At 55.2% G+C, this 115,343-nt stretch carries 108 protein-coding genes and 2 pseudogenes (2 of these 110 running past the window's edge); 46 read left to right on the top strand and 64 right to left on the bottom strand.

Annotated features, from left to right (window positions below):
- Positions 1-363: the end of a MurR/RpiR family transcriptional regulator gene (locus IB237_RS15085; RefSeq protein WP_192489514.1), read on the top strand. Its footprint begins 525 nt before the window's first position; only the last 363 of its 888 coding nucleotides appear in the window; its start codon lies off the left edge, out of view; its stop codon occupies positions 361-363.
- 5 nt (positions 364-368) lie between these two features.
- On the opposite strand, the gene IB237_RS15090 is transcribed toward IB237_RS15085, so the two are convergent.
- From IB237_RS15090 to IB237_RS15110, 5 genes are all read right to left on the bottom strand, one after another.
- The gene (locus tag IB237_RS15090) at positions 369-1,082 is read right to left on the bottom strand and encodes an aspartate/glutamate racemase family protein (protein ID WP_192489515.1); all 714 of its coding nucleotides are present in this window, start codon (positions 1,080-1,082) and stop codon (positions 369-371) included.
- A gap of 144 nt (positions 1,083-1,226) precedes the next feature.
- A complete protein-coding gene (locus tag IB237_RS15095; protein ID WP_192489516.1) occupies positions 1,227-2,120 on the bottom strand; it encodes an ABC transporter substrate-binding protein in 894 nt (297 codons plus the stop codon).
- Between the two features lie 9 nt (positions 2,121-2,129).
- Positions 2,130-2,891 (bottom strand): amino acid ABC transporter ATP-binding protein, encoded by a 762-nt coding sequence (locus IB237_RS15100; protein ID WP_305852555.1) that lies wholly within the window; start codon positions 2,889-2,891, stop codon positions 2,130-2,132.
- Positions 2,888-3,754, bottom strand: a complete 867-nt coding sequence (locus IB237_RS15105) for an amino acid ABC transporter permease (RefSeq protein ID WP_192489905.1) — start codon at positions 3,752-3,754, stop codon at positions 2,888-2,890. The genes IB237_RS15100 and IB237_RS15105 overlap by 4 nt, the downstream gene beginning before the upstream one ends.
- 57 nt (positions 3,755-3,811) lie before the next feature.
- Complete coding sequence (locus IB237_RS15110) at positions 3,812-4,702, bottom strand: ABC transporter substrate-binding protein (RefSeq protein ID WP_192489517.1); 891 nt, start codon at positions 4,700-4,702, stop codon at positions 3,812-3,814.
- A gap of 316 nt (positions 4,703-5,018) precedes the next feature.
- On the opposite strand from IB237_RS15110, the gene IB237_RS15115 reads away from it, so the two are divergent.
- From IB237_RS15115 to IB237_RS15140, 7 genes are all read left to right on the top strand, one after another.
- On the top strand, positions 5,019-6,431 hold the full coding sequence (locus tag IB237_RS15115; protein ID WP_192489518.1) for a Xaa-Pro peptidase family protein: 1,413 nt from the start codon (positions 5,019-5,021) through the stop codon (positions 6,429-6,431).
- Between the two features lie 84 nt (positions 6,432-6,515).
- On the top strand, positions 6,516-7,337 hold the full coding sequence (locus IB237_RS15120) for a bifunctional allantoicase/(S)-ureidoglycine aminohydrolase (protein ID WP_192489519.1): 822 nt from the start codon (positions 6,516-6,518) through the stop codon (positions 7,335-7,337).
- 244 nt (positions 7,338-7,581) lie between these two features.
- Positions 7,582-7,755, top strand: coding sequence for a hypothetical protein (locus tag IB237_RS15125; protein WP_192489520.1), 174 nt, complete (start codon positions 7,582-7,584; stop codon positions 7,753-7,755).
- An 8-nt stretch (positions 7,756-7,763) separates the two neighbouring features.
- Positions 7,764-8,387: a zeta toxin family protein gene (locus IB237_RS15130; RefSeq protein WP_192489521.1), complete on the top strand. Its 624-nt coding sequence runs from the start codon at positions 7,764-7,766 to the stop codon at positions 8,385-8,387.
- Between the two features lie 366 nt (positions 8,388-8,753).
- Positions 8,754-9,662 carry a nucleotidyltransferase and HEPN domain-containing protein gene (locus IB237_RS15135; protein ID WP_192489522.1) on the top strand — a complete coding sequence of 303 codons (909 nt, stop codon included), beginning with the start codon at positions 8,754-8,756 and terminating at the stop codon, positions 9,660-9,662.
- Between the two features lie 205 nt (positions 9,663-9,867).
- Entirely contained in the window at positions 9,868-10,167 is a 300-nt protein-coding gene (locus IB237_RS26290; RefSeq protein WP_246787973.1) for a hypothetical protein, read from the top strand.
- The gene (locus IB237_RS15140; protein ID WP_192489523.1) at positions 10,167-10,592 is read left to right on the top strand and encodes a PIN domain-containing protein; all 426 of its coding nucleotides are present in this window, start codon (positions 10,167-10,169) and stop codon (positions 10,590-10,592) included. The genes IB237_RS26290 and IB237_RS15140 overlap by 1 nt, the downstream gene beginning before the upstream one ends.
- A 175-nt stretch (positions 10,593-10,767) precedes the next feature.
- Here the strand turns inward: IB237_RS15140 and IB237_RS15145 are convergent, their stop codons facing one another.
- The 5 genes from IB237_RS15145 to IB237_RS15165 form a co-directional block, all read right to left on the bottom strand.
- Positions 10,768-11,238, bottom strand: a complete 471-nt coding sequence (locus tag IB237_RS15145) for a nuclear transport factor 2 family protein (RefSeq protein ID WP_192489524.1) — start codon at positions 11,236-11,238, stop codon at positions 10,768-10,770.
- A gap of 105 nt (positions 11,239-11,343) precedes the next feature.
- Positions 11,344-11,670, bottom strand: a complete 327-nt coding sequence (locus IB237_RS15150; RefSeq protein WP_192489525.1) for a nuclear transport factor 2 family protein — start codon at positions 11,668-11,670, stop codon at positions 11,344-11,346.
- A 13-nt stretch (positions 11,671-11,683) separates the two neighbouring features.
- Positions 11,684-12,667 carry a trans-acting enoyl reductase family protein gene (locus tag IB237_RS15155; protein WP_192489526.1) on the bottom strand — a complete coding sequence of 328 codons (984 nt, stop codon included), beginning with the start codon at positions 12,665-12,667 and terminating at the stop codon, positions 11,684-11,686.
- Position 12,668: 1 nt separating this feature from the next.
- Positions 12,669-13,064 carry a VOC family protein gene (locus tag IB237_RS15160; RefSeq protein WP_192489527.1) on the bottom strand — a complete coding sequence of 132 codons (396 nt, stop codon included), beginning with the start codon at positions 13,062-13,064 and terminating at the stop codon, positions 12,669-12,671.
- A gap of 15 nt (positions 13,065-13,079) precedes the next feature.
- Positions 13,080-13,823, bottom strand: coding sequence for an SDR family NAD(P)-dependent oxidoreductase (locus tag IB237_RS15165; protein ID WP_192489528.1), 744 nt, complete (start codon positions 13,821-13,823; stop codon positions 13,080-13,082).
- Between the two features lie 136 nt (positions 13,824-13,959).
- Here IB237_RS15165 and IB237_RS15170 point away from each other — a divergent pair, with 136 nt between their 5' ends.
- The 4 genes from IB237_RS15170 (at position 13,960) to IB237_RS15185 (ending at position 17,899) form a co-directional block, all read left to right on the top strand.
- Positions 13,960-14,841: an AraC family transcriptional regulator gene (locus tag IB237_RS15170; RefSeq protein WP_192489529.1), complete on the top strand. Its 882-nt coding sequence runs from the start codon at positions 13,960-13,962 to the stop codon at positions 14,839-14,841.
- A 280-nt stretch (positions 14,842-15,121) separates the two neighbouring features.
- A complete protein-coding gene (locus IB237_RS15175; RefSeq protein ID WP_192489530.1) occupies positions 15,122-15,388 on the top strand; it encodes a type II toxin-antitoxin system ParD family antitoxin in 267 nt (88 codons plus the stop codon).
- Positions 15,385-15,681 carry a type II toxin-antitoxin system RelE/ParE family toxin gene (locus IB237_RS15180; RefSeq protein ID WP_192489531.1) on the top strand — a complete coding sequence of 99 codons (297 nt, stop codon included), beginning with the start codon at positions 15,385-15,387 and terminating at the stop codon, positions 15,679-15,681. Before IB237_RS15175 ends, IB237_RS15180 begins: the two co-directional genes overlap by 4 nt.
- Positions 15,682-16,432: 751 nt before the next feature.
- On the top strand, positions 16,433-17,899 hold the full coding sequence (locus tag IB237_RS15185; protein WP_192489532.1) for an MDR family MFS transporter: 1,467 nt from the start codon (positions 16,433-16,435) through the stop codon (positions 17,897-17,899).
- 209 nt (positions 17,900-18,108) lie between these two features.
- Here IB237_RS15185 and IB237_RS15190 read toward each other — a convergent pair whose 3' ends face one another.
- The 10 genes from IB237_RS15190 to IB237_RS15235 all read right to left on the bottom strand — a co-directional run bounded on the left by IB237_RS15190 (position 18,109) and on the right by IB237_RS15235 (position 29,451).
- Positions 18,109-18,600: an Rrf2 family transcriptional regulator gene (locus IB237_RS15190; RefSeq protein WP_192489533.1), complete on the bottom strand. Its 492-nt coding sequence runs from the start codon at positions 18,598-18,600 to the stop codon at positions 18,109-18,111.
- A 17-nt stretch (positions 18,601-18,617) separates the two neighbouring features.
- Positions 18,618-20,414 carry an ABC transporter ATP-binding protein gene (locus IB237_RS15195; protein WP_192489534.1) on the bottom strand — a complete coding sequence of 599 codons (1,797 nt, stop codon included), beginning with the start codon at positions 20,412-20,414 and terminating at the stop codon, positions 18,618-18,620.
- Positions 20,415-20,508: 94 nt separating this feature from the next.
- A complete protein-coding gene (locus IB237_RS15200; protein WP_192489906.1) occupies positions 20,509-21,294 on the bottom strand; it encodes an ABC transporter ATP-binding protein in 786 nt (261 codons plus the stop codon).
- Positions 21,295-21,395: 101 nt separating this feature from the next.
- The gene (locus IB237_RS15205; protein WP_192489535.1) at positions 21,396-22,457 is read right to left on the bottom strand and encodes an iron chelate uptake ABC transporter family permease subunit; all 1,062 of its coding nucleotides are present in this window, start codon (positions 22,455-22,457) and stop codon (positions 21,396-21,398) included.
- Positions 22,454-23,446, bottom strand: a complete 993-nt coding sequence (locus IB237_RS15210) for an iron chelate uptake ABC transporter family permease subunit (RefSeq protein ID WP_192489536.1) — start codon at positions 23,444-23,446, stop codon at positions 22,454-22,456. The genes IB237_RS15205 and IB237_RS15210 overlap by 4 nt, the downstream gene beginning before the upstream one ends.
- Before the next feature lie 47 nt (positions 23,447-23,493).
- Positions 23,494-24,330, bottom strand: a complete 837-nt coding sequence (locus tag IB237_RS15215; RefSeq protein WP_192489537.1) for a siderophore-interacting protein — start codon at positions 24,328-24,330, stop codon at positions 23,494-23,496.
- Between the two features lies 1 nt (position 24,331).
- On the bottom strand, positions 24,332-25,363 hold the full coding sequence (locus IB237_RS15220; protein WP_192489538.1) for an ABC transporter substrate-binding protein: 1,032 nt from the start codon (positions 25,361-25,363) through the stop codon (positions 24,332-24,334).
- A gap of 10 nt (positions 25,364-25,373) precedes the next feature.
- Positions 25,374-27,815, bottom strand: coding sequence for a TonB-dependent siderophore receptor (locus IB237_RS15225; RefSeq protein WP_192489539.1), 2,442 nt, complete (start codon positions 27,813-27,815; stop codon positions 25,374-25,376).
- A 109-nt stretch (positions 27,816-27,924) separates the two neighbouring features.
- Positions 27,925-28,869: a FecR domain-containing protein gene (locus IB237_RS15230; protein ID WP_192489540.1), complete on the bottom strand. Its 945-nt coding sequence runs from the start codon at positions 28,867-28,869 to the stop codon at positions 27,925-27,927.
- Positions 28,870-28,953: 84 nt separating this feature from the next.
- Positions 28,954-29,451, bottom strand: coding sequence for a sigma-70 family RNA polymerase sigma factor (locus IB237_RS15235; RefSeq protein WP_192489541.1), 498 nt, complete (start codon positions 29,449-29,451; stop codon positions 28,954-28,956).
- A 256-nt stretch (positions 29,452-29,707) separates the two neighbouring features.
- Here IB237_RS15235 and IB237_RS15240 point away from each other — a divergent pair, with 256 nt between their 5' ends.
- The 8 genes from IB237_RS15240 (at position 29,708) to IB237_RS15275 (ending at position 37,685) form a co-directional block, all read left to right on the top strand.
- Positions 29,708-29,989, top strand: a complete 282-nt coding sequence (locus IB237_RS15240) for a type II toxin-antitoxin system ParD family antitoxin (RefSeq protein ID WP_192489542.1) — start codon at positions 29,708-29,710, stop codon at positions 29,987-29,989.
- Positions 29,979-30,290 (top strand): type II toxin-antitoxin system RelE/ParE family toxin, encoded by a 312-nt coding sequence (locus IB237_RS15245; RefSeq protein ID WP_192489543.1) that lies wholly within the window; start codon positions 29,979-29,981, stop codon positions 30,288-30,290. The genes IB237_RS15240 and IB237_RS15245 overlap by 11 nt, the downstream gene beginning before the upstream one ends.
- A gap of 404 nt (positions 30,291-30,694) precedes the next feature.
- On the top strand, positions 30,695-32,287 hold the full coding sequence (locus tag IB237_RS15250) for an ABC transporter substrate-binding protein (protein ID WP_192489544.1): 1,593 nt from the start codon (positions 30,695-30,697) through the stop codon (positions 32,285-32,287).
- Positions 32,284-33,267 carry an ABC transporter permease gene (locus IB237_RS15255; protein ID WP_210323973.1) on the top strand — a complete coding sequence of 328 codons (984 nt, stop codon included), beginning with the start codon at positions 32,284-32,286 and terminating at the stop codon, positions 33,265-33,267. Before IB237_RS15250 ends, IB237_RS15255 begins: the two co-directional genes overlap by 4 nt.
- A complete protein-coding gene (locus IB237_RS15260; protein ID WP_192489545.1) occupies positions 33,264-34,130 on the top strand; it encodes an ABC transporter permease in 867 nt (288 codons plus the stop codon). The genes IB237_RS15255 and IB237_RS15260 overlap by 4 nt, the downstream gene beginning before the upstream one ends.
- Positions 34,114-35,880, top strand: a complete 1,767-nt coding sequence (locus tag IB237_RS15265; RefSeq protein ID WP_210323974.1) for an ABC transporter ATP-binding protein — start codon at positions 34,114-34,116, stop codon at positions 35,878-35,880. The genes IB237_RS15260 and IB237_RS15265 overlap by 17 nt, the downstream gene beginning before the upstream one ends.
- The gene (locus tag IB237_RS15270) at positions 35,877-37,073 is read left to right on the top strand and encodes a dipeptidase (protein ID WP_192489546.1); all 1,197 of its coding nucleotides are present in this window, start codon (positions 35,877-35,879) and stop codon (positions 37,071-37,073) included. Before IB237_RS15265 ends, IB237_RS15270 begins: the two co-directional genes overlap by 4 nt.
- 30 nt (positions 37,074-37,103) lie before the next feature.
- Positions 37,104-37,685, top strand: a complete 582-nt coding sequence (locus tag IB237_RS15275) for a peroxidase-related enzyme (RefSeq protein WP_192489547.1) — start codon at positions 37,104-37,106, stop codon at positions 37,683-37,685.
- A 6-nt stretch (positions 37,686-37,691) separates the two neighbouring features.
- Here IB237_RS15275 and IB237_RS15280 read toward each other — a convergent pair whose 3' ends face one another.
- Positions 37,692-38,378 carry a GntR family transcriptional regulator gene (locus tag IB237_RS15280; RefSeq protein WP_192489548.1) on the bottom strand — a complete coding sequence of 229 codons (687 nt, stop codon included), beginning with the start codon at positions 38,376-38,378 and terminating at the stop codon, positions 37,692-37,694.
- Between the two features lie 159 nt (positions 38,379-38,537).
- On the opposite strand from IB237_RS15280, the gene IB237_RS15285 reads away from it, so the two are divergent.
- Genes IB237_RS15285 through IB237_RS15300 form a run of 4 tightly spaced genes read left to right on the top strand, consistent with a single transcriptional unit; the run spans position 38,538 to position 42,826 of the window.
- On the top strand, positions 38,538-39,407 hold the full coding sequence (locus IB237_RS15285; protein ID WP_192489549.1) for an LLM class flavin-dependent oxidoreductase: 870 nt from the start codon (positions 38,538-38,540) through the stop codon (positions 39,405-39,407).
- Entirely contained in the window at positions 39,400-40,689 is a 1,290-nt protein-coding gene (locus tag IB237_RS15290) for an LLM class flavin-dependent oxidoreductase (RefSeq protein ID WP_192489550.1), read from the top strand. Before IB237_RS15285 ends, IB237_RS15290 begins: the two co-directional genes overlap by 8 nt.
- On the top strand, positions 40,686-41,633 hold the full coding sequence (locus IB237_RS15295; protein WP_192489551.1) for an aldo/keto reductase: 948 nt from the start codon (positions 40,686-40,688) through the stop codon (positions 41,631-41,633). The genes IB237_RS15290 and IB237_RS15295 overlap by 4 nt, the downstream gene beginning before the upstream one ends.
- A gap of 14 nt (positions 41,634-41,647) precedes the next feature.
- A complete protein-coding gene (locus IB237_RS15300) occupies positions 41,648-42,826 on the top strand; it encodes an FAD-binding oxidoreductase (protein ID WP_192489552.1) in 1,179 nt (392 codons plus the stop codon).
- 21 nt (positions 42,827-42,847) lie between these two features.
- Here the strand turns inward: IB237_RS15300 and IB237_RS15305 are convergent, their stop codons facing one another.
- Positions 42,848-44,029, bottom strand: a complete 1,182-nt coding sequence (locus tag IB237_RS15305) for a PLP-dependent aspartate aminotransferase family protein (RefSeq protein WP_192489553.1) — start codon at positions 44,027-44,029, stop codon at positions 42,848-42,850.
- Between the two features lie 533 nt (positions 44,030-44,562).
- On the opposite strand from IB237_RS15305, the gene IB237_RS15310 reads away from it, so the two are divergent.
- Positions 44,563-45,237, top strand: a complete 675-nt coding sequence (locus tag IB237_RS15310) for an alpha/beta fold hydrolase (RefSeq protein WP_192489554.1) — start codon at positions 44,563-44,565, stop codon at positions 45,235-45,237.
- A gap of 65 nt (positions 45,238-45,302) precedes the next feature.
- Here the strand turns inward: IB237_RS15310 and IB237_RS15315 are convergent, their stop codons facing one another.
- A complete protein-coding gene (locus tag IB237_RS15315; protein WP_371815343.1) occupies positions 45,303-46,664 on the bottom strand; it encodes an LLM class flavin-dependent oxidoreductase in 1,362 nt (453 codons plus the stop codon).
- Between the two features lie 226 nt (positions 46,665-46,890).
- On the opposite strand from IB237_RS15315, the gene IB237_RS15320 reads away from it, so the two are divergent.
- From IB237_RS15320 to IB237_RS15340, 5 genes are all read left to right on the top strand, one after another.
- Positions 46,891-47,886 carry a sugar ABC transporter substrate-binding protein gene (locus IB237_RS15320; protein ID WP_192489555.1) on the top strand — a complete coding sequence of 332 codons (996 nt, stop codon included), beginning with the start codon at positions 46,891-46,893 and terminating at the stop codon, positions 47,884-47,886.
- A gap of 64 nt (positions 47,887-47,950) precedes the next feature.
- Positions 47,951-49,468, top strand: coding sequence for a sugar ABC transporter ATP-binding protein (locus IB237_RS15325; RefSeq protein WP_192489556.1), 1,518 nt, complete (start codon positions 47,951-47,953; stop codon positions 49,466-49,468).
- The gene (locus IB237_RS15330) at positions 49,465-50,463 is read left to right on the top strand and encodes an ABC transporter permease (RefSeq protein WP_192489557.1); all 999 of its coding nucleotides are present in this window, start codon (positions 49,465-49,467) and stop codon (positions 50,461-50,463) included. The genes IB237_RS15325 and IB237_RS15330 overlap by 4 nt, the downstream gene beginning before the upstream one ends.
- The gene (locus IB237_RS15335; RefSeq protein ID WP_192489558.1) at positions 50,460-51,458 is read left to right on the top strand and encodes an ABC transporter permease; all 999 of its coding nucleotides are present in this window, start codon (positions 50,460-50,462) and stop codon (positions 51,456-51,458) included. The genes IB237_RS15330 and IB237_RS15335 overlap by 4 nt, the downstream gene beginning before the upstream one ends.
- Positions 51,459-51,492: 34 nt before the next feature.
- Positions 51,493-52,722: an acyl-CoA dehydrogenase family protein gene (locus tag IB237_RS15340; protein WP_192489559.1), complete on the top strand. Its 1,230-nt coding sequence runs from the start codon at positions 51,493-51,495 to the stop codon at positions 52,720-52,722.
- Between the two features lie 337 nt (positions 52,723-53,059).
- Here IB237_RS15340 and IB237_RS15345 read toward each other — a convergent pair whose 3' ends face one another.
- The 14 genes from IB237_RS15345 to IB237_RS15410 form a co-directional block, all read right to left on the bottom strand.
- The gene (locus tag IB237_RS15345) at positions 53,060-54,769 is read right to left on the bottom strand and encodes an ABC transporter permease subunit (RefSeq protein ID WP_192489560.1); all 1,710 of its coding nucleotides are present in this window, start codon (positions 54,767-54,769) and stop codon (positions 53,060-53,062) included.
- The gene (locus IB237_RS15350; RefSeq protein WP_192489561.1) at positions 54,759-55,910 is read right to left on the bottom strand and encodes an ABC transporter ATP-binding protein; all 1,152 of its coding nucleotides are present in this window, start codon (positions 55,908-55,910) and stop codon (positions 54,759-54,761) included. The genes IB237_RS15345 and IB237_RS15350 overlap by 11 nt, the downstream gene beginning before the upstream one ends.
- Complete coding sequence (locus IB237_RS15355) at positions 55,907-56,965, bottom strand: polyamine ABC transporter substrate-binding protein (protein WP_192489562.1); 1,059 nt, start codon at positions 56,963-56,965, stop codon at positions 55,907-55,909. The genes IB237_RS15350 and IB237_RS15355 overlap by 4 nt, the downstream gene beginning before the upstream one ends.
- A 12-nt stretch (positions 56,966-56,977) precedes the next feature.
- The gene (locus tag IB237_RS15360; RefSeq protein WP_192489563.1) at positions 56,978-58,321 is read right to left on the bottom strand and encodes an LLM class flavin-dependent oxidoreductase; all 1,344 of its coding nucleotides are present in this window, start codon (positions 58,319-58,321) and stop codon (positions 56,978-56,980) included.
- A 36-nt stretch (positions 58,322-58,357) separates the two neighbouring features.
- Positions 58,358-59,464, bottom strand: coding sequence for an LLM class flavin-dependent oxidoreductase (locus IB237_RS15365; RefSeq protein ID WP_192489564.1), 1,107 nt, complete (start codon positions 59,462-59,464; stop codon positions 58,358-58,360).
- 106 nt (positions 59,465-59,570) lie between these two features.
- The gene (locus IB237_RS15370; protein ID WP_192489565.1) at positions 59,571-60,335 is read right to left on the bottom strand and encodes an IclR family transcriptional regulator; all 765 of its coding nucleotides are present in this window, start codon (positions 60,333-60,335) and stop codon (positions 59,571-59,573) included.
- Positions 60,336-60,574: 239 nt separating this feature from the next.
- The gene (locus IB237_RS15375) at positions 60,575-61,291 is read right to left on the bottom strand and encodes a hypothetical protein (RefSeq protein WP_192489566.1); all 717 of its coding nucleotides are present in this window, start codon (positions 61,289-61,291) and stop codon (positions 60,575-60,577) included.
- A 118-nt stretch (positions 61,292-61,409) separates the two neighbouring features.
- A complete protein-coding gene (locus IB237_RS15380) occupies positions 61,410-61,985 on the bottom strand; it encodes a hypothetical protein (protein ID WP_192489567.1) in 576 nt (191 codons plus the stop codon).
- Between the two features lie 414 nt (positions 61,986-62,399).
- Complete coding sequence (locus tag IB237_RS15385) at positions 62,400-62,708, bottom strand: hypothetical protein (protein ID WP_192489568.1); 309 nt, start codon at positions 62,706-62,708, stop codon at positions 62,400-62,402.
- Between the two features lie 29 nt (positions 62,709-62,737).
- Positions 62,738-63,160, bottom strand: a complete 423-nt coding sequence (locus IB237_RS15390) for a hypothetical protein (RefSeq protein WP_192489569.1) — start codon at positions 63,158-63,160, stop codon at positions 62,738-62,740.
- Positions 63,161-63,215: 55 nt separating this feature from the next.
- Positions 63,216-63,755: a hypothetical protein gene (locus IB237_RS15395; RefSeq protein WP_192489570.1), complete on the bottom strand. Its 540-nt coding sequence runs from the start codon at positions 63,753-63,755 to the stop codon at positions 63,216-63,218.
- A gap of 115 nt (positions 63,756-63,870) precedes the next feature.
- Positions 63,871-64,221 carry a hypothetical protein gene (locus IB237_RS15400; RefSeq protein WP_192489571.1) on the bottom strand — a complete coding sequence of 117 codons (351 nt, stop codon included), beginning with the start codon at positions 64,219-64,221 and terminating at the stop codon, positions 63,871-63,873.
- 398 nt (positions 64,222-64,619) lie between these two features.
- Positions 64,620-64,856, bottom strand: a complete 237-nt coding sequence (locus IB237_RS26295; RefSeq protein ID WP_246787976.1) for a hypothetical protein — start codon at positions 64,854-64,856, stop codon at positions 64,620-64,622.
- A gap of 727 nt (positions 64,857-65,583) precedes the next feature.
- Positions 65,584-66,003 carry a hypothetical protein gene (locus IB237_RS15410; RefSeq protein ID WP_246787978.1) on the bottom strand — a complete coding sequence of 140 codons (420 nt, stop codon included), beginning with the start codon at positions 66,001-66,003 and terminating at the stop codon, positions 65,584-65,586.
- Between the two features lie 412 nt (positions 66,004-66,415).
- On the opposite strand from IB237_RS15410, the gene IB237_RS15415 reads away from it, so the two are divergent.
- Together IB237_RS15415 and IB237_RS15420 are read left to right on the top strand one after the other, a co-directional pair.
- The gene (locus IB237_RS15415; RefSeq protein ID WP_192489572.1) at positions 66,416-67,003 is read left to right on the top strand and encodes a hypothetical protein; all 588 of its coding nucleotides are present in this window, start codon (positions 66,416-66,418) and stop codon (positions 67,001-67,003) included.
- Positions 66,993-67,937 (top strand): nucleotidyl transferase AbiEii/AbiGii toxin family protein, encoded by a 945-nt coding sequence (locus IB237_RS15420; RefSeq protein WP_192489573.1) that lies wholly within the window; start codon positions 66,993-66,995, stop codon positions 67,935-67,937. The genes IB237_RS15415 and IB237_RS15420 overlap by 11 nt, the downstream gene beginning before the upstream one ends.
- Positions 67,938-68,502: 565 nt before the next feature.
- Here the strand turns inward: IB237_RS15420 and IB237_RS15425 are convergent.
- Together IB237_RS15425 and IB237_RS15430 are read right to left on the bottom strand one after the other, a co-directional pair.
- The gene (locus IB237_RS15425) at positions 68,503-69,240 is read right to left on the bottom strand and encodes an SDR family oxidoreductase (protein WP_192489574.1); all 738 of its coding nucleotides are present in this window, start codon (positions 69,238-69,240) and stop codon (positions 68,503-68,505) included.
- Positions 69,233-69,982, bottom strand: coding sequence for an SDR family oxidoreductase (locus IB237_RS15430; protein WP_192489575.1), 750 nt, complete (start codon positions 69,980-69,982; stop codon positions 69,233-69,235). Before IB237_RS15430 ends, IB237_RS15425 begins: the two co-directional genes overlap by 8 nt.
- A 96-nt stretch (positions 69,983-70,078) precedes the next feature.
- On the opposite strand from IB237_RS15430, the gene IB237_RS15435 reads away from it, so the two are divergent.
- Positions 70,079-73,141 carry an FAD-binding and (Fe-S)-binding domain-containing protein gene (locus IB237_RS15435; RefSeq protein WP_192489576.1) on the top strand — a complete coding sequence of 1,021 codons (3,063 nt, stop codon included), beginning with the start codon at positions 70,079-70,081 and terminating at the stop codon, positions 73,139-73,141.
- A gap of 43 nt (positions 73,142-73,184) precedes the next feature.
- Positions 73,185-73,916: a FadR/GntR family transcriptional regulator gene (locus IB237_RS15440; protein WP_192489577.1), complete on the top strand. Its 732-nt coding sequence runs from the start codon at positions 73,185-73,187 to the stop codon at positions 73,914-73,916.
- A gap of 173 nt (positions 73,917-74,089) precedes the next feature.
- Here the strand turns inward: IB237_RS15440 and IB237_RS15445 are convergent, their stop codons facing one another.
- From IB237_RS15445 to IB237_RS15470, 6 genes are read right to left on the bottom strand one after another with little or no spacing between them, the layout of a single operon-like run.
- Positions 74,090-75,775, bottom strand: a complete 1,686-nt coding sequence (locus IB237_RS15445) for a thiamine pyrophosphate-binding protein (RefSeq protein WP_192489578.1) — start codon at positions 75,773-75,775, stop codon at positions 74,090-74,092.
- 16 nt (positions 75,776-75,791) lie between these two features.
- A complete protein-coding gene (locus IB237_RS15450) occupies positions 75,792-76,985 on the bottom strand; it encodes an FAD-binding oxidoreductase (RefSeq protein ID WP_192489579.1) in 1,194 nt (397 codons plus the stop codon).
- Between the two features lie 9 nt (positions 76,986-76,994).
- Positions 76,995-77,807 carry an NAD(P)-dependent oxidoreductase gene (locus IB237_RS15455; RefSeq protein ID WP_192489580.1) on the bottom strand — a complete coding sequence of 271 codons (813 nt, stop codon included), beginning with the start codon at positions 77,805-77,807 and terminating at the stop codon, positions 76,995-76,997.
- Between the two features lie 11 nt (positions 77,808-77,818).
- On the bottom strand, positions 77,819-79,027 hold the full coding sequence (locus tag IB237_RS15460; protein ID WP_192489581.1) for a pyridoxal phosphate-dependent aminotransferase: 1,209 nt from the start codon (positions 79,025-79,027) through the stop codon (positions 77,819-77,821).
- The gene (locus tag IB237_RS15465; RefSeq protein WP_192489582.1) at positions 79,024-80,679 is read right to left on the bottom strand and encodes a hydantoinase B/oxoprolinase family protein; all 1,656 of its coding nucleotides are present in this window, start codon (positions 80,677-80,679) and stop codon (positions 79,024-79,026) included. The genes IB237_RS15460 and IB237_RS15465 overlap by 4 nt, the downstream gene beginning before the upstream one ends.
- Positions 80,680-80,690: 11 nt before the next feature.
- The gene (locus IB237_RS15470) at positions 80,691-82,772 is read right to left on the bottom strand and encodes a hydantoinase/oxoprolinase family protein (RefSeq protein ID WP_192489583.1); all 2,082 of its coding nucleotides are present in this window, start codon (positions 82,770-82,772) and stop codon (positions 80,691-80,693) included.
- Positions 82,773-83,078: 306 nt separating this feature from the next.
- On the opposite strand from IB237_RS15470, the gene IB237_RS15475 reads away from it, so the two are divergent.
- From IB237_RS15475 to IB237_RS15515, 9 genes are all read left to right on the top strand, one after another.
- Entirely contained in the window at positions 83,079-84,194 is a 1,116-nt protein-coding gene (locus IB237_RS15475) for an ABC transporter substrate-binding protein (protein WP_192489584.1), read from the top strand.
- Positions 84,195-84,270: 76 nt separating this feature from the next.
- On the top strand, positions 84,271-85,188 hold the full coding sequence (locus IB237_RS15480) for a branched-chain amino acid ABC transporter permease LivH (protein ID WP_192489585.1): 918 nt from the start codon (positions 84,271-84,273) through the stop codon (positions 85,186-85,188).
- A 13-nt stretch (positions 85,189-85,201) separates the two neighbouring features.
- The gene (gene livM / locus IB237_RS15485; RefSeq protein ID WP_192489586.1) at positions 85,202-86,518 is read left to right on the top strand and encodes a high-affinity branched-chain amino acid ABC transporter permease LivM; all 1,317 of its coding nucleotides are present in this window, start codon (positions 85,202-85,204) and stop codon (positions 86,516-86,518) included.
- Positions 86,515-87,333: an ABC transporter ATP-binding protein gene (locus IB237_RS15490; protein ID WP_192489587.1), complete on the top strand. Its 819-nt coding sequence runs from the start codon at positions 86,515-86,517 to the stop codon at positions 87,331-87,333. The genes livM and IB237_RS15490 overlap by 4 nt, the downstream gene beginning before the upstream one ends.
- Positions 87,330-88,064 (top strand): ABC transporter ATP-binding protein, encoded by a 735-nt coding sequence (locus tag IB237_RS15495; protein WP_192489588.1) that lies wholly within the window; start codon positions 87,330-87,332, stop codon positions 88,062-88,064. Before IB237_RS15490 ends, IB237_RS15495 begins: the two co-directional genes overlap by 4 nt.
- A gap of 111 nt (positions 88,065-88,175) precedes the next feature.
- A complete protein-coding gene (locus tag IB237_RS15500) occupies positions 88,176-88,922 on the top strand; it encodes an electron transfer flavoprotein subunit beta/FixA family protein (RefSeq protein ID WP_192489589.1) in 747 nt (248 codons plus the stop codon).
- 24 nt (positions 88,923-88,946) lie between these two features.
- A complete protein-coding gene (locus IB237_RS15505) occupies positions 88,947-89,876 on the top strand; it encodes an electron transfer flavoprotein subunit alpha/FixB family protein (RefSeq protein ID WP_192489590.1) in 930 nt (309 codons plus the stop codon).
- 234 nt (positions 89,877-90,110) lie between these two features.
- On the top strand, positions 90,111-91,775 hold the full coding sequence (locus tag IB237_RS15510) for an electron transfer flavoprotein-ubiquinone oxidoreductase (protein ID WP_192489591.1): 1,665 nt from the start codon (positions 90,111-90,113) through the stop codon (positions 91,773-91,775).
- 250 nt (positions 91,776-92,025) lie between these two features.
- On the top strand, positions 92,026-92,334 hold the full coding sequence (locus IB237_RS15515; protein WP_192489592.1) for an AraC family transcriptional regulator: 309 nt from the start codon (positions 92,026-92,028) through the stop codon (positions 92,332-92,334).
- 594 nt (positions 92,335-92,928) lie between these two features.
- Here the strand turns inward: IB237_RS15515 and IB237_RS15520 are convergent.
- The 10 genes and pseudogenes from IB237_RS15520 to IB237_RS15565 form a co-directional block, all read right to left on the bottom strand.
- Positions 92,929-93,990, bottom strand: a pseudogene (locus tag IB237_RS15520) (alkene reductase); the annotation flags it as partial.
- A gap of 92 nt (positions 93,991-94,082) precedes the next feature.
- Positions 94,083-94,697 (bottom strand): NADPH-dependent F420 reductase, encoded by a 615-nt coding sequence (locus tag IB237_RS15525; protein ID WP_192489594.1) that lies wholly within the window; start codon positions 94,695-94,697, stop codon positions 94,083-94,085.
- Between the two features lie 10 nt (positions 94,698-94,707).
- The gene (locus tag IB237_RS15530; protein ID WP_210323977.1) at positions 94,708-95,703 is read right to left on the bottom strand and encodes a pirin family protein; all 996 of its coding nucleotides are present in this window, start codon (positions 95,701-95,703) and stop codon (positions 94,708-94,710) included.
- A 75-nt stretch (positions 95,704-95,778) separates the two neighbouring features.
- Complete coding sequence (locus tag IB237_RS15535; protein WP_192489595.1) at positions 95,779-96,384, bottom strand: NADPH-dependent FMN reductase; 606 nt, start codon at positions 96,382-96,384, stop codon at positions 95,779-95,781.
- A 328-nt stretch (positions 96,385-96,712) separates the two neighbouring features.
- Positions 96,713-96,874: a DUF1348 family protein gene (locus IB237_RS26445; protein ID WP_371815334.1), complete on the bottom strand. Its 162-nt coding sequence runs from the start codon at positions 96,872-96,874 to the stop codon at positions 96,713-96,715.
- Positions 96,875-96,938: 64 nt separating this feature from the next.
- The gene (locus IB237_RS15545) at positions 96,939-97,487 is read right to left on the bottom strand and encodes a carboxymuconolactone decarboxylase family protein (RefSeq protein ID WP_192489596.1); all 549 of its coding nucleotides are present in this window, start codon (positions 97,485-97,487) and stop codon (positions 96,939-96,941) included.
- Between the two features lie 51 nt (positions 97,488-97,538).
- A complete protein-coding gene (locus IB237_RS15550) occupies positions 97,539-98,381 on the bottom strand; it encodes an alpha/beta fold hydrolase (protein ID WP_371815335.1) in 843 nt (280 codons plus the stop codon).
- 161 nt (positions 98,382-98,542) lie between these two features.
- The gene (locus IB237_RS15555; protein ID WP_192489598.1) at positions 98,543-99,502 is read right to left on the bottom strand and encodes an MBL fold metallo-hydrolase; all 960 of its coding nucleotides are present in this window, start codon (positions 99,500-99,502) and stop codon (positions 98,543-98,545) included.
- 215 nt (positions 99,503-99,717) lie between these two features.
- Positions 99,718-100,143 carry a DoxX family protein gene (locus tag IB237_RS15560; RefSeq protein ID WP_192489599.1) on the bottom strand — a complete coding sequence of 142 codons (426 nt, stop codon included), beginning with the start codon at positions 100,141-100,143 and terminating at the stop codon, positions 99,718-99,720.
- 154 nt (positions 100,144-100,297) lie between these two features.
- On the bottom strand, positions 100,298-101,002 hold the full coding sequence (locus IB237_RS15565) for a pirin family protein (RefSeq protein WP_192489600.1): 705 nt from the start codon (positions 101,000-101,002) through the stop codon (positions 100,298-100,300).
- A 138-nt stretch (positions 101,003-101,140) separates the two neighbouring features.
- Here IB237_RS15565 and IB237_RS15570 point away from each other — a divergent pair, with 138 nt between their 5' ends.
- Positions 101,141-102,016: a LysR family transcriptional regulator gene (locus IB237_RS15570; RefSeq protein ID WP_192489601.1), complete on the top strand. Its 876-nt coding sequence runs from the start codon at positions 101,141-101,143 to the stop codon at positions 102,014-102,016.
- Between the two features lie 64 nt (positions 102,017-102,080).
- Here IB237_RS15570 and tehA read toward each other — a convergent pair whose 3' ends face one another.
- From tehA to IB237_RS15590, 4 genes are all read right to left on the bottom strand, one after another.
- On the bottom strand, positions 102,081-103,085 hold the full coding sequence (gene tehA, locus IB237_RS15575; RefSeq protein WP_192489602.1) for a dicarboxylate transporter/tellurite-resistance protein TehA: 1,005 nt from the start codon (positions 103,083-103,085) through the stop codon (positions 102,081-102,083).
- A gap of 179 nt (positions 103,086-103,264) precedes the next feature.
- A complete protein-coding gene (locus IB237_RS15580; protein WP_192489603.1) occupies positions 103,265-103,792 on the bottom strand; it encodes a carboxymuconolactone decarboxylase family protein in 528 nt (175 codons plus the stop codon).
- 91 nt (positions 103,793-103,883) lie between these two features.
- Entirely contained in the window at positions 103,884-104,648 is a 765-nt protein-coding gene (locus tag IB237_RS15585) for an SDR family oxidoreductase (protein ID WP_192489604.1), read from the bottom strand.
- Positions 104,649-104,691: 43 nt separating this feature from the next.
- Positions 104,692-105,486: an SDR family oxidoreductase gene (locus IB237_RS15590; RefSeq protein ID WP_192489605.1), complete on the bottom strand. Its 795-nt coding sequence runs from the start codon at positions 105,484-105,486 to the stop codon at positions 104,692-104,694.
- Positions 105,487-105,610: 124 nt separating this feature from the next.
- Here IB237_RS15590 and IB237_RS15595 point away from each other — a divergent pair, with 124 nt between their 5' ends.
- Positions 105,611-106,552, top strand: a complete 942-nt coding sequence (locus tag IB237_RS15595) for a GlxA family transcriptional regulator (protein WP_210323978.1) — start codon at positions 105,611-105,613, stop codon at positions 106,550-106,552.
- A 455-nt stretch (positions 106,553-107,007) separates the two neighbouring features.
- Here IB237_RS15595 and IB237_RS15600 read toward each other — a convergent pair whose 3' ends face one another.
- Positions 107,008-108,045 carry an IS110 family transposase gene (locus IB237_RS15600; RefSeq protein WP_192489606.1) on the bottom strand — a complete coding sequence of 346 codons (1,038 nt, stop codon included), beginning with the start codon at positions 108,043-108,045 and terminating at the stop codon, positions 107,008-107,010.
- Between the two features lie 182 nt (positions 108,046-108,227).
- Between IB237_RS15600 and IB237_RS15605 the strand changes: the two genes are divergently transcribed.
- Positions 108,228-109,148, top strand: coding sequence for a nucleotidyltransferase and HEPN domain-containing protein (locus IB237_RS15605; protein WP_192489607.1), 921 nt, complete (start codon positions 108,228-108,230; stop codon positions 109,146-109,148).
- A 70-nt stretch (positions 109,149-109,218) separates the two neighbouring features.
- On the opposite strand, the gene IB237_RS15610 is transcribed toward IB237_RS15605, so the two are convergent.
- The 4 genes and pseudogenes from IB237_RS15610 to IB237_RS15625 form a co-directional block, all read right to left on the bottom strand.
- The gene (locus IB237_RS15610; RefSeq protein ID WP_192489608.1) at positions 109,219-112,473 is read right to left on the bottom strand and encodes an error-prone DNA polymerase; all 3,255 of its coding nucleotides are present in this window, start codon (positions 112,471-112,473) and stop codon (positions 109,219-109,221) included.
- A complete protein-coding gene (locus tag IB237_RS15615; protein WP_192489609.1) occupies positions 112,470-113,981 on the bottom strand; it encodes a DNA polymerase Y family protein in 1,512 nt (503 codons plus the stop codon). Before IB237_RS15615 ends, IB237_RS15610 begins: the two co-directional genes overlap by 4 nt.
- Positions 113,902-114,654, bottom strand: coding sequence for an ImuA family protein (locus IB237_RS15620; protein WP_192489610.1), 753 nt, complete (start codon positions 114,652-114,654; stop codon positions 113,902-113,904). Before IB237_RS15620 ends, IB237_RS15615 begins: the two co-directional genes overlap by 80 nt.
- A gap of 414 nt (positions 114,655-115,068) precedes the next feature.
- Positions 115,069-115,343: pseudogene (locus IB237_RS15625) on the bottom strand (type II toxin-antitoxin system RelE/ParE family toxin); it runs 46 nt beyond the window's last position.

The following is a 115,343-nucleotide window of genomic DNA, read 5'->3' on the forward strand; positions in this document are numbered from 1 at the left end:
ACCGGCAACGCCAGCTACTCACATGAAGTCGCGTCCATGACACCTGGCGACGTGCTGCTGGTTATTGCCTTCCGGAGGCGTCCACGGATTTTGCCCACGATCCTCAAAGAGGCCCGTGCAGCAGGTGCAAAAACTATTCTGATTAGCGATCTCAGCGCTGCCGCAAGCGCTAAGGCAGCAGACCTTGTGATCAAGTGTCGTACGCAATCACCCTCGCCGTTCCACTCATTCGCGGCAGCTTTGACCGTGATCAACTACCTGGCGTGGAGTGTCACAACTGCGATGGGTCAGGAAAGCCTAGACCGTTTTGATCGAATTGACAGGTTGGTCAAGTCACTTGACGACGTGTCAATGCCGCAATGAGATATTCAGTAGCTACCCAGAAGTTGATGGCGCGATGGAGTAGCCCAGACGCGCTGCTTTGACGTTGAAATTCCGCATTTCACGAACATCTCGGCAAGACCAACGGCAGCACTGACACCATCAATGACAGGAAGCTTGTGTTTTTCCTGCAGTTCCGCTGCAAATTCCGCCATTCCTGCGCATCCCAAAACGACGGCTTCTGCCCCCAGCTGGATTGATTTTTCGATAAAATCCGAAATCCGGTCTGCAGCCCTACTTTCCGGGTTTTCAAGTTCGAGAACTGGAATATCCGTCGCAAACACCTGTCGGCAACGGCGACCAAACCCATATCGCTGGATGTTGTCTTCAATGATCGGTGCTGAACAAGAAAGCGTGGTTACCACACAGAAACTGTGAGCGATCAGGCTTGCGGCATGGAACGACGCTTCTCCAATGCCAATGACAGGTTTGGATGCGATGGCGCGCGCCGCATCCAGTCCAGTATCATCGAAACATGCAATGATATGCGCATCTGCACCGTTTCTCTCGGCTTCGAAAATTTCCTTGAGCAATCCAGGCACGGCCATGGCCCCGTCGAATGGTCCTTCAATTGCGGCGGGACCTATAGCGGGCTGCGACCCGATAATATTTGTTCCGGAGGCAGCGACAGTCCTTGCCGCAATGCAGATACGATCCGTCATTGCCTGCGTTGTGTTGGGGTTAATTAAAGCAATTTGCATGACGTTCTCCGGAGATGACCAGGCTTCATCACGCCCGCATTTCTAGGCAGTTCGTGAAGATAAATGGGTGACGGCTGACATCCGGGTGTTGATGTGCTCACGCCGGATCAGCATTTCAGACACAGTTGAAAGATGGAATTCCGTTTAGATCGCTGGTGCGAACCCAGACTTAATATCTGGCATGTTTTGCAGTAGGCCATAATTGACCATCATCATCGCGTAGCGCGCGGTGGCTTCCACATCGATATCAAGACTGCGTTGCCATGTTCCCGATGTTATCAGGTGCTGAACAATGTCACCCATGCGCGCAACATCAAACGCACCCAAACGACGTGCAACGATCTTCGCAGTGTCATTCTGATTACCGTCGAGTATCCAGTTTACTGATTTCTCGATCGCACTCTTGAAGCGCATGACTGGAGCTTCGGGATAAATGTCGCCAGCCCGGGCATAATAAACGCTCCATGGCACCGGGCCGGCTGCTTCGGCCAAAGTCGCAGCAATGGTCGCTCCCTGCTCAACCATTGCAAACGCTGTGCCCGGTTCAGCCAGGAAGAAATCACCCAGGCCGCTTGTCCAAAGACCGCGCATCGTTTCGATGTGAAGATCGCGTACGAATTTCACTTTGCTCAGGTCCACGCCGTGTTCGAGCAGTACTCCCTCGAGAAACATCCATTGGCTCGTCGCAGCCAACGACAAAAGCACTTTCTTTCCCTCAAGCACTCTCCAGTCGAATACGCATTCCAACGGTCTACGAGAAACAAGAAACGCCGGGTTGCGATGGCAAACCGCAGCAACCGGCGCCAGGTTGGCAATATTGAGATCATGATATGCAAATGGCAGCCATATTCCGCCCAGTGCTATATCGGCCCGGTTCTGAACCAGATTATCTGCCAGCCACGACCCAGCCGGACCGGCATCGATGTTGAACACAACATCGAGATCCAACTCGTCAAAGAAGCCAAGCTCCTGGGCAACATATTGTGGAGCAAACTTTGCAGCAGGAGAGGATTCGGTTACTCGTATACGATCAGCCAACGGACAACCTCACAACACGCTGGATAGAAAAGCGGCGGTACGCGGATTGCTTGGCGCAGACACCACGTCTTTTGGCTTTCCTTTTTCAACGACATTACCTTCGTCCATCAATACGAGTGTATCGGCCACTTCCATGGCAAATCCGATTTCGTGCGTGACGATAACCATGGTGCGACCTTCCTTGGCAAGGTCCTTGATGACCGCCAGCACTTCGCCAACAAGTTCCGGATCGAGTGCTGAGGTAGGCTCATCAAACAGCATCAGCTTTGGTTGCATAGCCAAAGCGCGGGCGATGGCGACACGCTGCTGCTGACCACCTGACAGCTGTGCGGGAAAGTTGTCTCTTTTTTCATAGAGGCCAACACGTTTGAGAAGAGAGGTCGCGAGATCACGCGCTTCCGCTTTGCTTAATCGACTAAGCAGAACGGGTGCCTCCATTATGTTTTCAATTGCCGTCTTGTGGGGGAACAGGTTGAAACGCTGGAACACCATTCCAATTTCTGCCCGGCGCGCCGCCAGTTGCTTCTCCTTGAGTTCAAACAGCTTCCCGGCGCGTTCCTCGTACCCCACCAGTTGCCCGTCTACCCGCAGCTTGCCACGATCGATGGTTTCGAGGTGATTGATGCACCGCAGGAATGTACTTTTGCCTGAGCCTGAAGGACCGACAATGCACATGACCTCCCCTTTTTGAACTTCAAGATTTACGCCGCGCAATGCTTCGAAGTTACCGTAATATTTGACGATCCCCTCGGCTGAAACCATGCTAGTCATGCGCGTACTCCCGCGAATGGATTGAAGGAACGTCCGATCCGGTTCATTAACGTCTGGGTTGGCTGCCGCTGCAGATCACGCTGGAAATGTTTCTCGAGATAGTGCTGGCCAATACTGGCGACCGTCGTCAGGGCCAGATACCAGATCGAGGCAACGATCAGCAGCTCGATGACAAGGAAGTTTCTCGCATAGGTGTTCTGCGCCTGGGTCAGCAGATCATGAGTCCCAATCACCGAGACCATTGCTGTTGCCTTGAGCATACCGATTGCCTGGTTGCCAGTTGGCGGCAGGATCACCTTGATGGCCTGCGGCAGGATAATGCGCCGCATTGCCTGGCTGCGCATCATGCCAAGTGCCTGTGACGCCTCCATTTGTCCACCATCAACCGACAGGATACCGCCACGGACAATCTCCGCCATATTGGCCGCCTCGTGTAAAGCAAGTGCAAGCAAGCCAGCGCTGTAGGCGGAAATCAGCAGGTTCGTTGAAATTGAGAAGTCACCAATACGGACGACAGGAATGAACAGGGCAATGTTGAACCAGAAAAAGATCTGGACCATCAAAGGCGTCCCGCGGAAAAACCAGACATAAGCTGTCGAGACGGTGCTCAGTACCGGGTTAGCGCTCATTCGCATGACTGCTAATAACACGCCGATAGTCGTACCGATCACCATTGCAAGAATAGTGAGTTCAATGGTGACAAGAACTCCGCGCAAAATCGCGGGGTTAAAGAGATATTCCGGAATGGCGTTCCAACTGATGCTTTGGCTTGCTGAGATAATGTAGACAAGGAAGCCCTGTAAGCCAAGAACAGCCGCAGCGCCGATCATCCTGCCCCAGTGGCGAAGTGGAACAGTCTCCATCTCGGATGCAGGAGTAGTGGAAGGGTGAGTTATTTCAACCGACACGCGCCCTCTCCCTTAATTCTTTTTGAGATTGGCAGCATCGTTCAGCCGCGCGTTTTCGATCGCAAGCGGCGCCAATTCCCACTTTTCAAGCATTTTGGCGTAACTGCCGGAGTCAATCAGCTTTTGGAAGGCTTTCAGCAGAGCGTCACGCAATTCGTCATTGCCCTTGGCAAGCGCAATGGTGTTGTAACCAACGTCCTGGCGCACTTCAGGCAACGCTTCCATGCCAACACCGTTCTGAATTTGATGTTTGGTGGTGTAAACACCTGTCGCATAACCGCCGACAGTCGCAGCTGCTCGACCCGTACGAACAGCAATCAGCACTTCAGGCTGCTTCGGAATGGACAATACCTCGATTGGATCCTTGCAGACCTGCTCTGATGTTTGCTGGACCAGAGCTTCCTGGGCGGTGCCTACTCCAACCGCAACTTTCTTGCCGCACAGGTCTTCCATAGACTTGATGCCGAGAGGATTGCCCTGCTGCACCATGATGGTTTTTCCATCATACATGTAAGGGATCATATCCATTTCTTTTTCGCGCTCGACCGTAGCAGCCATGCCGGAAATTGACATATCGAAACGCCGGGCTTTCAAGGCAGGTATCAGTGCTGCAAAATTACCAAGATCGGTCATCTCAAATTTTACACCAAACATCGTGCTGAACGCGTGGATGATATCGGCGTCGAGGCCAATAATCTCGGTATTGTCTGGTCCCATGAAGACGATTGGCGGCGTGTAAGCGGTTGTCGCAACCGTCACCTTGCCAGCATCTCGCATCGCCTTCGGCAACATATCCTGAAGCGCCTGGTCAAAAGCAACCTCTTGTGCGCTACCGGCAAATGGCATCGCAAACACGCCCGCCAGCATCGTTAGTGCAAAGAGTTTTGTTTTGGATACGTGCATGGCTTTAGTTCCCATTTTTTGTTCACCTCTAATTTGCCCGGCTTTTACCTGAGCGCCCTTTTAACGAAACGTTGAAACATAAATTTCACGATGTCAACAATATTCGAAAATGAAAACGCCTCGTGATTTCGTCACGGCAATTTTGAAAGTCTTCCGAAAACCGCCAAAAAATCAGCTTTTCTATAATGTTTCATTGCCCCGAGATTAAAAATTATCCCGAGTGACCTTGCAGATTGTAAAAAGCCCGCTTGATTTCAAGCCAGAACCTGTGTTCTTTTGTTGAAAATTATTTTTCACATCGGCGAGGAAATTTCACATGCTTCACAAACCCTCAAAAGATCTGGCTGGTCGTTACAGAAATCTGCTTGACGGTTTCCAGCCCAGTTTTGACTTCGAGCCGGTTCCACCTCTGCCCGTTGAAGAGTACGAAGATCGGTTGAGGCGCATTCGGCAGGAGGCATCGAGTGCTGGATATGACGTGCTTGTCATCCACTCGGATGTGATTGGCTGGTATCACACTTCAAACTCCTACCTGCGTTATGTGTGTGACTGGATGCGTGAGGGCGTCCTGATCATCCCGACTGACGTAAACGAGCCACTGACACTGCTATCCTTCTTTGGAAGCTCGGTTCTGTTGCCACCCGCCGGTGAACCTTTGCTGGTCAAAGACATCTGGCAGATAGCTCCCTGGGGCCGGGAGTATCTGGATCGACCGGGCTCTGCGAGCGAAAAGACCGGTCAGGCCTGTGCCAAGTGCCTGCAGGATCTGAAACTTGATCGGTCTCAGATCGGTCTCATCGGCGATCGCAGTTCCGAACCCTACTGGGATGCTCTGAAGGAGGAACTGCCTAAATCTCGTTTTGAAAAAGCCAATGGCATTGTTGATCGCATGCAGCGCGTCCGGTCAAAACGGGAAGTGGCAATGGTTCGCGCAGCCTCGCAATTGATCAGCATCGGCTACGAAGCCGCTTGCCATGTGACCAAACCAGGTGTGACCGATCACGAAATCTACGCAGCTTTTACGCATGCACAACTGAGCCTTGGCGGCGAGACCGGAGACGGCTATCAAATCGGCATCAACGAATACGGGACGCATTGCGGCAAACCATTCGGCCATGTCGTACGCCATGGCGATCTCATCAATCTCTATGTCTCCAATGTAACTTACCGCGGATACTACGCGCAAACAGCAAGAATGATTGCGGTGGGATCTCTGACTGAGCGCCAAGAAGAGGTCATCGAGACATGCCTTGATGGGATGCGGCGAGCAGAAGCCATCATACGCCCAGGCGCACTCGCACGGGATGTCAACAACGCCGCTTTCTCTGCCTACATTGAGCGCGGCTTCCTCACCTCACCAGAAGCACGTGAAATGCCATTTAACTGGCAGGCAATGCCGGATGGCTCCCCCCGATTGATCCCCCGTCAATATGTGCCATCCCCTTCCTGGGAGGAGCAGGGACGGAAGCTCATGCATGTTTACCCGGCAACCCACGGTCCGCATAACCCGAACCTCGGCCATTCGGTCGGCATGCCGAAAATGGCGAACTACAATATTTCCTCAAACAATTACGGGGAACTTGAGGAAGGCATGGTCTTTGTGCTGCACGCCCAGTGGCTGGAACCCTTGTCTGCTGGCTGCAACATTGGAGATTGCTATACGGTGACAGCGGATGGCTACGAAAATCTCAGCCACCATACGCCACTCGAACCCTATCGCGTTCGCTAAAAACGTCTTGCCAACAACAGTGTAGCCAGCCTGCAAAGGCTGCACTGTTAATTCCTCACGTAGAATCTGTCAGGTCCAACTGCCATGCATTCACCTTTTTACGCACCCAAGGGTGGGCATCCTCCACAAACAAGCTTGCTATCGAGCAAAGCCGTTTTCACGACCGCCTATGCCGTTATTCCGCGCAGCGTTCTCACAGACATCGTCACCAGTGTGCTGCCGTATTGGAACGTGACACGTGCCTGGATCCTTTCCAGACCACTGACCGGTTTCTCCGAAACCTTTTCGCAATATGTGATGGAAGTGCAGCCGGGTGGCGGCAGTGATCGCCCTGAGCCGGACAAACGTGCACAGGCGGCGATCTTTGTGGTTGAAGGCGGTATGGTCATCGAACTTGATGGCGTCGAGCATACGGTGCGCACCGGCTCCTTCGCCTATATTCCTGCGGGTTCGTCGTGGAAGCTGCGCAATACCGGCACTGAGGCTGTTAAGTTTCACTGGGTTCGCAAGGTCTTCCAGGAAGTTGAAGGACTGGAACTTCCGCCAGCAATTTTCGCGCATGAAGATGAGCGATCACTCTCGGCCATGCCCGGAACGGATGGCCGCTGGGCAACAACCCGTTTCATCGATCCCGATGATGTGCGTTATGACATGCATCTCAATATCGTGACCTTTGAGCCAGGCGCGACCATTCCATTCATGGAAACCCATGTCATGGAACACGGTCTTTATGTGCTTGAAGGCAAAGCCGTTTACCGCCTCAATCAGGACTGGGTCGAGGTCGAGGCCGGTGACTTCATGTGGCTGCGCTCCTTCTGCCCGCAGGCATGTTATGCCGGTGGACCGGGCCGCTTCCGTTACCTGCTCTACAAGGATGTGAACCGCCACGTGTCATTATGGCCTTGAGCGAATGCTGCTGTATTTGCTGAAAGCCATTAGTTGCCAGCATGATGATCGCGTTTCGCTCATTAGGCCCTAACGTGCAATGAGTTTTGATGAGTAGTCAATATATCCCGGGGCTCGTTCACCGCCGTCTTTTTAGTTCAACGTTCCTAATTGACGTTCGCTTCCGATGGTAGAGTTTGTCTCAACAGACATTTGCCCTCAGGCGTTGAACGCACTATATTCTAAACGGACTAGGAGATTCATCATGCTCTTGCAGAAGTATCGCGAGAACAAAGAAGCGCTGAAGCAGATCGGCCGGGAAGCTTTGGCTGAAAGTAGACGTATGGGCCTAACGATCTCCGCAAAAGATCGCCAGAACGAAGTTGATGAGCGCACCAAGCGCGAGCGTGAGGATCGATCCTCAATTATGGCGAGATAGCATTTTGAATGCTTGAATTGTCATGCATCCTCCTTGCGGGGCCGAATGGCTCCGGGAAATCGTCCGCTTTTGCGAAACTCAATCTTGAAGGTGTCTGGATAAACGCGGACGAAATCGCTAAAATGATGCCGGCGAACGATGATGGCAAATCGACGGACATTCAAGCTGGCCGCGCCGCTCTTCGATACATAGCAGAAATGATTGAGACACGGCAGTCTTTCATTTTCGAGACTACGTTGAGCAGCCAACAGTCCATCAGGTTAATGCGCGATGCCAAATCTGCTGGGTTCACCATTGGTCTCTACTATGTAGCCTTGGATTCCGTCGAGCGGAATGTAGAACGTGTCCGCCAACGTGTGATGAAGGGAGGCCATGACATCCCTGAAGAAAATATACATAGACGGCACAAGGGCTCGTTCGCGAACTTAACGGCAGCTCTCAAGATAGCTGATGAGGTCGTGCTGATCGATAACAGCGGCCTTGAACCGCACGAGGCATTCGTCATAAGCTCCGGCGACATCCTATCCTTCGATATTGACGACAGTAAAGAGCTGCACAAGCTGTTCTCCGGCAAGGTGTGCGAAGCATACGATCTTGTCCGGTTCGACGAGGGTTTTAGGAAGAAAATCTGAAAAAAATTTATTTGGTCACGAGGCATGAACTAAAGTCGCTCTGCAATCATAAACGCGTTCGACTCACCCAAAGGCTCTGCTGGTGGATTTGTAGAGTCTGAGCAGGATATCAAACCCGCGTTCGGACAGCCGATTGATTGGTAGTCAATAGTTGCAGATGGTCCCAACAATCCACACAATCTTGAAGCTCCATGGTTCAGTCCCCAATCTCCGACCTCGGCAACATTCCCATCCGCCACTCGCTGTTTGCTTCGGCTCCGCAATGGCACCGAAGGCTCTCCTCGCAACCACTACAAGATTGTGGAGTAGCAATAGCCTGCCGATCACGGCTAAGGTGACGGTTCAGAAGAATCGATGGTGAAAGCGATGAAATCGGATATCGGACATCTTCCGCAGGCAAAGCAGGTCGAACTGGAAAAGGTCGTCCGCATCATTCATGAAGAGTTTGCCGGTGTGGTCGAGCGTTCGAAGTCGGATGCGAAAAAAGAAGGACGGATCTACAAGATCATCCTGTTTGGTTCCTATGCCCGCGGTACCTTTGTCGACGAACCGCATACCTCGAAAGGCTACCGTTCGGATTTCGATATTCTTGTGATCGTCAGCAACAAGGAACTGGCCGACCCGAAATACTGGGACAAGGCCACCGACCGGCTGATGTGGGATAAGGAGATCGAAACGCCCGTTGGTCTGATCGTGCATGGCGCCCGCGAGATCAGCAACTTTCTACATGACGGGCAGTACTTCTTTGTCGACCTCGCCCGGGAGGGCATTGTCCTCTATGAGTTCGATGACCGACCTTTGGCCGAACCAAAGCCGCTCAGCCCAGCCGATGCACTCAGGGTGGCACAGGAGCATTTTGATCTCCATAATCAAGAAATTGGCGATCTTCTCGCGGGTGTCAGTTTTTATTCAGACCGCAACAATCCGCGGCGAGCCGCCTTCGAACTGCATCAAGCAGTCGAATCCGCCTATTCCTGCTATCTCCTGACCCTAACCAATTACAGCCCGCCGTCGCACAACCTGAAATTCCTGCGCGGGCTTTCCGAGGATCGTGACCGACGGCTGGTCGATATCTGGCCGCGCGAACAGCAACGCTTTACCGCATGGTACAACATTCTCAACGAAGCCTACGTCAAGGCGCGCTATTCAAAACAGTTCGAGATCAGCGAAGAGGCACTTGCCTGGCTTCAGGAGCGGACGGCTGAACTTCATACCCTGATTGAAACACTCTGTAGGGAGCACATCGAGAAGCTGCGGCAGGAATCGAAGTCCTGACGTCGCTGATACGCCTGTGCGCAACGTCTCACTTTACGGCATAATAGGGGTGATCATAGACCTGTAACTCTTGAAGGGAATCGAACCATCGACCCCGCAGTGTTCCTCAAATTAGTTCGCCGCCTGCATTCGACATCAGGTCTGATGACATTTGCAGAAGAGTACGGCTCTCGCTACATTACTGGATATATATCCGGAGGGTTCGATGGCTAGTTCTCAGACACGTGCAATTCAAAATTATAGGAGCCGCCTGGGTGATCGTGGCCTCGCTCGGTTCGAGGTGCTTGGACGGGATAGCGACCGAAGCCTGATCAGATCATTAGCGCGCAGGTTGGCAGAAGATGGCCCGGAAGCAGCCAGGTTGCGCGCTGTTGTGAGCGAAACGCTTGCGGGAGAGCCGCCTAAAAGAGGTGGTATCCTTGCAGCTCTCCGCCGATCTCCCCTCGTTGGAGCAGAACTCGAAATCTCACGTTCACGCGAAGACGGTCGAGAGATCGATTTGTAATGCGTTATCTGCTCGACACGAACGTTCTCAGCAACATTACAAACCCTGAACCGTCAGCGTCACTAGTAACTTGGATGGCCGAGCAAGCTGACTCTGACTTATTCATCGCATCGCTCACCATCGCTGAAATACACCGCGGAATACTGGAGATGCCGGCGGGCAAGAAGCGTGTTGCTTTGGAAGCCTGGTTTGCAGGTAATGAGGGGCCACACGCATTATTTGCAGGCCGCATACTTTCGTTCGACGAGAGGGCAGCGCTCATCTGGGGTGAATTAATGGCACGCGGAAAAGCAGCGGGGCGCCCAAGAAGCGCACTGGACACAATTGTCGCGGCCGTTGCCCAGTCGAATAGCTGTATTGTTGTAACCGACAATGAGCGGGATTTTCACGGGGTGGAATTCATCAATCCCTTAGGAAAACCGTAAAAACGGTCGACAGTGTTTAAGCTCTCGAAGGAATTCGAACCGGTAGTTTCAACCAATTGATGAGTGGTCAATAAACTTGAGCCCTCAGCCGCTTTGCGCCAAAAACAGAGACGGCGCTGGAGAGGGCAGCGGACAATATCTCGCTGCCGCTCTCCTGGAGGACAGATAGTAGAAGCTAGATGCCGGACAGAACTCCGATATCGCCGGACCTCCAGACGTTGTCAACCGTGTTGCGGGTGATGACCCAGAGGTCACCGCTCCTCTTGAGTTCGACGTCGTAGCGGTTCTTCATCAGATAGTGCCGCGAAGGATCGTTGCGAGGTACATGCTGGGCTTCGACGAAAACGTCCATCCGCGCGGTGTCAGCCGTGATGGTCACCCTCGGATTGCTAACGGAATGGGTCGTGTCCAGGGCGGACAGTGATGTCATCAGGGCCGTGATGATGACATCGCGGCCTTCGATAACAGGATATTCGAAACCGGCCTTTGCGGCAGCCGGGCGGAAGTCTGAGACGGCTTCTTCCGAAAGCGCAGAGGACAGAAGCGCAGTGTCCCGAAGATCGATGCCCGCGGCGAAGCGATAGAGGGCCTCGACGACGGAAAGCCGGTCCGCGGCATCCGGTGTAAACGATGGCGATGTGGTCATGAACGTACTCCTTGTCGTGCCGAAGGCCTGCGGAGCGCACGCCTTTCCCGGCATCGGCGCACTGGGCACCAATGGGTGTGGTGATAAGAACTGGGGTTGGGCCGGTTATTCGAGATCAGCGTCAATGCGCTCGATCAGGCCGTCAGGACTGATCGCGATCTTCAGGATGCCTATCTCGTGTCCGAAATCGCCGGTGAAATCGAGCCGGACTTCTGAATGGCAGCCGTCCACTTCTTCGATAGACAGCAGCCTGCTCTTGGTGCTGTAACCGACGAAAAACCTCTCGATATATTGGCGGACACCGTCAGTGCCGACGAAGGCATCGCCAACCGAGACATCATCGATCACGGCATCGGCAGCGAACAAGGATAGTGCCCCATCGACGTCGAAGGCGTTGGCGGTCGCGACGAAGGACGCAACAAGCTTCTGCATTACGAAGGGCTCCTCAGACATCGACGATCGTCGTGTCGGCGATAGTCTGCGCAAAGCCGTTTCCAAACAGGGCTGCGGGCGTCTGGAAGCCGGGACGGAATTCGCCACCCAGGACACGACGTCCGGCCTCCGCCGCCGCCATCGCCGTGAACGTATAGCCATTGACCGTATTGAGGATCGAATAGACCGTCCTTCCATCTGCGTCGATCACTTCGACGGCCGCCTGATAACGGTTGGCAAGCCGTTCCTCTTCACTCGGACCGTCCGGGAGAAGAGACAAATCGCCCTGCGGAAATCCATCGCCAGTGACATGAACGAAGGCCTCGACCTCCGGAACGCCGGTTGCCCGCCAGATGGTAATGAGATCGGGAAGCGTAACCGGGAAGCAGTCGACCGGGCCCTTGCCGAAATCGAACTTGCGGATGCCCTCGGCTGCGATGGCTACAAGCTCGCCACCCATACGTGCCAGGGTCTCGACGGTCACATTCTCCATGGCGCTGATTGCGGATCCTCGCGAAAGCCCCCCCGCCACATGAAGCGCGATCCTGATCTTGCGAGGATGTTTGACGCGCGAGACCGCATGTCCCGCGAGACTACCGAGCATGGCGACACTGCCACCGCCGCCCGGCATGAGCATGACGCCCGCCGCCTTCCCGTCTTCGTTGAGCGCCTCGGCCAGGCGGTAGCTGTCGAGTTCGGCGGCCGTATCGAGATAGTGAATTCCATTGCAGATGGCTTTTTTCATCAGGGCATCGGCAGTACGCATGAAGGGCCCCGCGCAGTTCAGCAGGACAGAAATGCCGGCCAGACCGTCGTCGATCGCATCTACGCTATCGAGACCAAAGACCCGATATTCCGTAGCGAGGTCAGCGGCGAGCTTTGCAAGCGTCGCTTCATTGCGGCCGGCGAGAACGAAGGGCGTACCTGCCGCCTTTGCGTGCTCTGCCGCCATGCGGCCGGTGTAGCCGGTCGCGCCATAGATCATCAGTTTTGTCATGTCAGTGCTGCCATTCCTTGAAAACAAATTCGAGACTGTAGCCGTCCGGATCGCGGACCTGGGCGGCGTAATAACGGGGGTCGTAGTGAAGCTGTGCTCCCGGCGGATGGATTTCCGAAGCTCCTGCCATCATGGCGGCGGCGAAGGCAGCGTCGACCTGGGACATGCCATTGGCGACGAAGCCGACATGGACTGCGCGGCCTTCGACCACGCCTTCACGGAGCCAGAAAAACACCCGGCCGTTCGCGCCGAACCCTTTCAGATCTGGATGACCGGGAGGGCCGTCCTTTCCCTCGTAGTCATGGGCGTGAACGATGCCGAGTGGGGCCAACGCCGCCTCGTAGAAGGCGATCGAGCAATAGATGTCGCTGACGGAAATGAAGACATGGTCGAGCATGCTGCTCTCCTTCGTTCAGATGATGTAGCCGCCCGCGACCTCGATGTTCTGGGCGTTGATCCAGCGGTTCTCGGAAGACAGGAGGCTGGCAACGACACCACCGATCTCTTCAGGCTCGCCAACACGGCCGAGTGCGGTCTGGCCAGCCAGAATGGCCTCGAACTCGTCGTTCAGTCCGCCGCCAAGTTCGGTGCGGATTGCGCCGGGCGCGATCGAGTTCGCCCGTATGCCCCGTTCGCCGAACTCCTTGGCCATGTAGCGGGTCAGGACCTCCAAACCACCCTTTAAGGCAGCGTAGGGAGCAACGCCGGCTGTCGCCACGCGCGAGGTGGCGCTGGTGATGTTGACGATCTGGCCGCTGTCGGCCATCAGCGGCAGAAGAATCTGGGTCAGGAAGAACGGACCCTTGAGATGCACGTTGAAGAGGCCGTCGAACTGATCTTCCGTCACCGTGGAGATCGGATTGAAGAGGCCGTATCCGGCATTGTTGACGAGATAGTCGAAGTCGCCCCGGCCGAAGACGGATTGCAGTGTAGAGGTAACCGCATCCCGGAAGGCCGGGAACGCGCCGATATCGCCGACGTCGAGTTTCAGGGCAGCGGCCTTGCCGCCGGTCTCCTGGATTTTCTTCACAACCTCGTCCGCCTTTGCCGGGTTGCTGTTGTAAGTGAGGATGACGCCCATTCCCTTGTCCGCGCATTCGATGGCTGCGCTGGCTCCAAGACCCCGGCTTCCTCCAGTGACAATGACGATCTTCATGGCTGTTTCCTTGTTCGTTTGGTGTGACCTCAAGCTAGGCCTGCAACGTCCCGCACGCTCACCTATTCCTCTCTGAAGCTTGCCTATTTCTGCTTTCCGCTTGCAGACACCTTCTCGAACTGTCACGATCGGCTCCATGGAAAATCAACTTCAGGAGCTGCGCGCTCTTGCATCGACGGCGGAAAACCGCAGAACAGAAACGGGAATTCCCCGTGTTGCGATGGTCCAGGGGGAAATCCCTGAGCATCGGCTCTCGGCCGTCTACGAGCCGATGATCAACCTGATCCTGACTGGCTCGAAGACGATGACGGTCGGCGAGCGGACTTTTTCCTACGACCCTGCGACGTATTTCGTCATGTCGGTCGACCTTCCAGCAGTGGGGTCGGTGCATCCTTCGGTGGCAGGAGAACCATATCTTGCGGTCAGCCTGACGCTTCATCCGCCGACGGTCGCCGCTCTCATCAGCGACCTCCCGGTGCAGGTCTGCAGCAAGCTGTTCGGCTCCGGCTTCTCCGTCGCGCCGGTCAACGACGAGTTCCTCGACGCCTGGGTGCGGATGCTCCGGTTGATGGATCGTCCGGACGAGATCGCCGTGTTGGCACCTGCCTACGAGCGGGAGATACTGTTCAGGGTACTGCAGGGCCCGCTGGGCTGGATGCTGCGCGATATCGCCGCGCCCGATGCGGCCCTCTCAAGGATCGGAGGTGCAATCCAATGGATCCGGGAAAACTTCGCCAAGCCACTCCGTGTCGAAACTCTCGCCGAAATGGCGGCCCTCAGCGTCTCGGCCTTCCATCGTCACTTCAAGGCGGTCACGGCACTGAGCCCGATCCAATATCAGAAGCAGGTCCGGTTGCTGCATGCGCGAACACTTCTGATGGCGGGGGAAGGAACTGCGACTTCAGTTGCGTTTGGTGTCGGCTACGAGAGTCCGAACCAGTTCAGCAGGGAATACGCCAGGCAGTTCGGGCTGCCACCCTCGAAGGATGTCGTGCGTCTTCGGGGCGGAGCTGCGTGACGGGCGTTTGGGCTGGAATGCTTTCATCCGACGACCGCTTCGGGCCGAAAGCGGACTTCGCGAGTTATATGCTCTTGACGGGATTCGAACCGCTGACAAATTAGTTGTGACTCTCCGTCTTAGCGCGAGGAGGCTATGCCAACTGCTGAAAGTGCCTTTCTCAAATCATGAAAGGGCTACTGTTCACAATCGAGCCGAACAACGAGTGCAAACTCTGGCTCTCTTGATAATAGTTGATAAACTCGTATATTGCGGTAGCCACGACATTATGGAGGACCGCATGATTAGCGCCGAACTAGGGAAGCAGTTGGAAAGCTACATTCAGCAACTTGTTGATACAGGTCGCTACGGTTCGAAAAGCGAAGTCCTGCGTGAAGGAGTTCGACTAGTTCAAGACCGAGAGACCCGGCTAGCTGCGCTGGATGCTTCTGTAATGCGCGGAATCGCCGATGCGGACGCTGGCCGGACAAAGCCGGCAAGCAACGTCTTCGACCGCCTCGAAACGAAATACAGCGGAATTGCTGACAAGGCCGAAAAATCGGTATGATCCTCGAAATTTCCGGCGAGGCCGAGAACGATCTGGAGCAGATCGTTGATTATATTGCGGAGCGCAATCCTTGGCGCGCCCTCTCATTCATCCGGGAACTGCGCGGCAAATGTGAAGATCTCCTCGATAACCCCAATGGCTTCGCCCTAGTCCCGCGCTATGAACATTATGGTATTCGTAGACGCGTCCACGGCGACTATCTGATCTTCTACCGCGTTGACGATGCAAAAGTGGTCATCATTCATATTCTGCATGGTGCAACCGACTATGGCGCCATCCTGTTCGGCGAATGATGAGACGTCTCGTACCTGGGTGACATCTAATACTCAAACCGGGGCGAGCGACCACAGCGTTGTCTGGACGTCAAAGCCAAGATCCGACGCCCATTTTGCTCTAAATGGGTAGAGAACGTGAGGCTAAATCATATATAAGTCGCCTGCTTTGGCGCGGATTCAAGCCCACTCGAACGCCAATTGATGAGTAGTCAATATATCTTTGAATTCGTTCACCGGAACGATGATTTTACGGGTCAAAGAATTCCTAGATTGCGCTTCTTGCATATATACAACTAGGAACGTCCGACGCTGCGTCACATTTCCGGTATTGCCTTCGCCATCACTCGTGCTGCACAACTGAAATTCGCAAACGTACGATCAGCCTTAGGCAGAACGACCACTGACACGTTCTATTTTCATCAGTTGTATAGTCGCCAGAAAGGATTACATGGATCTCGTGCCCATGAGGCTGTCGCGTCATCATCAAATAAAACTGCGTCGATAACCTCGTCCATTAATCGTGATATGAAGGCTGACTATCCTGTAAAAGTCGAACAGATTATCGGATTCATGCTAGATTTATCCCTTTCAAATGGACGGTCCATGCCTAACTTGCGATCAACTGAGTCCCAATCGGCTCGCACTCTGGAAAGGTTCAGCGCTAAATTTCCTCGACGCGGCAGCTACGAGGACACGTAAATGCCCTAGTCAATATCCGCCGACGCCGCATACGACATCGTCTACGCCGATGAGGTCTCGAAAGCTTCCTATGACACATAAAACTTCGCATCGCGGGCTCGTCGTTGTCGCGATCATGGCAACGATGGCAATGATCGCCATCGAAGCGACGATCGTCTCCACGGCAATGCCACAGATCGCCGCCCAGCTCGGCCAGATCAATCTCTATTCCTGGGTCTTCTCGTCCTTTCTGTTGACCCAGACCGCTACCACTGTGATTTTCGGTAAGCTGGCGGATATTTACGGCCGTAAACCAGTACTGCTGCTTGGCATCGCACTGTTTCTACTGGCCTCCATTCTCGCCGGCTTTGCATGGTCCATGCCTTCGATGATTGCGTTTCGCTTGCTGCAAGGGATTGGCGCCGGCGCTCTCCAGCCTGTCGCGATGACCGTGGTTGCAGATCTTTTCCCAGGCAGCCAGCGTGGCAAGGTGCAGGGATATCTTGCAAGTGTGTGGGCGCTGTCCGCCGTCGTCGGACCGCTTCTTGGCAGTATCATCATTCATAATCTGCCATGGGCCTGGATTTTCTGGATCAACGTACCTGTGGGTCTACTGGCGGCGCTATGCTTCATTTTGTTCCTGCATGAGGAAAAGCGGCCGCGCGTCGTCTCCATAGATGTCCTTGGTGCAGCTTTTTTTGCCGTCTCAATTTCTGCGCTGATGATCGCGCTCACCGAGGTGGAAGCCGGCTTCTCCAACAGCACCGTTGCGGCCTTCGTCATTTTCCTGTTTTCTCTGGTTGCGTTCATCTGGCAGGAACGTCGGGTTGACGCGCCTATGGTGGCTCCCGACCTATGGCTTAGACGACCGATCGCCTTCGCAAATCTTGCGGTCTTTTTCGCCAGCATGGCGATCATGGGCCTGACTACCTTCCTGCCGATGTACGTACAGACCGTGCTTAACCAATCGCCGCTCGTCGCTGGCTTCGCATTGACCATGCTTTTGTTCGGCTGGCCTTGCGGTGCGACAATCGCGTCGCGCCAGTTTACCCGCTTCGGACTGCGCCCGATCATGATCGTGGGCAGCCTGTTCATCCCGGTTGGCACCTGCCTGCTCGTGCTGCTGACACCTTCCAGTTCTCCCGTGCTTGCGGCGACTGGATCGCTCATTATGGGCTTCGGCATGGGTTTGCTGAACATTAGTGCTCTCATCCTGACCCAGGAAAGCGTGAGTGCATCCGACCGAGGCAGCGCGACAGCCTCGAACGTATTTTCGCGCAATCTCGGCAGCACGCTCGGCGCTGCAGTGCTGGGCGCGGTTCTGACCTACGGTCTGTCGCATGCCAACAACGGGCAGGCGATCACGCCTGAACAATTGCGGGCCTTGCTGAACGGTACGGGTATGGCTCTTGGCAGCGGTGAGGAAATCCGCCTGGCGCTGCAGCATGCCCTTCACGCCACCTTCATCGTAATGATGCTTATTGCGGTCCTGATCGTACCTGCATGTCTGTCAGTGCCTCATCTGAAAACATCGGAGGCAGAGCCCAAGAACGCCTGAACTTTGATAGCGCAACACCTCCGACTATCCGCTCCTCAATCACCCTGGCTGCTTGATCGAAGTTTGCTACGTCAACAATCAGGGCGAACGACACCGAGTGGTTTTGGGGAAAGCCAAAGGCACTCGATGCGTGCCAACCGCGCGCAGGTCCCACTCCCCTAGGAGTGGGACGCAGAAGCTATCCAAGCGACACGGGTAAAACCTGCCACCTATTGACGTGACACAGCAGGACAGTTGTCGGCACCTCGTGTGGGAACAGCATGATCGAACGAGGTGACGCCAACGAGGTTGATCTGTGTTGCTGTCTGATCGCTGACAAGGTCCAGAATTGAAAAGCGATCCATGAATTCAAGGAAATTGGCTTCCGCTTCTTCCATGATGGTGCTGAACGACGTGCGCTGCGCGTCCTGCTGATCTGCGATGTCGATTTCGGAATATTTGGCGACGTCGGGTTGCACGCGCCGCAACACGTCGCCGAGCAGAATTTCCTGTGGCGGAACGGCCAATTCGATACCACTGCTACGGCCGCGCCCGGTGAGGAGAAATCCCTCATGAACCAGCAGATTGACTACCTGGGCCGCGTGAAGTTTCGTGGTGCCGGCGGCCTTTGCCGCCTGCAACGTGCGAATTCTATGCATCGGCGACCGCGCGCAAGCGGTGAGAATACCAATCGCAACTTCGGATCGACGGGTCAGGCGCATGGCTGTTCCTCCTTGTGTTATTGCCCGCTCGCGCCGCTCGAAGTGGCTACGATCGTTTGATCGGTGGTCTGATCGCTGATGGCTTGATCACTGGTATCTTGCGCGCGCTGCAGAGCGCGGTACCGGCCGTGATCGCGGGTCAGAAGATCGGCATGATTGCCCTGCTCAATCACATCTCCACCTTCGATCACCACGATACGATCGGCATTTGCAATCGTCGCCAAGCGATGGGCAATCACCAGGGTGGTCCTGCCCTTTGAAAGTTCAGTCAGGGATTGCTGAATGGCGCGTTCGGTTTCCGTGTCGAGCGCCGAGGTCGCTTCATCAAGGATCAGGATCGGCGGGTTTTTCAGGAAAATCCGGGCGATGGCCAGTCGTTGTTTTTGTCCGCCAGACAGTTTGACGCCGCGCTCGCCGATGATGGTGTCGAGACCGGCGGGAAGCGCTGCAATCACGTCATCCAAACGTGCACGGCTGGCCGCATCGACAATCTCCTGCTCGGTTGCATCAAGTCGACCATAGGCAATGTTCTCCCGAATGGTGCCAGCAAACAGAAAGACATCCTGTTGCACGATGCCAATATTGGACCGCAACGATCTGATCGTCACGTCGCGGATATCGATGCCATCCACCTTTATCGCACCGCCCGTCACCTCGTAAAAACGCGGCAACAGCGAGCAGATCGTCGTTTTGCCAGCCCCGGATGGGCCGACAAAGGCGATGGTTTCTCCTGTCTTTATGGAAAGGTTCAGCCCTTTCAGCACAGTGTTAGCTGAGGTGTAGCCAAAGCAGACGTCGAGATAGTCGATGTTACCACTCAGCAGAGCGATCTCAACAGCGCCGGCCCGGTCGGCAATGTCGGCCCGTGTATCGAGAAACGTCACATAACGCTGGAAGCCGGCGATACCACGCGGATAGGTCTCGATGATCGAATTGATCTGATCGATTGGACGAAAGAATATGCCAACCAGCAGAAGGAATCCGACGAAGCCACCGGCGCTCAACTCGCCATGCACCACAAACCATGCACCGGCCACCATGACGATGACCTGCACGAAACGCATGGAGAGGTAGGACAGCGACATGGAAGCCGCCATCGTCCTGTAGAATTCCAGCTTTGTGGTCAGGTAGTTGCGGTTGTTTTCCGCAAACAGCGCCCGTTCATGATCCTCGTTGGTAAAGGCCTGCACCACACGGATACCACCGACATTTTCCTCGATGCGTGCATTAAACTCGCCAATCCTGCCAAAAAGCGCGTGCGAGTTGGCCATCATCCGCTTGCCATACAGCGTCGTCACGACAGCCGTGATCGGAACGATGACCGCCGTGATCAGCGCCAGCGGCACATGCACCCACATCATCAGCAGAAAGGCGCCGATGAGCGTCATGATCGCAATGAATAGATCTTCCGGGCCGTGATGGGCGACCTCGCCAATCTCTTCGAGGTCTTTGGTGAGCCTTGCGACCAGATGTCCGGTCTTTTGGTTGTCGAAGAAACCGAAGGACAGTTTTTGCAGATGATCGAAGGCTTTGCGCCGCATCTCGGTCTCGATCCTGAGCCCAAGCATGTGGCCCCAATAGGTCACGATGACCTTGAGACCGGCATTCACGAGATAGATAACAAGCAGGCCAAGTGCGGCAAGCGCGATCATGCCAAACTGGTTGGTTGGCAAAAGGCGGTCGATAAACAACGTTACCGCGATCGGGAAAGCCAATTCCAGCAGACCTGCGGCAACTGCGCTGGAAAAATCCAGCGCAAACAGGCGGCGATGCGGGCTGTAATAGCCAGCAAAGCGTTTCAACAGGTCTTTCACAGGAACCCTCCTACAGAGATCTCTCATATACTAAGACGATTGAGATGGCCTGTTCCGGTAAAAAATATGACTGCCAATCTCAATTTTTTGTCGATTAAAGAACCGGCATCGTTTCGGACCGAAGTTTTCTCCGGCTTTTCGGCACGACCATGGGTGTGTTGGTGATCGGATCTGGGATGATCATCGATGGCATGTCGAAGACGGTTTCGATCAGCTGGGCGTTGATTATGTCCTGCGGGTGACCACTGGCGATGATGCTCCCGTTCTTCATTGCAACGAGGTGTGATGCGTAGCGGCAGGCCTGATTGAGATCATGCAGCACGGCAACGACGGTGCGACCTTGGGCGTTGAGATCGGCCAGCAGATCCATCAGTTCAATCTGGTGGGCTATGTCGAGAAAAGTGGTCGGTTCATCAAGCAAGAGAATAGGTGTTTCCTGCGCCAACACCATCGCCACCCAGACCCGCTGACGTTGACCACCGGAGAGTTCATCGACCATACGATGCGAGAGGTCCGTGACATGGGTTGCCTGCATCGCAGCGATGACGGCTTCCTCGTCGGCCTTTGACCACTGGCTGAGGAAGGACTGATGTGGATACCGGCCACGGGCCACCAGATCCGCGACTGTTATACCCTCCGGTGCGACAGCACTTTGTGGCAACAGCCCCAGACGGCGGGCAACATGCTTGGCGGAAGATGCATGGATGTTTTTGCCATCCAGAACCACCTGCCCCTGTGATGGCAGGATCAAGCGCGATAGAGCCCGCAGCAATGTTGACTTGCCACAGGCATTCGGTCCGACAATCACCGTAAAGGACCCATCGGGAATGGTGATCGACAGGTTTTGCGAGATGATGCGCTCGTCGTAGCGCAGCGTCATGGCATCGGCCTGCAGCCGGTCTGCAGGGTGAGCCGGATTTGCGTTTGTGCCTGTGTTTGTGTCTGTGTTGAGCCTGGAATTTGTATTGCTGTTGGGATTGGTCATTTGCGACCCTCGCGAATGAGTAACCAGAGGAAGTAGAAACCGCCGATACTGACCGTCATCACGCCGACAGGAAGCTGAACACCGAAGGCATGCTGGGCAGCCCAGTCGGCTGACAGCAGCAACAATGCTCCAGTCAGGGCGGATGGAAGCAGTGTCACACCGGCAGACCGGGTCAGACGGCGGGCGATCTGTGGTGCAGCCAGTGCGATGAAAGAGATCGGTCCAGCCGCAGCGGTAACCGTTGCCGTCAGTGCCACACCCAGCACCATCAGCAAGAGCCGTGTCCTGTCGACATTGATACCGGATGCCCGTGCCACATCATCGCCCATCTCCATCTGCCGCAATGGCCGTGACAGAACAGAGACCATTGGCATGATGAAAGCCAGAATGATCGCGGCGGGCAATAATTGCTCCATGCCGAGACCGTTGAGAGACCCTGCTCCCCAGACAGCGGCCGACATTGCCACCTGCAGATCGGCCTCACGGATCATCCAGGCATTAAAGGCCGACAGCATGGCGGCCACCCCAATACCGACAATGATCAGACGAAAACCCTGTACCCCACGACGATAGGCCAGCAGATAGACGGTTGATGCGGTGATGATGCCACCGATCAAGCCACCGGCTGCCGTGGCATAATAACCACCGGAATAGATCAGGATGACTATTAGTGCCCCGGTATAGGAACCTGCAGAGAACCCGATGATATCAGGCGAGCCAAGCGGATTGCGGGTCAATGACTGGAAGATCGTACCGCTCATGCCGAGCGCACAACCGAGCAGCAAGGCGAGCGCCACGCGCGGCAGGCGCCATTCCACAACGATCATCCGCACCATGTCGTCGCCCTGCCCCGCCAGTGCATGAAGCGTGTCAGGCAAGGTGATCGGATATTTGCCGCTTAGCAACGATGCGACTGTTATGAACGAAGCGATTGCAAGCAGCAGCACCGCTATGATCAGAGCACGGCCATCGAGCCGGAACGACACACGGCCGCTTAGAACGCGAACCGGAATAGTTCTGCGGCCGAAGTCGATAGAGGAAGAAGATCGCAGTGTCATAGCCCGCTCGCCTTCTTCCTCTGCGCAAGCAGGATCAGCACGGGTGCTCCGATAAAGGCTGTGACAATGCCTGCTTCCAGTTCACCGGGATAAAGCACGAACCGACCGACGATGTCGGCGGCCAGCAACAGCACGGGGCCATAGAGCATCGTCAGCCCGATGATCCAGCGCTGGTCCGGTCCGGTCAGCCAGCGCACCACATGCGGCACCATCAAACCAACAAAGGCAATTGGTCCGGCTGCTGCCGTTGCAGCGCCGGCCAGCAGGGTCACGGCAATGATCACCAGTATCCGTGCTCGCAGGATATTGGCACCAAGGGTTCTGGCGAGATCATCACCCAGCCCCACAGCATTGAGCGGTCTGGCAGCCATAAGAGCAATGATAAGCCCAATCAGGATAAACGGTGCCACAGCCTTGACCACCGCCATGTCACGACCGGCCACCGAACCGATGGACCACAGGCGCATGGCATCAAAGGCTGATGGATTGAGCAAAGTAATCGATGAGGCGATACCGCCCAGCACCGCAGCAATGGCCACACCTGACAGAACCAGTCGCACCGGTGTTGCGCCATCCCGTCCTGTCGCACCGATGGCATAGACCACCAGTGCCACGACAACGGCACCGGCAAAGGCTGCCCAGATATAGGCATCGATCGACTGCCAACCGAGTACACCGACTGCAATGGTCACAAAGAACGCCGCACCGGCATTGACGCCAAGAATACCGGGATCAGCCAGCGGATTGCGGGTTGCAGCCTGGGTCAGTGCCCCAGACACCCCAAACGCCGCACCACACAGCAGACCCAGCAATGTTCGCGGAAGTCGGTAGTCGTGGATGATGATATGCTCTGCCAAACTCGCATCGTAAGACAGCAAGGCATCGACCGCAGTCCAAAGTGCGACAGGACGAGTGCCACTGAGTATACTCGCAAGCGATATTGCCCACAGCAGCGCAAAGCCGATAAATAGCGCGCACCAACGCAGCATTCTCGTGTCGGATGTGCTACCCGAGTGTAGCTCCAAAGGTGTTGTTCTCACACCCGCGCCTGCCCTTCAATCCAATAGCCAATCGCATCGATCCGCGATTTGTCAAAACCCAGGACATCCCGGAAATGCGCACGGCAGGCGGAAACAGCCTTGGCCTCACCGGCGATGTAGATGTAGCCCGGACCATCGGGTAGTTTTGTGATCTCTCCGGCAATACGTGGCAGTTCGGTATAACCCGGCCGGTCTTCTCTTGGTCCATGGCAGCTGTGCCACTGAATGGATACATCTGCCGCCGTCTTGATCTGCTGACGATCAGCGTCCGAGGGCACTTCGACATGGATGATCGTCTTGAAGCCTGCGGGCAGTTCCTCAAGCACACGCCCGACAGCAGGAAGTCCGGTAATATCCGTCAGCATCAGCAGCCATTCACTGCCCTTAGGCATCCAGAAGCGACCCTCGGGATTGCAGATCCCGACGATATCGCCGACCTTGGCATTGATTGCCCAGGATGCGGCAACACCGCCTTCATGCACCACGATATCAATGGTCATCTCCCGGCTGGAAGCATCCCAGCGCCGGATCGTATAGGGCCGGTTGGGGCAATGCTTCGATCCGTCCGGCCTGCCCCATTTGCCATTCTCCATCAAAACAGGAAGTGTCACCGGTGTGTCCGGATCGGGCCGCAACGCAAGCCGCACCCATTCATCGGGATGACCGCTTGGCAGAAGGCGTTCACCACCGTCCAACTTCAGAACAACCCGGACCATCGCCGGTGTCAGGCGAACAACGGAAATGGTCTCGCCGAGGAAATAATCCTCCACATAGGGATCATGGTCATGATCGTGGTCGGCAGAACCCGAAAGAGAGTGTGCGTTTGCATTCATTTCAACGCCCTTCTGTGAGTGCGGCCAACCGCGTTGCGGCACGCGATATGTCGCGTACTATTTCTGGATAGCCGAAAGGTATTGAGAGCACAGTTGGAGTAAGGACTGCCCAAATCGTTTCTGGTTTTTCCAGGGAAACGCATGTGCCTCGCTGAATTGAAAGTATGGTGTTTAATATCGGCTGCGATTTACAAGCCGCTTCTATCCCTTCGGCAAACCATGCGATGAGTATGTCGCAGTCCAGTATATCGAGTTGTTCAAGACTGATAGACTGCGAATAAAAGCCACCTTTCGCATTTCCAATGCGGGCAATGCCTGGAGACGGCCTCAATCCAAGGGCCCTGAACATCTCAAAGCGAGTATCGCCGGGAAGATAAACATCACAGCCATTTTGCTGCGGGAAATGCGATATAAGTGCGAAGGTTTTGCCTCGGATTTCGGGGAAAGTGTTCTTGAAATCCCCGACTAGATTTTCAACGGACCTAATGACTTTGGATGACTCGGTTGTGCGTCCTAGTGCGCGTCCCGTCACTTGGGTTTGCTCTTGCCAGTTACTCGACCAGGGGCCTTTCATCCAACTCACCACCGGCGCAATACGTGAGAGCCGCTTATAGGCTATGGCATCGAGACCGGAGAAAACCGCCAGGATCAAATCTGGCCTGAGCAATGCAATCTGCTCATAGTCGATCGCGTGACGCAACAATACGGGGTTTTCAGAACCCATCCGGTTCTTGTTCCAATCCGCAATACCATCAGGCCAATAAGGATAGCCAGTCATTGCAATAGGGACTTTCCCCAAGGCAATAACCGCGTCCTCGCCGCTCCAGCCCAATGTAACAATCCGTTGCGGCTCATGCGCGATTGTGGTCGACCCGAACGCATGCTCAATCGTGACGGGAAAGCTATCGTGTCCGACGGCCTCCCTTGAAATCATGAGTGCGGGGATCGCCGAAGCGCCAGCAAACATCAGTTGCCGACGCGACAGTCGGGCCAATGATCCCGACTGTGCTTGATTGAAACGGCGATACCCCATGTTCAGAAGCCTAGAATTTTGCGGAGAGGCGAAGAAATGCACTTCGTGGGGCACCGAACGTGATTTGCTCGTCACCTTCCATCATGTGTGCGTAGCGCTTGTCGAAGACATTTTCGACATTCAACTGAGCAGAGAAAGTCTCGTTGAACTTGTAACGCGCCATCAGGCTGACTGTGGTATACGGAGACTGTGAATAGCGAACCGTCCCATCGACTGTGTCGATTGGCAGAAATGTTGTTCCCTGCCAATTCAGACCGCCCCCGATCGTAAGTTTGTCCCACGCTCCTGGAAGAGTATAGCTCGTAAACAGTCTTACGATTTCGCGAGGCAACTGGGTGTTCACATCGTTCCCGTCTGCATCTTGGCTTTCCAGTAACGTAGCACCGAGCGATAGATTCCAGCCGGGCATCAACTCCCCCGAAATCTCTGCCTCTATGCCTGTCGTTTTGACGCCTTGGGCTGTTGTGTAAGCGAGCGTGGTCGTTCCAGGAATATACTGGCTGGTAGCAACACCTACATTGTCTTCCATTGATCTAAATACTGCCAGCGAGCCGTTTAGACGGTCGGCAAACCAGCTGCCCTTGATACCCGCCTCTATGTTGCTACCGGTCACAGGATCGAGATATTGGTCGTTGATGTCTCTTTCAGTCTGAGCACGAAATACATCAGCGTAACTGGCATAAGCCGTCAAATTGGAGTTCAGATCGTATGTAATGCCAACGTAGGGCGTAACGGCGTTTTCAATCTGTGCCGTTCTGGCACCTGTCCACGTGCGCACCGTTTCGGTTTTAATATGTGAGAAACGTGCACCACCGATAATCTTCAACTCATCCGTTATGTTGAGACGCGTAGCGGCGTATGCACCCATTTGATCAATATGTGAGACGCGCAGCCGGCCTGTAGCCCACCCTGGCTCCGGATAGTCACCCGTAAAATCAAAGATGTTTCCGAACACAGCAGGATTTAGACCACCCTGATAGATGTAATCTTCGTCCATCCAATCAGCAGTCACGCCTGAAAAAAACTCGTGATCTCGGCCAAACAACTCATAAGACCCGTTAAGTTTTGCACTCACTACGGTCTGGGTTGCATCGTGGTCAAATTTGGCGGCCGATGGATCGAGCCCCAAACCTGTCACAGGATCTGGCTGTCCCCATAAATATAAAAGCTTGGCGTCACCCTTCTTGTTAACGTGGATAGCATCAAGCTTCAGCGTCCAGTCGTTTTCAAAGCGGTGTTCAAAGCTCGAGAAAACATTCGTATTTTCTGTATCCCAATAGGCCCAATCAGGAGCGGTGTTCAGACCCCTGCGAAAATTCGTGCGGGTTCCGTCGCTGAAGAAAATCGGCACCCCACCCCAAATCGCGTTGTCAATATCGCGATGTTGGTGGTCGGCTCCAATTGAAAACTTGGTGTCCGGGCCGAGATCGGCGTCTATGATACCGTAAAAGAGACCACTGTTTGTCGCTTGGCGATCGAGATGCGAGTCTGCATCATTTCGTGAAACGATGACACGCCCTCTAACCGATCCTTCGGAATTCAGGGGGGTAGTAATATCAAGAGTTTCCCTGAAATTGTTCCAGGAACCAATAGACGCACTGACTTCTCCAGTCAGTTCCTTACTGTCAGCATGCTTGCGTACGAAATTCACTGCTCCTGAGGGATTGCCAGCCCCTGTTAGCAGGCCATTAGCACCACGGAGAACTTCTACCCGATCGTACTGGAGTGTGTCAGAACGGTGCTCACCATACATTGCGATAAGGTTGTTGAGAGCAACGCCGTCATATTGGAAGCTATTGAGATAGAAGCCACGCGAGAACGGTTCACTTCGCTGGCCATCCCATTCCTGCACCTGAATACCGGGGGCAGTTCTCAAAACATCTGCAGTCGTGTTGAGTACCTGATCGTTCAACCTCTGGCGAGTAACCACGCTAACTGATTGTGGAGTTTCCTTGATGGAAAGTGGCAGGCCAGTGGCCGTGCTCATCTGAGTTGTGGTGTATGAACCAGACCCCTCTGTCGTTCCACTTTGTCCCTGAACGCTGATTGTGTCCAAAACAGTGGAGCCGCCTACGGCAACATTACTACTTTGGGATACTCGGCTCGCAATCGCAACCGTGGTCGCATTTGGGAAAGAAAAACTAAGATCAGAGTTCGAGAGAAGCCGCGCGATAGCCTGCTCTGCACTCATTTGGCCATTTAGACCTGCGGTCTGTTTGCCAGCTACAACGGAGGGATTATAGGTGATTTGGAGACGTGCCTGTCTGCCGAACAGGGCGAGAGCTTGATTGAGCGAGCCCGCTGGAATGGAAAAAGTCTGCGTCGACTGCGCCTGTGCTGAGCCCACGGAAAAAACAATTACGCCTGCTGTCGACGACGACAGCAGAAGCGTTGCCGTCAATATTACGCGACCCATCCGCCCGCTTGCAGATTTCCAAATACCCTGTCCCATTACATACCCACTCCGTAATCAATTTTGTCTCGGCACTTCGAAGCGTGCCGCGTCCTATTGTTGAAAACGAAAGTGGTTCGGATTTTTTCGGTTATTTTGTTGATTTTTCTTAGAAGGTATAAATCGCCACCAGATAAGGGGAGATTTCGCGGACTTTACCGCCATAGGGATGGACGATCGCTTCAAGCGCCAGCAAAGGATTTGACAGATCAAAAACGCCACTGATCCGCTGGCGTGATAGCGAGGGAGAAGCAAGAACGACGCGACCACGGTGCCATCGGGAAACGCGGGCCACGACGTCCGACAGGGGTTCGTCTTCTGCAACGATCAAACCCTGTCTCCAGGCCGCCATCTGATCCGGATTGCGCTGCCCCCGCGAATATGTTGTCTTTCCAGTGGCAATTTTGATCCATTCTCCATCGGTAATCTGGAGTTCGCGACCTGGCAATGCGTTATCATGGACCGCCACGCGCCCATGAACGACAGATACTGCCGTAAGATCGTCCACCAGACTGACGTCGAATGAGGTTCCCAGAACCTTGGTATATGTGTCACCGGACTTAACCTCGAATGGCCTTGCCGGATCATGCGTTACATCAAAAAATGCCATGCCATCCAGAAGGCCAATACGCCTCACTTGGTCAGTCATTTCAACCGTGATGCCGCTGTTGGGTCCAAGCGTTACGGTACTGTTGTCCGCAAGCGTTAAGTGACGCACCTCAGCCGTGGTGGTCTTATAATCAGGCTTGGCGCCCATTACCCTTGGTGCAACGTATCCACCCAATATGCCAGCGCCGATCAGCCCACCCAAAAGCAATGTACGGCGAGAAACGGCGTGGCTCGATTGTTTTGCCGTCTGTCTTCCGTTCAATATTTGTCCGGTCATGCCGTAGATTTCGGCCGCTTCCGCCCAAGCGGCCGCGTGATACGGGCTACGCAGACACCATTTTTGAGCACCGTCCAGCGCGACAGGATTGTCGGGATTGTTTTGTAGGCGAATGATGAGATCGACGGCCTCATCGAAAAGCTGATCCTGATCCTGCTGCTCTGTCACCGTCGCGTTCTTTCAGTTTGTCGCATAGTCCGCTGTATAGATGTAAACGAACAGCCAGCGTAAATTTTCGCCTTTAAAATCAGCCTAAATGCCCTGTAGCCGTTCACGGACGTGCCGATATGCATCGCGGACGAGCGTCCAGGTCTGGGTTGTAGACAGGCCTATACGTTCACCCGTCTCTGCGATAGTGAGCCCCTCAACTCGGTGCAGTTCAAACGCCAGGCGCGTTCGCTCTGGTAATTCAGACAACGCTCTTTCCGAAATTTCCAAACGTTGTTTGTCATATACAATCGTTTCGGCGGAGGGCGACGGGTCCATCACCGACAAAATGATCTCTTCCGGCGCAGGATGTATCGGAGACGATCTTTCCCGGCGAAAATGGTCGAAAAGTAGGTTGCGTGCGATCTGGAACAGGTAGGCACGGGGATTGTTTGCCTGCGGCACAGACTTCACGGTGATAAGGCGGACAAACGTATCCTGCGTCAAATCAGCGGCTGTGTCCTCAGACAAACCTCGACGGCGCAGAGAGTGGCTTATCTCCCCCGCGTGCCGTCTGAACAATCCTTGCACGTCCCAGTCCACGAATGATCACCTTTTCGGACACAGGTTTGGACATGGCCGCGACAAGGCTGCCGCGCAAACTGCCACCAATTGCGGCCTACATAGCTTCCCCACAAAACATGTGCAACATACTCATGTTAAAGATCATGAAATATCCGTGGTGTGCAATCGTCACAGTTTTGGGTTGGAACTCCGATCCAAGAGTGCAAATCGAAATATTGCCGCGCGATTGATTTGGTGGTAAAAATTACTACCATTTCCTATTGGAGGTCAGTCTATGCCGAATGTTGAAAAAGTCAGCGTTTCAATGACAACACAGCATGCTGAGTTATTGCGTGATGCCGTAAGCAGCGGGGCTTATGCCAGCGGTAGTGAAGTTGTTCGTGAAGCCATGCGAGACTGGTCGGCCAAATGGATGCAGAAGCGTGGCGATATCGCAAAGCTGCGTGCAATGTGGGAAGAAGGCAAAGCAAGCGGCCCTGCTGTCGAAGTGGATTTTGACACAGCGTTGAATGAAGCACGTCAGGAAATGGCATCCTCCGCACCTCATGCCCGTTAAGCTCCTCTGGACACCTAAAGCACGCGCTGATGTCAAAAGTATCTACATTGCTCTGGCCAGAGACCATCCGCAGAGCGCTGAGCGATACTTCACAAATTTTCGGCGCAAGGCTGAGTTGCTCATTCAAAACCCGCGGCTAGGTGCGCGTCATCCGGAAATATTCCGAACCGCTCGAATGCTGATCGAGGCGCCCTACGTGATCCTGTATGAGACGATACCGGACACCGAGAGCGATCCTGTCCACGCAGTCGAAATCATTCGTATTGTGGACGGACGGCGCGATCTTACCTCACTCTTCTAAACTTAGAGTGTTGGCAGCGGGGGGTATTTAGGCTGAGGTAAATGTTCGTTTGTGTTCCCAAAGCTCGGCTCCCCTCGAGAACATCGTTCTTCGTTCGCTTATGTGAGATGTTCTGTTGATGTGTAGTCAATAAGCAGCGGTTCGTCATTTCGACAAGCAACGTCTATTCTTGCGTTTGAAATCCCGACGGTCCCTCTCCCAGAAACGTTTTGTTCGCAAAACGCTTGGTCGCTATATCCATCGCGGTTTAGATATTTTTTCTCCACCCGTCCCAATCTTCGCAAATCTGCACCTGATGAAATTCTATATATTATATAGAATATATTGGCTTTCATCAATCGGCTTGAGCGAGACCTCACCGTTCTTGGAGCACCGAACGCAACTGGATGGATATGGGAACGATTATGAAAGCAAGCACTTCGATATCTTTTGTTGGTGGCCTTCTGGCCTTGTTACCGGCAGCCCTCGCTCACGCCTCGGGCGATGAGGCCAAACCCGTATCGGGTGGGACGCTGAAGGTCGCGGTTCACGAAGCTCCGGTTTGCGTCGATCCTATCCAGATCACCAACTTCACTCCACTCAACATTGCCCGCAATTTTGCTATTTCTTTGACCGATCAAGATCCGATTACCGGAGACGTAAAGCCTTGGGCTGCGGAACGGTGGGAAATCAACGGAGACGCGACCGAGTATACCTACCACCTCCGCAAAGACATCACATATGCCGACGGGCAGAAACTGGATGCGAAATCAGTTCAGGCCAATCTGGAAAATATCCGCAACAAAATTGGCCCTAAGGCGAACAGGCCGTACAACTATCTTTCCTATTATGCTGGCAGCGACATTGTCGACGACCACACGATCAAGATCAAATTCTCGCATCCCGCCGGTCATTTCCTGACTGCCGCCTCATCGGCCTGGCTTGCTCTATACTCCGATGCAACACTTGCCAGATCGGCTGAGGAACGGTGCGCTGGAAATCTGGTTAGCGCCGGCCCTTTCAATCTGGTAAAATATTCCCAGCTCGAGGGTGCTACGCTTGAACGCCGCGAGGACTATGTGTGGCCGTCGGCCAGCTCCACGAACCAAGGCAAGCCCTATCTCAAAAAAATCGAATTTATCATCGCACCGGAAGACAATGTTCGAACCGGCCTCCTGCAATCAGGCGAAGTACAGCTCGTGACTAACGTTAACGTGGCCGACCAGTCCTCGCTCGAAGCATCCGGATTTGTCCTGCAAGCAGGCCGCAATCCGGGAACACCGTTCGGTGTCCAGTTCAACGTCAAAACACCAATTCTCAGTGACATCAAGGTTCGCCAGGCGTTACTGCATTTCATTGACCGGCAGGAAATGATTGCTGCGCTGGAGAGCCCCAAGGCAATTCCGGCGACCGGCGTTCTTGTAAGCACTGTCCCCGGCGCAATCGATCAGAGTAAAGACATCGCTTACGATCCGGCGCTTTCCAACAAGATCCTTGACGAAGCGGGCTGGGCCACCCGTGATGCAGCGGGCATCCGCACCAAGGACGGCAAGCCATTGCGGCTCACCTTGAGCGGTTACGGCAACTATCGCGGTCAGGCTGAATATATCCAGCAGGCAGCCAAAAAAATTGGCATTGATCTGGCACTCGAAACCATTCCGGACGGCAGTGATATCATCAACAATATCCTGAACCCGCACAAATTCGAAGCAATCTTTGGCAATGCGACCGAGGCGGATCCCGATGTCCTCAGATCCTATTTCGGGCCTGAACAGCGCAATGTCCCCAATAGCGATGACGAATGGTTGAAAAAGGCCTTAATCGAGCAGCTCGCGTTCAGCAAACTCGAAGATCGCTTTGCCAAGATTGCAGAAATCCAGAAACATATTGTCGAGCAGGCCTATACACTACCGCTTTACCCAGTGACGCAAGTTCTGGGACGTGACGCCAAGCTGCATGGCGCGCTGCCAGACGTTCTCGTGCGCCTTCGTCTTGAAGCGGCCTGGCTGGAACAATGAGCATCGCCAAAAACGCACACGTTGGCTCTTCATTCAAAGTGACGAAGGCTGGTGGGAAATTGCGGGCACTTACTCGCAAACTAATCCAGGCGGCTTTCGTCGCCTGGGCAAGCTTTACGCTGGCTTTTGCCATTCTCTATTGGCTGCCGGGCGACCCGGTGTCGATCATGCTTGGCCCTGACGCCCATCTCAATCCGGCGGAATTAGCGAAGTTGCGCGCGCAGTATGGATTTGATCGACCGATCCTCATCCAATACTTTGATGCATTGTGGCGGGCCGTGCAGCTTGATTTTGGCAAATCGCTAGTCACAGGCAAATCCGTGACCGAAAGCATCGTTACTGCAGCTCCCGTGACGGCTGGCCTCGCGGCAATCAGCCTTATCATAGCCATCCTGTTCGGTGTGTTGTTTGCTGTCATGTCCCTAGACCTGCCGGGCTTCCCACGCACGGGCTTCGTCGTTTCGAAGATCCCAGCCGTCTTAGTAGCGATACCCACCTTCGTCGTCGGTCTGTTGTTGTTGCAAATCTTTGCCTTCACCCTTCGATGGGCGCCAGCAACTGGTAGTAATACATGGTCGACAATGGTTCTTCCCGCCATAACACTTGCCATACCCGGTGCAGGCATTCTCGGCCAGGTTCTCGCTAAAAGTCTGAGCCGCGCCTATGGCGAGCCATTCGTCCGCACCCTGCGTGCGAGGGGGTATTCGGAGTTTCGTATTCTGCGCCATGCCATGCGCCAGGCCGCCCTGCCTGCCTTCACAATGGCCGGTCTAATTATCGGCGGAACGATCGCCAGCGCGGTGGTGACCGAAACAGTCTTTTCTCGACAGGGTATCGGTCGACTGATGCAAATGGGTGTAACCAACAAGGACATCAATCTCGTTTGCGGACTGATCGTCTTTTCCGCCCTGGTCTATGTGATCATCAACCTGCTTGTTGATCTGCTTTACCCGATACTCGATCCAAGGGTGAGGTCATGACAGACATCGCATCCGACGCACCGCTCTCCAAGGCCCGCAACTCGCCGCTTGGCTCAATTTTGAAGCGCCATTGGGCGGTGGCATTTGCATTCATCTATCTTGCCATTCTTGCTCTATGGGTCGCCTTTCCAGCCCGCTTCGCTTCCTTTGACCCTCTGGCTGTATCTGTGGCCTCCAAGCTCAAACCACCATCGGTCGAACACTTGTTCGGTACCGATCATCTCGGGCGTGACCTACTCGCGCGCGTCATCTACGGAACGCAAAATTCACTGATGTCGACGCTGATCGCTGTTATAATCGGCCTCGTGATCGGTAGCACGGTCGGACTTGTCTCCGGCTTTAGTCCGACGCGTATCGACGCCGCGATCATGCGTGTCGTCGATATCCTGCTTGCCATCCCCAATTTGCTCTTAAGCCTTGCCATCGTCACGGCGCTCGGCTTCGGACTTGTCCCGGTCGCGATTGCCGTTGGATTAGGCTCGGTCGGAAGTTTTGCTCGTATCATGCGGTCGGAAGTGATCCGGGTCAAAGAATTGCCATTCGTCGAATCTGCGCACCTTCTGGGAGCCTCGCCCGTCAGCGTTGCAATCCGTCATGTTCTTCCCCATTCCTGGGGTCCGGTCGTTGCTCTATCCGCCATCGAGTTCGGCGCAGCGGTTCTTTCCGTTTCGGCACTCAGTTTTCTCGGCTTCGGCGCACCTCCGCCGGAGATCGAATGGGGACTTCTGGTGTCAGAGGGGCGGAGGTTCATCAGCGCTTCCTGGTGGCTCATCGCCTTCCCAAGTCTTTTCATCGTTTTGACCGTAATCGCGGCGAACTCCCTTGGACGGTTTCTGGAGAACAAATTTGGCGCCTCACATTGACCAATCGGAACGTCCCGCTAATGGCAACGCGCTTCTGACAATCGACCGACTTTCCTTCTGGTATGGACATGGAAAGAACAGCAATGCGACGCTGAACAACGTCTCACTTGACGTGGCCAAGGGCGAAGTCGTGGCGCTTGTCGGAGAATCCGGTTCGGGAAAATCGACACTCATCAACTGCATCATCGGGCTACATTCGACCAGCGCTGCCCATATGAATGCCGACACGCTTCGTTTCAACGACATCGATCTGCGATCGCTCTCGTCAAGAGAGTGGCGGAAACTGCGCGGACGGCATATCGGTTATGTCTCACAAGATCCCGTCGGGTCACTCAACCCACTTCTGCCAGTCGGGGACCAACTACTGGAGGCACTTCGCTTTTTCCGACCTGAGCTTGGCCGGGTGCAGGCCAGGAACCTGGTTCTGGATCAATTACGGAATGTTGGTTTTCCCGAGCCTCAAACGATTTATGGCCGTTACCCGCATCAGTTGTCGGGTGGCATGAACCAACGGGTTTCGATCGCAGCTGCCTTGAGTGGCGAGCCGGAATTGCTGCTCGCCGACGAGCCGACCAGTGCACTCGATGTGTCGGTTCAAAAGCAGGTCCTCGACCATCTCTCGGACCTGGTATCGCGCACCGGTACATCGATGCTCTTCATCACTCACGATCTCGCCGTCGCGGCGGATCGAGCCGAGCGTATTGTTGTTCTGAAAGACGGACATGTGGTCGAGCACGGCGCTGTCGGGCGTGTTCTTGGCAATCCACGCCATAACTATACTCAGGCACTTCTCGCTGCCGCACCATTCCTGAACGATCACGCCGCTTCCACCACACAGCGACCGCCGCTACCGCGCCTTGACAACGCGCTTCTCCAGGTACGCGGCCTGCACAAGAACTTCTCCTCTCGCGATGGGCGTTCGATTGCTGCCGTCAAGGGCGTGGACTTGGATGTCTTACCTGGCGAGACTGTCTGCGTGGTCGGCGAATCCGGCTCTGGCAAGACGACTCTTGCCCGCAGCATACTGAAGCTTAACGATCCGGAGGCCGGCACAATCCTGTTCAACGGATATGATGTGCCAACGCTGAGAAAGGCTGATCTCAAACGCTATCGCCGTGAAGCGCAGATGGTTTACCAGAATCCGTTTTCGTCGCTTGACCTGCGTTTTAACGTCGAGGCCATCCTGCGTGAACCCCTCTCTGTCCATGGTATCGGCACACGCAGCGAGCAGAGAGCGGAAGCGCGGCGCATGCTCGATCTCGTGGGTTTGCCGGATACCTTCCTGAGCCGTCGTCCCGGCGAGCTATCCGGTGGGCAAAGACAGCGTATCGCGATTGCGAGAGCCCTGATAACCGCTCCACGCCTTCTTGTCCTTGATGAAGCCGTTTCGGCACTCGACGTCTCGGTTCAGGCCCGCATCCTGGAGTTGCTGGGTTCGATCCAGCGGGAACGTGGACTGGCCTATCTGTTCATAACGCACGATCTTTCGGTGGCGCGCAGTTTTGCAGACCGCGTCTATGTCATGAAGACCGGGCAGGTGATCGAATCCGGCCATGCCTCCTCAATCCTCAACAATCCCGAGCACGAATACACGCGTCTGCTCATCAGCGCCGCGCCGGGAATAATGGCCCACAAAAAGCGTGAGGCAGCACTTTCGGACCTGCAACCGCCATCCATTGCCGAGAACGAAACGCCCCTCCCCACGGATGAGGCTGCCCGATATCTTCATCAACAGAAAGCGAAAGCATGACGATTCAGAACCTCTATTTGACAGATACGATTGACGAAGCTCTCGTGGACAAAATTCATGCGGAGATCGTCACAATCGATGGCCATATCGATGTCCGTGATGGTTTCAACTCACCCGGCAACGATGCGGGCCAGGACACGGAAGGTCAGTTCGACCTCCCAAAACTCCTGCGCGGCAAGTTGAAAGTGTCCGTTGTAGCCCTCGCGGCGGACGCCGTGCCTGACACGGCTGAGGGCCACACGAGAGCGAGACAGCAGATCGAGGCAAAATACAACGCGCTTGCGAAACTGGTCGCTGATCATCCGCAACATCTGGCTTTCGCCCGCAGTTCTGCGGATATCAAGGACATCATTTCTACGGGCAAGCAAGCGATCCTGCTGAGCTTCCTCAACGCCGTCTCTCTGGGCACGGATCTTTCTGCCCTGAAGATTTTTCATGAGCGCGGTGTGCGCCTACTCGGCCTCGTTCATATCGGCAACAACGCGTTTGCGCATTCCTCAAGGCCCAACAAGGCTTTTGGTGACAAACCGGACAATAATCTTGGCCTCACGGATCTTGGAAAAGAAGCCGTCACCGAGCTCAATCGTCTGGGCATTATCGTTGATGTCACGCAATTATCACCGCGAGGCCTCGAGGAAACCATCTCACTGAGCAAGACGCCGGTCATTGCATCACATTCGGCGGTACGCGGCCGCGTTGACAGCCCGCGCAATCTGTCAAACAGTGAGTTGAAGGCGATAGCGGAAAGCGGTGGTGTGGTAAATATCGTGGCTTTCGCGCCGTATCTACGAGATCGAGACGGCAGTCAGGAAGCCTTCAACACCGAAGTTTTTGCGCCATTCAACCTAAGACAAGGATTGGACGATCCCCGCGCGGTCCTCAGCGCAGAGGACTTTGAACGCTTTCAGGCAGGATACCGAAAGTTCTCCGGTAAACGCCATCAATTCGCATCGCTTGTCGATTACCTCGACGCTGTGGACTATGCCGTGCGCCTGATCGGCATCGATCATGTAGGCCTCAGTTCGGACTTCAACAACGGCGGCGGCGTAATCGGCTACGCCCATGTCGGTGAGGCGAAAAACGTGACGCGAGAACTCGTTCGCCGGGGATACGATCAAACGGCAATCGAAAAACTCTGGGGCGGAAATTTTCTCCGCGTGCTGAAGCAGGCCGAGGCCTTTTCTGCGTCCTGACACCTACCTTTTCAGAAAGAAAGCTTCGTCATGAGTGACAAACCGGTATCCGAAATTTCCTGGCTAGCTTTGGGTCCAGCAGATGCGACCCCGCAAGTAAGTGCCATATTCGACCGCACGACACAGCGGTTCGGTCACATTCGAAATGCGCAACTCGTAACCGCACATAGACCAGAACTTGCGACCGCGCAGGATGCGCTCAGCAAGGCTGTGCAGTTCGCACCCGATACGGGTATCACACCGTTCGAGCGAGAGCTTCTGGCAATTGTCGTCAGCGCGGAAAACCATTGCCCGGCTTGCCTGTTTGCCCATTCGGCAATCCTGCGGGAAATCACCGAAGACCCTGTGCTCGTTGGTCGGATCGAGGTGAACTATCGTCACGCCGAGCTAACCCCTCGCCAGCGAGCATTGGCTGATTATGCCGTCAAGGTTACTCGCGCCTCATGGGAATTAGACCCAACAGATCTCGACAAACTTCGCGCTGAAGGCCTGAGTGAGATAGAAATCATCGATGCTGCGGCAGTGATTGCCTATTTCAATTTCAGCAATCGGCTGAATAACGCGCTCGGCATCGCTCCAAACGCAGAAGCCTATCTCGCTAATCGCTCGTAGGTTTTGTTATACGCGAATGGGAGTGGCAAGATCACTCCCATTCTCACTATCACTGGCGGAACGATCAAGGCTCTTCCACGCCCCGCGGAAATGCAACCGCAACAATCGACCAGCCAACTCGCCGTCACGCGCCTGGATAGCATCAACGATGGCATGATGCTCCAGAGCCACCTCTTTCCAAACCATGCTGTTCTCCTGAAGCCCCCTGAAGCGTGTGGGATAAAGGCGCGCATTGAGATTGGAGTGCATGTCGATCAGCACCGGATTGGCGGAGATACGCGCCAGAGCTGAATGGAAGTCCTGATTCTCGTGGAAATACGTAATCTGGTCATTTCGTGCCACGGCATTCATCATCTGTTCGATAATGCCGCGCAGCAGGTCGATATCTTCGACCGTCGCGAATTCAGCGGCGAGCTCACCGGCCAGCATGTCAAGCCTGGAATAGACCGTGAGGAGATGAGCTGCCTCCTTCTCGTCAAGGCTTGCAACGACCGCGCCGCGATTGGCTACAAGTTCAACGAAACCCAGCGCGGCAAGCGTCTTTAGAGCCTCGCGAACGGGCGTCATGGACACGTTCAATTCTTCCGCTAGCGATTGCGTCGTCAGTTTCCGGCCCGGCTGGTAGATATTCTGAGCGATATTTTCCCGCACATGATCGACGATCTGTTCAGCCAGAGTCCTACGTACCACCATATCGACACCCGCTCCTGCTGCCGTTCTTCAAGGTAGACGGTCCGCAAATAAGCGCAGACTTTTCTCCTGAAACATGAACAATCAAAATCTCATTCCTTACCCTTATATATTATATAGAATAAATTGAATATCAATGACACCTAATCTCAGGAAGTTATTGTGGAAGCAGCATTATCCGTCGTCGGCCTTAGCATCGACGCTCAACACCTTCTCCACCTTCTGCCGAAGGGATCTTCGACCGAACTAACGCTATCCTGCGATTTCCTGATCGTACGCGAGCATATAGCAGACGATCAGGAAAGCGATATTCAGGCGCATCTCGTAGCGGCGCACATAGCCGGTCGTCTACCGGAGATAGGGATCGTCCCCGAAGTGGATATATTCCGTAGCGACCCCTATCTGGTTGCAAGGTCACTTGCCAGCCTCGATATTCTGTCGAATGGCCGGGCGGGTTTTGCTCCTCTTGCCGAGCCGCGTGGCTCGTTTGAGATAGGTTATGCCAAAGTTGGTGCGGATGCCGCGTTTGTCGGCGAGTTTATCGCCGCTGTGGGCAGTCTGTGGAACAACTGGAGACCTGGTGCACTTGCCCGCGATTGGGCGGAGAACCGCTATGTTAACAGCCGGCTCATTCGCCGTGCTGACCATGAGGGCAAGTATTTTTCCATTCGCGGTCCGCTTCCTACACCGACCGCCATCCAACCCGCGCCATTTTTCATTGCGCAGGATCACCCGGCGCATAAAAGGATTGTCGGGCGCGCTTCGGCCGTCATCACCTCTTCTGAAAACGATACGAATGATCATCGACATTCGCTAATCGAAAAGCCGTTGCGCAATGTTTCCCGGGACGACCGAAGGTTCGGTGTCCTGTTGCGGGTTGGCGAGGATGTCACGTCATGGTCCGAACTCCAGGATCTGTCAGCCGTAGCGGCATCAACGCTCGATTGGTCACCTGTCTCCTCGGGCAACAACTTCACCGCAAAATTCGCACCCCATCCCGCCGCCAAAATCGCTGGAGCTGCCCATGTCTGAGAAGCGCCGCGTGCGCATTGCCGCTCAATATAACGCAGAAGATCCATTTGAGATCTGGCATCCGGATCATTCGGACGAACTGAACACGGAAGTCTCTTTTCGCAAGGCAGCGGAGGTCTATCGTGCGGGGCTATTCGACTTTTACTTTCAAGCGGAAACGGCTGCATTGCCGAGCAACGAGGATGGTGTCCCGGAACCAAAGGTTATTGGTCGCCTCGACAATCTGACGACACAGTCCTACCTCGCTTCACTGTTTCCTGATCTTGGCTTTGTTGCAACCATCAACACTGGCAACAACCTGCCTTATGACCTGGCTCGAAAGCTTCATACATTCGATCTGCTCACCAATGGTCGATCAGGATGGAATGTCGTGCTTGGCGGCAATCCTAAGGCCTATCTTAACCACCGCGCCAAGGCCGTAGCTGAACACTCGGTCGATCGCTATGAGCTCGGGCTTGAGATCGTCCATGACGTAATCGCCGCCCTCACAGGCCAGCGCCCAGATGGTCCAAGCCCAAAATATTTCCCCGCGACCAGGAAGCAACTCCTGCCGCCTGCACGGCAAGGTGCCCCGTTTACGATCCAGGCGGGAGATTCGCCGCATAGCCGTGACCTTGCTGTCTCCTATGCTGACGGTCTTTACACACACTATGCCGATGAAGTGAATGGTCGTGCTTTTTACGCAGACGTTCATGAGCGTCTGAAAACAAAAGGGCGATACCCCGATAGCTTGAAAATCTATTCCCGTCTTGCGGTTCTGGTTGGCGACAACGATGCCGATGCCAGGGAAAAGCATCGCGCACTTTTGCCATTCCAACTTCATGAACAGCTCGCGGCAGATTACGTGGAAGAAATCTGGGGCAAACGGTTTACAGAACTGGATATTGAGGGCCCACTGCCGCCCGATGACCCTCTGCCGGGCCATAAGGTTTCGCTCGGCCTATCCTATGGTCTTTATCTGGACGGGCCTGCCGAGAAAGCCGTCGATCGCCTGCGGAAGATTTCAGCGGAGAATGGTGGTACTGGCCTTCGTGAAACACTCATTCTGTCGGCCGGTACCCATTACATTTTTGGCGGGCCGGTAGCAGTTGCGACTGAACTTCGACGGCTTGTTGATGCCCGTGCGACGGATGGCTTCGTCATCGCACCGCATAGTGCACCAGACTGGCTGCAAGGTTTTGTGAAAAGCGTTGTACCAATCCTGCAGGATTGGGGTGTCTATGCCCGAGAGTATCTTGACGAAACTCTTCGAGAGCGTGTTGCTCGCGAGGTTGCAGCATGACCGTCGCACATTTTCAGGATCGAAAGATCCGCACCGATGGGCCACTCGATTTGGGTCCGTTCGTCTTTGGGGGCAACATTATCGGCTGGACGCTAACTGCCGATAAGGCGGGCGATCTACTGGACGAATTTCTTCTCCAGGGCGGTCGCGCTATCGATACTGCCGACAACTACACCGAATGGGTTGCCGGCGGCGTTACGGGGCAATCCGAATCCGTCCTTGGCGAATGGTTGCAATCACCTGGCAAACGACAGAAGATCATCCTCGGAAGCAAGGTTGGATTGTCGGAAGCGAGAAAAGGCCTGCGACGAGATAATATCTTGTCCGCATTGGACGCCAGCCTTAAACGCCTTGGCACTGACTATTTGGACATCTACTACGCCCACAAGGACGATCCGGATTCTGATCTTCTGGAGACGCTGACCACTTTCCACGAATTGGTTCGGCAAGGTATCGTTGGCCGCATAGGTTATTCGCATCTTTCTCCGGAACGCTACACCGAGATCAAGCGTCTCATCCGAAAACATGCGCTGACGCCGATCACGGTTTTCCAGCACGATTACAGCATTGTGAGCCACAAGGCCCTGGACGATAATTACACTGAGTTGACCAGTGATCCGAACATTCAGGTTCTCGGTTATCATGCCATGGCTTCCGGCTTCCTCAGCGGCAAATATCGCGATGCCAATGTCTGGACCGAGCATACTGACAAGATACGAGGATTGATCGACGATCCTCGCGCTCCAGCTCTTCAAAATGCACTTCACGACATCGCAAAGAAACACTCGGTCTCACCTGCGGCAATTGCGCTCGCATGGTTTCGGACACGGCCAATCCAAGTGATACCATTGGCCAGTGCCCGCGACACGCAACAACTATCCTCGCTGTTTGAGTCGACGCGGGTACATCTAGATGAAGATGACCTGCGGTTGCTGGTCTGGTAAGCGGAGCGGTACGAATGATAGATAAAAACGGCACTGTCGGCACTCTTGATATCGCTGTGGTGGGCGCTGGAATTCTTGGACTTGCGACAGCAGTGCGCCTTGTAGAAAGGGGAGCTCGCGTCATCTTGATCGACGAAGCCGGCGCGATCAGGGGAACATCAGGCACCAGCTTTGCTTGGGTCAATTCGAATGGCAAGCAGCCGCGGAGCTATCACGATCTCAACACCGCCGGTCTTGCCGGACATGTCGCCTGGCAAGCTGATCTACCCGACCATTTCCGCTGGTTCCGTCAAACCGGTGCCTACGAGTGGGTCAACGAAGCCGAACTGCATCTGCTGCAGCAGCGTGTTCAAGACCTTCGCGATATCGGTTATTCCGCATCGATCGAAAACGCTTCGCACGCCCGACGCACTAATCCGGGCCTGCATATTCCGGATGTCGAAATCGCCTGGTTTCCGCAGGAGGGCTATGTCGACATCCCCCGTTTCGCAGCGTGGGCACTTTCACGGTTAATTGAAACCGGCTCGGCTGTTCGGTTCGGCCAGACTGTCGTGAAAATCGAGCGCAAAAATGGTCGGGGCACGCTTACTTTGAACGATGGCGACACAGTGCACGCTGACCGCGTTGTCCTTACAGCCGGTCGTTGGACGCGTCCCCTTCTGGCCGAGCTCGGTTATGACTTTGCCGCACCGGAACCACTTGATCCCACGCCACGAGTGCGAAGCATGCTTGCCTACACTCAGCCATTGCCTGTCCAGGTATATAGCCTTCTGTTCGGTCCAAACTTGAATATTCGACCCGATGGCGGAAACAGACTTGTCTTGCAATCACTCGAACTCGACACGTTGCTCAGCGGAGAGAGCGACCTTTCCCCCAACGGCGCAATGGCGCGCGAATTCCAGCGGCGACTTCGACATCTTCTGCCCTCAATTCCACAAGATGCAATTCAGGAATTGCGGATCGGCAGGCGGTCCTTGACCAGCGACGGGCTTCCCGCCATCGGCTGGCTCGACGAGAAAATCTACATTCTCGCCACCCACAGCGGTGTTACCCTGGCACCAGTTCTTTCAGGTTTCGCAGCGGAAGAGATCATTGCGCTAAACGAACAACAAAGCCTTGCCCCATTTCGCCCGCAACGTCTCTTAAAGCCGCTTGGAAAAAGCAGTGATCTCCGGCCTCCCTCTCTTCAATAGGGAAGCCGGAAACTATCCAAATTAGCGGCTCAACGCATGTCTTAAGTCAGCGATCAAGTCATCCACATTTTCGATTCCGACGGACAGTCGTAAAAGATTGTCCGTCACGCCTAATTGTTGCCGGCGTGCAACCGGCAAAACCTTGTGGGTCATGCTTGCCGGGTGCTGCACGAGACTTTCGACGCCTCCCAGGCTGACCGCATAGGCAAACAACTGCAGATCTTGCGCGACGCGATTGGCACGTTCCTCGCCACCTTCGACCGCAAAAGAGATGATTGATCCAAAACCTTTCATCTGCCGTTTGGCGATCTCATGTCCCGGATGGGTTTTCAGCCCTGGATAGATAAGCCGTTCGATACGCAATTGGGTTTGCGCCTCATCAAGATAAGCAGAAATGGCAGCAGCATTCTCGATGTGCCGATCCATGCGCACTGCCAATGTCTTGATCGAGCGGAGCAATGTCGAACAACTGATGGGATCGAGAACCGCACCAACTGAATTCTGCAGAAAGACAAGTTCATCCACGACTTCGTCAGGCAGCTTATCAGAGAGAGCGACAACGCCAGCGAGAAGGTCCGAATGCCCATTGAGAAATTTGGTCGCCGAATGCATCACAATATCGACACCCAGTTCGATCGGACGCTGGCAGTAGGGCGATGAAAACGTATTGTCGCAGATCGTCAGCGCGCCCACTTCCCTGGCGATTTCGGCGACACTGGCGATGTCCACGATCTCGAGCAATGGATTAGATGGTGTTTCGAACCACAACATTTTCGTGGCTGGCGTCACGACGCGCCGCACCGCTTCGATATCCGAAAAATTGACGAAATCAACTTTCAGTCCGGCCGTGCGGTTGCGCACCTTCGCGAGCAAGCGGTAAATGCCACCATAGACGTCATGGTGAGCGACAACATGGCCGCCGGCATCCAGCAATTCCAGAATACAAGCTGCGGCAGAAAGGCCCGTCGGAAAGGCAAGCGCCCTCTTGGCGCCTTCCAGATCTGCCAGGCACGCCTCGAGTGTAGAACGCGTTGGGTTCTTGCTGCGCGAGTACATATACCCCTTGTTCTGACCGATGCCTTCTTGCACGTAGGTGCTGGCAGTATAGATCGGCTGAACAACCGCACCAGTCAAAGGGTCCGGCTCTTGGCCGGCATGGATCGCTCGCGTTTCGATTGCAAGTCTGTTGGAATGAGAACTCATCTGCTGAACCCTTTGAATACTTAAAATTTGGCGTTTCCGACGTTGGGCGCTCCGGCGGAGCGGTTGGAGGCCAGTCGCTAATACTGGTACTCCATCCCGACCAAATTAGATTGGACACCATCCATTGATAGCCAATAATTGCTCAAATTAGCCCGGCTAGGCGCAAATTTTTCTAGCAGTCTAATCGACCAACATAGCTGAGGTCTCGCCGCTGCGACTTCGCTCGTGATCTACGCAGCAACGTCTTGGCGACCATTGCTCCTGTCAGATATTTCTGCATACCGCACTTCCACAGACGCTAACCCCATTCGGACACGAAATCCGTATTGTTGGGTCAATAATCTCTGGCGAGCTTCCATTGCTGAGTTATATAACCTGCCACCACAGACACACAGACACATCCGAATTGCAACGATCCGCGCTTGTGTGGCGAAAACGCGAAATGCATGATTAGAGCGTAAGCTAACTACGCGCCCATTCAGACGAAGGAGCATACGGCGTGGTAAATATCGCTTTAGTTCATGGCGCTTGGCATGGCGGCTGGTGGGGACCGGGTTTTGCTGATACTCGAAAAGGCCGGACATAATGTTTCAGCCCCTACCCTAACGGGACTGGCCGAACGCTCTGATTTGCTGTCACGCGATGTAAACCTGTCCACCCACATTGATGACATAGTCCGCAATGCTGAAGCACAAGAAGCTGCTGAAATTGTTTTGGTGGGACACAGTTATGGTGGGTTTCCCGCCACTGCCGCAGCGCATCGGCTGGGAGCACAGGTAAAACAGTTGATCCTGCTGGATGCATTTCTGCCTTTCGATGGCGAAATGTTCTTGGATCACGCACCATCGATACGCGACCAATACAGGAAAATGGCGAAGGCCGATGCAAATTGGCACATTCCGCCACTCTCGTCTGCGGCCTTTGGAGTTGAAGAGCAAGATCAATATTGGGTGGATGCGCGACTGACGCCACATCCTGTCGGAGGCTATTTTGAACGCGTGAGCTTGGACAGTAGGCCGTCAGTGTTTCGCAAAACCTACTTGCGTTGCTCGCAAGCGCCAGGCGAATTGCTCCAAAAGTCGGTCGGTCGAGTAAAAGCGGATGCTGAATGGGGTTACCTCGAGCTTGACGCTCCACACGATGCAATAATCAGTCACCCCCACCTCCTGAGCGATACTTTACTTCGCCATGTGGACGGTGAAAAATAGCTAAACGCTTACGGCTAATCACCACTGTCGGAGGTTTCCGTTTTTGCCCAACGAAACGCTACCTTTCACCGACGATAGCCAACGCCAGGATGAGGTGCGGCCAGCCTGTCGCCTCGTCCAAATAGCTTCTGCCGCAAACTCCCGTCGCGATAGCTTGTCTTGTAGAGACCGCGTTCTTGAAGCACGGGTACGACGAGGTCGATGAAATCGCGAAAGCCGCCGTCCATGACAGCATAGGAAAGATTGAAGCCGTCTATCCCTGTTTCCTCAGCCCAACCTGCAAGCTGATCCGCCACGTCCTCAGGATCTCCAACACTGACGGGGCTCAAACCGCCGATACTGCACCAATCTGCAATCTCGCCCGCCGTCCATGTCTTCGACGGATCGGCCGAGCTCATTGCCTCCACAGCTGTGCGTATCGCGTTGCTGTCTACATGTTCGAAAACTTGATCCGAGGCGAAGCGATCAAAATCGACGCCGGTCCAGCCTGACATCAGTGTTAGCGCACCATCGCGAGATGCGTAACTGAGATAGTCCGCATGTTTCGCCATGGCCTCGGCCCTTGTCGGCGCGGTGATCACGGTGTGCTCAGCAATGATTGCGATTGAGGTCGGGTCACGACCGGCATCGGAAAAAGCTTTTCGTAATTTGGCGACGCTTTGTTTGAGAACCGCTTTCGAGGGCGCGCCAACGAAGACGCATTCGGCATGTCGGGCGGCGAAGGGCCGGCCGAAGGAGGAGGCACCAGCCTGGAACAATACCGGCGTGCGCTGTGGCGAAGGGCTGCTCAGATGCGGCCCCTCGACGGAAAAATGCTTGCCGACATGGTTGACTGGATGGATGCGGGTGGGATCGGCGAATACGCCGCGTTCGCGGTCAATAATGAGGGCGTCTTCCTCCCAGCTTCCCTCCCAGAGCTTGTAGCAGAGTTCCATATATTCCTCCGCAAGGTCATAGCGCTCTTCATGGGTCAGCTGCTGATTCAGACCGAAATTGCGCGCGGCGCTGTCGGACGCAGAAGTGACGATGTTCCAACCGATCCGCCCTTCCGTCAGGTGGTCGAGCGTCGACAGTCGTCGCGCCAGCGCGAAAGGCGGCTCGTAGGTCGTCGACATTGTCACCCCAAATCCGAGATGACGTGTTGCATGCGCCATCGCAGACACCAGAAGTAACGGATCGTTCCGCGGAATCTGCACAGCGTCGCGAAATGCAGGCGCCGATGAGCCGGTGAAGACGTCATAATGGCCATAGAAGTCGGCGATGAAGATACCGTCAAACAGGCCTCGCTCCAGGAGTTGAGCGAGATCAACCCAGAAGGAAAGGGAATTGAAGCGGGCCGAGATGTCTTGCGGATGGCGCCAAAGACCAGGCGAAAGGTGGCCGGGGCTGTTCATGACAAAGGCATTGAAGATTAGCGGATGCACCAAACCGTTCCTATCGCAGGCCCCACGGGTATGAAAATTCATTCGAGGGCGTAATCAAGATTTTCACGATGCAATTATCATCGCCCACCGGACAGTTCGAGCAATTACATTTCCATTTATAATATATAAAAAACATATAATTTGCATACATTACGGTATTACCCATTTAGCTTCTCCGCCAGTCGAACCGAGCATCGTGCCCGGTCAACCCCTTCCAGGAGATTTTGGGATGGACCGCAGATCATTCCTCCAGGGCAGCTTTACCGTCACAGCCGCAGCGGCGGCTGTGGCCACCATTGGATCGCGCGTCGCGCAGGCGCAGGACGCCCCTTCGGACCTGCGCTCGCTCAAAGGCAAGACGATCGCCGTCAGCATCGTTGGTACTGACCACTTTTTTGACCTGAAGGCCTATCAGGCCCAGATCGCCGAGATTGAACGCCTCGGTGGTACCGCCATCGGCCTCGATGCCGGTCGCAACGACAAGAAACTGGTCTCCCAGCTGCAGACGCTTGTTACACAGAAACCGGATGCCGTCATCCAGACACTCGGTGCTTTACCGATTGTCGATTCCGGCTTGAAGAAACTGCGCGAGGCGAACATCCCGGTTTTCACTGTCGATGTCGTCACCGACAACGCAATCAACAATTCGACCTCTGACAACTTCTCGATCGGTGCGCAGCTCGGCCTGCAACTTGCCTCCGACATCGGCGGCAAGGGCAATATTGCACTGTTCGCCGCGATCGAAGGTGTCGTGCCCTGCGAGATCCGCCTGGAACAGTTGCGCGCGGTGCTCAAATATTATCCCGAAATCAAGATTGTGCAGCCTGACCTGCGCGAGATCGTACCGAATACGATCCAGGATTCCTTCCAGAAGGTGACGGCACTCCTCAGCCAATATCCAGAGGGCTCGCTCTCGGCGATCTGGGCGTCCTGGGATATTCCGGTCCTCGGCGCCACACAGGCTCTGCTCGCCGCTGGCCGCAAGGACGTGCTCACCTATGGCGTCGACGGTACGCCGGAATATCTTTCGCTGGTTGCAGACCCGAATGCGCCGGCCGGTGCTGTCGCCGTGCAGCAGCCTGAACTGATCGGCAAGACCGCCGTGTGGAACGTCACGCGCTACCTCGCTGGCGAAAAGGTTCCCGCGACAAGCTTTGTGCCCGGTGTGCTTGCAAACAAGCAAAACGCCCGCGAGATCCAGAAGCAGGTTGGACAGACCGGCTGACGCGGACAAAAGGCGGAGCATCGCATGATACTCCGCCTCGATCATGAGGGAGTTTAAATCTCATATGGTATCGAGCGAATTTGCCTTGGATCTTCGCGCAATCGAAAAGCGTTACGGGCCCGTGCATGCACTCTCCGGTGCCAACCTTCGCGTTGCTCCGGGAGAGGTCCATGGACTGATTGGCCAGAACGGCGCAGGCAAGTCGACGCTCATGAAAATCCTCTCCGGTCTTGAGCCAGCAGACGGTGGTGAAATCGTCATTGCTGGCGAGACCGTTGCGGCTCTGACGCCGTCCGAGATGCTGAAGCGCGGCATCGGTATCGTCTACCAGGATCGCATGACGGTTGCGACTTTCACCGTCGAGGAGGCATTGTTTTATGCCACACCGGGTGCCACAAGGAATGGTATCACTATCAACCGACGGCTCCTGCGCGAGAAGGCGAGAACAATCATTCGCCGCTATTTCCGGACCGAGTTTCGAGACGGCGCACTGATTGGCGAACTTACTACCGCTGAGCAACAGATCATCCAGATCACCCGAACGCTGCTTTCCGACCCCAAAATTTTGATCCTCGACGAACCAACGGCGGCGCTTGCTGCGCGCGAGGTCGACAATCTCTTCGAGGCGATCCGGGCGATGCGCGATGCCGGTATCACCGTCATCTACATTTCGCACTACCTCCGAGAGATCCGCGACATCTGCGACCGGATAACCGTGCTGCGCAATGGCAGAGACGTTGCAACGCTCAGGGCAAGCGAAACGAGCGTCGCGGCAATGACCGAGCTAATGATCGGCAACGATGTCGGCCGGCTGTTTCCAGACCGGCATGATAGTACCGGAGAACCTTTCTTCAACTCTATTGGACTTGCTCACCGCCAGGCATTTGCCAACGTCGACCTCACGGTGCGTCGCGGTGAGATTGTCGGCATCACCGGCCTGATTGGTTCTGGCATCAAAGAATTCACCCGCGTGCTTTTCGGTCTCGAACGGGCGGCGGCAGGAACGATGACGCTTGCCGGAAAGCCCTATCGACCCAAATCGCCAAGGGATGCGCTCGAAGCCGGCGTTGCGTTGGTACCAGAAGATCGGCGCGCGCAAGGCATAGGCCTCTCACTCAGTCTCACCGACAATATAGTGCTCGCAAGCCTTGAGCGCTTCAACCTCTATGGTCTGATGCAACCTCGCCGGGCCGCCATCCGCGCCCGCCATTTCATCAGCGCGCTGGCTATCAAGGCGCCAGACGAGACGGTACCCGCTGCAACGCTCAGCGGCGGCAACCAGCAGAAGGTGTCGCTGGCGAAGTGGCTCTGCCGCGATGCAACGCTCTACGTCCTGGACGAACCGAGCGTCGGAATCGACGTCGCGGCTAAGGCGGAAATCTACCGGACGCTACGCGACCTTGCCGATCAGGGCCATGCACTCATCGTCGTATCTTCCGATCTCGACGAGATCCAGGGGCTTTCGGACCGTATCGTCGTCTTCCACCGCGGCCATGTTGCGCTCGACGCACCGGCCAGCAAGACAACCACCGCCGGGCTGCTTGCTGTAGCTGCCGGGGCGCCGACGGACAGGCATCCATGACACCGCTTGCACTTGACCATACACCCCCACGAGACGGCGTCGATTGGAACCGCTTTCTGCCATCATTGCTCAGGGCGGGCGCGCTTTTCCTTTTTGCTGCGATCTTCGTTTTCTTCGCCGTCGGTTCGCCGCTGTTTCTCTTTCCCGGCAACCTTCTGTCGATTGTCGCGCAGTCGGCGATCCTCGCCGTACTGGCCTTCGCCCTCACTCTGGTAGTCGTCACGGGCGGTGACAATGCGCTGGCTGGGGGTATCGACCTATCCCTCCCGGCGACTATGGGTCTTTCGGCGAGCGTCTACGCGACGCTGGCCGCTGGTGGCCAGCCTGAAGCATTGTCTATTGCCGCGTCGCTCGCAACCGGCCTTGGCGTTGGGATTGTCAATGCGCTCTCCGTCACCCGCATCGGCATGTTACCGCTCCTTGCGACACTGTCGACGATGTCGATGGCCACCGGTCTGGAGCAAGTAATAACCAAAAATGCGACGATTGTGGTCGATACCAGTTTGACGGCTTTTCTCGGTGGCATCGACAGGTTCGGCTTTCCCGTGCTTGCATATGCGCTGCTGGTGTTCGCCGTTTTGTTTATCGTCGTCACCCGCCACACCCCGCTCGGCCTCAATCTGCAGGCGGTAGGAAGTAATCCTCTCGCGGCTCGCGCGGCGGGATTGAATGTGCCGCTCCATGTCGGGGGTGCCTATGTCGCGAGTGGAGTGACAGGTGCAATCGGCGGGCTATTCTCCGTTGCTTTCCTCGGCGCCAGTTCAAACGGGTCCGGCGAAATGCTGCTGCCGGTCATAGCTGCCACTTTCCTTGGTGTCGTCTTCTCCCGACGACTGGTACCAACAATCGCCGGCACACTGGCCGCCAGCCTGTTCATAGGAATGCTGACCAACGGCTTCCAGCTCCTCAATGTGTCGAGCTATTGGGTCAGCGGTATCCAGGGTGTGTTGACGTTGTTCGTGGTCGCCGCAACTTCGCTCCGGAGACGTGCATGAGTGCCCCTTCCATATCGTCTGCTTCCCATGGGCCAGGTAAACTGCGCCTTTTGGTGTTGTTATCGCGTTTTGGCCTGCCGCTCGCAGTCGTTGCCGTTTTCGTTTTTTTTGCGATACTAGCGCCGGGCTTTGCCTCGACCGGCAACATCCGCAATCTGCTCGTCAACAATTTCGCACTGCTGGCGATCGCCGCGATCGCGTTGACGCTTGCGGTTCATTCCGGCGGGATTGATCTCTCGGTCGCCGTCGCCATCGATTTCGCTAGCCTTGCTTTCGTGGCAGCCATTGTCAGCGGACTTCCCGTGCCATTTGCCTTAATCGTCGCTCTCGGCGCCGCTCTTATCGCCGGCATCTTCAACGCCGCCCTAATCGCAGGACTCGGCATCACGCCGTTCCTGGCGACGCTCGGCACACTGTTCATTGGTCATTCCGTGCAGCAATTGGCGACCAGCGGCGGAAACCCAATCTATATCCCCTACAATGACGTGCCCGCCGCAGTGCCATTTCTCGCTCGCGGCACGATCGCTGGCATCCCCCTGCCGCTGATTACCGTCCTGATTGTGGCATTTGCGGCGCACGCGCTTATCGCTTGGACCCGTTTTGGCCGACAGAGTTCAGCGATTGGGTTGCAGTCTATGTTAGCTCTTTATTCAGGCCTCCCGGTTCGGCGGACCATTGCCATTGTTTACATGCTGACAGCACTAATAGGCGGGCTATCCGGGATCTTTCTCTCGGCCAATGTCAACGCTTACATGCCCTTTTCCGGAAATACATTTCTGATGAACGCCATCGGTGCTGCCTATATCGGTACAACGACCAGTGCACGGGGCACACCAAATATTTTGGGGACGCTTGTTGGCGTCCTCTTTCTCGCCATTGTTGCGAATGGGTTGCTGATGATCGGCTGGGATTTTTACTGGCAACAATTCGGTTCCGGCGTTGCCATCTTTCTCTCGCTCGCCCTTAGCTACGGCATCGGACGCCTGCGCACCTAATAACGACACATAAAACTATCCAAGGAATGACATCATGACCCAACTCGATCATGCGTGGGGTGCCGGCCCGTCCGATCGCTTCGAGATATTGGCCGACCGCTTCCGCCCGATTTTCAACCGGATCGCTGAGGGTGCGCTTGCCCGGGAGACTGCGCGCGTGCTGCCGCATGAGCCGATTGCTTGGCTGAAACAAGCCGGCTTCATGCGCGCGCGGCTGCCGGAAGCCGAAGGCGGTCTTGGAGCCAGCGCCTCGGATATCTTCGCACTGCTTATCGAGCTTTCCGAGGCGGATTCGAATGTGACGCAGGCACTGCGTGCCCATTTTGGCTTCGTTGAGGACATCGTGGGTTTAAAGCCCGGACCGCGACGCACTCTTTGGGTCGAGCGGATCGCCAAGGACGAAAGCATTGGCAGCGCCTGGACGGAAATCGGCGACGCGCCGCTTGACGGATTTGCCACGCGAATATCTCACAAAGATGGAGCGATGGTGCTGAATGGTGCGAAATTCTACACCACCGGTTCACTCTTCGCCGACTGGATCGATATCGGTGCGACACATGACGAAACGGGCGAGACACTTGCAGTGACTGTCCGACGCGATTCCATCGGCGTCGAGGTTGTCGACGACTGGGATGGCTTTGGTCAGATTGGTACTGCCAGTGGCACCGCCCGTTTCAGCGACGTCGCGGTCTCGGCGCAGGACGCTGTGTTGGAAGAAGGGCGTTTTCTCTACTCGCCCGCTTTCTACCAGCTCGTTCATCTCGCAACGCTTGCCGGCATCGGCCGAGCAATAGTACGCGATGTCGCAGACGTTGTGAAAAATAGGCGCCGGACCTACAGTAATGCCGCCTCGAGTGTACCGGCCACCGACCCGCAGGTGCTGCAGGTCATCGGCCGCGCACGTTCTGCAGCCTATTCTGCCAGCGCGATCACGTTGCAGGTGGCCCGAGCTCTTGACCGCGCCGCAGATGCCCGCCTCGTCGGGGATTGGGCCGACTACCGGAAAGCGGTCGATATCGCCGAACTCGAAACGTCTCAGTCGCTAACCGTGGTCTCAGGGCTAATCCTTGATGCCGCAACGAACGTTTTCGATGCAGTCGGTGCCTCCGCCACGCGCAAGGGATTGGCGCTCGACCGCCACTGGCGCAACGCTCGCACCCTTTCATCGCACAATCCACGCGTCTACAAGGACCGTATCGTCGGCGACTACGCCGTCAATGGCACATTGCCACCGGAACAATGGCAGATCGGTACGCCCGCTTGAAAAAGTAGGCATTGCCAGCTCGCCTGCACGGCGGGCAGCAAGATCAGACGTCTGGTCTCCTTCAACCCAAGCGGAAACATGTAGGCATTGGCAATAAAAACCGCCAAGTGTACTTTCGGCAACCCAGTTCCCTGCAGGATATTTCGGGAAGACCTAATCGCGAAAGACCGATTGAGGCGATTGCTCGAGACAGGCCCCTTTCTCGAAGGAGACTGTCTTGTTGATGTACGGTAGCGATGCGCAGCCATTCAAATGCTCAACGAGAGTGTGATTGGGTGGCAATCGTATTCGAATAAGGTCCTTGCTCTTGACGGTCTAGGAACGGTCGACAGGTCTTTCATCGCAAGCCGCTTTTTCTAGCGTTCCATCGACCGCTAGCGATTGCAGAGACTACGATCAGGGTAAGTGACACCGTGATCATCAAAACAGATACTGCCGAAATTGTCGGATTGACCTCATTGGTAACGCCATCCCACATCATCTTGGGCAGGGTTGTAGCGCGCGCGCCTGACACAAATATTGCGATGATGACTTCGTCAAATGAGGCAATAAATGCAAGCAATGCACCGACCAGCAGGCTACGCCGTATCAGCGGAAAACGGACAAGCGAAAATGCTGCAACCGGCCCGGCGCCAAGCGTTCGAGCAGCAAGCGCTAACTGGACATCCCTGTGGGAAAGCGCCGCACTGACTGTAATCAGCACATAGGGCATGCCGAGCACGGTGTGTGCGAGAGCCAGCCCCGTTTCCGTGCCAATGAGACCAAGTGCGGAATAGGTTTGATAAATGCCAAGAGCATAGATGATGTTTGGCATCAACATCGGCGACAGCATCAACGTGAAGAGAACGTATCGGGCCACCCCTTCGATGCGCGAAAGCCCGAGGGCCGCCAAGGTGCCAAGGGCCGCAGCGCAGGCTGCCGAACTCAGACCGATCCGCACACTTCGCCAGGTCGCCTCGATCCAGGCCGGGTTTTGTAAATAGCTCTCATACCATTGCAGCGAATAACCTGGTGGTGGAAAAGTAAGGTAGCGCGCCGAACTGAATGACAGCGGGACCAACACAAAGGTCGGCAGGACGAGAAAGACCAGAACAAATGCAACATACACCGCGACAAAGCGATCAAATGGCGTGAGGGCCGCTTTTGATGGTGCTGCATCATGTTCGCCGGATCGTCCACCCTGATTGTGAATGATCCGCGTGTAGGCAATGCTGATCACGATACAGGCGAAAAGCAGAACCATGGCTATGGCCGATGCGAACCCAACATCCAGCATCTGGTTGACCTGCTGGTCGATGAGTTGTGCAACGAACAGGTCCTTACGCCCACCGAGCAGGGCTGGAATTATGTAGGAGCTTAACGACGCCACAAATGTGAGCGTGGTCGCTGCAACGATCGCAGGAACGGACAGCGGCAGATATACGAGCATAAAGGCGCGGGCTGGCGAAGCTCCCAGCGTCCTGGCCGCGGTTACCAGTGAGCGATCGATCCGATGCAATCCGGCATAGAGCGTCAGGATCATCATTGGCAGCAGAATGTGAACATTGCCGATGATCGTCCCTGCCGTCGTGTAGGAGAGCTGGAGCGGTGTGTCGATCAGCCCCGCCAGCTGCAAAAGCGAGCTGATGACCCCGCGACGCTGTAGGATCACCGTCCAGGCATAGGTGCGAACCAATGCACTGGTCCAGTAGGGTACGAGGATGCAGCCAAACGCGACAACCCGCCAGCCAACAGAGATCCTCGTCATCAGGACCGCAACGGGATATCCAAGAATGAGGCAGATTGCAGCGACGATCGCCGAAATCCGAAAGGTGACAACGAAGGATTGCCAGTAGAGTGGCGTGGTGAACAGCTTCACGTAATTGCCGAAATCGAACTGCGGCTGCGTAATGCTGCGCAGCAGGATTTGCGACAAGGGCAACAGATAGAGCGCGGTCAGGTAAAGGACCGCCGGGGCCACGAGTACCAGGCCCACCCGCGAGGTACGGTTCTGCAGCCAGTTCGAGATGGCCCACGGCTTTTCGCGTTCGATGATGTTACTGTGCATGAATGTCCACGAGATGTGCGTGCTGATCGCTCCAGCCCAGATCGATGGTCTCGCCGGTTTGGAGAACGTGTTCGGAAAACGAGCCTTGTGTTCGGGCGCGCAGCAGCGTTCCGGCGACATCGATTTCGAAACGCCTGGCATTGCCTTCATAGGTTGCCGAAACTATGCGTCCCGTGAAGCGCGTGGATACAGAGTGGGCTGCCTCACCTATGAGAACGTGCTCGGGGCGGATCAGCACCGTCGCGTTACGCCCTACAGTCGCACAATCAAAGCGATCCCCAGCAGAGACACGAAATGCCGATCCGGCAAACTGCAATTGCGGCTGCCCATTCCTATTGTCGGTGATGGGGGCAACAAGCAGGTTGGCGTCCCCCACAAAATCCGCGATGAATGTGGAATTGGGACGCTCATAAATTTCTTCCGGCGAACCGATCTGCTGGATTGTTCCCTCGCGCATCACTGCGATGCGGCTCGACATGGCGAGCGCCTCGTCCTGATCATGTGTCACATAAACGATCGTCAGGTTCAGCCGTTGCTGAATCTGCCGCAGCTCCACCTTCATATGCTCGCGCAGCTTCTTGTCGAGCGCGCTCAGTGGCTCATCCATCAGTAGTATGGCCGGATTGAAGATGAGGGCACGCGCCAGCGCCACGCGTTGTTGCTGCCCCCCGGAAAGCTCGGAAGGATATCGATCGGCGAGACGGCCGAGCTGTACCAGCTCCAGCGCCTGATGAATGCGCTCTGCGCGTTCCTGCTTGTCAACTTTGCGGAAGCGCAGCGGGAAAGCGATATTGTCGCGCACTGTCATATGCGGAAAAAGCGCATAGTTCTGGAAAACAACGCCAATGTCCCGCCGTTCCGGAGGCACGTGGCTGATATCGACGCCGGCCAGTTCGATCCGCCCTTCGCTTGGCAGGATGATACCGGCAATAAGCGCAAGCAAAGTGGTCTTTCCCGATCCGCTGGGCCCGAGCAGTGTCAGGAACTCACCCTTGTGCACATCGAAATCCACGTGGCCGAGCGCAACCGAGCTACCGTAGGATTTGGCGAGACCACGAACCGTGATCAGCGGCTTGTGGTTGTCGCTTCCTTCAGCCCGGGCTGTCGTACCCGGGCCTGAAAATTCAGTCTTGATACTCACTGGAGGAGCCATTTGTTCAGCCGCTCATTGACGGAATCGAGATTGTCGGCCCACCATTGCGGGTCGGTCAGCACCTGCTTTTCCAACAGTTCCGGCGAGGTTGGCAGCTGTGCGTCATTCGCGATGAACTGGAAGGCTTTTTTGTTGCTCGGGCCATAGTCGATATGCTTCGACAATTCGGCCTGACGCTCCGGGTCCGAAACGAAGGCGAGGAACTTCAGGGCTGCATCGCGGTGTTTGGAGCCGCGTGGAATGACCCAGCTCTGCGACGTCAGCGTTCCCTGGTCCCAATTTACGGCGACTGGAGCGCCGTCGCGCTGGGCCTTTTGAACCCGCGCCTGGCCGGCGGCGGAATAGGCGACTTCACCATCGACCAGCAGTTGCTCGGCCTTGGCAGCGCTCTCCCACCAGACCTGGATATGCGGCTTGATCTTGTCGAGGCTTTTGAAGGCACGATCGACGTCGAGCGGATAGAGATTGGCCGGCTCGACGCCGTCGGCCAGAAGCGCGATCTCCAACAGATTGACCGGAAGTTTCGGCAAAGTGCGCTCGCCCGGGAACTTTTCAACGTCCCAGAACTGGGCCCAATTCTTGGCGGACTCTTCTGGTTTCACCAAGTCGGTATTGTAGTTGAGGGTGGTCGACCAGACGATGCTCGGAACGCTGAAATCCGTCACCAGCTTAGCGTCGAAATCATCCTTTGTTATACCGGCAGTGGCGTAGTCTACCTTTTCGAAGAGATTGAGCTTGGTGCCGCGCAACACGAAACCCTGGCCCACGTCTACGACGTCCCATTCGACGTTGCCGCTTTCCACCATCGCCTGGAACTTGCCATTGTCGGCGGGCGACTGTTCGATGATCTTGATGCCCGTTGCCTTGGTAAAGGGTTCGAAAAAGGCTTTTCGCTGGGCTTCCTGATAGGAACCGCCCTGCCCGACGACAACGATGCTTTCCTCGGCTCTTGCAGTCGCAGCCGCTGCAAAGATGCCGGCCAGCAGCGGTAGTGTGATCAATGTCCGCCGCGTTAAGCTGGTAGTTCGATTGGAGTGTTTCATGTCTTTACCCCTTCAAGTATTGGTTACGGCCGCCTTTCGGGCGGGATGTTTTGGACGATCAAGGGCGAGCGCATCCCGAAGAGTGCTTCCCTGATAATCGGTATGGAACAGGCCACGACGCTGGAGTTCCGGGATGAGAAGATCGAAAATGTCATTCAACCCCTCGGAGAAGTAAGGCGGCATGATGTTGAAGCCGTCACATGCTCGTTCCGTGAACCACTCCTCGATCAGGTCAGCGATCTCGGTCGCTGTCCCGACCAGCTGGATATGACCGCCAGCGCCCGATGTCTGATAGAGTTCGCGGATCGTCAGGCCTTTGGCTCGTGCAGCGTCGAGCTGCGGTTTGATGCTCTTGATACCATTGGTTTCTGGAAGGTCCGGGATTGGACCGTCCAGCGGATAAGCGGACATGTCACCGAATTTCGGCTTGAGCGACGCATAGATGACCGACGAATGGACCAGTACGTTTAACTGCTCTTGACGTTCCACCGCTTGCTCATGCGTACGCCCGATAATCGGTAGGATCCCCGGCATGATCTTCAGCGAACTCTCGCCACGACCTTCCCCGGTCAGCCTGCCCTTCAGGGTGCGGTAGAATTGCTGCGCGCTCTCTTTATTCTGTTGCGCGGTATAAACGAGGTCGGCCGTGCGCGCTGCAAGCTGCTGACCCGGCTCCGATGATCCCGCTTGCGCGATTACCGGATAACCCTGAACAGGCCGGGCGATATTCAGCGGTCCCTTGACCTTGAAGAACTCCCCCTGATGGCCAAGAACATGCATCTTGTCGGGATCGACATAGACGCCCTGCTGCTGATCACGAAGGAAGGCATCGTCTTCCCAACTGTTCCAGAGGCCGGTCACGACATCAACGAATTCTTCGGCGCGACGATAACGCAACTCGTGTCGAAGCGACTGGTCGAGATTGAAGTTCCGCGCCTCGTCCTCGCTCCACGACGTCACGACGTTCCAGCCGACCCGACCACCGCTGATATGATCGATGGAGGCATATTTGCGGGCGATCGTATATGGCTCGTTATAGGTGGTTGAGGCTGTGGCGATGAAGCCGATCCGCGAGGTGACCGCCGAGAGTGCTGCGATCAGGGTAAGAGGCTCGAACTGGTCGATCTTTCCCATATGCCTCAGCGCTTGCGGATCATCGGCACCCTGGCGAACGGCGGCGCCATCGGCAAAGAAGATGAAATGGATCTTCGCCGCTTCGGCCCGCAATGCCAGACCACGCCAGAAGTCGAAATCGAGCGATGTGTTGGCGGGCGCCGTCGGATGGCGCCATCCGGCTGCGTGCGACCCGTTTGAGGTCACGCTCAATCCAAGCGTTAAGCCTGTTCTCTTGCTCATATCATGCTCACTTGCAAAACTGTTTGATTGGTCCGGTCAGGCCGCGCTGCTGGCTTGGGCTTTCCGTTCCGCGATGGCGGCACGAAGGCTGGGAATCAGATCACGCCCGTAAGCTCTCGCATCTGCCGCAATGTCCCATCCGCGCAGATAGAAGGCGTGGGCACCGAGATCGTAGTATTTGAGATATTCACCAACGACCTGATCGACGGTTCCGACAAGTGTGGCGGTCGATCCGCCCCGACCGACGAGCCGGGTGAAGCCGAGCCACAGCCGCTCATCATGCACGTCGCCGCTTCGAGCGATATCATCCAGCTTGCGGGCACCAACGGAGTCCGCTTTTGCCACGGCTTGGCTGATGGCAGCATCGGTCGGTCGCGAGGCTGCAATCTGCTCTTCGGCGGCTCTATAGATCGCCTGCGCCTTGGACCAGGCGGCATCCTCTGTATCTGCGGTGATTGCCCGCAATGAAACGCTGATCGTCAGGTCGCGGCCGCGCTGGCTGCCAAGTGACCGCAATTCATTGATCGTCTCTCGCGTCTGCGCCTGCGGTTCGCCCCAGATCATGTAATAGTCTGCGCGACCTGGTCCAGCCGCAAGAGCACCGGCTGAGGAACCGGCAAAGCTGATCAATGGCGTTACGCCGGTGGGAATGGTGCTGAACCCCTGGCGGATCGTGTAATAGCGCCCCTCATGGTCAAACGGCTTATCGGCGCTCCACACCTTGCGTAGCACATCGATATATTCGCCACTTCGGTGGTAGCGCTCGTCATCGGGGAGCGTATCGCCATCACGTTGCAATTCACCACCCGGAGCGCCGGTTATCACGTGGAAGCCGACGCGACCTCCGCCCGTGAGCTTGTCCAAAGTCAGAAGTTGACGGGCAGCGACCGTTGGCTGAACAAACCCCGGTCTGTGGGCAACAAGCACCTTCAGCTTCTTCGTCACAGCCAGGACATGGCTGGCAATCACGAGCGCATCCGGGCCCCACGACCCCTGCCCAACCAGGACCTGATCGAACCCCGCTTCCTCATGCGCGATTGCAGTCTCTTCGATGTAATCACGATCGAATTCGTCAGACCACCAGAGACCTGATGTCTCCGTTTTGCGGGTGTGGGGCACATAACCAATAATGTCGACGGACAAATCATTCTCCAAATTTCATAATATGAAATTAAATTTCACATTTAGGAAATGATAGACGTCAAATCACCACAGAGCGAGGTTAGAAAGCCTATAAATTTAGTGTATTTTAAAGGCCTGTCCCGATGTAGCCGAGTGAACGGGAAATTTTTTGCGCCGCTGCCACAACTGCGGGTGCTTTGACGACGAGATCGTCAGGTGTCATCCGCGTGGCCTGCGCCCAAATTCCTACCCCATAGATCGCCTTGCCGCTATGGTCGTAAACCGGCGCTGCGACCCCTACCATCTCACCGGCAAACTCGCCTCTTCCGATTGAATATCCTCGCACTCTCGTTTGCTGCAGATCAGCTGCAAGCAATTCGGGGTCGGTAATCGTGAAACGGGTCACCTGCTCCAACGGACCGCGAAGGACCTGTTCGCGTAAAACATCGTTGAATGCAAGAATCGCTTTCCCCATGGCGGACGAGTGGGAAGGTGCCCGGCTGCCGATAGTAGTCACGATCCGCACAGGCTGCTGGCTGTCGACGCGGTCGACATAAATCACAGATTTGGGATCCTCCATCGAGATCATTCCCAAATGGGCGGTTTCACCACTTTCATTCACAAGCGAAGCAAGATGTGAACGCGCGCTTTCTGTGACTTCGCGGAAGTTAATGGCGGCGCAACCGATTTCCCACAACTTCACTCCGAGATTGTACCGTTTGCTCGCACGGTCCTGGGTAATCCAGCCGAGCTCTTTGAAGGATGCTAGAAAGTGATGGATTGTGGGTTGCGGCATATCGAGGTGCAAGCTGAGCTCGATAAGGCTCCAATCGCGCTGGTTACTCGCAAAAGCCTCGATGATATACGCCGCTTTTTTAACCGAAGTAAGCATCTATCCTCCAAGCGCGAAGTCGCGCGATTGCCTCGCCCGCGCCCTGATGAAGGCGCGATTTCCAGCAATTACCCGTTCTGAATAGAAAATACGAGGCCGTTTCATTCTTGAGGGGATGTAAACCCGCATTACCAAAGCCGCATTGATGGGTAGTAAATAATGTCGCTGATCACGACGATGAAGCGATCAGCACATCACATTTGTTCGTGAAAACACTCGATCCTGGTCTGAGGTGACTGTTATTTTTCCGTATTGAAAGAGTCGGATCCCAATGAATTGGCAAGTCGATCGACTGCGCTGAGGGATTCTATGTCGCTGCCGTCAAGGTATTTGCCATAGTACTCGTCTAGCCAATCCAAAACTGTACTGATCTTACCCATCGTTACGGGCTCATCAGTGATCGTTAAGCTGATATCGCTAAGAGAGAAACCTTTTCCAAAGGTAGTCGCCAGATTGTCTGGATCGACCCTACGAACAGTGAGAGGATTGCGGACATCGTCAAACGTGAGAAGGATGGGATAGAATTCTTTCGGAACGCTCTTAGTTGCACGCAAAGACGACACTTTATCGTAAACCGAATCCAAATCCTCGACGCGCCGCAGGTTACGCATTTCTTCTGGGAAGAATATTTTGGCCGCGATAGATGGTTCGTACCCTTTGATGAGGGCAAAAAGATAGCGCCCAGCCCCGACGTCAACGACGACGGCTTCTCCGCGCCAGCTAGAATTCGCCGCACCGGCAGCATCACCGAGCCCCCACCATTTAGGAGTGAACTCAACCCAAACTCGAAATACGGAATGATCGCTTTTAACACCGGCGGGGGTCGTTACCGATACGTTCAGTTTCTGATGCCAGGTCCATTCACGGAAACCCAACATCTCACAGCCGGGCGCAATCGTTAGCAGGGCCAAGGCTGCGATTGTTTTGACAAATTTAAAAGCTGTGTTGACCGTCATCTGCAATCTCCATCCCGCAGATCACACAACAACTTAGGAATGGTATCTCGAACCGTGGAGCACCATGAATTGTGAGGAGGCGCCAAGCGTGCCGACGCGAATAAAGGGCGCGAAGTCATCATTCGCGTTTCCATCGATCAAAGGTGAGAAAATCTAGGGGCGTTATTTTTTGTGCCAGCGACACATCATGGATCAGCTCGGTTGCGCGTGGTATCACTGGACCGCGCGCACGCCCGACGTCTTCCAGCCACGGCAAAACTTCCTGAATTTTATTAGGGAACGCAGCTTTGGGTTGGACGGAAATCACAACGGAGCGCACCTGAATTTCGTCCCCGAACTGAGCTGTCAGCTTGTCAGGATCGATGACTATCAATGAGGCCGGATCGGTAATATCCCGGAACGTCACAAATACAGGATAGAGGTCTCTGGATAGGTCGGCAGTATGAGCCACCTTCTCGAACTGCTCCATCGCCGCGTACATCTTTCTCTCGGCTGCGCTTGCGCCTTCCGATTGTCGAGAGCGTCGAATAAACGTCAACGAGGCAGTGGAAACATCGAAGCCAGGCAGCAGGAAAAACAGATACTTGGCCGGCGCGACCTCAATGACACCCGCCTCACCGGAAATATCATACCTCGCTGCATTCCCTATGTGGGTACCCTTTCTATAAAACGCTGCGTCGACCTCGATAACCATTTTTCCCGACCTGGGGCCCATTGGGGTATCAACAGTGACTGTGAGCGTCTGAAACCAATGAAACTTTCGCGCGAATAGAATTTCGCACCCAGTCAGCACCAGTGCGCATAACAGCAGAGCAAGAGCCCGTCTTTTGTAACGTGATAGCTGCTGAAGTGCACCAGCCGTTAAATCCAAAGATCCCGTCATTGTGTGACCTTCGCGAATGTCGTGACGACGGGGAAGACCGGAGTGTCGAAGACAAATGGCGGGCGCAACGAACTTCGTTCGAGAGAACCAATGAGACTGTTCATGTGATGTCGCCTGAGCACTTGCTAAATGACAGCGTATCAACGCCCTTTACGCTTGGCTCGACCAGCAAATACGTGTCAAGATGCCGATGCGCTTGCAAAACCTCTAGTTTGGCCGCTGCTATCATCTGCTGCCGTCACCAAAGAAGTGAGATTTTGTGATCAAAAATCCAAGTGGCTTGTCCCTAGCTGCTCTCAGTTTGCCTGGGGGGTCTCTTTCAAATACCTCCGTTCCTCGCGGCGTATTCAACCAAGTCAGCCGTTCGCGAAGTTTTGAGGTGACTGGGTCATTGGTGATTTCCACGTCCAGCCCACGGAAGCGTACGCCTGGATAGATCTTGCCGATATCACCTGTTGGAATCTTGAAAATTGATTTCGGATCTTTCTCGTCGCCGAATGCAATGAAGGTAGGAAGGCGGTCTGCACTAAACATCCAAAACCGCATGCGACCCTTTGCGTTTCTTACCGCTCAAAATCTTCGTCTGCTAGACTGCCAATGCTGCTTTTTATGCCGAGTGTTTGAAGAATTGCATTTGCCCAAACGGGGCCTAACGCACCATCACGCTGATGTTCGATCGGTAGAATATATATTGTCCCCTTGCCGGGAATATCAGCGATCAGCGTCTCGCCATAAAGTCGGGTCGCACCGCCTGCCCCGATCAAGCTTTGTGTGACCCGGCTGTAACGGATTTCCATAACGGTCGACGCGGCAAATGGCTTTCCATCCACGTCAAAGTTCGCAATGACTCGATAACGAACGTCGGCACTCTCACCTTGGCACCCAGCCAACATCGCAGCAAGCAAAAGGGCCAGAAGAAGTTTCCCAACATATCGAACCTGTGGCGCCAGTTCATGCCCACCGTAATCAGAACCTGATGTGATCATCCGCGGATCCAAAGCGGCAAATGCCGTCAATATTCTCATTTGAATGACAGCCGCATCACAAACGGTTTGCTCTTCTTCGCGTACCAAAAATTGGCGGGTTACGCGCCGCCCATACCGCAGACGGTGGTCGACTGGTTTCGATAGTCGTCGACACTGGATTAAATGCAGCAAAGGCAGCCGCACCAACCTTGAAATCACTGGGCAGAAACAAGACCGCCAAGCCATACGCCAAGTCCACAGCTTTAGCGAAAGTTCGAATCGAGGTCTCGAACGCGCCACTTGGAGCAATCCATACGATGACAGAACAGACGATGTTGACGGCAATCAAAACGGCGAAGACCGTGAACGGGTTGACGCCAATGTCTCTCAATCTAGCGGCTTGCATGCTTAGGGACGCCCACAAAAAGGGAATAGCCAAAGGGGACGCTGCAAGGATCCATTTCCCTGGTATCGCCGTCCGATTGCCGTTTAACTGGTAAAACCCGTATAAGACAGCGATCAGGACCAATCCCCCGACCAGACCGACACAGGACTTGATTGCCAAATACTGGCGCCTGGTTAGTCGACCTTGAAATCTAAAAAGCAAATCGATCATGGAACCCCCGGGTGGTGCGTTGGCCACACCAAACCAGAAACAACCACAGATAGTGCTTATTTATTCGATAAAATTGTCGATATCGGTGGTGGGTGTGGAAAAATTCGCAACTGTCTCACTCCTGGGCAATACTTGAGGTGAATACCCACGCTATCGACCATACGAACCCAGCAGACATCACCTCCGTGCTATAGTCATTTCCTAGGCCCTTAACCTGCATAGACGCACTGACGAAGACAAAAAACGCAGCTGGCAGGAGGCCAAGCCCCGCGATGAAATATTTCGACGACCCTCCAAACTGCTGTTCTACGCCATGTAACGCTGCCGTCCCTGCGAGAACCGGAAGTCCTCCCAGCACAACCATGGTTCCAACTATCTCCCAGGTCGTGTGTTCAAAACCGAGGATCGACATCACAACAACCCCGGTCATCGCCGTCATTATCAAAATTCTTACGACATGTTTCATCGCCACACTCATTACGCGCATGAATAATGGCGAAATCGCGTTAATCGAGTGTTAGAAGACAAATATGAGCCCGCATGAATATCAGTGTTTAAGAACTGTAGCTGAGATGTGTTGATGCGGGGCTCTTGAAAAAAACTCGGACGTGAGTGCGAAATGCCGGTTGCTGAATAGTCGATAATCTGGAGCGCAGCCGCTTTGTGCCCATAGGCGTCATGGCTGGATTGCCCGCCCATTCTGGCCGTTCAAGCTTATTTTGCATTTTCTGGAAATGGTCGCCCGCGCATTCAGAAAGAATGACTGATCTGGTTGATTTTGGGACCTTCTGGCTAAAGGAAGGTCACCCGATAACTGCCTTCAGTCTCACCCTCGAAGTTCGTCGCAGGAATATCCGGACGTCTTCAGACACCACCTTGTCGATATCGCGACGGGAGTTCTGCGGTAGGCAGATCGTCGGCTGTGAACGGTTTGCCGGTGGTCCATGGAACCATGTTCAGCACGACACCCAAACTCACACTGATTGCCCCAGCGACAAGTTTGCCAAGCGGCTTTGTCCAGCCAGCAAAAAGAACACCTAACGGTTTGAAGATTAAAAGTGGGATAAACACGAACGGCACGACCAAGAGTGTCGTCACCATTGGAGTCGCCGCCTCCATCATTGGGTCACCGCTATATCGTAGGCGGAGACGCGGGTTACGGGCGACTGCAAACGGAATTAGTTCCTCCACAAACCGAACGTAGTCCGCGGAGCGATCAAGGCCTGAATCTTCCTGCCAATCCAACGAGGATAGCTCCCTCGATGCAAAGAGCGTTCGCAACCGCGCACTGTAGACTGGAAACCCAGTGGTGCCGACACCACTCGTGACGTGCAGGTGCAGGAAACGGAACGCAGTCCACGGGACTAATCTGACGGACTGTCCTCGCGTCACCCGAAGGCCTTGGGTCTCAATGACGTAGGCCATCGTGATCCCTGGAGAGCTTTTATGGTGCATCTCGACTTTCGCGGTAAAACGGTAGGTTGGAGGGTCATCCGTCAGCAATTGAGCTCCCATACGTTTCGCGAATGATAGTGCTTTGTGCGAAGGACAGCGTACTGGACACTACAGGTCAACCGCTACTATCTCCTACGAAAACGGAACCAATCATGGTTCCACCCTCCCCGCTTATGGCAACGATTTCCATCCTCAACCGCCAAGACAGGCCTGTCAACAAGCCGCGATTTCTTCATGAATTGTCGGATGCTCAAGCTCCGATAGCCCAGTGAAGGTCAACAATTTTCAACGAGAAAGAACTTGAATCTGAATGCGATCAGCTATTGTTTCAAGGTCTTTTCTGAATGCGATCTACGACTGAAAAACTAATTCTTTATAAGCTAGCTTCAGTAGAATCTGCCGAACCATTTCTGCTCTTCAGCCAATCTGCGATTGTGTCGTGTAGCATCCAAGGAGATGGTGCACTTAGAGTGATCTCAGTGTCGTCGATTTGGGTAAAGTGGCACCACTCTTCGTCATCGGACGACCACTCTCCGAGTATTTCGCCGTCGACAAGTAATACATCGCCGCTAAATGCTTCGTTGTGATAGCCCAGCATAATTACTCCATGACGAACCATTCCTCCCGCGTCAGTCATATCGCATATGGCTTGGAACTGAGCGCGCACAGCTTCAACGCTGGGACCGGCAATCGTGCCAATCTCGAAGATCTTGTACAACAAGATCCCGCTGTATTGATCTGGCTTTTCGCTAGCCGCGATCTCGCAAGACATCTCGCCATGCTTTTCAGTCATTACTTGCATCGCAACCAAAACCCGTCCTCGCGGAACACGTATTCGAACCAATTTGAAGTATAGAAACTTGTAGGAAGGAGACAACGGTGTTCGTCGTTCAGCTACCGTCGAGACACATTGCAATCGCGCTCTTGAAGGGACATGAACCGACGGCCCCTCGTTCGACGGATTTATTCGGATTAGATTTCTCCACCCGGACAGCTATTTAGCTGCTGATTTCCGTCCATGACCTCGCGGAGCGCAGTCAGTTTCAAGGTTCTCGATATTCGAGTTAGAAAAATTTCAATAAAACCTTATATAATTCAATTACGTCAGTTATATAGACTCTGATAATCCGCCAAAATTTGCATGAAATTTGGAAAAAATTGCATTCACGACCATATTTCGTTATAGTGAGGGCAGGAGCTATCCCATGACGAAGTTACAGGAACTGAAAAAGCATCTACGGTCCGGCAAGGTCTACCGTCGAGAAGATCTCGCCCAGTGGTCGTCGTCCGTCGATCGGCATCTTCGGCAGCTACTGGCAGAAGGGTACCTGACCAAGCTATCGACCGGCGTCTATCACAGGCCAAAACAGACTGCATTCGGCAAAGCCCCCGCCGAGGATGGCGCGCTCGTCGAGGCTTTCCTGAAGGATGACCGTTACCTCGTCACCTCGCCTAATGCCTATAACAGCCTGGGTGTCGGCGCGACGCAGCTCTACAACAAGACCGTCGTCTATAACCATAAGCGCCACGGCAACTTCATGCTGGGCGGCCGAGAGTTCGAGTTCCGAAAAAAACCAGCTTTCCCCAAAACCCTGACCAAAGAATTCCTGCTGGTCGACTTGGTCAACAATCTCGACCAGCTGGCCGAGGACCGCGATCAGGTGCTGGCCCGCGTGAAGGAACGTGCCCTGCAAGGCAATCGCACCGCCCTCACCCGTGCCGCCAAGGAATACGGTATGGTGCGCACGCGGAAATTCTTCAACACCATCGCTGCAGATACGCATGCCAGCTGACTTCCTCCATAGGCACAAGGATTTTGCTTCCCTGCTGCGCATCGTCGCGGACCAGATGAAGGTGCAGCCGGTGCTAGTCGAAAAAGACTATTGGATCATGCATTGCCTGTACGGTCTGCAGCAGCTGGACATGGCGTTCGAATTGAAGGGCGGCACTTCACTCTCGAAAGGATACCGCATCATCAAACGCTTCTCGGAGGATATCGATATCCGTATCGAACCGCCGAAGGCGATGGAGGTAAAATACGGCCCCAATCACGACAAGGCGGCACATCGTGAAAGCCGGAAGGCCTTCTATGACTGGCTGGCCGAGACCATTACGATCGACGGTATCCAAAAAATCGAGCGCGATACCGAATTCGACAATGAGACGTACCGCAGTGGCGGCATCCGCCTCTACTACCCCGAGACGACCGGCACGAAATCGGAACTTAAGGATGGTGTTTTGCTCGAAGCCGGCTTCGACACGGTGGCTCCCAATATCGATAAGGATATCAGCTCCTGGGCCTATGATTACGCTGCATCGCGCGTCGAGCTGATCGATAATCGTGCACTGGCCGTCCCCTGCTACGAGCCCGGCTACACGCTGGTCGAGAAGCTCCAGACCATCTCCACCAAATATCGCAAGCAGCAGGAAACCGGCCAGTTCCCCGCCAATTTCCTCCGGCATTATTACGACGTCTACTGCCTGCTGGACCAACCGGACGTGCAAGCTTTCGTCGGCTCGGACGCGTATGGTGCCCACAAGCAGAAGCGCTTCCCGAAGGCCGACAATCAGGACATCGGCAGCAATCCCGCGTTCAGCCTATCCGACCCAGCGACGTTCGGACTTTACGAGCGCGCTTACGAGCGAACGTCGGCGCTATATTATCATGGCCGGCCCACCCTGAGAGATATCGTGGCCCGCATCACCTCATGCGCAGATCGTCTTTGATAATACTGTTCGCGTTGGGCTGATCTTTATTGGAACAATTGGTACACGCGCCTAAGGAACGGCTTCGGTTGTCCTGTGTATGGCTGAGTTCATATCGCGAATCCACAGCTGAACAAAGATCACAACTCAGTTCCACGGCATTGCCAAGCGGCCTTTAGCCACCCTTGATTGGCATCGAACCAGCTACTTATTGATGAGTAGTCAATAATGGCACGGTGCTCCTACCGTTTCACCACCCCCCCCCAATACGCATACGTAGTTTTGCGTCAGCGTCTGGCAAAATCGGACCTGCGACCGAACGCGAAGCTTAGATACGCAAAGGCTGTCGGAGGCAAAACGCTCTGATGATACTGTCCATCATTGCAAGTCCATTTGGCTCTGGTACTTGCCAAAACATGTTCACCCTTTGTGATTTGCGGCTTTAATTTACGAATCCGAGACCTCCTGGAGGAAGCGATATCCAAAAGGTACTAAGTAACTGCTCTAAGCGTGCACGTATCGGCTCGTACGGTGGTACGAGCCCGTTGTCGTTGGTTAAAGCCGATAATTCGTGCAACTTGTTCGGTTAGGACTCGAACTTGACCATCGTGCCGCCGCCTGTCGCCTGATCTGTGGGAAAGACTTCAATCCGAGCGACATCCACGAAAACCGGAAGCTCAATAGCACTCGCGATGATCGAAGAGATGTTGTCTGGCTGAATTGCGCGATAGCCGTCGTAAAGTGCGCTCGCCGCGTTTCCTGCCAAAGCACTCCGATACAGATCGGTCTGTACTCGTCCCGGCACAACCTCCGTCACCCTGATGGATGTTCCAAGAAGGTCACACCGCAGATTATCGCAAAAGAGGCTCAATCCCGCTTTCGATGGACCGTAGGCACCCATGTTCGGATATGGTGCCTGCCCGCCACTCGATCCGATATAAAGCAGGTGCCCACGTTTACGTGCAACCATACCCGGGAGCAGTGATCGTGTGAGATGCATCGGTGCCTTGAGATTGACGTCGATCATCGCATCAATATCGGCTGGATCAATCTCATGGAAAAGCGCGCGGGTTGATAGAATGCCCGCGTTGTTGACGAGAATATCCACCTCAACATTTTGAAGAGCGGATGCGATCTTGTCAGTGTCGCGGACATCTGCTTGGATGGCGATCACACCTTCAGTCTGCGCCAGCTCTTTCAGCTGTTCTTCGTTGCGCCCGACAGCATAGACGGTCAATCCCCGCTTGCGAAGCGCGAGGACCGTGGACCGACCAATTCCGCTTGTCGCGCCGGTAACAACGGCGTTGCGGTAGGTGTCAAACATAGATGTATCCACCGCTGATGACGACGTTTTCGCCGGTCGCATAGGTGTTTCGGCTGGACGCCATCATGACAATCCATTCCGCCATTTCTACCGGTTCTGCCGCGCGCCCAAGTGCACTTGCCTTGGCAAGTTCGGGAAGGAAACCCAGTTCCTTGGCGCGGTCGGTTGCAAATCCTGCAGGGGCGACAGAATTCACCAAAATCTGGTCTTTCGCGGCCTCAGCGGCAAAGGATTTGGTGAGGCTGACGACCGCTGCTTTTGTCGCCGCATAATGTGCGTTCTGAGGATGGGCCTTGAAAGCATCGACGGATGTGATGTTGACGATGCGTCCGGTCACTTCCGGTGCGTTCACATATTGGCGCATGTGAAGGATGGCCGCCACCATCATGTGGTAGGTACCTTTTACATTGATGGCATTCGACAAATCCCATTCCTCGTCGGTAATCTCCAGAATTGGCCGGCGTGGATAGATTGCCGCGCTGTTGACGAGCGAATGCACCCTGCCCAGCTTGCTTACAATCTCGTTAAAGCCGCCATGCGCCGTTTCCGACTTTGAGATATCTGCGACTGCTGTCGCGACTTCGATACCGAGCGCGCGCAGCGTTTCAGAGGCGGAAGCAAGCAGTTCCGCATTCCTGTCGATAATGCCGATCTTCGCTACGCCGTGCGAGGCCATGAGTTTGGCGGTTGTTAGCCCCAGGCCAGAAGCCCCTCCTACGATCACTGCAGTTTGTGCTTTCACGTTCCACCTTTTGATTTAAGTTGCACCAACTCATTTGTATGTTATCACTTATATGCCAAGTTAAATAAAGCTCAAGAATTTTTTGCGATAAATTCGATGATCCCCAAGCTGCACGCTAACGAGACAGTTCCGCTTCCCGCTCCCGGTTTTGTGGAGCGTCTTATCGAATCCGGTTTTACGGGTGACATCGACACTACCGCGGGTACGAGAGCGGTATTTTCCACTGACAATTCGATCTATCAGGTGCCGCCAAGTGCAGTCGTCGTTCCGCGTGGCGTAAGCGATCTCAAGTGTCTTATGTCCGTTCTTTCGGAACCGCCGTTTCGCGCGATGAGCCTTGCGCCCCGTGGTGGTGGCACGGGAACGAACGGGCAGTCACTGACGTTCGGATTGGTCGTGGATTGCTCGCGCCACATGAACAGGATTCTGAAAATCGATCCTGAGCGCCGCATCGCGCTCGTCGAGGCTGGCGTCGTAAAAGACCAGCTCAACAAAGCGCTCAAACCGCATGGGCTGTTCTTTGCCCCGGAGCTTTCGACCTCTAATCGGGCCACGATCGGTGGAATGGTATCGACAGATGCCTGCGGTCAAGGGTCATGTCTTTACGGAAAAACCAGCAATCATGTCGTCGGCATGAAAATCGTTCTGGTTGATGGCACGGAATGGTGGTCTCGCAAGCTGGGTAAAGAGGAACTGACGCTGATCAAGTCGCGGGACGATCGGGTCGGTGAAATCCACCGGATCGTTGATCGCATTGCTGTTGAAGACAGCGAAAGGATTTCGCAGGTCTTCCCTCGCATCAATCGTTACATGACGGGTTACGACCTCGCGCATGTCCGGCGTGACGATGAATGCTTTGATCTGAATGCAATCCTTTGCGGCTCCGAAGGGACTTTGGCCACCATCGCTGAGGTTGAGCTGAATTTGCTGCCGATCCCAAAATATTCGGCGCTTATCAACATTCGGTACGACGATTTTAACACCGCGCTTGAGGATGCACGCTCGCTGACCGCACTTGGTGTCGCATCGGTTGAGACAATAGACGAAAAGGTCTTGGGCCTCGCCAAAAATGACATCGTTTGGAATGGCATTTCGCAGTTTTTTCCAGATGACGGTGCCCGCGCCGCCAACGGCATCAACATTGCCGAGGTGCTCGCAGAACATGCCGATGAGCTGGTACTTAAAATCGCCGACGTCACTGCTGCGCTTGACCAGCCTGGTAACGCCCGCAGCAGAGGTTATTCGGTTGCCCGTGATCACGGCGATATCGAAGCAATCTGGAATATGCGCAAACGTGCGGTCGGCCTGCTTGGCAACGTCGATGGGCCCGTTCGCCCGGTGGCATTTGTCGAGGACACGGCTGTGCCGCCGGAAAATCTCGCAGCCTATATCCGTGAGTTTCGCGCACTTCTGGACGAAGCCGGTGTTTCCTATGGCATGTTTGGGCATGTCGATGCCGGTGTTTTGCATGTCAGACCTGCCCTAGACCTGGCGCGCGATGACCACGTGCCGTTGATCCGCGAAATCTCCGATGCCGTTGTTGCTCTCACGCGCAAGCACGGTGGCGTGCTCTGGGGAGAACACGGCAAGGGGGTAAGATCGGAATATGTCCCAGAGTTTTTTGGCGATCTCTACCCTCGCCTGCAGGAGATAAAACGGGCCTTCGATCCTGACAATCGTCTTAATCCTGGAAAAATTGCGACGGCTGATGCCCGCCCTCTCCTCAAGATTGATGAGGTGCCGCTGCGCGGCGCAACAGACCGCATTATCGGCAATGACATTCGAGCGGCTTTTGATAACGCCGCCTATTGCAACGGAAATGGTGCCTGTTTTGACTTCGACACTTCCAGTCCGATGTGTCCCTCCTACAAGGCGACAGGCAATCGCAACTACTCGCCCAAAGGACGCGCAATGCTGATGCGCGAATGGTTGCGGCTGCTCGTTGAGAGCGGTGTCGACCCGAGGCGCGAAGCAGTCATGCTGACCAAGGCGAATAAGATCGTCAGTCTGCTCAGGAGAACAGTAAACACGCTCAACCCGTCAAATCGTGATGACTTCTCGCACCAGGTCCGTCAGGCCATGGACACCTGTCTTGCCTGCAAAGCATGCGCTGGCCAGTGTCCCGTCAAGGTGAGCGTGCCCGCATTTCGCTCAAAATTTCTGAACCTCTATTATGGCAGATATCTGCGGCCACTAAAGGATCCGCTGGTCGCGAGCATTGAAGCGACGCTGCCATTTATGGCAAAATTTCAGGTTCTTTATAATCTTGGTGTCAACAGCGCGGCCGGCCGCGCCGTGATGCGCATGGTGGGTCTGACGGCATTGCCGAAACTCGCCCGTCACCCGCTCTCCCGGCTTGCCCGTGACCTGCATGTTCCAGTCGCTGACGTGGCAACCATCGCATCCATGTCGGCTGAGGATCGCGCCCGGGTCGTCGTCTTCGTTCCCGATGCTTTTACGGCACATTTCGATCCTGATGTCGGTGTTGCCGCTATCAATATCGCCCGGCATCTCCAATTGCGCCCTTTCATCGCGCCATCAGTTGGCAATGGAAAAGCCCTGCATGTGCATGGCTATATCGATGCCTTTGAAAACGTTGCCGATCGCACGACAGATGTTCTTTCTGAGATTGCCGCCACTGGCGTGCCGCTGGTTGGGCTGGATCCCTCGATGACGCTTGCTTATCGAAGTGAATACAAGGCGACCAGCATCTCAAAGCCTAAGATTTCCGTTTTGCTTCCTCAGGAATGGCTTGCCACCGTATTCAAAGGATCGAAGAAGGTGGGGCTTGGGGAGGACACTAGACGTTTCAGACTCCTGCCGCATTGTACGGAGCGGACAAACGCGCCGGCATCAATGTCGCAGTGGTCAACAATCTTCGCGGCAGTTGGCGTTTCTCTTGAAATGGGCAATACCGGATGCTGCGGCATGGCTGGAACATTTGGCCACGAAGCCCGTAATCGCTCGCTATCGGAGAAAATCTACGGGTTGAGTTGGTCGCAGGAGATTGCCGGTAATGCGGACGACGTGGTGGTGATGGCGACGGGATACTCTTGTCGATCGCAGGTGAAAGAAATAGAGCACAAACGCATACCCCATCCACTCGAGATATTGTCTGAGTTGCTGAAACAAGGCGTCGCCAAGTGGAATGATATGTGATATGTGCTTAGATAACAATTAGAAACAAACTTGAGGCGCACCTTTGTCAATTATCACGCAACGCGGAAATCTGGCGGAAATCGTTGTTGCGAAGCTAAGCGAGCGCATCGATTCAGGACTATACGCACCGGGCGAAAAGATTCCATCCAGCGCACAGCTCTGTGAAGAATTCGGTGTTTCGCGAACGGTCGTCCGTGAAGCGCTGACCTCGCTCAAGGTGGCAGGACGCGTTACCGCAAGACAAGGTGCCGGCGTGTTCGTTTCCGAAAAAGACGCCAAGACATTGAGCTTCGAAATTAGCCGTATCGAGGACATCAGATCTGCGATGCAGATTCTGGAACTGCGGTTGGGTGTTGAAATGCAGGCAGCAGGATTGGCCGCAACGCGCCGCACGCCGGAGGCCCTTGCTGAAATTGCACGCGCCTATGACCATCTCGAGTCGCTCGAAACGGATGACGCCGAGGTTGAAGCGCGTGCGGATTATGAATTCCATTTGGCGATCGCACGGGCGACCCGAAACCCGCATTTTCCAAGCTTCCTTGAGGCAGTTATGGAAAGCATCAATTTCGAACTGGTCCTCAAGCACCGCCAGTCGTCACATGCCTATCGCGGCTACTTGAAGAAAATCAACAAGGAGCATGCGGCGATCCTGTCCGCCATTACACAGGGCGACGCCAAAGGGGCAAAGAGTGCCATTGCAGCGCACCTCGAAGAAAGCCTGAACAGATATCGGGCGTTGCTTGATGAGCCTGCGAGCAGTGAGGCCGTGGACTAATTTTCGACTTATGTGAGAGGGCAAGCAACACCATCTCATGCCGTACTTGTCGCTCAAAAAGTGACACAAAGTCGCTGCGCATGCGAGCGTCCGCGCATCTATCCGATCAGTAAACAGCGATAAAATATCCCGCCATGCGATCCCGGTTTTCGGGTCGCATGGCGGGATTTTGTTTATAGGCCCTTTTCAATGGCCTGCTGGCGGATTTGAGACAGCGTCTGTTTGACGGTCAGCGCCTCAGGATCGATGCGAATTTCAATCAATCCCGGTTTGCCGGAAGCCTCGCAACGTTCGAAAGCTGCGGCGAACTCGTCTGTCTTCTCTACTGTCTCACCGTGTAAGCCGTAGGAGCGTGCCAGTGCTGCAAAATCAGGGTTCGTCAAACGTGTACCCGAGACGCGGCCGGGATAATGACGTTCCTGGTGCATGCGAATAGTGCCATACATGCCGTTATTGATGACCAGGAAAATCACCCGGGCATCATATTGCATGGCAGTGGCAAGCTCCTGACCGTTCATCAAGAAACACCCGTCGCCAGCGAAAGCAACGACTGTACGTTCCGGCGCTGTGATCTTTGCAGCAACCGCTGCCGGTACACCATAGCCCATGGAGCCATTGGTTGGTCCAAGCTGGGAGCGGAACGTCCGGTACTGGTAGAAACGATGGGCCCATGCAGTGTAATTGCCTGCACCCATCGTCAACACTGCGTCCGGTTTCAGATGTCCCCGCAACCATGCCATGACATCGCCCATCTGCACGTCGCCAGGCGTTTGTGGATGATTGAGGTTTTCGATATAGTCGGCGTTGGCAGCGCGCGTCCAGTCTTTCCAGGCTGGTGATGTCGACGGCTTAAGTCGAGCCGCCTGAGACAGGAAACCGACGGGCGTGGCATTGATGGCAAGGGTAGCATGATAGACCCGGCCGAGTTCCTCAGCGCCAGAATGCACATGCACCAGCTTTTGCTTGGGTACGGGAATGTCGATCAGCGTATAGGCGCCTGTCGTCATTTCACCAAGGCGTGCACCGATCGAAATCAGGACATCACAGTCCTTCAATCGTTGAACCAGCTTTGGACCTGCCGAAAGACCCAGTTCGCCAACATAGTTCTTGTGCTTGTTGTCGAACATATCCTGGCAACGAAACGATGCTGCCACCGGCAGGTCAAACGCTTCGGCAAAGGTCTGCATGTCATCGACCGCCTGCTGTGTCCAACCACCGCCACCGACAATCACCAGAGGTTTTTTGGCCGTGGCAAGAAGCGTCGTCAGCGCCTCGAGTTGCGGTTCGCCAGGGTATGTTTCAATGCGACTATAGGCTGGCGTGTCTGCAACCTCGACAATGTCTGTGAGCATGTCTTCTGGCAGCGCAATCACAACCGGACCTGGCCTGCCGTTTACCGCGCGATGAAATGCCTGGCTGATCAGTTCCGGGATGCGCGCTGCGTCCTCGATCTCAACGATCCACTTGGCCATCTGGCCATACATGCGGCGGTAGTCGATTTCCTGAAAGGCTTCACGCTCCATCTGGTCGCGAGCGACCTGGCCGATAAACAGAAGCATCGGCGTGGAGTCCTGGAATGCCGTGTGCACGCCAACGGAAGCGTTGGTTGCGCCGGGGCCGCGGGTCACAAAGCAGATGCCCGGCTTGCCGGTCAACTTGCCGTAGGCTTCTGCCATATAGGCCGCGCCACCCTCCTGGCGGCAAATGACAAATTCGATGTCTTTTTCGACATCGTGAAAGGCGTCCAATGCCGCCAGATAACTTTCACCAGGAACGCCGAATACACGATCGACGCCATGGATCCGCAACGCGTCGATCAGAACCTGACCGCCGCTGCGTTTAGTGATTGGAGTGCTCATGATGTTCCCTTGTTCTTTAGATCACGGCGTCTTCGAGGAAAGGTTCGTTTGCGACGACACGCTCATAACCGAACGGTGACAGGTCCAGTGTCTTGAAGCCGCCGTAAGTGATGAGTTCGCTCAGGCCGCGTCCCATGGCAGGAGATTGCTGCAGCCCGTGACCCGAAAAACCGTTGGCGAACAGGAAGTTTTTCACCTCGGTATGCGGGCCAAGCACGACATTGTGGTCCAGCGTGCAGTAGTCGTAATGCCCTGCCCATGAGTTGACGACCTTGATTGCCTCGAATGCTGGCACGCGATTGGCAAGGATGGGCCATATCTCTTCATCGAATTCATCATGCATGACTTCGAAGTCATTCGGATCGACTTCCGGGTCATGTTTCGGGTAGGTACCCATCAGATAGAACTTGCCTTCCGGACGGAAAAATACACCGGTTGGATCGATCGTCAGACCGACCTTTCCTTCCAGAGGGGTGCGGCAGTCCACAACAAACAGTGAGCGTCGACGTGGCTCGACTGGCACGTCCAACCCGGCCATTCTCGCCATTTTCTTGCCGTTGGTGCCCGACGTGTTGACGAGCGTACCGCAGGAAATCGTCTGACCGCCTTTGGTGGTAACAGATATGATCCGGTCACCCTCGCGGTTGATTTCGACCACTTCATCTTCGATATATTCGACACCCAGCGAACGGGCTTTCTTACGGAATCCCTGAAGCAGGCCGACGCTGTCAAACCAGCCCTCACCGCGCTCTCCGGTGCTTCCAAGAACAAGGCCGTCGAGGTTCAGCCACGGAAAGCGTTTGCCAAGCCCTTCAGGATCAAGAAGCGAAACCTCCGCGCCACACGAAACTTGTGTATCGTGGTTGCGGCGCAGAACCTGTTCTCCGCGGTCATCTTCGGCAAGGAACAGATATCCTGCCTCATGAAATCCGATTTCCGGGATATCGTCATCGACCCGGACATTCTCTTTGAAGTTCCGGATAAATTCGGTGCCGAACCGCGAAACCTTGACGTTGATCGCATTCGAAAACTGATGGCGTATCGAACTTGATGACAGGGCTGTTGCCGAGCGCTGATAGGTCCAGTCTTTCTCGATAACGAGGACTGATCCCTTGAAGTCCGGATTGGTGGCGAGGAAGTAGGCCGTTGCGCTGCCCACGACAGCGCCGCCCACGATCACGACATCATAAGATGATTTTGAAGCGTGCACGGTGCCCTCTCACTTTTTCTTGTCTTCGAAATGACCGGCGGCCACGAAGCTGCCACCCTGATAACGAACGGCGGGGTCGTTAGGGTCGCCCTGCTTGGTCGCCGCGAAGACTTTGTCGGCATAATCGTCGGCACTGTCTTGTGGCGCGTAACCGAGGGATGCTGCGGTGCGATTATCCCAGAATGCACGGCTATTGTCCGACATGCCGTAGGCAACCATGAAGCCAACACGTTCGGCAGACAGGCTTTTTTCAACCAGTTGTCGGCAGTCGTTATATGAGAGCCATGTGATCAGGTGGCGACGATCGGTTGGCTCAGGGAATGATGAACCGATACGAAGGCTTACCGTTTCAATGCCAAACTTGTCGAAATAATATCTGGCCAGATTTTCAACGAAGGTTTTGGACACGCCGTAGAGACTGTCTGGACGTGTCGGCACATTGCCGTCGATTGTTTCGTGGCGTTCGTAATAACCGATGGCATGGACAGAGCTTGCGTAAACGATGCGCTTGACGCCGTGCTGGCGGGCCGCTTCGTAGATGTTGTAGCTGCCGACAATATTGGCATTCAGAATAGTGTTCCAGGCAGCTTCCACGCCCTGGCCACCCATATGAATGATGGCATCACAACCCTTTACGGCATTCGATACGGCATCGAAGTCCGACAGATCTGCCGGAAAATCCTCTTCATGCGCTTCAAGATCTTTGCAAGCGTTACGGGCGGAAAGACGCACGATTTTGCCGAGTTTCTGGCCCGACTGACGAAGCTGTGTTCCCAATGCGCCAGCGGCACCTGTCAAAAGAACTCTGTTATAGTCTGACATTATGTTCCCCTTTAACGTAGTTTGGCCAGCGCGTCGGCAACGCGCTCAATTGCTATGGTAAGGTTTTCGCGCGACGTGGCGAAAGAAAGTCGAATGTAAGGTTCCACACCAAATGCAGCACCTGGCACCGTAGCCACTTTCCCTTCGCTGAGAAGATAGGCGGCCAGATCGGTATCGTTAGATATCCGCGTGCCATCAGGGGCGGTCCGCCCAATATACGGCGCGCATTTCGGGAAGAGATAAAAGGCACCCTCCGGGGCTCTCACCTCAAGGCCCGGAATGGCTGCAAATCCCTTCGCCACCAGCTCACCACGCGCCTTAAATTCAGCAACGGCCTTGTGCACGAATTCCTGCGGTCCATTGAGTGCCGCCGCTGCCGCGTATTGGGTGATTGAGGACGGGCATGTCGTGCTTTGCGATTGAAGTTTGTTCAAAACCTTTGTCAGGTTTTTGGGACCCACTGCATAGCCAAGCCGCCAACCCGTCATCGCGTAGGCTTTCGACACGCCATTGATCAGCAGAGTGCGGTCGCGCAAATCCGGGCAGGCCACGGCAAATGACGTGAACGGAACGACACCACAAATGATGTGTTCATAGATCTCGTCAGACATGATCGCGACCTGTGGATGGCGAGCAAGGACATCGCCCAGCGCCCGCAGTTCCTGTGCCGTATAGATCGCGCCTGTCGGATTTGATGGGGAGTTAAACAGGAACCAGCGGCTTTTGGGGGTGATCGCTGCCTCCAACTGCTCAGGTGTGATCTTGAAATCCTGTTCCACCCCACAGGATACGATGCGCGGAAGTCCACCATGCAAAATGACGATATCCGTGTAAGACACCCAGTAAGGCGCAGGCACAATCACTTCGTCGCCCGGTTCCAACGTACCGAGAAACGCGTTGAACAAAATCTGTTTGGCACCGTTACCAATCGAGACTTCATCAAGAGCGTAGTCGAGGCCATTCTCACGCTTGTATTTGGCAACGATTGCTTCGCGCAGTTCAAGCAGACCGTCCGGCTGTGTGTAGCGGGTGATGCCCTGACGCATGGCCTCATCGGCAGCAGCAACTATATGAGCCGGCGTATTGAAGTCCGGCTCGCCGAGAGAGAGGTCGACGACCGGTACGCCTTTGGCTTTCAGCGCCTTCGCCGCAGTGGCAACGGCCATAGATGGTGACGACTTGATGCCCGCCACACGGTTGCTTTCAAAGTGGATCGTCATGCCTTTCCTCCCGGCTTGCCGTACAATGCTGCCTGTTCTTTTGTGATGTAGCCGTGCTGGAGGTCATGGGAGACCGCCTCGGTTGGGCGATTGGCCGGATCGCCGTAGCCGCCGCCACCTGGCAGTGACAGAACGAGACGACGACCTTCCGGAACGAATTGAAGCCCCTTGCCCTTGAGGGTCGTGCCGTCATCCAGCCCCACTCCGCCAGCCGCGCCATCAAGACCACCGTCGCGGCCGCGAGCCGGATGCGATATGCGGTCGAACATGGCGGAGAAACGGAAGGTGAAACCTTCGGCCGCTTCGATTTCGATCATTTGTCCCAGGCCACCGCGTTGTGCACCGGCGCCACCGGATCCTTCACGCAGTTCCTTGCGCCAGACGATGACCGGTCCGACATTTTCAGTCGCTTCGATCGGCATGGTGTGCACGCCACTGGGGAAAGCGGTTGCGTTGAGGCCGTCGAGCGCAGTGCGCGCACCGGAGCCCCCGGAATTGAACATCAGGATTTCGGCGCCCTTCGCGTCATTGCCGGGAACTGGGCGGACGCTCATATGAAGGTTCCAAAGCGCGCTGGCACCTTCTGCAGGTACCTGACCGGGAAGTGCCTTGTGGAGTGCGCCGAGCACGAGATCAGGCACGAAGTGGCCAAGAACGTGGCGAACGGCGACCGGTGCCGGGCGTTTGGCGTTCAGGATGCAACCCTCGGGCGCTGTGACCTCAAAGGGAGCAAGCGATGCTGCGTTGTTTGGAATGTCAGGAGCGACAACACATTTGATGCCGTAACAGGCATAGGCTTTGGCATAAACGAGCGGCACGTTGATGCCGAATTTGCTCATGCCGGACGTACCGTCGAAATCTACGATGACGCCATCCGCGCCGATGCTGAGTTTCGCTGCCAGATGCACAGGCTCATCATAGCCGTCGAGGTCAAGGCTGTAGCTCCACGAGCCATGGGGCAGGTTACGCAACCGCTCAAGTGTTGCCTCGCGGCTGTGCTTGAGGATGAAACCGCCAATCATCGAGAGGTCATCGAGATTGAATTCCGTCAACATGTCGATCAGGCGACGATGGCCTGTTTCATTGCAGGCGGCGAGCGCATGAAAGTCACCGACAACCTTGTCGCTCTCGCGGACGTTGTTCTTGACGATATTGATCAGCGTGCGGTCCAACTGGCCACGATCAAAGAACTTCATAATCGGAATGAAGAGACCTTCTTCGTAGACTTCCCGTGCGTCGGGACCAAAGCCGCGGCCACCGACATCGACCACATGGGCTGTGGAGGCGAAGTAACCAACCAGTTTGCCATGGTGGAACGATGGTGTAACGACGGTAATGTCGTGAAGGTGGCCGGTGCCCTTCCACGGATCATTGGTAATGTAGACATCGCCTTCAAAAATGTTCTCAGGTCCGATGTCGTGGATAAAATGCGCAACAGATTCGGCCATCGCATTGACATGTCCGGGTGTTCCGGTGACGGCCTGCGCGAGCATGCGACCTTCAAGGTCGAATACACCTGCCGACAGGTCGCCCGCTTCGCGCACAGAGGTGGAGAATGCTGTACGGATCAGTGTCTGGGCCTGTTCCTCGACTACCGAAATCAGGCGGTTCCACATGACCTGCATGTGGATATCGATCATGGACTGGTTCATCGGGAGGTTCCTTACTGCCGGGTGATGAGGAGGCAGCCGTCGTTCTGGACGATGGCCTTGAACGAAGAGGTCAGCACTGACGAGGTCTCGCGCTCGACGATGACGGCTGGACCAGAGACGACGTCGCCTGGTTTCAGGGTTTCGCGATCGTGAATACCTGCATCAAGATATGCGCCTTGGGAGGCTTCAAACAGGCGGCGCCGTGTGTGTGGTTCAACCACGCTGCCTTCTGCAACAGACGCAACACGTTCGACAGGCGGAAGTGGCGAAGAGGCTTTCACCGACCAGCTGACGATCTCGATGTCGAGGCCTTCGATGGCTCTGCCAAAGAAACGTTCATACTCGGTCTGGAAGATCGCCGATATTGTTGCTGCACTCGACGCGTCGAACCTTTCGCTAGCCAGCGATACCGGGATATCCCACCCCTGTCCTGCGTAGCGCATGAACAGTGTTCTCTCGATGATGGGTGCAGCCGCTTCGAGGCCGCCTTCGACGAAGCCAACAGCTTCGTTCCCCATAGAGTTGAGAAGGCGGTTCGCTTCTGCGTAATCGAAATGCGAGAGGTTGAAGACGGAGCTGCGGACGGCTTCGTAACCGAAAGGTGCGCGCAGAAAGCCGATGGCAGAACCGACGCCGGCACCCGGAGGCACCAGGAAGGTGGAGATGCCCATTTTTTCGCAGAGACGGGCCGCATGCAACGGACCTGCTCCACCAAAAGTAATCATCGTGAAGTCGGAAATGTTCTTGCCGTTTTCGACGGTGTGGACGCGGCCGGCATTGGCCATGTTCTCGTCGACCATTTCACAGGTGCCATATGCGGCGCCTTCCGGATCAAGACCGATCAACGACCCGATATCATCGGTCATCGCAGTGCGGCTTGCGTCAATGGACAGCGGAATTGCGCCGCCTGCAAAATTGTCCGGATCGAGCTTGCCAAGGATCAGGTCTGCATCGGTGACCGTCGGATTTTTGCCGCCGCGGCCATAGCAGGCCGGGCCTGGTTCGGATGCGGCCGAATGAGGTCCAACGCGGATCTGGCGCATGCCATCGACGGAAGCGATGGAACCGCCACCCGCGCCGATTTCCACCATCTCGACGACGGGAATGGAGATCGGCATGCCTGAACCCTTGCGGAAACGGTAGGTGCGCGCGACCTCGAAAGTCTTTGCGGTTTTGGGAACCTGGTTTTCGATCAGGCAGATCTTGGCGGTGGTGCCACCCATGTCGAAGGAAAGGACGGTGTCCAGGCCATGACGTCGGGCGATGTCGGCTGCAAAAATTGCGCCACCAGCAGGGCCGGATTCAACCAGACGGACCGGGAATTCCGAAGCGCTTTCAATGGAGACAATACCGCCGCCCGAATGGATCATGAAGACCGGGCAGCCGACACCAATATCCTTGAGCGAGACGACAAGACGATCAAGGTAGGATTTGATCGCTGGTTTTACATAGGCGTTCGCGCAGACTGTGTTAAAACGCTCGAACTCACGCATCTGCGGTGAAACTTCCGAGGAAATCGACACGGAAACATCTGGCAGGCGCTTGAGGATCGCATCGCGCACCGCGACTTCGTGGGCGCCGTTTACATAGGCATGGATAAAGCCGATCGCGACACTCTCATAACCACCGGCCGCAATCTGTTCGACAACGGCATCGACCGAGCTGTGATCCAGTTCGAGAAGGACCTTGCCTGCCGCATCGATACGCTCTCTGACGACCATGCGGTCAGCGCGGGCAATCAGGGCTGGCGGTAAAGAGATATTGAGGTCGTACTGTTCAAAGCGGTTTTCGGTGCGCATTTCCAGAACGTCACGGAAACCTTCCGTCGTGACGAATGCAGTTTTTGCGCCGCGGCGCTCGATAAGAGCATTCGTCGCCAGTGTTGTTCCGTGGATCAGGATGTCAATCTGCGAGAGCGAAACCCCCGCCATTTCAGCAACGGCCTGCACACCTTTTAATATGGCTCTTTCGGGCGCCGTATAGTCCGTCAAAACCTTTGTTGAATGCAATGCGCCGTCGAGATCCAGCGCGATGTCCGTAAATGTTCCGCCGATATCGACACCGACCCGGCAGGTTTTTTTGGTGCTGGTCACCGTGTTGTTCCCCGTTTTTGTGTTGGCATTGATGTGACCTTGTTGGTCGCGCCTGCGCTTCGACTTTTGAGCGTCTTTGCAGCAGGGTTCAATATTTTGCTTGACGTTTTTTGTATATGTCACTTATCATATAAGTGTCAACTAGAGGTGAAGCGCAATTTTCTAATTTCCGAGAGTTTTTTTCAAAAAATTCTGCAAGAAATTCGTTTTAAACCAAATAGTTACTGGAATACCAATGCGTGGATGCAGGAGCCAACCTGTGCCGAAGACTGTGACTGATGCAATATTAATCCAGAGGGAAACGCGATGAAATCTATCTCAAAACTACTCGCTTCAACGGCTTTCGCAGCAATCATTTCGGTTGCTTCAGTCAATGCTGCTGAAAGCATCAAAATCGGTGTTGCCGGACCTTATACTGGTCCTAATGCAACATTCGGTGAGCAGGTGTTCAGCGGTGTGTCCGCATATGTAAATGACGTCAATGAGGCCGGCGGCATCAATGGCAAGAAGATCGAGTTGGTGAAGGGCGACGACGCCTGCGAGCCAAAGCAGGCGGTTGCAGTTGCCAATCGTTTCGTCGACCAAGATAAAGTCCAGGCAGTAATTGGTCACTTCTGCTCATCGGGCACCATACCAGCATCTGAAATTTATAATGACGCGGGCATTATCGAAATGACGCCGTCGTCAACAAATCCGGTTGTCACCGATCGTGGTTTTGACAATCTGTTCCGTGGCTGCGGTCGCGACGATCAGCAGGCCGTGGTTGCTGGAGCATTTATCGTCGACACACTGAAGCGCGACAAAATCGCCCTGATCCATGACAAGGACACTTATGGCCAGGGTCTGGTCGATGCCGTGAAGAAAACACTCGAAGACCGTGGCATTAAACCTGTTCTGTATGAAGGTTTGACACGCGGCGAGCGCGACTTCAACGCGCTGGTCACAAAGATCAAGAGCACCGGTGCAAATGCAGTTTATTTCGGCGGACTAATTCCTGAAGGTGGCCCATTGATCCGTCAGTTGAAAGAACAGGGCGTCGATGTTGTGTTCGTCAGCGGTGACTCCTTTGCGCAGAAGGAATTGATTGCGGCAGCTGGTGGTCCAGCCAACTTGGCCAACGTCTATTATTCCGCAACACCGGATCCCCTTGAAGATCCTTCGACCAAGGGTGTGCAGGACAATCTGAAAAAGGCAAACATCACGCCTGCCAACTATACGCTGTATGGTTATGCCAACGCTCAGGCGATTGTTGCAGCACTCAAGGCGGGTGAAGACCTCGCATCCCAGGCCGCTTACCTGCGCAGCAATGTCGTTGACACTGCAATCGGCAAGCTGACATGGGATGAGAAAGGCGACATCAAGGACTTCAAGTTCGTCTTCTACAACTTCGACGACAAGGGCACCCCTACCCTCGTCAAGTAAGGCAGCCGCATTCACGCCAGCCGGCGACGTTCCGGCTGGCCTTTCCTGCCCTAAAAAAACAAAAAGGGGAATTGCCGTGGATTTCTACATCCTGGTCCAGCAACTATTTAATGGAATTACGCTCGGCGCGATTTATGGACTGATCGCAGTTGGCTACACGATGGTCTATGGCGTGATCAGAATGATCAATTTCGCCCATGGCGATGTCTATATGGTGTCTGCCTATGTCGCGGCGATCGTTCTTTCGGTTCTGACGTTTTTCGGCGTCGAATCGGTACCGTTCGCTCTGATCTCTGTCCTCATTCTGACCTGCGCGATTACCGCGGCCTATGGCTGGACAATCGAACGTGTTGCCTATCGTCCGCTTCGCGGATCGACCAAACTCGCACCGCTGATTTCTGCCATTGGCATTTCGCTGATGTTGCAGAGCTATGTTCAGATTGCGCAGGGCGCGCGCGATCAAGGCGTTCCGACGTTGATCCAGGGTGCCTTCCGTTTCGGTGACGGCGTCCATTTCGCACAGATTACCTATATGCAAACGGTAATCCTGGTTGCTTCCCTCGTCGCCATGGGAATTCTCACCTACGTTATCAATTACACCCGCATCGGTCGCGAGTGCCGCGCCACGCAGCAGAACCTTCGCATCTCCGCAGTGCTTGGTGTGAACACCGATAGAATAATCTCGACAGTCTTCGTCATCGGCGCGACGACCGCGGCCGTCGGCGGTACGCTGGTCACCTTCAATTACGGCTCGTTCAACTTCTTCATCGGCTTCGTGATGGGGATCAAGGCCTTCACCGCAGCGGTACTCGGTGGCATCGGCTCACTCCCAGGTGCGGTGTTGGGCGGTATCCTGCTTGGTCTGACGGAAGCTCTCTTCGCCGGATATGTCAGCACAGATTACAAGGATGTTTTCGCTTTCGCCCTGCTGATCATTCTCTTGTTCTTCCGTCCGTCGGGTCTTCTCGGCAAGCCGGAAATCCAGAAAGTCTGAGAGGAGCGACACCATGAAATCTTCTACTACTCTATCGCTCCTGCGAGAGGCGCTTCTTACCTTCGTCGTTTCGATCATATTGTTTGGACCTATTTCCGGTCTGGTTCTGGATGGCTTTTCGTTCACCAACCAGCTTGGCCGCGCCGTCATGTTGGCGGCGATTGTCACCGTAGGCCGGGTTTTGATTTCCCTTATCCGGATGTCGGCGCTTGGCGCGCATTTGGCAAAGATGGTGGCAAATAACGGAACCGGCGTCACCGTTATGACCGGCAAGGAAAAATCTCCTGCACTCATTCTTATTGCGCTGTTTGCATCCGGTCTCTGCCTGCCGTTTTTTACCGACAAATATCTGCTTGGCATTGCCATACTTGCGTTGATTTATTGCCTTTTGGGCCTCGGTCTCAACATCGTTGTGGGTCTTGCCGGCCTTCTCGACCTTGGTTTCGTGGCCTTTTATGCGGTTGGTGCCTATCTCTTGGCGCTTGGTTCGCAATATCTGGGCCTTGGCTTCTGGGGCGCACTGATTATTGCTCCCTTCCTTGCTGCCTTGTTCGGCATGGTCCTTGCCTTCCCGGTCTTGAAAATGCATGGCGATTATCTTGCGATCGTCACTCTGGGATTCGGCGAGATCATTCGCCTCATTCTCAACAACTGGCTGGAATTCACCGGCGGTCCGAATGGTTCGCCAGTGCCACCGCCGACTTTTCTTGGACTTGAATTCGGCCGTACAGCCAAACAGGGCGGCACGCCGTTTCATGAATATTTCGGCATACCCTATAGTGCCGATTACAAATTCTGGTTCATCTACTTCGTACTCTTCCTTGTCGTGTGCCTGGCAATCTACGTGGTGCAGCGGCTGCGCGTCATTCCGCTTGGCAGAATGTGGGAGGCGCTGCGTGAAGATGAGATCGCCTGTCGCTCACTGGGTGTGAACCACGTCTTCACCAAGCTGACAGCCTTCATGCTCGGTGCATCGACCGGCGGCATTGCAGGCGTGTTCTTTGCAGTGCATCAGGGTTTCGTGAACCCGACATCCTTCACCTTTTTTGAATCCGCTCTCATCCTGGCGATCGTGGTCCTAGGCGGTTTGGGATCGACCGTAGGCGTCATTGCCGCAGCACTTGTTCTGACAATCCTTCCCGAAATGTTGCGAGAGTTCGCCGAATACCGCGTGTTTATCTTCGGCGTGCTGATGGTTGTGATGATGATCTGGAAGCCGCGTGGGCTTGTTCGGGTCAAACGTCCGGCTTTCTTCCCAAGTTCGTCAGCAAAAACCATTGGCAACGTGCCTGCATTCGTTCCCCAAGCCGAGGTGGAGGCAAACCGATGACAACGTCTATCCTTGAGGTTCAGGACGTGACCATGCGCTTTGGTGGCATTGTCGCCAACCGGAAGGTCAGCTTTTCCGTAGAAAAAGGTTCGATTACAGCCCTGATCGGTCCAAACGGCGCCGGGAAAACCACGATGTTCAACTGCATCACCGGGTTTTACCGGGCAACCGAAGGACGGATCATTCTGAATGACGGCGACAGTTCCCAGGACATAGGTGAGCTGGTCACCAGACCGATGACCGGTGGCTCCCATCTTGTGACGCGCGCAGGTATTGCCCGGACGTTTCAAAACATCCGTCTGTTCAAAGAAATGTCTGTCATTGAAAACCTGTTGATTGCTCAGCATCGATCAACCCGCAACGGGATATTGGGCGGTGTGTTGAAAACTCCAACCTTCCGAAAGGCGGAACAGGAGGCGGTCGATCTTGCCTACTACTGGCTGGGTGAAATGAACCTGGTCGAAGACGCAAATCGTCTTGCGGGCGAGCTTCCCTATGGTCGTCAGCGTCGCCTCGAAATCGCGCGTGCCATGTGCACGGCGCCGAAGCTCATCTGCCTTGATGAACCCGCTGCGGGCCTCAACCCTTCCGAGACCCGCGAACTGTCAGCGATGATCAAAAAGCTTTGTAACGAGCACGACCAGACCGTGCTGGTTATTGAGCATGACATGGGCCTGGTCATGGAAATATCCAATCACATTGTCGTCCTCGATCATGGCGAGGTTATTTCAGACGGAACGCCGGACCACGTGGCAAATGATCCAGCCGTGGTTGCGGCTTATCTCGGCGTTAGCGAAGAAGAGGTGCAGGCATGAGCCAGACAACAATGAATGCTGAACCTCTTTTAGAATTTTCCGGCGTTCACGCCCATTACGGTGCCGTGGAAGCTTTGAAGGCCGTCAATGTGACGGTCTATAAGGGTGAGATTGTCAGCCTGATCGGCGCAAACGGCGCAGGCAAAACCACACTGCTATCATCGATCTTTGGCGCACCGAGAGCGTCGTCAGGGCAGATTTTACATCGTGGTGAGGATATCTCGAAGACGCCGACCAACCAGATTTCTCGCCGCAGCATCTCGCTTGTGCCGGAAGGTCGTCAGATCTACCAGGACATGACGGTTGAGGAAAACATGATGATGGGCACGACGCCTATCGGCATGAACCATTTCGAAGTCGACAGGACGCAAATGTTCGACCTCTTTCCACGGTTGCTGGAGCGTCGAAACCAGGTGGCCGGGACTATGTCTGGCGGCGAGCAGCAAATGCTCGCCATCGCTCGCGCCATGATGGCGCGTCCAGAGCTAATCCTGTTCGATGAACCTTCGTTGGGACTGGCGCCTCTTGTCGTCAAAAGAGTGTTCGAGGTGCTGCGGGAAATTGCCAGCATGGGTAAAACCATCTTCCTCGTTGAGCAGAACGCCAACCACGCGTTGAAGTTATCACAGCGCGCCTACGTCATGGTCAATGGACGTATTCACCTGTCGGGCAACAGTGCCGATCTTCTCGATAATGAAGAAGTTCGCAAAGCCTATCTCGGACTTCACTGAGGCACGTGTTGACGTTTCATGGACATGTTGTTGCCGGGAATGGGTCGATGGCAACGACGTATGCGACGTCAACACGCCCAAACCATACCCTTTGCATAAGGATAACCGCCCATGAAAATCGTGGTCCCCGTTAAACGAGTTGTCGACTACAACGTGAAAATTCGCGTGAAAGCAGATGGCACGGGCGTTGAACTTGCCAACGTCAAAATGTCGATGAACCCGTTTGACGAAATCTCCGTCGAAGAGGCTCTTCGCCTGAAGGAAGTTGGCAAGGCCGAAGAAGTGGTCGTTGTGTCGATCGGTCCGGCAAAGGCCGAGGAAACCCTGCGTACGGCGCTGGCCATGGGTGCTGACCGCGCCATCCTGATTGAAACCGATGAAACGGTTGAGCCGCTGGCCGTTGCCAAGCTGCTGAAGGGCGTGGTCGACGCTGAAACGCCGGATTTGGTTATCCTCGGCAAGCAGGCAATCGATGACGACAGCAACCAGACCGGCCAGATGCTGGCAGCATTGCTCGGCTGGGGTCAGGGCACCTTTGCCTCGAAGGTCGAGATTGCTGACGGTTCTGTTGCCGTCACCCGCGAAGTCGACGGCGGCCTGCAGACCGTTTCGTTGAAACTGCCTGCCATCGTCACCACCGATCTTCGTCTGAACGAGCCACGTTACGCGTCGCTGCCAAACATCATGAAGGCCAAGAAGAAGCCGCTGGACAAGAAGACCCCGGCTGATCTCGGTGTTGATATTGCACCGCGCCTCAAGGTTTTGAAGACCGAAGAACCGGCTGGCCGCAAGGCTGGCGTCAAGGTTGGCTCGGTCGCAGAGCTGGTATCGAAACTCAAGGCCGACGGCGTATTGTAAGAGACGGATAAGGGAGATTTTATTATGGCCATTCTACTTCTGGCAGAACACGACAACGCAACCCTTTCCGACCAGACAGCCAAGACGCTGACCGCAGCCGCTAAAATCGGCGGCGACGTGCATGTGCTGGTGGCTGGTTCCGCTGCCAAGGCTGCAGCCGATGAAGCAGCAAAGCTGTCCGGCGTTGCCAAGGTGCTTCTTGCTGACGACGCGTCCTACGCAAACCAGTTGGCAGAACCGCTTGCTGCACTGATCGTTTCGTTGAGCGGTTCCTACGACGTCATCATCGCACCTGCGACCGCATCGGCCAAGAACGTTACGCCACGCGTTGCAGCTCTGCTCGACGTCGCACAGGTATCCGAAATCACCGAAGTGGTTTCCGCTGACACCTTCAAGCGCCCAATCTATGCCGGTAACGCCATCCAGACCGTACAGGCAACTGACGCCAAAAAGGTCATCACCGTTCGCACGGCATCTTTCGCTGCGGCTCCAGCCGGTGGTTCCGCTGCTGTTGAAGCGATCGCTGCTGCGACCAACCCAGGCATTTCGTCCTTCGTGTCGGACGCACTGGCATCGTCTGATCGTCCTGAACTGACATCTGCCAAGATCATCATCTCCGGTGGCCGTGCACTCGGCTCGTCGGAAAAGTTCAAGGAAGTCATTCTGCCGGTTGCCGACAAGCTGGGGGCGGCCGTTGGCGCATCGCGTGCGGCTGTTGACGCCGGTTATGCACCAAACGACTGGCAGGTTGGCCAGACCGGCAAGGTGGTTGCGCCGCAGCTTTACATTGCCGCTGGTATTTCCGGTGCCATCCAGCACCTGGCCGGCATGAAGGACAGTAAGGTCATCGTGGCCATCAACAAGGACGAAGAAGCACCAATCTTCCAGGTTGCTGACTACGGCCTCGTCGCAGACCTGTTCGACGCTCTGCCTGAGCTTGAAAAAGCAGTTTGATTGAGCCTGAAAGCATCCGGAGGGATTGAGGAATGAAGATGCCTTATCAAATCAGCATCGATCACGCTGAGCAAATCCGGAGAAGTGAATTGTCGAGATCGAAGCAACGCCCTGACACTCACGTGCCGCCGTTAGACGGTGAGGCATCACAGGTTTCCACTGGTGAAGGGCAATATGGCGCACTGGCCAGTTTTTTCCGAGTGATCCGCCTCATCTTTTCGAAGTAACAACTCAATGAACACTCAATATTCAGCACCTGAACGCGAGTCGATGGAATTCGACGTTGTGATTGTGGGTGCAGGCCCTGCGGGTCTGTCGGCCGCCATTCGTTTGAAACAGGTCAACCCGGACCTGTCTGTTGTTGTTCTGGAAAAGGGCGCTGAGGTTGGCGCACATATCGTGTCAGGTGCCGTGGTTGACCCGATCGGTATTGACCGGTTGCTTCCCGGCTGGCGTGAAGAAGAAGGCCACCCCTTCAGGACCGAGGTCAAGGACGACCAGTTCCTGTTTTTGGGGCCTGCCGGTTCCATCCGTCTGCCAAACTTTATGATGCCGCCTTTGATGAACAACCACGGCAATTACATCGTGTCGCTTGGTCTGGTCTGTCGTTGGCTGGCGGAAAAGGCGGAAGCTCTCGGCGTCGAGATCTATCCCGGTTTTGCTGCCAGCGAGGTTCTCTATGGTGACGACGGCGCGGTCATTGGCGTCGCAACCGGTGACATGGGCGTGGAACGAAACGGTGAGCCTGGCCCCAACTTCACGCGCGGCATGGCCCTGATGGGCAAATATGTGCTGATTGGTGAAGGTGTGCGTGGTTCGCTCGCCAAGCAGCTTATTGCGAAGTTCGACCTGCAGAAGGACCGTGATGTCCAGAAGTTCGGCATCGGCATCAAGGAACTGTGGCAGGTAAAGCCAGAGAAGCACAAACAGGGTCTGGTGCAGCACTCGTTCGGCTGGCCGCTGGGCTTTAAAACCGGTGGCGGATCGTTCCTGTATCATCTGGAGGACAATCTGGTGGCCGTCGGTTTTGTGGTGCACCTGAATTACAAGAACCCGTATCTCTACCCGTTTGAAGAGTTTCAGCGCTTCAAGACCCATCCGGCGATCAGCGAAACCTTCGAAGGGGCCAAGCGGCTGTCCTATGGCGCCCGCGCGATTACGGAAGGTGGCTACCAGTCGGTGCCAAAACTGTCCTTCCCTGGCGGCGCGCTGATCGGCTGTTCTGCCGGTTTCGTCAATCTTCCGCGTATCAAGGGCAGCCATAATGCCGTGCTGTCTGGCATGCTGGCGGCAGAAAAGATCGCCGATGCGATTGCTGCCGGCCGCGCCAATGATGAAGTGGTCGAGATCGAAACTGAATGGCGCAAGGGAGACATCGGCAAGGACCTGAAGCGGGTTCGCAACGTCAAACCACTGTGGTCCAGGTTCGGCACGTTGCTGGGCATTGGCCTGGGTGGTCTCGACATGTGGATCAACCAGATTTTCGGCTTGTCAATCTTCGGCACCCTGAAGCACGGCAAGACCGATGCGGAAAGCCTTGAGCCTGCTGCGAAACACAAGCCGATTGCCTATCCGCGACCGGATGGCGTGTTGACCTTCGATCGCCTGTCATCGGTGTTCCTGTCTTCCACCAATCATGAGGAAGACCAGCCTGTGCATCTGCATGTCAAGGACATGGATTTGCAGAAGCGCTCCGAGCATGATGTCTATGCAGGGCCTTCGACACGTTACTGTCCGGCAGGCGTCTATGAATGGGTCGAGAAGGATGGCGAAGAAGTCTACGTCATCAACGCGCAGAACTGCGTGCACTGCAAGACCTGTGACATCAAGGACCCCAACCAGAATATCAACTGGGTTCCGCCACAAGGCGGCGAAGGGCCGGTCTACGCCAATATGTAAGATGGCCCGGCCCGCACGGACCGCCGCCTTCGTGTGGACCTCAGCTTATTCCTTCAAGGATTGAATGTTTTTTCCATACCGGTAATGCCGTATTCCATGTCATCACGGACTTCGAACTGAAGAGTCTCGAAATCATCGCCCATAGAGCTGAAGTCGGCTTTTAAGTCCGTGCCAGATCGAATTCAGAATTTCAATTGATGCCACGGTTTAAAGAGCAGTAGCAATCCCGACAGACACAGATCAATCACGCATGGTTGATCTTGCCGATGAAGTCGCGGACGCGCATGCCTCTGATGCACTGAGTGTTGAGTTGATTGCGATGCAGACAGGTGTCAGCGCAACGGGACTTCAGCGCCTGTTTCGAAAGGGAGAGGGAAAGAGCGTATTTGATTTCGTCCGTATCGTCCGTCTGGAACGCGCCTACGAGGCGCTGAGGCGTGGAGATGCTACTGTACAGGAAGCCAGCGCAATCGCTGGCTACACAAGTGCCGCGAACTTCGCAACGGCATTTCGCCGCCAATTCGGTGAGGTCCCGACCGCTGTGCGTGGCAGGCAGTAGTGTTCACTTTTCACCGCTGCGACATAGAGAAAACCAGCAATCATCGCGAACAGGAATGAATAGAGTTGTAGTCAATAACGAGGATGACTTATCGAATGATGTGTTACTCACCATATAATTTCGCGCCGTTGATCTACTTCCAGTGACACCAAACTTCGGCGCCGGCGCCAGATGGTGGTTCCCATCAATGTGGGGGAAACCACCATCTGGCATCGACACCTAATTCTTCATGCGTATGTAGGGCTTAAAGAAGCTGACGTCATACCCTTCGACGGAAGCACGCAAGCCTAGGTCGGAATGCGACCAGACCTCAGCTTGCATATCCACAATCGCCAGCATGTCAGCAACATTTTCTCCTAGATTCTCAAGGTGCTTGATGCGAGCGGCAGGATTTATGAACTCTTCGTAGACGACAGCTTCAGTCTCGTCGTCATTGAAGAATATGTCGTAACGGATTGTGCCGATGTCCTTCTCGCGCGCAAGTCTGATGGTTTCTTCTGCAATCATTTTGAATTCAGGCGTCTTTCCCGGATGGATCTTCAACCGCACCATAGCCTGGAACCTGTCTGCTACAGTTTGTTCTGAGTTGTCCACAAGAGCCGGAAAGTCTGTGTATCCTGAGGCTAGACCGTTCGCCCCCACCCCGAAATACACGCTGTGATCAGCCGTATTAAGCGGAGCCTGCGACGCGATACGTTCTACGAAGTCGGGGTTGGCCAGCACCATTGCCCCATAGGATTCCAGATCGGCAAGCCCCGAAGCGATGTCTTTCCCGATGTCTTCGCGTGGACGGTCCGGTCGGTTGAGGATGAACGCCTGTTTCCAGATTCCTCGAAAATCATGCAGGATATCGTCGTCGCCGTAGTGAACGATGTGGAGATAGGCAAGTCCAAGCTTGTTTAGTTCACGGATCAAGTATCGGAAGAGGTCCGGTCCTTCGTCACCGTGATTGAGGCCAAAGCCGCCGAACCCGGGCGACAGTCTGATACCCGTTCGGTCCGACCCGATTGACTCGACGACAGCCTGAGCGACTTCGACCGCGAACCGAGCGCGGTTCTCCAGCGACCCGCCATACTGGTCTGTGCGCTGATTAGCGCTAATAGCCAAGAATTGGTGGATCAGATAGGCAATCCCATGGATTTCGACGCCGTCGGCCCCAGATGCAATGGCCTGTTTCGCTGCAAACGCATAGTCCCTCACGGTTGCCTGAACCTCTTCAGTCGTAAGAGCGCGGGGAACCGGAATATCCTTCATACCATCAAGGGTGTAAATCTGTTCGCCGGGTGCAATGGCGGATGGCGCGACCCCCTGTCGGTGGTGCGGTGTGTTATCGGGATGGGACATCCGGCCGGCATGCATAAGTTGATAAAAAACATAGCCGCCATGCGAGTGGATGGCATCATTCACGCCACGCCAGACTTCGACATGAGCCTCGGTGTATATCCCTGGCGTCATAGGATAACCCTGGCCATCTTCGGATGGCTGCGTGCCCTCGGTAATCGTCAGGCCGACGCCAGCACGCTGTCCGTAGTATTCAGCGGCAAGTGCTCCGGGTGTGCCATCGGGATTTGCGCGCGCACGTGTCATCGGCGCCATCACAAAGCGGTTCTTGAGCTCGACGCGGCCTAGCGTGAAGGGGGAATAGATGTCGGTCATTGTTCTTCCTTGGCTTATGATGAGATCAGACCCACACGAAACGGTGCGACTGCTCGAATTGGGGGACGAACGCTCGCCAATGGCTCCTTCCTTCAAGGAAGAGGGCTGTCGATCTTGACGAAGTCGTGGGCAATTAGCGGACCTCCCGGCGACTGGAACAGGCGGCTGCCATGTTCAACGTCACCCAAGTCGAGCCCGAAAAAGCCGAGTTGATCGATCAACTCGGCAACTTCTGCCTTTGCCGCCGCGTCATCGCCGGCAAAGAAAAGCACGCGTCTGCCGCCTTCCGCATCAGGTGCCTTTTCCAGGTTCATGAAGTAGTGATGATTGAAGGCCTTCACGACACGGGCGCCGGGCGCCCATTCTTCAAGGATCGACGTCGATGCACGGCCTGCAACGTCGATCGCAGGCAGCGGCGGGCGTTGCATTGGATTGTTTGTATCTATCAGAATCCGTCCGTTCCAATCGGGCAGTCCAGCAAGAGCGTCCTGCAGCTTCGGCCAGTTGACCGACAGGAACACGATGTCCTTGGACGCCGCCTCCTCGCGGGTACCGGCGGTGATAGATGGTCCGGCTTTGGCAACAAGATCGGCGAGCGTCTCTGGTCCGCGGCTGTTGGCGACCGTTGCTTCGATTCCTTTTGCACCAAGCCTAATTGCGATTGCACCGCCAATCATACCGGTACCGAGGATTCCGATGGTAGGCATATCAAGTCTCCTAATGGTCTAGATAGGTTGAGGCCGGCGCGCCTAGTCTATTTTCTGAAGGTCGTGGCTTGCCGGATACGTGGAGATCAGCCGCGATAGACCGGCGTTGATCCAGAGGGGCGCTGTCTGTCGCCAAGTGCGTGTAGCTTCTCCTGAGCGTCTGGATGTTGCGCTCGCCGGATTCCAGCCCTTTTGCAGTCGCGTGAACCGAGTAGTAGCCAAGGTGCAGGTCGTGCGGATGGGGGATTGCGGATCCGAGGACGAAAGTCGCGCCGCTTGTCCCGCCCTGAAGGGCGATGACGCCGTCATCTTTCGAAAAAATGAGAAGCTCGCCATTGGACGCCGGCGTGGCACCAGAAAGGCTTCCCTTCGAGATGGCGAGCCATCCAATTGCGTGACCTGCAGGCGGCACATAGTCCCAACGCTCATCCGCTGCGAGCGTCACAAGCAGGTAGTTCACGCCATCCGGCGCATTTACCGGGCTTGTGACACCACAATAGCTTCCGACGATCACATAGGCCGGGCCGACCTGCGGCATCGCAGTTGCCTCGAAATACTGGCTTTCCACTTCCGCCAATTCCAGTTCAGCAGGCAATGCCAGCCAGAGTTGGTAGCCGTGAATGCGCTCAGATTTACCCGAAGAGAGTTCCTTGCCGTGCCATACGCCGCCGCCAGCGCGCATCCACTCAACCCCGCCATATCCGATAGAGCCCTTGCCCGCTTCTGGATCGTCAAACTGGACGTCGCCACGGGTAAAGACGGTAACGGTACCGATACCGGAATGAGGATGCATTTTGTCGCCGGCTGCGAACTCGTCCATCACTCCGCCGAAGCTGTCGAGAAACACGAATGGCTTGAGTTGTTGGCCGAGGTCGCTCGGGCTGATGAGGCGGAACACTTCGCCGTGGCCTCGTCCGTTCGTACGGTGGATCACGGGGCGGCTTGCCAGAGCATTCGCTGCTCGAGCGATCTTTTGATCGGGCCGTACGGTGTTGATGATGGACATGAGTCTTCTCCTCGGGGAGGCCGTCGTGGGCCGTCCCGTAATGGTATTGCGTTCAGGATGGTGTTCTATGGAGCTTTACGCAGCGACGGCGCGTGCTGCCAACGTCGCCTTTGCCCACCACACTAGTTCGTCGAGTGCTGCGGTTGCCGAAGGAATAATGTTCTTCTCGATCGTTTCGATCGGTTGGTTACCGACGGCCGGGAAGACAGTGAAGAAGTCACTGCCACCGATATGGACGGCCGCATGTGTGGAGACCATGTGCATCTCGATGCCGATCAGGCGCAGGTGCTCGATGGCGCGTGCAGCACCGACACCGCCGTAGCCAATCGCGGTAAAGGGCTTGTGGTTCCATTCCTTGTAGGCATGGTCGAGGGCGTTCTTGAGCGCGCCGGTCAGTGAATGGTTGTACTCGGCGACCACGAATATAAAACCGTCGAAGCGCGCAAGTGTCTGCTGCCAGCGAACGGCCTCAGGGCTCTGGCTGGGTACCCATGCGCTAGAGGCCACCTCATCGAAGAACGGCAGATTGAAGTCGCGCAGATCTACAAGTTCGACATCGAGATCGGTGCGTGCCTGTGCCCGCTTCAGCATCCACTGCGCCGGTACGTCCGCAAACCGGGCGGCACGGGTTGAGCCAATGATCAGGGCAATTTTGGGCTTGGTGCTGGAATAGACTGACATGATTTTGTTCCTTATGTTGTGGTCAGAGCCGGAGTGGCATCGGATGCGTTCGATAAGGGAAAAATGCCGTATCTAGTCGCGGGGCACTAGCCAGCAAAACCGTCACTCGGTGTCGCTCAAACAGGGACAAGCACAGTGTGACATATAACATGCCGAAAGCCGGGCTCCGCTCACGCGTTGCCCGACTTTAACTGGCCGTACGATAGTATCGAACAGCATCGTTACTGAGCTTGAAGGTCCGGTCGGAATCGAACAGAGCCGATCAATGCCAAGCTTCATTCTGCCCATCTGCCTCAGAAACCGAAGTTGAAGAGGCCTGCACGGCTGGTTACAAACTATGCCGATAGCGCCTTCTGGTGTCCAGATTGCATGCGATAGCGACCTTGGCAGGATCTCGGCTTTTCCAGACATCTTCGGTCAGTCGGACCTTGTAGATACTGCTCTCTTCGGTGAAGAGCGGGCAGCGGTGGGCAAGCCATGTCAATCTCACCAGATAGGTGATGGATACGCTTGTGATGAGAGAGGTGATGGTCTTTCCATCACCCCTTTCAATCTCATGCTGCCTTTTGATCGATACGAGGAAAATCGATCTCGGTGTCGAGGGCTTCGTTCACGTAATTGGTGAACGTGTTCAAAGCGACATGGGCGATGATTTCGACGATCTCGGCATCGCTATAGCCGGCGGCACGGACTTTACCGATCTCATCAGCTCCAACCGAACCACGCACCGTCGTTAGCGCTCGGGCAAATTCGACGGCTGCCGCGGCCTTCGGATCGTTCGAGGTTCCATTGCGATTGGCCGCGATCTCGGCTTCATCGAGCTTGGCGAATTTCGCGCCCGTGAAAGTATGAGCCGAAAGGCAGTAATCGCAGCCGTTGGCTTGCGCCATCGCTAACGCGATCCGCTCGCGGGTCGCCGCCGTAAGCGTGCCTTTTCCGAGTGCGCCCTGCAGCGAAGTCAGGCCGGTAAGAGCCGCCGGACTGTTGGAGATGAGGCGGAAGATATTCGGCACTGAACCGATCTGCTTCTTGATCGCCTCCAGGATGGGCTGCGATGCTTCGGGGGCAGCTTCAATGGTTGCCGGGGTAGGAATGCGTGACATGCTATTCTCCTATGTGGGTTGTGGATTTAGCCTTTCGGCTTCGTTTCGGGATCAGGACTTGATAAATGCCAGCATATCGGCGTTCAGGACGTCGGGATGGGTGGCAAGCATTCCGTGGGGATAGCCTGGATAGATCTTCAGCGTGCCGTTCTTCAGCAGCTTGACGGCTAGCTTGGCAGAGGCGTTCACGGGAACGATCTGGTCGTCGTCGCCGTGCAGGACGAGCGTCGGCACGGAAATCTTCTTCAGATCTTCGGTTTGGTCCGTTTCAGAAAACACCTTGATGCCATCGTAATGGGCCTTGGCACTGCCGATCATGCCCTGCCTCCACCAGTTCTGTATCAGGCCCTGTGAGACCACCGCGCCGTCCCGGTTGAACCCGAAGAAGGGGCCGCTCGGCAGGTCGAGGTAGAATTGCGCCCGGTTCGCGGCGAGTGCGGCGCGCAGTCCGTCGAATACCTCGAGCGGCGTACCGTCCGGATTGTTCGGCGTCTTCAGCATCAGCGGCGGGATCGCACTGACAAGGATCGCCTTGGCGACGCGGTTCTGCGGCTCACCGAAGTTCGCGACGTAACGGGCGACCTGACCACCGCCGGTGGAGTGACCGATATGAACTGCGTTCCTGAGATCGAGGTGCTCATAGACAGCCGACGCGTCGGCCGCGTAGTGATCCATGTCGTGGCCGTCGCTAACCTGCTGGGACCTGCCATGGCCACGGCGGTCGTGCGCGACGACGCGATAGCCCTTCGAGAGGAAGAACAGCATCTGATTGTCCCAGTCATCAGATGACAGGGGCCAGCCGTGGTGAAAGACGATCGGCTGCGCGTCCTTCGGACCCCAGTCTTTATAAAACAGGCTGACGCCGTCTTGCGTGGTGATGAACGTTTCGGTCATTCTTGTATCTCCTTCTGTGGTTTGGATCGATGCGCCCTGGGCGGCAAGGATCGGGGTCGCGGAGGCCAGCGCCAGTGCTGAGGCTCCAAGCAGAACGTCTCGACGTGAGACAATGTATGACGGGGAATGCATGGTGCTCGTCCTCGCTTCGTGGATGTGGCTTAGACGCCTTTGTAGACAAGCCGCGTGAAGAAGGCGGGACTGATGATCGCCTTACCCCACTGGTCGTCGAAAGCCTCGGTCGGCTTCAAGGCGATGGTCTCCTCGACCGACCGGCCAGCGGACTTCGACCGCGCGACGTCATCTCGGATCGTCGCCAGCATCTCATGGTAGTGCTTGAGTTCGTCCAATGTGCCCTGCGGCTTGCCATGTCCTGAAATGATGACGGTGTCAGAGTCGGCCATCTCAATCACCCTGCCAGCTGCCGCAATCGTTCCGTCGATGCTGCCACCAGTGGAGTAGTCGATGAAGGGATAAAAACCGTTCCAAAACAGGTCGCCGACGTGAACGACGTTCTCTTCGATGAAATGGACAGAGAGGTCGCTATCGGTATGGGCTGGCTCGTAGACGGTTATTGCCAGCTTCGAACCGGCGAGTTCGAGGACCGTGTCCCGATCAATGGTCGTACCCGGCACGGCACTGGGCGGCGACTGTGGAAAGATGAAGTTCCAGTCTTCCACCCGTTGTGCCTCCATGAGATGCCGGCGGGTGTTTTCATGGGCGGTGATCGCGGCACCTTCGGAATGGAGCCATTCGTTCCCATCTGTGTGGTCGAAATGCCAGTGCGTGTTGATAAGATGCTTGACTGGCTGGGCGCCAAGGGCCGCCAGGGATGCCTTGATCCGCGGGCGGGAAGCAGTGATCCCTGCATCGACGAGAACTTTTTCATCCTTGCCGAGTAGGACGCCGATGTTGCCGCCGGAACCTTCAAGCACCGAGATGCTGCCTCGGATTTTGTGAATCACGATGTCCGATCCTGCAGCGGCGGCGCGAAGACTATCGACAATATTTGCTGCGTGAGCAGGTTTGGGCCACAACGCGACTTGAGACAAAGAGAGTGCTGAAACGCCGCCAATAACGAAAGAGCGGCGACTAAGTTGCGTGGTCAAGAGGCTATTCATTTCTACGTCCTTCGATTTCTTCGTTGAGGTGCAAGAGCGGCGCTCATGCGTTCGATAAACAAAGAATGACGTAGCTGGACGTGGGGCACTAGCCGGCAAAATCGGCACTTGCTGTCGCTAAATCTGGGACAGATAAACGTTGGTAAAAATGCCAAGAGCCGGACAACGCTTGCGCGTGTCCGGCTCTTGGAAGGGCTAACGGCAAATGGAAATAATCAGTTGGCAAATGCTACGGGAACATCGGTGTCGCTACGCTTTGCGAGAAAGGCATCAAGACTGAAAGCGCCAGCGCCGAATGCAACGACCTGCAGCAAGCCACCTGTCAACATGACGTTTTTGAAGAAATTAACGAGTGTGTTCTCGTCCGCCAGATTGCTGTGGAAGTAGTAGGCCGTCACCATTGTGAATATGGCAAGCAGGACGGCGACCGGGCGAACCTTGTAGCCTAGCGCGACCAGCAGGCCGCCTCCGACCTCTAGCGTAATCGCACCGACTGCACCAATTACCGGAAGTGGGATACCGACCAGCTCGACGAGAGCGACGGTTTTTTCAAAAGTCGCAGCTTTGGCGAGGCCGAAAAAAACAAAAGGAAGGCCGATCAGCAAGCGGCCAGCGAGGGGAAGATAGCGTTCAGTTGTCATGTTCAAACTCCTTGTTGAGACAGGATGTGTTCGTCATCCGTGAAATGAGGATGTCAAAATCGATCCAGCTCAACTAGCCGCCGAACCTGCTACGCGATGTCCCGGAATGAGGGACAATTTCAGAGAAGAAAGAGATTCCGATTATTACCTCTTCTCAAATGGCAGGCAGGAACGTTCCGGAGGCGATCAGCAAGAGGTCCGCTGGTTTGACGACATGGAATGTGTCCTCGGTATCAGCGAGGGAGACGATGTCGCCCTTTTTGAAATGTTTGTCACCAAACGTCACATGCCCGTCGAGGACAATCAGAACGCGTATGATGTCTTCACCATCACTCAGTGGCAACAGATGTCGACCGATGCTGAGACGGGCATCATGTACCCTGGCCCGGCTACGAAGGATCAGGGGTGCGTTCGAACAAGATGCGAGTAACCGCCACTGATCCAAATGAGATTTACTCGTTTCAACGAATTGAACCGTTGCATGCTGAGCGTAGGGTTCCGGACGAAAGTGGATGGAGTAAGCCTCTGCCGGATCCCGGCCAAGCGTTCGCTCCTCATGATGGAATGTGTGTCCGGCACTCACGACGGTCGTCAACGAGGGCGTAAGTTTTTGCTCGTGCCCCAGACTATCTATGTGAAGTACGACACCCGATCGAACACAGGTCAGGATTTCATCGTCCTGATGTTGATGCATGTGGGCGACGAAACCTGGCAGCGAATAGGATCGCTCGATTTTCGTAATCCCTAAAATCTTCCGCTTCGCTTCCCCCATGCCCGAACCGGGATAGACGACCTCAATGGTACAACCTTGCTTCCAGCTGCCATTGCGCTGCTCGGGTTTTATCTTCGTCGTATCCATGTGCTCGGCTCCTCAAGGGAAAAATCCATCGCGGTCACTGAATGACGCGCACCGCTCACAAATTATTGTACCTCTTGCTGGCACAGTAGACGGCAATTATGCTATTCAATGTCGCATAATGGGGGACGGAGGTTTTGCATGGAAATTGACGATCTAAGGACGTTCGTGGAAGTAGCGGATGCGGGCGGCGTTAACTCCGCAGCTCGCCGGCTTGGTTTGGCAAAATCCATCGTTAGCCGACGTGTGTTGCGGCTTGAGGAGGAACTTGGAGTCCAATTGCTGACACGATCAACCCGTGGTGCGGGGTTGACGGAGGCGGGTACATTGTTCCGTGAACGAGCAGCCGATATTTGCGCCTCAATCGATGCCGCTCGTGAAGAAATGTCACCCGAAGGGGAGCTTCGGGGACTTTTGCGCGTAGCTGCACCGGCCTCTTTTGCTGCGCAACTGGCAAAATCTCTTGCCGAATTTGGTCGTCAGCATCCATCCTTGCATGTGCACGTACGCTTCAACGACCGCTACGTCGATCTGGTGGCGGAAGGTTTCGATTGCGGCATCCGGGTTGGTTATCTGCCAGACTCCAATCTGGTCGCTCGAAAGATTGGAACTTTGGGGGTGAAACTATATGCAAGCCCAAGCTATGTCGCTCAACATGGCACGCCGCAAAGTCCCTCTGACATCATCAAGCATTCAGCGATAACACCTGCGACGGACGCCTGGACGTTTACGAAAGACAACCAGTCGGTCACCGTACATCCACAAGGCCGGTTCAAGGCAGACAGTGCTCATGTGCTCGTCGAGGCAGCGGTCGCAGGCATAGGCATAGTCGCCATGGGGGAGATCATGGCTGATCCCTACGTCGCAGCCGGTGCCCTAGTCCCTATCATGACGGAGTACCAACTTCCGCCCGTCGGCATTTTCATCGTGCGTCCACCTGGACAAAAGCCGACGAGAAAAGTCAGGCTCTTGATCGACCTTCTGGCCGAAGAGTTTGCCGCGACCAAACAAAGATAACTTTTTTGGCCAATTACTCGCTGTCGCGTTAACTCCACTCGGCGCAGTATGTCGATTTATATCGTTATTGCGGAGAGGTAGTAACGACAGGAACAACAGAGGCAGGGAGAAACCTGCCTTTTGCCAAAAGAATGATCGAGCCTGCTATGATCGCGAACAAACCGGCATTGGTCATTATGAATAATGACAAGGAAAGGAATTGAAGAACCGGGTCTTCACTCGCGCTGGCAAGTTTTACACCTGCAGTCGATATGGCAGTTAATCCGAAGGTAAAAGCCCAATAGGATGCGGAAAATGGCTGCTTGAGTATCCACGGCGTGAGACGCAATAAGATCGCCAGTTGCAGCACGGCATATCCAAACAGTGCGTGCACGAATATGTCTGTTACACCTCCGTTTACGCTGAGATATGCGACACTACCGACGGCTGGTGGTGCGAGCTGTATGCCCAGCGTCGCCCGTAGAGCCGGGGTTAGTTCGGGCATAGTGTATAGCCTGTGTAGCAGGATCGACTCGATCGCAAGCCATGATAACAGACCTGCCCCAAACGCGAGTTGTCCCATCTCTTGGTGACCGAGCGCGCCCATCACAATAGCGGTGACAAAAGATCCCGCGACCGTCGGCAGATAAAGTACAGGTGTCGACGCAGCCGGATCACGTGCACCCTGCCAGAGGCGACCTGTTCTCCAAAGCGCAAAACCGAAGGTGGCGGCAAAGCCGAGTACCAGTAAAATTTCGGTGGCAGTTCGGGAGTAAGGTAGTAGCGCCAGTCCAGCCAACATCGTGGCGACACCGACCAACCCAACAAAACAGCATTGAATGGCATGTTCAGTTTCGGCCAAAGCATCATGGCGTGCCAGAACCCATTTTGCGGCGTAAAGCATTGTGACAAGGCACCAGACAGCCACTCCAGCAAGACTAAAAAATTCACCCGGCGGCGTTGGAAAATTCCATGCGTCTGCTGCTGTTCGCCATGTAGATCCGAGCCCAACCAGTCCGAGCACGATACCGAAGAAAGACGCAGGCACTCGCCCGACCACTGACCTCAAGCCATGTTGTTTTGTGGACATTTTCAACGCTCCTTTCTTTCGGCCAGATGCAGCCGACACGACCTGACTGGCTGATTGCTGCTTGCAGGCATCTTCACTAAGTCCATAACTTGAACGGCGTACCTATGCTTTAGTAGCCGCTTCTGGCGGTACGCGATGTCGCGTACCGCGGCACAGCTCCAGCGGGACGGGAGAACTGGTCAGATTTCGGAGAAATCCACTTCCGTTTCAGAGACATTATTGATGAGGTTGGTGAAGAAGTTTTCTGCCACCACCGCAACGATTTCAACGATCTGCGCATCGCTGAAGCCGGCGCCGCGCACCGCATCAATATCGTCCTGCGTTACCTTACCACGGGCCTGCGCCACCCGGCGGGCAAATCCGGCTACGGCTGCAGCCTTTGGTTCCTCAGACGTGCCTTGCCGGGCCAGCTCAATTTCCTCGCGGCTGAGCTTGGAAAAAGTAAAGCCGGTAAATGTGTGAGCGGCATTGCAATATTCGCAGCCGTTTACGGCGGCAACCGCCAGGGCAATGCGTTCACGGGTCTTCACGTCAAGCGCCTTGCCAAGCCCCTGGTTGAGAGCGGCATGGGCATTGATGACCGCCGGGCTGTTGGAAAGAACACGGAAGAAGTTTGGCACGCGGCCAAGTTTTGTATTGATCGCGCCCAATGTGGCCTGTGATGCCTCTGGTGCGGACTGCGGTTCAGGAATGCTAATGCGGGACATGTCATTTCCTCTCATTGTCTGTTTTTTTGGGAGGTTGGCGACCGATGTCGGCGGGTTTTGCGTCAACACCGGCCCACGGTCCAAGGGTCTGTCAGGCACCCACTGGAATGGGGTTGTCGACAATGCTTTGGTTGAAGGCGTTAAACAGCACATGTTCATTGGCACCGGGGTTGTCGCGCATCGGCCGGACGGCATCGACAATCACCTCAGGCGCATCACTGGCAAGCGCAACCAACGTCTGCTCAATGAAGGCGGCCAGCGGCATGGCACGCGGATCACCACTTTTGTAGATCAGGTCAGTATCTACCCACGGTGGCGCAATTTCCTGCACCCGCACAGTTGTGTCACGCAGCTGGAAACGTTGCGACAGGGCGAAGGAATGCAGGGCGGCTTTGGTGGCCGAATAGATGGCGTTGCTGGCAATTGGCACAAAGGCAAGCACGCTGCTGGTATAAAGAATGGTGGCCTGTGGCCGCGTTTTCAGATGTTCAATCAATGCCGAGGTAACACGGATTGGCCCCAGCAGGTTGGTGGTAATCAGATCCTGCGCAACCGCATCATCAACCGGGCCGGATACATCGTCAAACGGCATGAAACCGGCATTGTTGAACACCACGTTAAGGTCAGGATAGGTCGCCACCAGTTCCTTTGCTGCCGCTTGAATACTGTCAACGCTAGTCACATCAAGGGGTATCGCAACCATGCCGGGGTTGGCGGCAGTTACTTCATCCAGAAGCGCCTTGCGCCGCCCTGAAATAATCACCTTGTTGCCCAGCTTGTGCAGCGCTTCGGCAAGGCCACGGCCAATGCCGCTGGTGCCGCCGGTAATAAAAATCGTGTTGCCTGTCAGTTTCATCGCAATGATCCTTTGTTTCGAGGGGAAGAAGCGCGCGACGTGTTCAGGCCGCGTTGGTAAGGCGAGAGGCCGGATGGGTGGCGGAAAGCTGAGGCCCTAGTGCGAGCCTCGCTGCCTCATAAGCATTCCACAATGCAATGTCCTTCAGTGCCGGAATGGTGCTGGTTTCACCCTGGTCAAAGCCGGCAAGGGCGGCATCGACCATGTCTTCTGCCTGCATCACGATTTCGCTTGGCAGATGTTCAACCGGCAATCCGCCCAACGCCCAGAAATCGGTCCGTGTGGCGCCGGGCAACACGGCCTGGGCGCGAATGCCCTTGTCGGCAAGTTCGTGGTTGAGCGAGGTGGTGAAGGCCTGCACAAAAGCTTTTGTGCCGCCATAAACGCCATTGAGCAACTCTGGTGCGACCGCCACAATCGAGGCAATGTTGATTACCGTTCCACCGCCACGCGCCACAAAACCGGGCACTGCGGCATAGGTCAGGCGCATCAGCGCCGTCACGTTCAGCTGCACCATGGCCTCCATACGCTCTATATCGCTGTCCAGCAGTGTCGTGTGGGTGCCAATGCCGGCATTGTTGACCAGCGCGCTAATGCTGGCATCTTCCCGCAGTACCTTTTCAACACTGGCAAGATCGGCCGCTTTACTGAGGTCGGCGGCCAGCACTTCCACGGCGCGACCCGTCTTGTCAGAAATTGCTGAAGCGAGCGCCTGAAGCTTTTCCCTGTTGCGCGCCACAAGAATAAGGTCATAGCCGCGTGCCGCCAGACGGTCGGCGTAAATGGCGCCAATACCCGTGGAGGCGCCGGTAATCAGTGCAGTTCCCTTGGCAGTCATTGATGTGATCCTTGTTTGTTCAAGAGAGCGTCGTTGCTCTCGACAAGGCTGTTATGGACCAATTGGTCGATGTCTGATATGACGTATAAACTACGTTTTTAAGACATTAGGATCGGACCGCCCAATGCCGCATATATCAATGGTGCTGACACCGGGTTTTCAGTTTTTGGCGCTTGGCGTGCAGGCCGCTTTTGAGCTGGCCAATGTCTTGCAGGGGCAAGACTATTACACGCTGTCCATATCTTCGGTGGGAGGTGGCCCCGTGATCTCCTCAAGCGGTTTTGCGGTGCCAACAACACGGCTGGATGAGGTTGGCGCGGTGGACACACTGCTGCTGCTCGCCGGCCTTGTACCGCCCCCGCAGCAGGATAAGGTTACACTTGCCACCCTGCGCAGCATGGCGAGGGAAGCTCGCCGGGTTGCCGGTCTCTGCACTGGTTCGTTTCTTCTTGGGCAAATGGGCCTTCTGGAAGGCCGCCGCGCTACCACGCACTGGTCCTACGCCCGCGAGATGCGGGAGAGCTTTCCTAATGTGCGGGTGGAAGATGATCGCATCTTCATCAATGAAGGGCCAATCTGGACATCGGCCGGTCTAACGGCCGGTCTGGATCTCGCCGTCGCCCTGATCGAAAAAGATTTGGGACGGGATGTCGCCAGTGCCATTGCCAGGCGGCTGGTCATGCATCATCGCCGCGCAGGTGGCCAATCCCAGCATTCCGAACTTCTAGAACTTGCCCCCAGCAGCGACCGCATCCAGAAGGCACTGATCCATGCGAAGTCCCACGTTGCCAACTCGCTGACGGTGGAAGAACTGGCTGAGGTTGCTGCTCTTTCGCCGCGCCAGTTCAGCCGTGCGTTTCGCGCGGAAACCGGCCAGACCCCCGCCAAGGCAGTCGAGCAGATCCGCCTTGAGGCGGCTCGCCTGATGATTGAGGAAACCCGCCATCCCATGGACCAGATTGCCCGCGAAAGCGGCTTTGTGGATCTACGTCGCATGCGCGAGGCCTTCATGCGCCAATATGGACAGCCACCTCAGGCCATTCGTCGTCTGGCGCGGACGTCATGACACTTCTCTGAGAAGTTCAGGTTTACAGCTAGAGCAATTTGTGGAAACGGCTTTCAAGCCGTTGCGCTCTACTCGTCGAGCACTTGAGGGACACGAACCCGGATTCGAAAGTGCTTTGATGAGTAGTCAATAATTGAGTGGACCTCTGAGGTCACTGCCCCACATTTGAGGCGGCTAACGGCGGGAACTGTCGGCGTTAGGCCGATTGAAGTGCGGGCCGCTCCTTCGTTGAGACGGCCCGCTAGATGGATGATCGAGGACAAGACTACTGTAAGCGCTGCAACAGTTCTCACGGCTTTACCTGTGAAGGTTGCCATTAACTAAAACGCGGAGCAAACGCCTGTAGATGGTACGTACTCTAGATACATTTGATTCTTCGGTCTATTCGCTTTCTAGTGCGCTTCCTGTAAGCCTGTCGTCGACCGCCACCTGTTCAAACTCTAAGAGGTTATCGCTCATTCACAAGGCGCGGATACTTGACGGTATCCCGGATCGTAAACTCCGCCTTTTGCCAAAAGCGCCCAAATGATGCGCGCGATACGGTTCGCCACTGCGGTAGCGGCGACTTTAAACGGTCGTCTTGTACGCAGCCGAGAGGCCCACCGACCTATCGGGTTTTTGCTATCTCGAACTATAAGCGTTGAAGCCCCCAGATAAAGCATGGTTCGGAGTTCGGTATTCCCCATTTTCGTGATGCCCCCTAGAACCGAACGACTGCCGCTAGAATGCGTACGAGGAGTAAGACCCAGCCAGGACGAGAAATCGCGACCAGAGGGAAACCTATGAATATCAGGTACCGTCGCAATAACGCACATCGCGGTTTTCGGCCCAACACCGGGTATAGTTAGAAGTCTACGCGCATCCTCATCGCCTTGCACGCGGCGTTCAATCTCTTTGTCTAGTTTTATGACCAAGTCGTCTAATCGAAGCATCTGATCGCTAACGTCGGTGAGGGCCTCCTTCATCATTGTGGGCAAGACGGTATCGGCTGCGTTCTCCATCAACGTAACCAGTTTAGAAGAATTCCTAATGCCCCTTGCCGCTACTATGCCTGCCTCCGCTAAATGTCCTCGAAGCGCGTTGACCAGTTGAGTCCGCTGCGAAACAAAAAGGCTTCGGGTTCGAAAAATAGTAACCGCCGCTTGTTGGTTTAGGGTTTTGACGGGGACAAAGCGCATTGTTTTTTGCGCAAGTGCAACGTTGATTGCCTCTGCATCGTTCGCGTCTGTTTTGCCTCGTTTCACAAACGGCTTTACGTAGCTCGTATGAACCAAACGCACGTCGTGACCGAGGTCCGATAACTGGCGCGCCCAGTAATAACTTGTAGCGCAGGACTCTATTCCGATGAGGCAAGGACTGAGCTTGCTGAAGAACTCCAGAACGTTCTCCCGTTTGATTTGTGTGTTGAAGCGGGTCTCTCCGCTCGCATCTGCTCCGTGCGCCTGGAATACCTGCTTGGCTATATCAAGTCCCACCGTTGCCACGCCTTGCATCGCTCGCTCCCTTGACACCCCGAGGGTCATCAGTGCCAAGATATTATCGGTTGATTTCAGATTTATGATGCGGTTCGCTGTGCGCGCGACCTTGGTAAACCACACCCCTAGAGCAATGTGGAGTGGCATTAGCCCACTATCGCAGCTAGAATCGCTGCTTAGAAGAATCGATGGTGAAGGCGATGAAATCGGATATCGGACATCTTCCGCAGGCAAAGCAGGTCGAACTGGAAAAGATCGTCCGCATCATCCAGGAAGAGTTTGCTGGCGTGGTCGAGCGTTCGAAGTCGGATGCAAAAAAAGACGGGCGGATCTACAAGATCATCCTATTTGGTTCCTACGCCCGCGGTACCTTCGTCGACGAACCGCATACCTCGAAGGGCTACCGTTCGGACTTCGATATTCTTGTCATCGTCAGCAACAAGGAGCTGGCCGACCCGAAGTACTGGGACAAGGCCACCGACCGGCTGATGTGGAGTAAGGATATCGAAACGCCTGTTGGCCTGATCGTGCATGGTGCCCGCGAGATCAGCAATTTTTTGCATGACGGACAGTATTTCTTTGTCGATCTCGCCCGGGAGGGCATTGTCCTTTATGAGTTCGATGACCGGCCGTTGGCCGAACCAAAGCCGCTCAGCCCTGCCGATGCGCTTCGGGTGGCACAGGAGCATTTTGATCTCCACAATCAAGAAATAGGCGACCTTCTCGCGGGTGTCAGTTTCTATTCAGGCCGTAACAATCCGCGGCGAGCCGCCTTTGAACTGCACCAAGCAGTCGAATCCGCCTATTCCTGCTATCTCCTGACGCTGACCAACTACTCCCCGCCCTCGCACAATCTGAAATTCCTGCGCGGGCTTTCCGAGGATCGTGACCGACGGCTCGTCGACATCTGGCCGCGTGACCACCAGCTCTTTACCGCATGGTACAACATTCTCAACGAAGCCTACGTCAAGGCGCGCTATTCAAAACAGTTCGAGATCAGCGAAGAGGCAATTGCCTGGCTTCAGGAACGGACGGCTGAACTCCATACCCTGATAGAAGCGCTCTGCGGCGAGCATATCAAGCAGCTGCAGCAGGCAGCCAAGGCGACGGGCGTTTCGTAATAGCACTACAAGGCAATTTCAAAGTCGACGCTCTTGAAGCGATCCGGAACTGTAATTCCTGATTTGGAAATCAGTGAAAATTCCGGCTTTTTACTTTTAGCGTATCGATATGCAGGTCGGGCACGAACATGTCTCTCGGCCGCACGACTTTTGGCCGGTCTCGCGAGTCCGGTCCACCACCATGGGCAAACTCATCGCCTCGTCCGGTTGGTAGCCTGAATTCACCATCGCGATCAGCCAATCCGGACAGATCAGCTGTCAGGTCAAACAGCTGCTGCGCCACAAGGTGCACGACCTCACCTTCCCGCTGGATGCGACCATTTACAGCCATCATTGAAGAACCCAGCACAACGCGACGTCGTTTCTCAAACAGTGTCGGCCAGACAACGAGGTTGGCGGGGCCGGTCTCATCCTCAATAGTGATGAACATCACGCCCTTGGCAGATCCGGGTTTTTGCCGGACAAGCACAAGTCCTGCCGTGTAGACCCAGCGCCCGTCCCTGGCATTCATCGCATCGGCGCAGGTGATGATATTGCGATGAGACAGGTCCTTGCGCAAAAAACTGACCGGATGCTGCCGCAGGGTCAGTCCGACGTGGCTGTAATCCTGCACCACATTGTGTCCCTCAGTCATTTGCCTCAATGCCACCTCAGGCTCCTGCTGTTCCGCTATGGCTGTCATCTGTTTCTCTGCTGCTGCAGCGAATAGGGGCAGAGGCTCATCGCGCAGCGCCTTGATGGCCCAAAGTGCATCACGGCGTTCAAGTTTCAAGGAGGGTAGAAACGCATCAGCCTTGGCAAGTTGCACGAGCGCGTCGGACGGCACGCCTGATCGGCGCCACATGTCGTCGATGGATGTAAACGCCACATTCATTCTCGCCGCAACGATCAGCCCAGCATCAACACTTGCCAACCCCTTGACCTGCCGAAAACCGAGCCGAACCGCATGGCGGCCGTTGTTGCCTGCTTTCTCCAGTGTGCAATCCCATCGCGACCGGTTGACACAGACCGGCCGCACCTCGACACCGTGCGCTCTCGCATCGCCAACTATCTGGGCTGGCGCATAAAAGCCCATCGGCTGCGCATTTAACAGTGCGGCACAGAATGCATCCGGATAGTGGCATTTGATGTAGTTCGAGGCATATGCAATAAGGGCAAAAGACGCGGCATGACTTTCCGGGAAGCCGTAGCTGCCGAAGCCCTCGAGCTGGGAGAACGTCTTTTCGGCAAATTCCGGCGTGTAACCGTTCTTCACCATACCGGACACAAGCTTTTCCTTGAACCGCGACACCCCGCCGGTGAACTTGAAGGTTGCCATCGACTTGCGTAATTGATCGGCTTCGCCGCCTGTGAACCCGGCGCACACCATCGCCACCCGCATAGCACTTTCCTGGAACAACGGCACGCCCAGCGTCTTGCCAAGCACGGCTTCAAGCTCTGGTGTGGGATATTTAACCGGTTCCTTGCCCTCTCGCCTTCGCAAATATGGATGCACCATGTCGCCCTGGATCGGGCCGGGCCGAACAATCGCAACCTGCACAACGAGATCGTAGAATGTCCGTGGTTTCAGGCGCGGCAACATTGCCATCTGTGCCCGACTTTCGATCTGGAAGGTCCCGAGCGTGTCGGCCTTGCGGATCATTGCGTAGGTTGCCGGGTCCTCCTGTGTGATATTTGAAAGATCAAGGTCCTCCTCCTTGTGATCGCGGATCAGGTCAAAGGCCTTTGCCATGCAGGTCAGCATGCCAAGCGCCAGCACGTCGACCTTCATGAACTTCAGTGCCTCGACATCATCCTTGTCCCATTCAATGATCTGGCGGTCCTTCATTGTGGCCGGCTCGATTGGTACCAGGTCGTCAAGCCGGTCATGGGTGAGGACAAAACCACCGGGATGCTGCCCGAGATGACGGGGTGCGCCCATCAGTTGTTGTGCAAGCTTGAGTGTGAGGACGAGACGGCGATCGTCAGGATTGAGATTGAGTTCTTGGACATTGCGATCACAAACTTCCTCTGACCATGACCACATGCCCGACGATAGCGCCTTGATGACATCCTCGGGCAGGCCAAGTGCCTTACCGACATCGCGGATCGCGCCCCGTGCCCTGTAGCGAGTGACAGTGGCGCACAGCGCCGCCTTCTCACGGGTGTAGGTCTTGTAGATCCACTGGATGACCTCTTCCCGTCGCTCGTGCTCGAAATCCACATCAATATCGGGCGGCTCGTCCCGTTCCTGGCTGACGAAGCGCTCAAACAGCAGATCGTTGGTTGAGGGATCGATCGATGTGATACCGAGAATATAACAGACTGCGCTATTGGCCGCTGACCCTCGCCCCTGACAGAGAATGCCCTGACCGCGGGCAAATCTGACTATCGAAAACACCGTCAGAAAGTACGGAGCGTACTTCATTGTGCGTATAAGGTTGAGCTCGTGCCGAAGGGTCTTAAGAACTTCCGGCGGCAATCCTTCTGGATAACGATCGGGCACACTCTGCCAGACATAATGTTCCAGCGACGCCTGGGCATCCTTGCCCGGTACGATTGCTTCCTCAGGATACTGGTAGGTCAGTTCTTCAAGCGAGAAGGTACAGCGCCGGACAATTTCCAAGGTGCGTGCCAGCGCTTCAGGGTAGCGAGAAAACAGCCGCTGCATTTCCTTTGGTGGTTTGAGATAGCGATCTGCGTGACGTTCGCGCTCGAAGCCTACCTCGTCAATGGTGGTTTTGTTTCTGATGCAGGTGACGATGTCCTGCAGCTGCCGACGACCAGGCTCGTGAAACAGAACGTCATTGGTGACGACGGTTTTCACATTGAACCGCGCTGCCAGACTGGAAATCTGATGCAGTCGCATCTGATCGTTCTGCCGTCGGCGCAGACAGAGCGACACATAGGCTCGATCTGCAAACACATCGGCCATCTTCCTCATCTGCACCGCGCAGACACTGTCCGGCAAATCAGGAATGAATATTCCGATCATGCCGTCGCAATAGGCAATGACATCATTCCAGTTCAGAACGCAGTTGTTCTTACCGCCACGGGATTTTCCAAGCGTGATCAGACGGGTCAATCGAGAGTAGGCTGCTCGGTTTATCGGATAGACCAACAACGACATGCCGTCTTGGAGATCTAGTCGGCAGCCGACAACAAGCCGCAAGCCCGTTGATCGCGACGCCTCCAGTGCCCTGATAATGCCTGCCAGCGAATTGCGATCGACAACACCAAGCGCCTCGATACCGAGTGCCTTGGCAGTTTCGAACAGTTCCTGCGCAGAACTGGCACCACGCAGGAAGGAGAAATGTGTGGTGACCTGAAGCTCGGCGTAGCTCATGCGAATATCCCATGCATGAACCAGCGATGGGATCCGGTTTCAGGGTCTACGCCATCGCCTGAGCGGAACACCCAGAGACGCTCGCCGGTTTCATCCTCGATCAGGAAATAATCGCGGACCGCCTCCATTTCCGCGTTGCGTTGCCACCACTCACCGAAGATACGCTCCGGCCCATCGGCCCGCTTCACCTTGCGGCGCTTGCCACGCCAGACGATCGATACCGGCGGACGGTCTGGCAGCAGGGCAATGGCTTCAATCAACTCCGGTTTTGGCAGCAATCTAACAGGCCGTCGCCAATGACTGACCCAGGCATTGCCGATAGGATCAGCAGCCGCAGAAATCCTCTGCACGCAGCGTTCAGGCACGTCAGACGCAACAGGCGCCACACGATAGACCCGATTGCCGCGATTGCCGTAAATGTCGATCAACGGTGTGACACCGGTGACGTCGTCCTCAACCAGTGAGGACACTTTCTGGGTCTCCTCCAGAGGTTCGACCATCACCGCGACCAGGGTCAGTTTTTCGATACCAAAGCCTGGTTCGATCTTTTCGGTGCGGTCGCGAAACAGCTTTGTCAACCAGGCGATATCACGCGCTGGTTTGGCGGTTCCGGCACGGATCGCCTGCCGTGTGCCATCTACCTTTTCGACGATCAGGTCGGCACGTCTGACACCCAATCCCTTTTTCTGCAATTCATCTATCAACTGGACGACAAGTCGGCCGACATATTTGTTGATGGTATCCGCAGCTCCGATCGGTTCGGCAAATGCTCTGCTGACCTCGATCAAATCAAGTGTTCTGATTGGATCAATGGGTTCTGCAGCCCGACCGAACATCTGATCAAGCCGGCGGCCAATTTCTGGCCCGAAGCGTAAGGTCAGTGGCGCGCGTGGTGTGTTGGCAAGTTCGCCAATCGTCTGGAAACCGAGGGTCTTGAGATCAGTGATGACATTTGGTGGCAAACGCAGCATGGATATCGACAGCCTCTCCACGGCACGCGCAGTTTCGCCCGAAGGTACGATAACTGTGTCACGATTGATGGTTCTCGCGCAGGCATGGGCCCCTCCCCAGGTATCGGCCACCGCCACGCGGGCTGTCAGCTTTTTTGCCAGAAACTGGTTGGCAATCTTGGTGACCATCGCAAGCTCACCGCCCTGCAGGTGGTCTGCTCCTTCCGTATCCATGACAATCCCGTCGCGACCATCAACCGCGACGATCGGCGAATAGATGGTCAGAGCCCAAAGGGTAATGCGTTCCAATGCAGAGGCATCGGCAGCAAGGTCAGCATCAACAAGCATCAGACCGCGAAACAGCGCCTGTGCCTTTGCTGCTGACATGCCGACATGAACACCGGCTTCGCGGGCCGCCACATCAGCGGCGGATACCCAGCGTTTGGACCCACTCCTGGCAATCACCGCAATTGCCTGGTCAGGCGAAATGGACGGATCGGCGCGACGAATGCGATCCGTCGGCAGATCCGGTAGATAAATCGATACGACCCGTGTCATCGCACGCCCTCACGAGAAACTCAGCACACTCACCCGCTTTCACGCGCATTAATTCCAGAAACCACTGGGCACTGCCCACCCCCGGTACTGGCAGTTCTTCCGATGGCATCACACTGACCCGCCATTTGGTTGTCGAAGCGGTTGGTTGCCCGAAATCATTAGCTTCCGTCTGTCGTCGCCATCGCCTGACCGCAAGGGCCATGGTGCCTGTACGTTCTGCTGCCAACTGGAGCCTTCGTGATCCAACCATCGGTAGGCGTACGAGCTCACCAACCACGGCACCCAATCCTCCGAAGGATAATCCCTCCTCCATATTGGCCAGCACCTCTTCCTCGCGGTCGGATTCGACAAAGATCACCCGGTCCGGATGGAGACCAACTTGCGCGAGAGCCGGGAAAAACAGATCGGGTCGCGTCAGGCACCAGACGACAGGGCCCTTGGTGCGTGCAGCAATACCGGCCGCAAATAGGGCTGCCGCCGCGCCGTCAACCGTCCCTGCCCCGCCACCTGCAAACTCGTGCAGCGCACCGAAGGCAAGGCCACCACCTGGCAGAAGCCGGTCAATATCGGCGAGATCAAACGGCAGAACACCAGCTTTGCGCACAGATGTGCCTTCAAGCGACGCTATGCGCTCACGCAATTCTGAAATCACTTGCGGGCAGGCAGCGGCCATCGTTCACAGCTCCCTTCGAAAGCGCGTTGGCAGGACGACAGAATGTCGCAAGAACCTACATGTTCCTTGTTTGTTCCCAACACAAAAAAGAGTCAATAGGGTGGGAGATTGGGAATATTATCCTTAAATTAGACTCTGCGCAGAATGTCTATATGAATCAATTCCGTAGCGCATTGAAATTTTTTCTGACCCCTTGGTTATGAAGTGCCCTCCAAGCGGATACAGTTGGTTGTTCTACGCCCATGACGAGAACGCAAACGAAGGGAACCAGCACGTTCCCGACGGTCTCTTTAACGTCATGACATGGGCGCGCCAAAACGGGTTCAGCCATGTCCTGCTCGATAGCTATGCCGAGAAGGCTGATGATTTGCCGTGGTATGACTGGTAAGGTCGGCTCGGCGGGGAGCCCGCCGTTCAGCGCAAAAGCCGCCATTCAAGAACGGACTGCATGTCCCGGCGGCCATCGGCAATGAAATAAACGATGAACTCCTCTCCGGTCATGAGATAGATCCGCTAGGATTTTTGATGTAATTCACGGTATTCTGTGATGCCGAGGCCCGCCAATTCCTTCGGAACATTGCCCCGCGTGGGAAAATCTTCAAGCCCCAGGCATGCTTCTTCAAGTTCCTCGAGAATCCGGTCGGCAGTCTGGACGCCGTCAAAGCTGGCAAGGAAACGGTGGAGATCTT

Origin of the sequence: Agrobacterium sp. AGB01 (genome assembly GCF_014851585.1) — a bacterium.
In the GTDB taxonomy this organism is placed as follows: Bacteria; Pseudomonadota; Alphaproteobacteria; order Rhizobiales; family Rhizobiaceae; genus Agrobacterium.

Coding starts and splice junctions, on each gene's coding strand:
- IB237_RS15620 (WP_192489610.1), bottom strand. CDS start 114,654: ATGGCCGCTGCCTGCCCGCAAGTGATTTCAGAATTGCGTGAGCGCATA.
- IB237_RS15185 (WP_192489532.1), top strand. CDS start 16,433: ATGACACATAAAACTTCGCATCGCGGGCTCGTCGTTGTCGCGATCATG.
- IB237_RS15220 (WP_192489538.1), bottom strand. CDS start 25,363: ATGGGGTATCGCCGTTTCAATCAAGCACAGTCGGGATCATTGGCCCGA.
- IB237_RS15390 (WP_192489569.1), bottom strand. CDS start 63,160: ATGATCACATCAGGTTCTGATTACGGTGGGCATGAACTGGCGCCACAG.
- IB237_RS15560 (WP_192489599.1), bottom strand. CDS start 100,143: ATGACAACTGAACGCTATCTTCCCCTCGCTGGCCGCTTGCTGATCGGC.
- IB237_RS15525 (WP_192489594.1), bottom strand. CDS start 94,697: ATGCCTACCATCGGAATCCTCGGTACCGGTATGATTGGCGGTGCAATC.
- IB237_RS15410 (WP_246787978.1), bottom strand. CDS start 66,003: ATGACTGAAAAGCATGGCGAGATGTCTTGCGAGATCGCGGCTAGCGAA.
- IB237_RS15610 (WP_192489608.1), bottom strand. CDS start 112,473: ATGAGCTACGCCGAGCTTCAGGTCACCACACATTTCTCCTTCCTGCGT.
- IB237_RS15225 (WP_192489539.1), bottom strand. CDS start 27,815: ATGGGACAGGGTATTTGGAAATCTGCAAGCGGGCGGATGGGTCGCGTA.
- IB237_RS15400 (WP_192489571.1), bottom strand. CDS start 64,221: ATGAAACATGTCGTAAGAATTTTGATAATGACGGCGATGACCGGGGTT.
- IB237_RS15490 (WP_192489587.1), top strand. CDS start 86,515: ATGACAACGTCTATCCTTGAGGTTCAGGACGTGACCATGCGCTTTGGT.
- IB237_RS15135 (WP_192489522.1), top strand. CDS start 8,754: ATGAAATCGGATATCGGACATCTTCCGCAGGCAAAGCAGGTCGAACTG.
- IB237_RS26295 (WP_246787976.1), bottom strand. CDS start 64,856: ATGGTGACGACACTCTTGGTCGTGCCGTTCGTGTTTATCCCACTTTTA.
- IB237_RS15530 (WP_210323977.1), bottom strand. CDS start 95,703: ATGTCCATCATCAACACCGTACGGCCCGATCAAAAGATCGCTCGAGCA.
- IB237_RS15245 (WP_192489543.1), top strand. CDS start 29,979: ATGCCCGTTAAGCTCCTCTGGACACCTAAAGCACGCGCTGATGTCAAA.
- IB237_RS15505 (WP_192489590.1), top strand. CDS start 88,947: ATGGCCATTCTACTTCTGGCAGAACACGACAACGCAACCCTTTCCGAC.
- IB237_RS15150 (WP_192489525.1), bottom strand. CDS start 11,670: ATGCAGAAGCTTGTTGCGTCCTTCGTCGCGACCGCCAACGCCTTCGAC.
- IB237_RS15445 (WP_192489578.1), bottom strand. CDS start 75,775: ATGAGCACTCCAATCACTAAACGCAGCGGCGGTCAGGTTCTGATCGAC.
- IB237_RS15305 (WP_192489553.1), bottom strand. CDS start 44,029: ATGAGTTCTCATTCCAACAGACTTGCAATCGAAACGCGAGCGATCCAT.
- IB237_RS15550 (WP_371815335.1), bottom strand. CDS start 98,381: ATGACCGAAACGTTCATCACCACGCAAGACGGCGTCAGCCTGTTTTAT.
- IB237_RS15250 (WP_192489544.1), top strand. CDS start 30,695: ATGAAAGCAAGCACTTCGATATCTTTTGTTGGTGGCCTTCTGGCCTTG.
- IB237_RS15275 (WP_192489547.1), top strand. CDS start 37,104: ATGAGTGACAAACCGGTATCCGAAATTTCCTGGCTAGCTTTGGGTCCA.
- IB237_RS15545 (WP_192489596.1), bottom strand. CDS start 97,487: ATGTCACGCATTCCTACCCCGGCAACCATTGAAGCTGCCCCCGAAGCA.
- IB237_RS15170 (WP_192489529.1), top strand. CDS start 13,960: ATGGAAAATCAACTTCAGGAGCTGCGCGCTCTTGCATCGACGGCGGAA.
- IB237_RS15260 (WP_192489545.1), top strand. CDS start 33,264: ATGACAGACATCGCATCCGACGCACCGCTCTCCAAGGCCCGCAACTCG.
- IB237_RS15175 (WP_192489530.1), top strand. CDS start 15,122: ATGATTAGCGCCGAACTAGGGAAGCAGTTGGAAAGCTACATTCAGCAA.
- IB237_RS15090 (WP_192489515.1), bottom strand. CDS start 1,082: ATGCAAATTGCTTTAATTAACCCCAACACAACGCAGGCAATGACGGAT.
- IB237_RS15320 (WP_192489555.1), top strand. CDS start 46,891: ATGGACCGCAGATCATTCCTCCAGGGCAGCTTTACCGTCACAGCCGCA.
- IB237_RS15500 (WP_192489589.1), top strand. CDS start 88,176: ATGAAAATCGTGGTCCCCGTTAAACGAGTTGTCGACTACAACGTGAAA.
- IB237_RS15295 (WP_192489551.1), top strand. CDS start 40,686: ATGACCGTCGCACATTTTCAGGATCGAAAGATCCGCACCGATGGGCCA.
- IB237_RS15190 (WP_192489533.1), bottom strand. CDS start 18,600: ATGCGCCTGACCCGTCGATCCGAAGTTGCGATTGGTATTCTCACCGCT.
- IB237_RS15310 (WP_192489554.1), top strand. CDS start 44,563: ATGGCGGCTGGTGGGGACCGGGTTTTGCTGATACTCGAAAAGGCCGGA.
- IB237_RS15380 (WP_192489567.1), bottom strand. CDS start 61,985: ATGGTTATCGAGGTCGACGCAGCGTTTTATAGAAAGGGTACCCACATA.
- IB237_RS15340 (WP_192489559.1), top strand. CDS start 51,493: ATGACCCAACTCGATCATGCGTGGGGTGCCGGCCCGTCCGATCGCTTC.
- IB237_RS15160 (WP_192489527.1), bottom strand. CDS start 13,064: ATGCTCGACCATGTCTTCATTTCCGTCAGCGACATCTATTGCTCGATC.
- IB237_RS15420 (WP_192489573.1), top strand. CDS start 66,993: ATGCCAGCTGACTTCCTCCATAGGCACAAGGATTTTGCTTCCCTGCTG.
- IB237_RS15595 (WP_210323978.1), top strand. CDS start 105,611: ATGCCGCATATATCAATGGTGCTGACACCGGGTTTTCAGTTTTTGGCG.
- IB237_RS15205 (WP_192489535.1), bottom strand. CDS start 22,457: ATGACACTGCGATCTTCTTCCTCTATCGACTTCGGCCGCAGAACTATT.
- IB237_RS15330 (WP_192489557.1), top strand. CDS start 49,465: ATGACACCGCTTGCACTTGACCATACACCCCCACGAGACGGCGTCGAT.
- IB237_RS15345 (WP_192489560.1), bottom strand. CDS start 54,769: ATGCACAGTAACATCATCGAACGCGAAAAGCCGTGGGCCATCTCGAAC.
- IB237_RS15360 (WP_192489563.1), bottom strand. CDS start 58,321: ATGAGCAAGAGAACAGGCTTAACGCTTGGATTGAGCGTGACCTCAAAC.
- IB237_RS15100 (WP_305852555.1), bottom strand. CDS start 2,891: ATGACTAGCATGGTTTCAGCCGAGGGGATCGTCAAATATTACGGTAAC.
- IB237_RS15460 (WP_192489581.1), bottom strand. CDS start 79,027: ATGACGATCCACTTTGAAAGCAACCGTGTGGCGGGCATCAAGTCGTCA.
- IB237_RS15585 (WP_192489604.1), bottom strand. CDS start 104,648: ATGAAACTGACAGGCAACACGATTTTTATTACCGGCGGCACCAGCGGC.
- IB237_RS15605 (WP_192489607.1), top strand. CDS start 108,228: ATGAAATCGGATATCGGACATCTTCCGCAGGCAAAGCAGGTCGAACTG.
- IB237_RS15535 (WP_192489595.1), bottom strand. CDS start 96,384: ATGTCAGTCTATTCCAGCACCAAGCCCAAAATTGCCCTGATCATTGGC.
- IB237_RS15355 (WP_192489562.1), bottom strand. CDS start 56,965: ATGAAACACTCCAATCGAACTACCAGCTTAACGCGGCGGACATTGATC.
- IB237_RS15455 (WP_192489580.1), bottom strand. CDS start 77,807: ATGTCAGACTATAACAGAGTTCTTTTGACAGGTGCCGCTGGCGCATTG.
- livM (WP_192489586.1), top strand. CDS start 85,202: ATGAAATCTTCTACTACTCTATCGCTCCTGCGAGAGGCGCTTCTTACC.
- IB237_RS15270 (WP_192489546.1), top strand. CDS start 35,877: ATGACGATTCAGAACCTCTATTTGACAGATACGATTGACGAAGCTCTC.
- IB237_RS15125 (WP_192489520.1), top strand. CDS start 7,582: ATGCTCTTGCAGAAGTATCGCGAGAACAAAGAAGCGCTGAAGCAGATC.
- IB237_RS15600 (WP_192489606.1), bottom strand. CDS start 108,045: ATGCAAGGCGTGGCAACGGTGGGACTTGATATAGCCAAGCAGGTATTC.
- IB237_RS15210 (WP_192489536.1), bottom strand. CDS start 23,446: ATGCTGCGTTGGTGCGCGCTATTTATCGGCTTTGCGCTGCTGTGGGCA.
- IB237_RS15105 (WP_192489905.1), bottom strand. CDS start 3,754: ATGGAGACTGTTCCACTTCGCCACTGGGGCAGGATGATCGGCGCTGCG.
- IB237_RS15435 (WP_192489576.1), top strand. CDS start 70,079: ATGATCCCCAAGCTGCACGCTAACGAGACAGTTCCGCTTCCCGCTCCC.
- IB237_RS15120 (WP_192489519.1), top strand. CDS start 6,516: ATGCATTCACCTTTTTACGCACCCAAGGGTGGGCATCCTCCACAAACA.
- IB237_RS15495 (WP_192489588.1), top strand. CDS start 87,330: ATGAGCCAGACAACAATGAATGCTGAACCTCTTTTAGAATTTTCCGGC.
- IB237_RS15325 (WP_192489556.1), top strand. CDS start 47,951: ATGGTATCGAGCGAATTTGCCTTGGATCTTCGCGCAATCGAAAAGCGT.
- IB237_RS15375 (WP_192489566.1), bottom strand. CDS start 61,291: ATGACGGTCAACACAGCTTTTAAATTTGTCAAAACAATCGCAGCCTTG.
- IB237_RS15510 (WP_192489591.1), top strand. CDS start 90,111: ATGAACACTCAATATTCAGCACCTGAACGCGAGTCGATGGAATTCGAC.
- IB237_RS15515 (WP_192489592.1), top strand. CDS start 92,026: ATGGTTGATCTTGCCGATGAAGTCGCGGACGCGCATGCCTCTGATGCA.
- IB237_RS15425 (WP_192489574.1), bottom strand. CDS start 69,240: ATGTTTGACACCTACCGCAACGCCGTTGTTACCGGCGCGACAAGCGGA.
- IB237_RS15335 (WP_192489558.1), top strand. CDS start 50,460: ATGAGTGCCCCTTCCATATCGTCTGCTTCCCATGGGCCAGGTAAACTG.
- IB237_RS15370 (WP_192489565.1), bottom strand. CDS start 60,335: ATGCTTACTTCGGTTAAAAAAGCGGCGTATATCATCGAGGCTTTTGCG.
- IB237_RS15280 (WP_192489548.1), bottom strand. CDS start 38,378: ATGGTGGTACGTAGGACTCTGGCTGAACAGATCGTCGATCATGTGCGG.
- IB237_RS15565 (WP_192489600.1), bottom strand. CDS start 101,002: ATGGATACGACGAAGATAAAACCCGAGCAGCGCAATGGCAGCTGGAAG.
- IB237_RS15385 (WP_192489568.1), bottom strand. CDS start 62,708: ATGTTTAGTGCAGACCGCCTTCCTACCTTCATTGCATTCGGCGACGAG.
- IB237_RS15240 (WP_192489542.1), top strand. CDS start 29,708: ATGCCGAATGTTGAAAAAGTCAGCGTTTCAATGACAACACAGCATGCT.
- tehA (WP_192489602.1), bottom strand. CDS start 103,085: ATGTCCACAAAACAACATGGCTTGAGGTCAGTGGTCGGGCGAGTGCCT.
- IB237_RS15615 (WP_192489609.1), bottom strand. CDS start 113,981: ATGACACGGGTCGTATCGATTTATCTACCGGATCTGCCGACGGATCGC.
- IB237_RS15475 (WP_192489584.1), top strand. CDS start 83,079: ATGAAATCTATCTCAAAACTACTCGCTTCAACGGCTTTCGCAGCAATC.
- IB237_RS15300 (WP_192489552.1), top strand. CDS start 41,648: ATGATAGATAAAAACGGCACTGTCGGCACTCTTGATATCGCTGTGGTG.
- IB237_RS26290 (WP_246787973.1), top strand. CDS start 9,868: ATGGCTAGTTCTCAGACACGTGCAATTCAAAATTATAGGAGCCGCCTG.
- IB237_RS15200 (WP_192489906.1), bottom strand. CDS start 21,294: ATGACGCTGCGCTACGACGAGCGCATCATCTCGCAAAACCTGTCGATC.
- IB237_RS15415 (WP_192489572.1), top strand. CDS start 66,416: ATGACGAAGTTACAGGAACTGAAAAAGCATCTACGGTCCGGCAAGGTC.
- IB237_RS15130 (WP_192489521.1), top strand. CDS start 7,764: ATGCTTGAATTGTCATGCATCCTCCTTGCGGGGCCGAATGGCTCCGGG.
- IB237_RS15395 (WP_192489570.1), bottom strand. CDS start 63,755: ATGATCGATTTGCTTTTTAGATTTCAAGGTCGACTAACCAGGCGCCAG.
- IB237_RS15255 (WP_210323973.1), top strand. CDS start 32,284: ATGAGCATCGCCAAAAACGCACACGTTGGCTCTTCATTCAAAGTGACG.
- IB237_RS15570 (WP_192489601.1), top strand. CDS start 101,141: ATGGAAATTGACGATCTAAGGACGTTCGTGGAAGTAGCGGATGCGGGC.
- IB237_RS15155 (WP_192489526.1), bottom strand. CDS start 12,667: ATGACAAAACTGATGATCTATGGCGCGACCGGCTACACCGGCCGCATG.
- IB237_RS15140 (WP_192489523.1), top strand. CDS start 10,167: ATGCGTTATCTGCTCGACACGAACGTTCTCAGCAACATTACAAACCCT.
- IB237_RS15165 (WP_192489528.1), bottom strand. CDS start 13,823: ATGAAGATCGTCATTGTCACTGGAGGAAGCCGGGGTCTTGGAGCCAGC.
- IB237_RS15215 (WP_192489537.1), bottom strand. CDS start 24,330: ATGAATGCAAACGCACACTCTCTTTCGGGTTCTGCCGACCACGATCAT.
- IB237_RS15290 (WP_192489550.1), top strand. CDS start 39,400: ATGTCTGAGAAGCGCCGCGTGCGCATTGCCGCTCAATATAACGCAGAA.
- IB237_RS15110 (WP_192489517.1), bottom strand. CDS start 4,702: ATGCACGTATCCAAAACAAAACTCTTTGCACTAACGATGCTGGCGGGC.
- IB237_RS15590 (WP_192489605.1), bottom strand. CDS start 105,486: ATGACTGCCAAGGGAACTGCACTGATTACCGGCGCCTCCACGGGTATT.
- IB237_RS15180 (WP_192489531.1), top strand. CDS start 15,385: ATGATCCTCGAAATTTCCGGCGAGGCCGAGAACGATCTGGAGCAGATC.
- IB237_RS15465 (WP_192489582.1), bottom strand. CDS start 80,679: ATGAACCAGTCCATGATCGATATCCACATGCAGGTCATGTGGAACCGC.
- IB237_RS15145 (WP_192489524.1), bottom strand. CDS start 11,238: ATGACCACATCGCCATCGTTTACACCGGATGCCGCGGACCGGCTTTCC.
- IB237_RS15580 (WP_192489603.1), bottom strand. CDS start 103,792: ATGTCCCGCATTAGCATTCCTGAACCGCAGTCCGCACCAGAGGCATCA.
- IB237_RS15115 (WP_192489518.1), top strand. CDS start 5,019: ATGCTTCACAAACCCTCAAAAGATCTGGCTGGTCGTTACAGAAATCTG.
- IB237_RS15555 (WP_192489598.1), bottom strand. CDS start 99,502: ATGAATAGCCTCTTGACCACGCAACTTAGTCGCCGCTCTTTCGTTATT.